This window comes from uncultured Methanobrevibacter sp. (genome assembly GCF_946184425.1).
In the GTDB taxonomy this organism is placed as follows: Archaea; Methanobacteriota; Methanobacteria; order Methanobacteriales; family Methanobacteriaceae; genus Methanocatella.
The window spans coordinates 1-115343 of the sequence record NZ_CAMHFP010000001.1 but is presented as its reverse complement, the minus strand read 5'-3'; the positions used below and the strand labels follow the sequence as shown (position 1 = coordinate 115343).

General features: G+C 34.5%; 49 protein-coding genes (1 of these 49 running past the window's edge). 13 read left to right on the top strand and 36 right to left on the bottom strand.

Translation table 11 applies throughout. From position 1 onward, the window contains the following. The 16 genes from Q0P94_RS00245 to Q0P94_RS00170 form a co-directional block, all read right to left on the bottom strand. Positions 1–17431, bottom strand: the 5' portion of a protein-coding gene (locus tag Q0P94_RS00245) for an Ig-like domain repeat protein (RefSeq protein ID WP_295112206.1). The gene continues 10013 nt to the left of window position 1, outside the view; only the first 17431 of its 27444 coding nucleotides appear in the window; the start codon lies at positions 17429–17431; its stop codon lies off the left edge, out of view. 920 nt (positions 17432–18351) lie between these two features. Further along, the gene (locus Q0P94_RS00240) at positions 18352–34293 is read right to left on the bottom strand and encodes an Ig-like domain repeat protein (RefSeq protein ID WP_295112203.1); all 15942 of its coding nucleotides are present in this window, start codon (positions 34291–34293) and stop codon (positions 18352–18354) included. 757 nt (positions 34294–35050) lie between these two features. Further along, positions 35051–44827, bottom strand: a complete 9777-nt coding sequence (locus tag Q0P94_RS00235; protein WP_295112200.1) for an Ig-like domain repeat protein — start codon at positions 44825–44827, stop codon at positions 35051–35053. A 481-nt stretch (positions 44828–45308) separates the two neighbouring features. Continuing rightward, positions 45309–45890, bottom strand: a complete 582-nt coding sequence (locus Q0P94_RS00230) for a 30S ribosomal protein S3ae (RefSeq protein ID WP_295112188.1) — start codon at positions 45888–45890, stop codon at positions 45309–45311. A gap of 76 nt (positions 45891–45966) precedes the next feature. After that, positions 45967–46206 (bottom strand): transposase, encoded by a 240-nt coding sequence (locus Q0P94_RS00225; protein WP_295112217.1) that lies wholly within the window; start codon positions 46204–46206, stop codon positions 45967–45969. 82 nt (positions 46207–46288) lie between these two features. Further along, positions 46289–46618, bottom strand: coding sequence for a hypothetical protein (locus Q0P94_RS00220; RefSeq protein ID WP_295112197.1), 330 nt, complete (start codon positions 46616–46618; stop codon positions 46289–46291). A gap of 176 nt (positions 46619–46794) precedes the next feature. Then, a complete protein-coding gene (locus Q0P94_RS00215; protein WP_295112194.1) occupies positions 46795–47283 on the bottom strand; it encodes a helix-turn-helix domain-containing protein in 489 nt (162 codons plus the stop codon). 166 nt (positions 47284–47449) lie between these two features. Next, positions 47450–63205: an Ig-like domain repeat protein gene (locus Q0P94_RS00210; RefSeq protein WP_295112191.1), complete on the bottom strand. Its 15756-nt coding sequence runs from the start codon at positions 63203–63205 to the stop codon at positions 47450–47452. Positions 63206–63659: 454 nt separating this feature from the next. Then, positions 63660–64241 carry a 30S ribosomal protein S3ae gene (locus tag Q0P94_RS00205; protein WP_295112188.1) on the bottom strand — a complete coding sequence of 194 codons (582 nt, stop codon included), beginning with the start codon at positions 64239–64241 and terminating at the stop codon, positions 63660–63662. 426 nt (positions 64242–64667) lie between these two features. Then, a complete protein-coding gene (locus Q0P94_RS00200; protein ID WP_295112185.1) occupies positions 64668–66056 on the bottom strand; it encodes a glutamate--cysteine ligase in 1389 nt (462 codons plus the stop codon). A gap of 53 nt (positions 66057–66109) precedes the next feature. Continuing rightward, complete coding sequence (locus tag Q0P94_RS00195) at positions 66110–66430, bottom strand: NifB/NifX family molybdenum-iron cluster-binding protein (protein WP_295112182.1); 321 nt, start codon at positions 66428–66430, stop codon at positions 66110–66112. 1 nt (position 66431) lies between these two features. After that, a complete protein-coding gene (locus Q0P94_RS00190) occupies positions 66432–67001 on the bottom strand; it encodes a flavodoxin family protein (RefSeq protein WP_295112180.1) in 570 nt (189 codons plus the stop codon). Positions 67002–67011: 10 nt separating this feature from the next. Further along, the gene (gene mtnP / locus Q0P94_RS00185; RefSeq protein WP_295112177.1) at positions 67012–67770 is read right to left on the bottom strand and encodes an S-methyl-5'-thioadenosine phosphorylase; all 759 of its coding nucleotides are present in this window, start codon (positions 67768–67770) and stop codon (positions 67012–67014) included. A 4-nt stretch (positions 67771–67774) separates the two neighbouring features. Continuing rightward, the gene (locus Q0P94_RS00180) at positions 67775–69223 is read right to left on the bottom strand and encodes an RtcB family protein (protein WP_295112174.1); all 1449 of its coding nucleotides are present in this window, start codon (positions 69221–69223) and stop codon (positions 67775–67777) included. 243 nt (positions 69224–69466) lie between these two features. Continuing rightward, on the bottom strand, positions 69467–69787 hold the full coding sequence (locus tag Q0P94_RS00175; RefSeq protein WP_295112171.1) for a hypothetical protein: 321 nt from the start codon (positions 69785–69787) through the stop codon (positions 69467–69469). A gap of 33 nt (positions 69788–69820) precedes the next feature. Then, the gene (locus Q0P94_RS00170; RefSeq protein ID WP_295112169.1) at positions 69821–70243 is read right to left on the bottom strand and encodes an archease; all 423 of its coding nucleotides are present in this window, start codon (positions 70241–70243) and stop codon (positions 69821–69823) included. An 87-nt stretch (positions 70244–70330) separates the two neighbouring features. Between Q0P94_RS00170 and Q0P94_RS00165 the strand changes: the two genes are divergently transcribed. Next, the gene (locus tag Q0P94_RS00165) at positions 70331–70507 is read left to right on the top strand and encodes a hypothetical protein (RefSeq protein ID WP_295112166.1); all 177 of its coding nucleotides are present in this window, start codon (positions 70331–70333) and stop codon (positions 70505–70507) included. A 120-nt stretch (positions 70508–70627) separates the two neighbouring features. Here the strand turns inward: Q0P94_RS00165 and Q0P94_RS00160 are convergent, their stop codons facing one another. Together Q0P94_RS00160 and Q0P94_RS00155 are read right to left on the bottom strand one after the other, a co-directional pair. Next, entirely contained in the window at positions 70628–71737 is a 1110-nt protein-coding gene (locus Q0P94_RS00160; protein ID WP_295112164.1) for an ORC1-type DNA replication protein, read from the bottom strand. Between the two features lie 36 nt (positions 71738–71773). Further along, positions 71774–72493 (bottom strand): 6-hydroxymethylpterin diphosphokinase MptE-like protein, encoded by a 720-nt coding sequence (locus tag Q0P94_RS00155; protein WP_295112161.1) that lies wholly within the window; start codon positions 72491–72493, stop codon positions 71774–71776. 212 nt (positions 72494–72705) lie between these two features. On the opposite strand from Q0P94_RS00155, the gene Q0P94_RS00150 reads away from it, so the two are divergent. Continuing rightward, positions 72706–73653, top strand: coding sequence for a hypothetical protein (locus Q0P94_RS00150; protein WP_295112158.1), 948 nt, complete (start codon positions 72706–72708; stop codon positions 73651–73653). Here Q0P94_RS00150 and Q0P94_RS00145 read toward each other — a convergent pair. Further along, the gene (locus Q0P94_RS00145; RefSeq protein WP_295112155.1) at positions 73647–74294 is read right to left on the bottom strand and encodes a YitT family protein; all 648 of its coding nucleotides are present in this window, start codon (positions 74292–74294) and stop codon (positions 73647–73649) included. The genes Q0P94_RS00150 and Q0P94_RS00145 overlap by 7 nt on opposite strands. 15 nt (positions 74295–74309) lie before the next feature. After that, positions 74310–75002 carry a YitT family protein gene (locus tag Q0P94_RS00140; RefSeq protein ID WP_295112152.1) on the bottom strand — a complete coding sequence of 231 codons (693 nt, stop codon included), beginning with the start codon at positions 75000–75002 and terminating at the stop codon, positions 74310–74312. 175 nt (positions 75003–75177) lie between these two features. Between Q0P94_RS00140 and Q0P94_RS00135 the strand changes: the two genes are divergently transcribed. The 4 genes from Q0P94_RS00135 to Q0P94_RS00120 all read left to right on the top strand — a co-directional run bounded on the left by Q0P94_RS00135 (position 75178) and on the right by Q0P94_RS00120 (position 78018). Further along, positions 75178–76320: an alanine--glyoxylate aminotransferase family protein gene (locus tag Q0P94_RS00135; protein WP_295112150.1), complete on the top strand. Its 1143-nt coding sequence runs from the start codon at positions 75178–75180 to the stop codon at positions 76318–76320. A gap of 452 nt (positions 76321–76772) precedes the next feature. After that, positions 76773–77198, top strand: coding sequence for a GerW family sporulation protein (locus tag Q0P94_RS00130; RefSeq protein ID WP_295112147.1), 426 nt, complete (start codon positions 76773–76775; stop codon positions 77196–77198). A 57-nt stretch (positions 77199–77255) separates the two neighbouring features. Beyond that, the gene (locus tag Q0P94_RS00125; protein WP_295112144.1) at positions 77256–77786 is read left to right on the top strand and encodes a DUF2953 domain-containing protein; all 531 of its coding nucleotides are present in this window, start codon (positions 77256–77258) and stop codon (positions 77784–77786) included. After that, positions 77776–78018, top strand: a complete 243-nt coding sequence (locus tag Q0P94_RS00120; RefSeq protein WP_295112141.1) for a hypothetical protein — start codon at positions 77776–77778, stop codon at positions 78016–78018. The genes Q0P94_RS00125 and Q0P94_RS00120 overlap by 11 nt, the downstream gene beginning before the upstream one ends. A 358-nt stretch (positions 78019–78376) precedes the next feature. Here the strand turns inward: Q0P94_RS00120 and Q0P94_RS00115 are convergent, their stop codons facing one another. Beyond that, complete coding sequence (locus tag Q0P94_RS00115; protein WP_295112139.1) at positions 78377–79909, bottom strand: thiamine pyrophosphate-binding protein; 1533 nt, start codon at positions 79907–79909, stop codon at positions 78377–78379. Then, positions 79906–80364, bottom strand: coding sequence for a deoxyuridine 5'-triphosphate nucleotidohydrolase (locus Q0P94_RS00110; RefSeq protein ID WP_295112214.1), 459 nt, complete (start codon positions 80362–80364; stop codon positions 79906–79908). The genes Q0P94_RS00115 and Q0P94_RS00110 overlap by 4 nt, the downstream gene beginning before the upstream one ends. Before the next feature lie 65 nt (positions 80365–80429). On the opposite strand from Q0P94_RS00110, the gene dmpI reads away from it, so the two are divergent. Beyond that, on the top strand, positions 80430–80618 hold the full coding sequence (gene dmpI, locus Q0P94_RS00105; RefSeq protein ID WP_295112137.1) for a 4-oxalocrotonate tautomerase DmpI: 189 nt from the start codon (positions 80430–80432) through the stop codon (positions 80616–80618). A gap of 117 nt (positions 80619–80735) precedes the next feature. Here dmpI and Q0P94_RS00100 read toward each other — a convergent pair whose 3' ends face one another. From Q0P94_RS00100 to Q0P94_RS00080, 5 genes are all read right to left on the bottom strand, one after another. Then, entirely contained in the window at positions 80736–81671 is a 936-nt protein-coding gene (locus Q0P94_RS00100) for a hypothetical protein (protein ID WP_295112135.1), read from the bottom strand. 1540 nt (positions 81672–83211) lie between these two features. Further along, positions 83212–83583, bottom strand: coding sequence for a hypothetical protein (locus tag Q0P94_RS00095; RefSeq protein WP_295112132.1), 372 nt, complete (start codon positions 83581–83583; stop codon positions 83212–83214). 156 nt (positions 83584–83739) lie between these two features. Further along, entirely contained in the window at positions 83740–87108 is a 3369-nt protein-coding gene (locus Q0P94_RS00090; RefSeq protein WP_295112129.1) for a hypothetical protein, read from the bottom strand. 213 nt (positions 87109–87321) lie between these two features. Then, positions 87322–90876 carry an Ig-like domain-containing protein gene (locus Q0P94_RS00085; RefSeq protein ID WP_295112126.1) on the bottom strand — a complete coding sequence of 1185 codons (3555 nt, stop codon included), beginning with the start codon at positions 90874–90876 and terminating at the stop codon, positions 87322–87324. 85 nt (positions 90877–90961) lie between these two features. Next, positions 90962–93133, bottom strand: coding sequence for a hypothetical protein (locus Q0P94_RS00080; RefSeq protein WP_295112124.1), 2172 nt, complete (start codon positions 93131–93133; stop codon positions 90962–90964). Positions 93134–93418: 285 nt separating this feature from the next. Here Q0P94_RS00080 and Q0P94_RS00075 point away from each other — a divergent pair, with 285 nt between their 5' ends. The 6 genes from Q0P94_RS00075 to Q0P94_RS00050 all read left to right on the top strand — a co-directional run bounded on the left by Q0P94_RS00075 (position 93419) and on the right by Q0P94_RS00050 (position 105199). Next, positions 93419–93976 carry a TetR/AcrR family transcriptional regulator gene (locus tag Q0P94_RS00075; protein ID WP_367270172.1) on the top strand — a complete coding sequence of 186 codons (558 nt, stop codon included), beginning with the start codon at positions 93419–93421 and terminating at the stop codon, positions 93974–93976. Positions 93977–94488: 512 nt separating this feature from the next. Next, a complete protein-coding gene (locus Q0P94_RS00070) occupies positions 94489–95601 on the top strand; it encodes a DUF11 domain-containing protein (RefSeq protein WP_295112121.1) in 1113 nt (370 codons plus the stop codon). 194 nt (positions 95602–95795) lie between these two features. Further along, positions 95796–102986, top strand: coding sequence for a lectin like domain-containing protein (locus Q0P94_RS00065; RefSeq protein WP_295112119.1), 7191 nt, complete (start codon positions 95796–95798; stop codon positions 102984–102986). Positions 102987–103010: 24 nt separating this feature from the next. Then, positions 103011–103505 carry a hypothetical protein gene (locus Q0P94_RS00060; protein WP_295112116.1) on the top strand — a complete coding sequence of 165 codons (495 nt, stop codon included), beginning with the start codon at positions 103011–103013 and terminating at the stop codon, positions 103503–103505. After that, complete coding sequence (locus Q0P94_RS00055) at positions 103502–104326, top strand: toll/interleukin-1 receptor domain-containing protein (RefSeq protein WP_295112113.1); 825 nt, start codon at positions 103502–103504, stop codon at positions 104324–104326. Before Q0P94_RS00060 ends, Q0P94_RS00055 begins: the two co-directional genes overlap by 4 nt. 12 nt (positions 104327–104338) lie before the next feature. Then, positions 104339–105199 (top strand): toll/interleukin-1 receptor domain-containing protein, encoded by an 861-nt coding sequence (locus tag Q0P94_RS00050; protein WP_295112108.1) that lies wholly within the window; start codon positions 104339–104341, stop codon positions 105197–105199. 71 nt (positions 105200–105270) lie between these two features. On the opposite strand, the gene Q0P94_RS00045 is transcribed toward Q0P94_RS00050, so the two are convergent. From Q0P94_RS00045 to Q0P94_RS00005, 9 genes are all read right to left on the bottom strand, one after another. Next, on the bottom strand, positions 105271–105912 hold the full coding sequence (locus tag Q0P94_RS00045) for a hypothetical protein (protein WP_295112105.1): 642 nt from the start codon (positions 105910–105912) through the stop codon (positions 105271–105273). A 253-nt stretch (positions 105913–106165) separates the two neighbouring features. Continuing rightward, positions 106166–109129: a DEAD/DEAH box helicase gene (locus tag Q0P94_RS00040; protein WP_295112102.1), complete on the bottom strand. Its 2964-nt coding sequence runs from the start codon at positions 109127–109129 to the stop codon at positions 106166–106168. Continuing rightward, positions 109122–109265, bottom strand: coding sequence for a hypothetical protein (locus Q0P94_RS00035; protein WP_295112099.1), 144 nt, complete (start codon positions 109263–109265; stop codon positions 109122–109124). The genes Q0P94_RS00040 and Q0P94_RS00035 overlap by 8 nt, the downstream gene beginning before the upstream one ends. Before the next feature lies 1 nt (position 109266). Next, positions 109267–109659: a (deoxy)nucleoside triphosphate pyrophosphohydrolase gene (locus Q0P94_RS00030; protein WP_295112097.1), complete on the bottom strand. Its 393-nt coding sequence runs from the start codon at positions 109657–109659 to the stop codon at positions 109267–109269. A 57-nt stretch (positions 109660–109716) separates the two neighbouring features. Continuing rightward, the gene (locus Q0P94_RS00025; protein ID WP_295112094.1) at positions 109717–110499 is read right to left on the bottom strand and encodes a hypothetical protein; all 783 of its coding nucleotides are present in this window, start codon (positions 110497–110499) and stop codon (positions 109717–109719) included. A gap of 10 nt (positions 110500–110509) precedes the next feature. Then, entirely contained in the window at positions 110510–110947 is a 438-nt protein-coding gene (locus tag Q0P94_RS00020; RefSeq protein ID WP_295112092.1) for a hypothetical protein, read from the bottom strand. Beyond that, complete coding sequence (locus tag Q0P94_RS00015) at positions 110940–112964, bottom strand: AAA family ATPase (protein ID WP_295112089.1); 2025 nt, start codon at positions 112962–112964, stop codon at positions 110940–110942. The genes Q0P94_RS00020 and Q0P94_RS00015 overlap by 8 nt, the downstream gene beginning before the upstream one ends. Before the next feature lies 1 nt (position 112965). Beyond that, on the bottom strand, positions 112966–113142 hold the full coding sequence (locus Q0P94_RS00010) for a hypothetical protein (protein ID WP_295112087.1): 177 nt from the start codon (positions 113140–113142) through the stop codon (positions 112966–112968). Continuing rightward, entirely contained in the window at positions 113139–115112 is a 1974-nt protein-coding gene (locus tag Q0P94_RS00005) for a DEAD/DEAH box helicase family protein (protein ID WP_295112084.1), read from the bottom strand. Before Q0P94_RS00005 ends, Q0P94_RS00010 begins: the two co-directional genes overlap by 4 nt. Positions 115113–115343 lie beyond the last annotated feature (231 nt).

Genomic DNA, 115343 nt, shown 5'->3' with positions numbered 1-115343 from the left:
CGCTGGATCCATAATAATTAGTACCCTCAGCAATAGTAGCAACAACACTGTATTCACCAGTGACATTTGCAGTGAAAGTAACTTGATTATTAGTTACAGCGTAATCTTTACCGTTGATTTTAACAGTTGCAGTACCATTTTCTTGACTTAAAGTAATTGTTACGGTATCACCAATAACATATATGCTATCCACAGTAATACCAACACTGGTATGAGCCTTATCAACATTGTAAGTAGCCTCAACACCGGACTTATCAGCATATTTGCTGTCAAGAGCATAACTTACGCTAACAGATTTTGGACCAGCAGAAGTTTCTGTATCTAAAACAATGGTTGCTTTACCGCCGACAACCTTAGCAGTCTTACCATTGATTGTAATATTACCGTTTGCATCACTAGGCATGTAAACAGTTACAGTAGACTTGCCGCCAACGACAGTATCTGAAGCGACTACAGTGAAAACATAGTCAGATACTTTATTTACATAAATATGTTGAGTGATATTCTCACTTGCAGAGTGTTTATCGTCACCACCATATTTTGCAGTGATTAAATAAGTACCATTTCTCAAGTTAGGAACATAAACAATTGCTTTGGAATCAATAAGACCAATAATTCTAGTTATTCCATTTACAGTCACATTTACAATTCCAGTAGCACCATCTGTCACAGTGATTAGGATTGTAGCAACTTCACCATCCTCGATAGTGACATCACTTAGGCTGACAGTAGTGGTAGCTTTATTAACAACTAACTGTTTAATTGAAGATGAACTGTTTGTGTAGTTTTCATTTCCTGCAAATTCTACTTTAACATCATAATTACCGTTCATTAATCCGTAAACAGTGTATGATCCATTTCCATTTGTTAAGACAACGTTAAATGTTTGATCACCAACGGTTAAAATAGCGGAACCGTTGATTTTTTGAATCATGGATATGTTGAATTGTACACCTTCTCCGGCAGGAGCAGGTGTTATGAACGCAACATCAATATTGGATTCATTTCTATCTACAGTAAATACTGCAGTTCTGGAATTGAAACCATATGTGGTATCACCAGGATAAACCGCAGTGACTAAATGCAATCCACCAGATAAATTGTTTAATCTTAAAGTTGCAATACCATGATCATTAGCTTTTCTGGAGTATGAAACTCCATCAACAGTAATAGTGACATTGTTTACAACAGCGGCAGGTACTGTCACAGTGATTGTAGTGTATTCGCCATAAGTATGATTTTCCACACGTAAAGTCATATCCCAACTTGCACCTTGATTAACAGTGAATATGTTTGAGTTATTTTCTTTAGGACCGTACTTATCATCGCCTTGATAGGTAACATTTACTTCATGTTGACCAACAGGCAAAGTAGGGTCAGAATTAATGGTTACTGTAGCAAAACCATTTACCATTGTATGTGGATAAACAGTTCCATCAACTTTTACAACTAATTTATTGGTATCTGCATCAGTAGGTAAAACAATAAGGATTGTTTCAGTATCTCCAAAGTTAATATCACTTACATATACATCTAAATCGTAATTTGAAACTTTGTTAACTACCAATTGAGTAGTATCATTTGAACCGAGGTATTTCTTATCACCAGCAAAGCTGACATTTACATCATAAGTGCCGTCATTAGCAAATCCGAAGAGGTCATATTGGCCGACACCATTTATGATAACAACATTATAAGTCTTATTATAAGTTGCATTACCGACTGTTAAAGTAACAGTTGCATTGATTTGTTTATCAACAGTAATTGTAGCAGTGGAAGTGCCTCCAAGAGTTATAGGAGTGGTTACAACCACATGAATTGTTGTGTCAACTTTACTTACATCAAATGAGGCTATTTCAGATTCGTTTGCCAAGTATTTATCATCACCATTATAGATTGCTTTAACAGTGTATGTGATATTTTCTAAGTCTTTAATGGTCAATGTAGCTACATTGCCACTTATATGTGCGAAATAATTAACATTATTGACTGAGATGATGACATCTCCAGTTGCATCAGTCACATTTAATGTTACAGTGACTGTTTTTTCATCACCGACATGAGCATCACTGCCCACATCAACAGTTAAATTGATAGTGTTTTTAACAACATTGAATACTTTAGTATTGGTAGCTGAATCGTAATTGGTATCGCCTGCCAAATTAGCAATAATTGTGTAAGTACCTTCAGCTAAACCGTCAGGAATAGTTACTTTATTATTTTCAACAGTTTGAGGCACACCATTAATAGTAACAGTGACCTCACCAGTTGAATTGATTTTGTTTAAAGTAATTTCAATATTCTCTCCAACCTTATAAACATTTTCAACAACAATTTCAATACTTGAAGAAGCATGATTTACTGTGAATCTAGCGTTAGCAGTAGCGTTATCATTATAATTATCAGTAGTGGTGAATTCAATTACCGCATCTTTTGAACCTGCATCCAATCCGGTTAAGTCAACACTACCACTACCTTTTGATATAGATCCTGTAAATACTTGAGTACCAATAGTGATTTTAACAGTACCATTAGCATTATTGGCTACACTAATTACAGCAACAGCTTTATTAGGATAAGTTACATCCTGAATTTCAACATCAATATTAGGAACAAGTCTTGAAACAGTGAAGTTAACTGTTAAAGTCTTATTGTTATAATTTGAATCTCCATAGAAGGTTACATTTGCACTGTAGTTGCCTGCAGTCAATTTACTTATTTCAATTAAAGTTTTAACAACATCATCATATTTTACAGTAGTGATATTGATACTTACATTACCTGTGAAGTCATTATTTATAGAGTTAATGATGAAAGTAGGATTATCTTCAACAGTTACATTTAATGCTGACACATCAACTGTTAAGTCTGCTTTAGTTACATTGAATTTAGTTGAATTACTGATTATATCATGTGAATGATCACCATTGTAAGTAACACTTACTGAGTACTCATTTACATTTAATCCCATTATATAGAATGTTGCTTTACCATCATTATCAAGTTCATCCATATAGGTATTGCCGTTTATTTCAATCTTTACAGATCCAGTTTGGCCTTCACCAGCTTGAACAAGGATTTCAACAGGGTTTCCATATGGAGTATTCTCAACAGTCACATTTACTAAAGACGGTAATCTGTCAACAGTGAATGTTTCTCTTGCATCAGCAGTAGTATAATTATCATTACCATTATAGACTGCTGAAACAACATTTATTCCATAGTCCAATTTACCAATTAAAGTAGCAGTTCTGCCTGTAAGGTCTACAGTATATTCTTTATCTCCTATGTAGAATGTTACATTGCCTGTTGTGTTTCCACTGACAGTTGCAATTACATTTTTACCATCTTGTGTTAATGTAATTGTAGGAGTTGCTTTAGGAATAGTAGGGAAGAATTTTTTGAATTTGGCAGAATAGTTTGCATCACCAGCATAGCTTACGTTTGCCTCATGTCGACCTGCTGAAAGGTTGTTGAGGGTTAAAGTAGCACTGCCCGAAATGATAGATGCATTATACTCAACACCATCAATGGTAAATGTTAAGTTACCTGAAATGCCAAGAGGTATGTTGCTTATGATGAAAGAAGTGTCTTCACCATATGGCTCATAGTTACCGGTTATAGTCATATCCCAATTGTTATTTTGATTTACCTTGAATTTGGTATTGTTCTTATCATCTGGAGCATACCTGGAGTCACCATTGTAAGTTACATTTACAACATATTCTCCACCAGACAATCCGCTTACAACCAGATCAGTAGAACCATCTATGAGGTCTATAGTTCCCAAATTGGTTCCATTAATATAAATTGTCACATTTCCGGTAGCATCGGTTGGAACTCTTACCCTGATTGTAGCATTGTCCCCGTATGTGATGTTATCAACTTTTACATCAAAGACATAGCTGGTTTGTTTATTGACAGTGAATGTTATCTTGGTTGAATTTGTAGCGAAGAAATCATCACCCATATATTCCACAGGTATGTCTGTGTAGGTACCGCTGAGCAAATTAGGAATGCTGAATTGTGCTTCTCCACCTACAATCTCTACAATGTATTTTTTACCGTCGATAGTTACTTTTATGAATCCTTGTGCAGTATTATTTACAGTTACATTAATGATTAAAGGATCTCCAACAGTGATTGGAGTTGTTAGGTTTGCAGTAATGTTTGTATTGAATTTTTTCACTTTGAATGTGGAATAATTCAATTGATAATCATAATAAGTATCATTATTGAACATTACTGAAAGGGTGTATTCACCAGTTGAGGTAATTATATCCTTATACATAGCATAGGTTATAGGAACTATTTTAGTACCGTTTGCCTCAAGTTTGATCTCACGTACTACTTCCTTACCGTTGATTCTTATGTATACCCATCCGTTTTGGGAATTTGTAGCATTGGAAGTCACGTTACAGATTAATGTTTGACCATAATAAATATCTGCAGCCTCAATTATAATCCAAATCGGACGTGAGTTTAAGATTACAACAGTATCATTTGTAACACCAAAGTGATAATCATCACCATCATATGTAGCAGTAACTGTGTAAGTTCCAGTATGCATATGGTTTAAGGTGACATTTGCATAAGCAATAAGCCATCTTCCATTTACTATTTGCTCACAATAAATAGTACCATAATAATCTTTACCGCCAATGACAAATTTGACTTGCTCCCCTACTACAGAGGTATGATTACTGTAAACTCCACCATATGGAAGAGTTATTGTAGCTATGAATGTAATGTTTTCATCGACTTCCGGAGTTCTGGTTATTTCTAATTGAGTATGCATCTTAACTTTTAAAGTTCCGTTACGGTAGGTACATTTCGCCAATCCAGTATCATTTCCACTAAGTAAGAATACATCCTGGATAGATGCAGGAAGTGGAAGTCTGTTATATGTTAAGTTATATTTTATACCAGAATCATATTCCGGATGATTATTGTAGGTACCTAATGAATGTACAGAAATGATTGTGTTGTGATTGTCATCAGTAATATTAGCATAGAACATGAAAGTAGTATTCCATTCTACTTCATGAGTAGTGTTACTCAACATGTCCAAATAGGTTTGGGTCATTATTGTACCGTTGTTGAATATTACATAATCAAAGCTGTTTTTATCAAGATATAATATACCATCGTTCCATACGGAGTAATCGACAGGATTATATTTACTGTTGTAGTCTCTTTCAAGATAAGTCATGTTTTTATTTGGATTTGGACCAGTAATGTTATTGTTGGTTAAATACACTGTAGCCGGCCTGTAAACCCAAATCGCATCCCTACCAGTAAAGTTAGAATCTATTACAGTGGAAATTCCACCATTAAAGTATAATGCACCACCATAGTCAATTGAAGCCTCATAATTAGCAAAAGTACTGTTTTGAACAGTTACATTACCGTCTACGTAAATTCCACCACCGTTACCGTCAGGAGTTTTAACATCATAGAAAATTGAATTTTTAATGACTGTATCGTTTATGCCAATTAAATAGAATGCACCACCATTTTCAAATGCTTTGGATTTATTTACTTTAAGTGAATCAAATGTTAAATTAGTTGAATTAATCCATGAGATAGAACCACCATTTAGACTGGACACTTCATTATTAAATGTTAAATTATATAATGTAGAATCATTACAGTTTACTGCTGAAATAGATCCACCATTAGCATTTGACCGGAGATTCAAGAATTTTGAATTTGAAATGTTTAAGTCTGTAGCATTTTCCCAGTGAATAGCTCCACCTTCACCGAAAGCTTTAAGTGAAGAATCAATGTAACCGGCACCCATACCATAATCAAAGATACAGTAATCGATTGTAGTATTATAATTGTTATGACCTGAAATTGCACCACCGCTTATTAATGCTAATGAGAATGTGAAGTTTGAATATGTTATCTTAGCATTATCACTGTATAAAGCAATTGCACCACCATCACCCAATGCACGGGAAGATACAAATGAAGAATTGAATATAGTAATATTTGTTGAGTTTACACCTGCAAATATTGTACCACCATTTACCGCAATTGAATCAATAAATGTAGTGTTGGCAATTAAACCATTAGGACCAACCCAATCAATAGCACCACCTTGACCATTTTTAACATCAGTAATGTAGTTGGTATCGAAGTAGGAGTTACGTACTTTACAGTTTGGACTGTCACCCCTTACATATATAGCTCCACCGCTTTTGAAAGCAGTGTTGTTGATGAAAGTGTAATTGTTAATGTTGATTCCATCCACACCTAACCATGCAAGAGCTGCACCTGCAATATCTGCATGATTTTTAATGAAGGAGTTGTTTCCACCGAATCCACCGGTAGCGTTAGCTTCCCTACATAAAGCTGCACCGTATTCACCAGCATAGTTATTTGTGAATCTAGTATTGTTAAGACCCATCATACTAGCGTTACAGTCAATAGCACCACCGTTTTTGGTAGCCCTGTTTGCATCAAATATAACATTGAAGATTCTACTTTGACTGGAAATACCATTTAAGTAGATACCTCCACCGTAGACAGCTTCGTTAGCTGTGAAATTAGAGTAGAATATATCACCAGCAGCTGCAAGCCAGTCGATAGCACCACCGTGATCACCTGCAACGTTCTTTTCAAATACTGAGTAGTATATGGTATTGTTTTTACCGGTTCCACCTACCATGAGTGCACCACCGTGTCTTCCTGCAGTATTTGAGTAGAAGCGAGTGTCATTGACTGATACACCAGTTGCTCTTAAATTAATAGCACCGCCATCGATTGTAGCACCGTTTCTTGTAAATGTTACATTGTTGATTTTGGTGAAACCTGATTCTTCACCTGCAGAAATAGCACCACCAACGGATGCATGGTTGTCAGTGAATATTGAATGTATAACTGTTGCATTGTCTGCATTAATATTTATAGCTCCACCAATTCCTAAAGTTTCATTGGTTACATTGTTTCCTGTGAATATACAGTGTTCCACAATACAGAAGTCACTGTCGTTACCTACATATATTGCTCCACCTCTTTGACCTGCAGTGTTGCCTGTGAAGTTATAGTAATCAATGTGAATGTTTTTCACACCAAGCCATGCAAGAGCTGCACCTGCAATGTCTGCATGGTTGTAATTGAATACGTTATGGTCTCCATGACCATATCTTGCACCTGATTCCCTACATAAAGCTGCACCGTATTCTCCTGCATAGTTATGTTCAAATGTTAAATTGTAAATTCCAATATGTTCCGCATTACAGTCAATAGCACCACCGTTTTTGGTAGCGTTATTGTAAGTGAATGTTGTATTGGTAATAGTAGTATAATTTGATCTTCCGTTTAAGTAGATACCTCCACCATAGACTGCAGAGTTTCTAGTGAATGATGAATTAAGAATTTCACCAGCTGCAGCAATCCAGTAAACACCTGCACCATAACCTGTTGCAATATTTCCATCGAATAGTGATTCATGTATTTTGTTTTCAGTACCTACACCACCAACATATACTGCACTACCGTTAACAGCAACGTTGTTATAGAATTCACCATCATCAATATGTACACCAGAAGCGTGTAAGTTAATAGCTCCACCACGTTCATAAGCAACATTTTCTCTCCATACTGAAACGTTAATGACAGTGTTACCTGAATCAGCACCTACATATATTCCCCCACCTAATCTTGCGGTGTTTCTTGTGAAGTTGGAATTTTGAATTGTTGCATTTTCTGCAAGAATATTGACTGCACCACCAACTCCTAAATCCTCTGGATATGTACCTACAAGATAGTAGTATAAAGTCTCTGTAGGATAAATAATTGTTTTATTGACTAAGCTCATATTATAAGTACCTTGGAGACGATAATACATTGTAACGTGATCCCATGACTCCCAACTGAATGAATCCACACCTTGAGTTCTGTTTGTTACAAAGTTATCTTCAAAGTAGGAATCAATGATTGAACAGTTATGACTGCCTGGACTTAGATAAATAGCTCCACCACTGACATCAGCAGAGTTATTGATGAATTTATAGTCAGTGATTGTAATACCTACTGAAGTCATCCAACCTAAAGCTGCACCTGAAACAAATGCATGGTTGTTTTTGAATGTGTTGTTTTCACCAGATCCTTTTTGAGCATTGACTTCCCTACATAATGCTGCTCCGAATTGAGCATAGTTTCCGTCAAATATTGTATGTGTTAAATACATTTTGGAAGCGTTACAGTCAATAGCACCACCATTGTATTTAGCATGGTTGTCTGTGAATATACATCTTGTAATTATACTTTCATTTGAAAGACCACCGAAGTATATTCCACCACCATAATATGCATTGTTATTTGTTAAGTTTGAATTTACGATTGTACCTGAAGATGCCATCCAGTTAATAGCACCACCGTTACCGTCTGTCGCATTGTTTCCTTCGAAAACAGAATTGTATACATAGTTGGTTTCACCTTTTCCACCTACATATAATGCTCCTCCTTCAAGTGCCTTGTTATTATAGAAGTTGGATTGATTGATAGTTACGGAAGATGCGCTTAAGCTGACAGCTCCACCAGCAGCAAGTGCATAGTTATCTTTGAAAGTGGATTTGGTAATGTTGATTTTACCTGAGGCACTACCTACATAGATTGCTCCACCATCATAAGCATGGTTATTTGTGAAAATGGAATTGTCAACAAGTCCTTTTTCAGCATACCATTCAATAGCACCACCATGACCATCAGTTGAATTGTCAACATAGTTGTTGTCGAATAGACAGTTTATAATTTCACAATTTCCACTGCCTTCACCTACATAGATTGCTCCACCACTGAAACCTGCAGTGTTATCATAGAAGTAGTAAGTATCAATATGAATACTTGATGCATTAACCCATGCAAGAGCTGCACCTGCATATTCCGCATGGTTATCTCTGAAGGTGTTATTAAATCCATGACCTCCTGTAGCATTTACTTCTCTACATAAAGCTGCACCGACATATGCAGTGTTAGATACAAATGTAGTGTTTATCAATTCCATTCCAGGAGAGTTACAGTCAATAGCACCACCACGGGTAACTGCATTGTTTGCTCTGAATGATGTATTATAGATTTTAGCATTTGTAGCTGTGTAATCGTAGTATATTCCACCACCTATGGTAGCATTATTGGTATAGAAATTACAATCAATTAATGTACCATTTACACCAGCCCAATATAATGCGCCTCCTTTATCTACCTTATCACCAAATTTACCGCTAGCATTACCATTAGCAAATTCCACATCAACAAAGGTAACATTGGCTGCAGTGATATTAAATATTCTTGAGAATCCTCTTGCATCTATAGACCAACCATCACCATAAATAGTAAATGGTTTAATTATATTTGTAAGATTCATACATTTGGTATCTAAAGGATATGAAGCATCATTATTATAATATGGAGTGAATCTCATTGTCCTTGGCAAGTGAATCTCATATTTTCCATTAGTGATATTGCCTTCAATCCAACGTTGGAGAAGTGTGAAATCTCCAATCGGATCACCGTGTGCCCTATCTTGAGTAGAGTTTCCTTTATATAAGTAGTCTGCACTAGAAAATCCAACAGTAACATTATAAGTTTGATTAGTTATAAGACCAGTGAATGTCGCATAAAGGAAATTTTCACCTTCATGATCATTATAATGTTCATAGAAATTATCTGGAGTTATAATGACCTGTTGGATTAATTGACCAGTAGTTGAATTAGTTAAATTTATAACCACATGAATATCTTTTCTATTAAGATTTCTTGGACTGTCAACAATAACAGTAATAACCGGAGATTCATAACTTGAGTCAGTAATAACCTTTAATATATAATCATAATTATTTTCAAATAATGAAGTGAAAATAAAGTGAGTACTAGTTCCGTTAGTATAAACATCTGTTCTATGGGTATTTGGATCAATATGTCCGATGTCATCGAAATTATTGAAGTCCCTATATACACATTCAATAGAATTCTCAACTACTACATAATAAACAGCAGCACCATTATATACAGCACTATTTTTTCTAAAGGTATCATTATAAATTGTAAGACCAGTAGATTCACCTCCATAGTATATAGCACCACCATTGTCTGCATGTGAACTTACAAATGTAGAATCACGTACATTAGCAGTTATATCAGGAATAACATAAAGAGAACCACCATTTTGTGCATTGTTTGATTCGAAAGTACAACTTGTTATGTAGTGCCCAGTAGTTGCAAGATAAACAGCACCACCATCAAATTTAGCAGTATTCCTTATAAAAGTACAATCTGATATAGGGAAATTTGAATTGCCATTAAATGCATTGTAAATTGCACCACCATAAGAAGCATTATTGCCATCGAAAGCACAATGTGAAATATCTACATAATGATTACTTAACTTAGGTGCGTAAATTGCACCACCCATATTAGCACTATTATTTGTGAAATTATTATACTGAATAGTGGAACCAGTTGCATATACATAAATAGCTCCACCTTCATTCGCCTTATTACCAATGAACTCATTATTTATAATTGTTTGTGCAACAGGAAGATACATAGCACCACCTTGTTGAGTAGCAGTGTTATTAATGAATTTCATACCTTCGATTTCAGTTGCACGCAACCAGTATAATCCACCACCTTGCTCAGCAGTGTTATTAATGAAAGTTAAATTTTTATAATTTACATCAACATTTGTAAAGTAGATTCCACCACCTTTTTCTGCTGCAAAACTGTTTGAAATTGTAACATTTTCAATATTAAACGAAGACGCACCATAGATACTTCCACCACTGTTGGAACCTAACTTACCTCCAGTAGCTTTATTTCCATCGAAAGTGGAGTTAATTAAATAAACAGAATTAGCGTTTAATTTCCATACAGTAAGTCCTCCACCAAAGTTTGCTGTGTTGTTGATGAAGGTGGTATTTATAAACCAAACATTTTTAGTACCTTTAATCATTGCACCACCTCCACCTTTATCATTATCAGCATCAGTTGCTAAGACACCTTTAGCAGTGTTGTTAATAAATTTAGTATTAAGAACATAAATTCCCAAAGTATTGGAACTATCTAGATATAATGCACCAGCTTCTCTAATAGACCAACAATTTCTAAATTCAGAGTTGTTAATAACTAACTTACCTCCATCAGGTCTTGCATAGATAGCTCCACCTTGTACCCAAGGTTTATCTTTGATAGTAGCAGATGTTGTAATATAATTTCCATCAAATGTACAGTTATCAATAGTTGCCTCAATATTAGCCTTATCCCATAAAATAGCTCCACCATCTGCCTTTTCAGCAGCATGAACTGAATTATTTATAAATTGAGAATTTCTGACAACTCCATATTTTTGTCCTTCAGACCAATAGATAGCTCCACCACCCCTAGTAGTCCTAACATTTTGAATAGCACCGCTAGGTGGATAAGCAGCATTACCTGTAAATATACAACCATCAACAACATTATTTGTAGATTCTTTTCCACCATACCAGAAGATAGCACCTCCATCCATTTTTGCAACATTATTTGTAAAGTTTGAATTGTATACATTAGAATATGAACCTGTAGCAAATATTGCTCCACCGTCCCAGGAAGTATGACCATTTTCAAATGAGGAATTAATTACATCACAATAACTACCTTCAAGGTAAATCATTCCTCCTCTATATGCATTAGAGTTATTAAATTGAGAATCTGTAATATTAGCATAATTACCTTTAATATAAATTGCACCACCGAGATTGTCTGAAGTATAACCTTTTGAAGCAAATGCATGAGTAAATTTGAATGTTGAATTTTCAATATGGGCATTTATACCGTCAATAAATACAGCACCACCTTTAAGGGTAGCATTGGTGAAACTTATATCCGAGTTTAAAACCTCAGCATTAATACCTTTAATATAAATTGATCCACCATTTGAAGCATAAGTGAATGAAGTAGTTATATTATCAAGTGTTGCATCTTTTCCCTGCACATAAATAACTCCACCTTCTTTTCCATGGGATCTTTCAAAGGTTGTGTTCACAATGTTAGTGTTGTCACCTAAAATATAAATGGCACCCCCACCAGTAGTATAAGTTTTACCGGCTTCAACTTCTGTTTCTGAAACATTACATCTTGAAAATGAAGAATCAGTAATATTTACATTAGTACCTGTAATAAATATAGCTCCTCCTGCAATTTTAGCAGAAGACATTTCGAATTTTGATTTGGAAATACTTACATTATTTCCTTCAAGAGATATTGTACCTCCATTTGAATTACCATGTGTGCTTACACCTCTATTATTAGTACAAGTAATATTATATATACTACCAAAATCACCAATCCAGTTTATAGCACCACCATCATCACCGGCAACGTTTCTTGTGAAATTGGAGTCATACAATTTACAGTTTTGACCTGATACATACAATGCTCCACCATCTTCAGAAGCATAACAACCTATAAATTCAGATTTTCCAATAGTGGCATTAATACCTGTGATAAAAATTGCGCCCCCTTCACCATTGAGAATATCACTTACAAAACAATTATTGAAACTGGATTCGGTAATATTAGTATTATCACCCTCTACATAAATAGCTCCACCTTTAACACCAATATCAACCACAGCAGTACCTTTACTTTTAATATTGTCAATATTATTTTTAATAAAAGTGAAATTACTATCTAATTGAGTATAATCAGCAGTTAAATAGATATCTTTAATACCATTTAAATTATTAATATTGCTAACCTGACTTGCAATTGTATCTACAATATCTAAAAATTTGTTAAAATCTGATGTGCGTGATAAGGTATTCAGATTATTTTTAATTGGATAAATATTATCTGTAAATATTTTATAATTATTTTTCAAATTATTGACATAATTAAGTTTATTATTGATGAGGTTAACAATAGAGCTTACATTATTAGTATAATTATCATAAGTAGCATCATCCGGAATAGCATATAATTTTTGTATAATCTCAGTTAAATTTAATGTTTTTAAAAGATTACTATCAAATTTTACCCTGGAAGGTATAGTATCATTAAGTGCTTCCAGACTGCTAATAGCTGAATCACGATTAGTAAGATTAAAGACTTTATTACTAAATATTTTATTAACATAATTATTTTTTATAGAATTTAATGAATTATAAATATTTGTGAGATTATTAGATATAGTTTTTAAATTTGCATTAGTAAAGTCAACCATTCCGTTAGCTCTTAATAACATATTCTGTACAATTTCATTAAAATTACTGATATCCGGAGAAATCCAGGATGTAGGATAACCAACTCTACAATCAATAAATTCAGCAGAAATTGTAGCGTTGTTACCTTCAATATAAATAGCTCCACCATCACGGGTTGTGTAACTTGAATTGAATTTGGAATCTATAATTCTCGCATGATCATTTTTAATATAAATTGCACCACCTCTTCCAACAAAAGTCTGATCGAAAGAAGATGCCTCTCCACCATAATCTGAATGAATATCTCTACCTGCGAATGTATTTTTAAATTCGGATGATTTAATATATGCATTATCCCCATCAATATAAATCGCACCACCGTCTACTGTGGAATTACAATTTTCAAAAGTACAGTTATCAACTGTTGTGTTGACACCGATAATCATGATTGCACCGGCACTATTTGGTGAAGTACACCTGATAAATTTTGAATAAGTAATATTTGTATTGTTTCCTGTTACAAATAATGCACCACCGTCGGTTTCATTTAATTTTCCCGCTTTAAATAAGACAGCACCAAGTTCGAATGTGGAATTTGCAATAGTTACATTGTTACCTGTAAGACATATGATTCCACCTTTTGATGTGGATGCACCGGTTACTTCATCATTATATGCAACAGCAGTGTTGTTGTAACATATAATATGGATAACATGACCTAAGTCACCTTCCCAGTTGATTGCACCACCGTCATCTCCACAACTGTTATTTGTGAAATTAGAATATTCGATTGTATTGTTTCGAGAACCGGTTGCAAAGTTGATTGCACCACCGTCACGACGGGCATAGTTGTTAATGAATACTGAATTAGTAATATCACATTCTGATGCACCAACATCAAACGCAACAGCACCACCATGACCTGTTAATTTGTAATCTACTTTAGTATCATTGTTGGCATCATTTCTTTCTTGAGTGTAATTTTTCCAAGTGTTGTTTGCAATACCTAATGCACGGTTATTTTCAAATTTACATAAGTCAAATGTTACATTATGATTTTCCTGTAAAAAGACTGCTCCTCCACGACCAACAGTAGTACAGTTAGTGAAAGTTACATTATGTACAACAATATGGTCACCAGTGAACATAATTGCTCCTGCATCTCCACCTGTGGTGTTTGTATCCCAGTGGCTTGAATCCCATCCTGCATATTTTACTTTACCGTCTTTACTTGTTTTAAGAGATCCACCATAGGATGTAGTATTGATAATAGTAATATTTTCCATTCTACCATAGTCACCGTCGTAGTAGATTGCTCCAGCTGAACGTGCTGCTCGGGTATTGTTGAAAATACAGTTGTAAATATGTCCGTAGTTAGCACCTGCAAGCCAGTCTACACCTCCACCATTGGTACCTGAAGTACAGTTTGTGAAGTTACATAAGTTGTATGTTACATTGTCACTTCCGGTCATGTATGCTCCACCACCACGACGTGCTGAGTTGGAGTCTACAAATGTACAGTTGTATACAAGACCTAAGTCACCACTCCATAAAATAGTACCTCCGTCACCACCGAAGTACTGATCGATTGCCCAGTCGACTGGTGAGATGATTGACTCTGAAAGGGAAATGTTAACTTCGTCCAATTTATGCCATTTGTTGTCAGTTCCGTTTACCCAAGATTCAAAGTGACCGACAGTTAATGAAAGAGTTTTATTAATTACGTATAATTTACCCTTTACCCCTATATCAGGTAGTCCATTTGGGGCATTTATGACAATTACATCATCATAAGTAAGGTCCATATCATATTCATGCGCTTCACCGGTAGCTCTGTTGTTTACAAACCTTGAATTTTTAACAGTACCGTTGTATCCGTGCCAGAAGATTGCACCTCCATTACGACGAGCAGTGTTGTTGATGAATGTTCCGTTATCAACTAAACCGTCTTCTGCACCATCGTGCCAGTCTATAGCACCACCATTGGTACCTGCGACATTATCTTTAAAGTACACATTCTTGAAGGTTGTGTTTTTGTTTCCGTGGTCACATCGTTCGAGGTATACTGCACCTCCACGGCCACCAATATGATAAGTAGCATTATTCAACTGAGCATTATTAGCAATGAATCTTGAATTTTCAACAGCACCATTAATACCTGCCCAGAAGATTGCACCACCATCACCTAAGTTACCATATGATCCGGTGTGTGTACCTTTAGCAGTATTGTTTGTGAAATTGGAACCTATAATTTCACCATTGTGACCTCTCCAGTATACTGCACCACCATTTGCATAAGCAGTATTATTTTCAAATACAGAATTAAGAATATTACCATCACTTGCACCTTCGTGCCAGTCTATAGCACCACCATTGGTACCTGCAGTATTATTAATAAATACACAGCCATCAAATGTAGTATTGGTACCGTTACCTTCATCACTACCTTGCAGATAAACAGCTCCACCACGACCTCCTGAATTAGTAGCAGCATTATATTGAGCATAGTTATCTTCAAACCTACAGTTAATAGCAGTACCATTGGAACCAGTCCACATTACAGCACCACCATAACCACCATAAGTTAAATTACCATAAGAGTCGTTATACTGTACAAGACCTAAAGCTTTATTATTGGTAAAGTTGGAATCTTCAATAGTACCATTAGTACCAAACCAGAATACAGCACCTGCAGACCTGTTTGCTATATTATTATTGAAAGTAGAGTTACTAATAACACCATCATGAGCACCTCTATTGAAATCTACAGCACCACCATTAATACCAGCAACATTATCATTAAAGGTAGAACTGTCTATAGTTAAGTTAGTACAATTTTCAGTGGAGTTACCATGTAAGAATATAGCACCACCACGTACATTAGCATGGTTATTGGTGAAAGTAGAATTACCATTAATAATACCATGACTACCTACCCATACGATAGCACCACCATCTCCACCACCGAGAACACCACCAATTACACTAGTGACTTCACCAGTAGCGGTATTGTTAGTGAAAGTAGAGTTACTTACAGTACCATAATGACCACTCCAATGTACTGCACCACCACTACGTTTAGCAGTGTTGTTGACAAATGTGCTATCTTTAATATAACCATAAGTAGCACCTGCAGACCAGTCAACAGCACCACCATTAGAACCGGCAGTATTGTTAATAAATGTAGAAAGTACGAAACCTGTATTATTATTAAGAGGATTATAAGTGGTATTAGTTAAGAATACTGCACCACCATGTTGTTTAGCAGTATTGTTAATGAAAGTACAATTATATGCATAACTATCCCAACCTCTCATTACTAATCCACCACCATTACCAGGATAAGCAGTGAATAAACCTTTTGCTTCATTATATTTAAAGGTGGAATCATAAATATGGAAATTACTACTTTGCATACCAACTCCACCTGCGGAACCATTAGCAGTATTATTGTTTATTGTACAATTTATAATATTAACATTAGTAATACGATTACCACTACTACCAATAGCACCTGCATTCATACCAGCCATATTCTTAATAAAAGTAGAATGACTTATAGTAACACTGGAACCATTCAGGAATACTGAACCTCCAACACCTGTTTGCATATTATTAGGGTTCTTTATAGCACGGTTACCTTCAAAGTATGAATTGGTAATTGTGCTTTCAATACCATTTATGAATACAGCACCACCATTAGCATTAGTAGCAGTATTGTCAATGAACTTACAATTATCAATGTTGACTACACCTTTTGCAAATATTGCCCCTCCATGTCCAGCTTGCATACCATTTGGCATTACGGTAGCTTTACAATTGATAAATGTTATTCCAGTTAAGGTTATGGTATGTCCTTCCGGAACAATGAATGCTCTCGCTAGGTTACTACCATCTATTATTACTTTACCCTGACCATCGATTTTAGTCACAGTTGTAGGAATAGTTATTCCTTTAACTAAACCGGAATCTGAACTACTGTCATAAGTATAGTTCTTGTTCAAAGTGACGGTTCCTCCGACACTTATATCGCTCTGCAATTGTGAAAATGAGTCTGCATTTACACTTTCCTCATGCAGTTGATCATTAGAATTAGGAAGTGAATATGCAGAGACATTATTCTGTGCTGTTAAAACAACACTATCCGTAGTATTTGAATCGCTTGAAGCTGCAACAGCCTGAAGTGAGAAAATACAACATATTATAAGTAATATTATTAATATCTCTTTCTTGTTCATAATACACCCCCTCCATTTTACTTTTGTTCCATTATACTGGAAACATGGAGAGTTTATAGTGATATTTAGTTTAGATTATAATTATATATAAAGGTTATACTTTACATTAAAACAATAATAAATAAACAAATAAACATAATTTATAAAAAAAATTAAACATTATATTTTTATACAAAACATAAATAAAAAAATTATCAACAGAAATCTAAAAAAATTAAAAAATTTAAAGTTAGATAAACCTAAATTAAATGTTTTTTAATAAAAAATCAATATTTTATACAATGATAAAAAAATTAGAAAAATATTTTAAAACTAATATAAAAATTAAAATTACCTATACAAAATTCAGTTTTTATGACAAAATACTGGAAAAAGTTGACATGGAAACCGTTATTAAAACTGGCTGAAAAGTAATAAAATCCACTAAAAAAAGCTCTAAAATTATTGTTCAATAATATACAAACTAAAAAAATATTATAAAAAATATAACAAAAGTTAAACAAGTAAAATAAAACTTACAAAAAAATTAGATTAAATTTGAAATAAACATAAAATAATATACAAAAATAGAAAAATTAGTAAGAAATTAGATAGCAATAGAAAAAATAACAATAAATTAGCCCAAAAATAAAGAAACAATAGAATTTAAACAGTTTAATTTAAGAAATTTAAAAATTATTACTCTGAAGAATTAGAGTAATACTGAATTTGGGCAATTCTCAGTTCTTTAATATGAAATTTAATAACATCGATTATTTTTAACCGATATATCCTTTAAAAATTCAAATTTTAATTATCAAATAAAATATCTAATAGATTTTTTCCAATTTAAAAATAAAGATATTCAAAGAAAACTAATGAAAAAATAGCAAAAAATAACATCCAAAATCTTCGAGATGAAAAAAAATAAAAAAAGAAGATTATTTTTTAAATCTTCTTATCGGAGTTAATCCGATCATCAACAATAAAAGCAATACAAGTATCGGATTACCTGTTGCATACTCAGACAGCATGACACCAGCACCAGCATGTTTACCTTCACTGCTGTGATTGTCCGGACCGTCAGGCTGAGAGAATAGAACTTCAATATCAGTTATATTGTCATTCGCAGCATACTTTTCATCACCAGAATAGAATGCTAAAATATTGTGGTCTCCTCTGGTCAGGCCAGGAATTACAAATACTGCAATACCATTGTCTACATTGGCAGTATATTGTTTTCCGTCAATTGTAATGGTTACAGTTCCTGTAGCGTCACTTGGAACATGAACAATTACTGTTGCATCTTCACCTTCCTTAATGTCATCAGCTTCAGCTTTAATAGGAGCTTTAACTTTATTGACAGTGAAACTTACAGGAGCAGAACTTTTCAGGTATTTGTCATCACCTTCATATGTTACTGTTGCAGAATATTTTCCAGCAGGAAGCTCTGGAATTATTATCTTAGCTTTGCCATTGATAATTTTTCCATAATATCCTACACCACCAATAGTAATTATAACTTTACCTGTTGCATCTGACGGAACAGTTACAATGATTACCTCATCTTTTCCAACAGTGATATCCTTTCCAACTGCAGAAATACTTGAAGGGACTTTTGAGACAACAAACTGACCTGTGGTATAGTTGTCATTATATGAATCGTCACCGGAGTATTTTACAGCAACAGTTTTATTTCCAAATGCTAAATTTGGAACTTTGAATATTGCTTTTCCATTATCAACATCTGTTGTGTACTCTTTTCCGTTGATTTCAATTGTCACTTTACCTGTTGCTTTTTCAGGAAGTGTTACTGTGACTATTTCAACATCACCTACATTAATGTCTTCAACTTCAACACTTATTGGAGTCTCATATTTTGGAATATTCACAACCAACTGTGTAGAGTTGGATGAATAATCATTGTTGCCGGAATAATCAACTGTTATATCATGTTTTCCAGGAGTAGTGTTTTCAAGTGTAATAATGGCTTTGCCGTCTTTTACCTCCGCAGTGTATGTTTCATTTCCAACTTTTACAGTAACGTTTCCGGTTGCATCTTCAGGTACGGTTACAACAATAGTTCCGTTGCCCTGATCAACCACATCCATAGGTGTTGTTGCTTTGGATACTGTAAATATTGTAGTGTTTACTGCAGGCAGGTATTTTTGATCACCATTATACATTACACTTACTGTATATTCCCCTTTAGGAAGTCCAGATATTACAAGTTCACCATTTCCTCCACTTATGGCCACATTATATTTCGCACCTTCTGAGTATACTGCACCAAGCACTCCAGTGTCTAAATTGAAGTTGTATGCTTCTCCATCAATGACGACAGTAACGTTTCCAGTTGCATCTTCAGGAACTAAGAGACGAATGTTTTCATTTTCGCCAACCTGAATATTATAAGCAATAGGAATAACGAATGATTCAAGTTTGGATACTTTAACAGTTGTAGTATTTGAACAAGATAAGTATTTATCATCACCAGTGTAAGTTAATGTTACATTATACTCCCCAGCAGGTAAACGTGGAATTTCAGCGGTTCCTTTGCCACCAGTAACGTTTAGATAGTATCCTATACCATCAATATCTATCAGCACCTGTCCTGTTGCATCACTTGGAACTTCTACAGTTATTGTTACATTTTCACCAACATTGATATCTTTGATTAAAACTGTTAGTTTTGAATCAACTTTACCTACATCAAACTGTTCAGATGTGTAGTTTTCTTCGTATTTTTCATCACCATTATAGACTGCAAATACAGATTTGTTGCCCGCAGTAAGACCTTCAATTTCAAATGTTGCAACACCTTCAATGACTTTTTCAGTGTATTTTTTACCGTCAATTTCAATTGTTACATTACCTTCGCTGTCTTCTGCAACAGTTACTTTAACTACTGCTTTATCTCCAACTTTAATGTTTTCTACATCAATGCTTATTGGAGTTGAGCGTTTTGAAACATCAACAGTTGCATTTGCAGTTGCGTTATTGTGGGTATCGTCACCGGAATAGACTACTTCAATTTCATGTGTTCCAGGAGTTACATTATCTAAAGTTACAACAGCAGTGCCGTTGATGACTTCAGCGGTGTAGTTTTGACCGTCGACAGTTACAGTCACATTACCTGTAGCGTTGTCGCCTACTACAACTACAATTGTTCCGTTACCTTGATCAATGACTTTTACATCAGAATCTACCTTAGGCTGGTCAATTGTGAAGTTTGAAATTGTGTAGTTAGATGCATAATTATCATCACCTGAATATTCTACAATTACTGTCTTGTCACCAGGTGTTAAATTATCAACAGTTACAACAGCCTTACCGTTTTCAATAGTGCCAGGATATTCATGACCGTCGATAGTTACAGTCACATTACCTGTAGCATTTTCAGGAACAGTTACAGTGATTGTAGCTGTCTGACCGTCTTTTGTGACATTTACATCAACAGGAGCATCATATTTAGGTCCGACTACTGTAGCGTTAGCAGTTGTAGCATTGTGAGTATCATCACCTGAGTAAACAACTGTAATGTTTTGCTCGCCTGGAGTAATGTTATCTAAAGTAACGACAGCAGTGCCGTTAACAACAGTAGCATTGTATTCCTTGTCTCCAACCTTAATGGTTACGTTACCGGTAGCGTTGTCACCTACAACAACCACAACAGTTCCGTTACCTTGATCAATGACTCTTACATCCGGAGTGACCTTAGCAGGTTCAACAGTTACCTTTGAAACTGAGTAATTGCCGTTATAGTTATCATCTCCAATATATTCCACAGCAATAGTATGATTGCCTGCAGATACATTTTCAACAGTTACAACAGCTTTACCGTTTTCAATAGTTCCAGTGTAGTTTTGACCACCGACATTAACAATGACATCACCAGTAGCGTTTTGAGGCACTTCAACAGTTATTGTGAACGGTTCACCTTCTTTAGCTTCGCCAACAGTAACATTAATACCAGTATCATACTTAGGAGCTGTGATATTGGCTGTTTCAGTTGCATTGGTATGAGTATCGTCACCGGAGTAGATTACCTCAACTTCATGAACTCCAGGAGTTTCATTGCCAATGTTTACAATTGCAGTTCCATTGATTACAGTAGCGTTGTAAGTATTGTTTCCAACTTTAACAGTAACATTACCAGTAGCATTATCACCAACAACAATTACCACAGTTCCATTGCCCTGATCAATTACAACAGGTTCAACATCTGATTTGCCTGCTTCTTTTGTGAAGTTTGAAATGGTGTAATTGCCTGAGTAATTGTCATCACCTGAATACTCAACCACAACAGTGTGGTTTCCAGGAGCTATGTTATCTACATATACTGTTGCTTTACCATCCTCTTTGACTTCTGTGACATATTCCTTACCACCTACATTTACTGTTACATTACCAGTTGCATTAGTTGGAACTTCCACATTAACAACAACAGTACCATTTTCAAGTTCAGTTACTGTTACATCCACATCTGAATCATATTTAGGAGTAGTGACAGTGGCATTTGCAGTAGCATTAGTATGATTACCATCACCTGAATAGATTACTTCAATGTCATGAATACCTGGAGTTTCATTATTAATATTAACAATAGCAGTACCGTTAATCACAGTAGCATTATAAATATTATCTCCCACTTTAACAGTAACATTACCAGTAGCATTATCACCAACAACAATTACCACAGTACCATTTCCTAAATCAACCACATTCATGTCAGGTTCAACTTTTCCAGGAGATACTGTGAAGTTAGATAATGTATAATTAGCAGAGTAGTTTGAATCTCCACTGTATTCTACTATCAGTGTCTTGTCTCCGGCAGTTAGGTTTTCAATAGTTATGATAGCTTTTCCGCCTGTAATGTTATCTGTTGTGTATGTTTTACCGTCGAGAGTTACAATTATTGTGCCAGTTGCATTGATTGGAACTTCGACAGTTACAGTTGCATTGCCACCCGCTTTAGCTTCAGTTACTGTTACATTCATCTGAGTGTCGTATTTTGGAACAGTTATTGTAGCATTTGTTGTAACTGTATTGTTGCCATCAGTGTAGATTACAGTAATGTTATTGACGCCAGGAGTCATGTTTTCAAGAGTGATTGTTACACTACCATTGTCAATTATTACGGTCTTGTTTGTTCCGTTTGGAAGAACAACAGTAACGTTTCCAGTTACGTTTTCAGGCACTGTTACAACTACTGTTGTGCTGTTTACAACTGTAGTTACAGGCAATTGTTTTTCTGCCTTGGTCACATTGAATGTTACATCCAATTCTGTGCCTTTGTAGTTTTTATCGTCTGCAAATACTACATGAACTTCTTTTTCACCGACTGTGAGTTTACCCATTTGAATAATTGAATTTACATTACCAGAGTATGTTTCACCGTCAACAGTGATTGTTACTTGTCCTTTGTAGTCATTCGGAACAACAATTATAAATGTTGAGTTCATCGCATCAGTTACGTTAACTGCTAAAACTGTTGGTTTTAAGTTGATTTGAGTTACATTGAATGTAGTGTCGTTTGTTTGAACAGTGTAGTTTTCATCACCTTCATAGGTCACATTTACAGTGTATTTATCAACATCCAATCCAGTTACATTGAATACTGCGACTCCTTTATCGATTTTTGTAGTGTAGTTTTTATTAGCAACTGTTATTGTTACATAACCTGTTTGAGCAATAGGAACTTCCACTGTAATTTGAGCCATTTCATTGTATGGAGTGTCTTTAACAGTCACATTTACCATAGCTTCGTGTTTATCTACAGTGAATGTGTATGATTCAGATGAGCTTTCGTAATTGTTATCTCCAGGATAGTATACTACAACAGTGTGTTTTCCAACAGTTAATTTTGTTTTATCAATGATTATTCTATTGTTTTCCAATTCTTTATCGTTTATTATTTGATCATCAATATATACAACAGGTTTACCTGTACAGGACACAGTAATATTGATTTTTGCATCACCACCAGCAGATAATCCGCTAGGAGTTACATTGATTTCAATGTGTGATTGTGCTTTTTTGATGAAGAATTTATAGGACGCATTTGCATTTAAGTTGTAGTCATCACTGCTTGTGAATGTTACATTAGCCTCTTTAAGACCTGCATTTAATCCATCCAATTCAATTACAGTCAAGCCATTGGTAATTTCTTTAGTGTAGGTTTTATCTCCTACTTTAATTTCAATGGTTCCATTAGCTTTTCCGGATACTTTAACAGTAGCTGTAGCATTGTTTGGATAAGTTGTATCTGTTATTGTTACATTTATAGTAGGTTCAACAGCTGAAACTGTGAATGTTGGCTCGATAACTTTAATGTTATAATTATTATCACCATAGAATGTTACTGTAGCCTGTTTAGCACCTTTTAAGAGTTGTTCCATTTCAATAAATGTTTTTACAGTTCCATTATATATTTTACCGTCAACTTCAATGCTCACATTTCCATTAAAGTCATTCAATACTGATACGATAAATGAAATGTTTTCGTTAACTGTTACGTTTTGAGCAATTACTGAAGCGGTTAAGTTTGCTTTGGAAATATTGAAGTATGTGGAGTTTTCTTTAATTCCGTAAGTTCCATCACCTAAGTAAGTCACATTTACTTTATATCTTCCCGCTTTCAAGTCAGTTGCGTTGAATGTAGCAATTCCGTCTTTAATTTCCAGAACAACATCAATGTCTGTTCCGTTAACTACGACTCTTACATATCCTTTTTGGACTTTAGGAACTTTAACAGTAATTACAGAATCATTTCCATAGACAACAGTAGTTGCAGAGACATTTACTAAAGCATCTTTAAGGCTAACCGTATTGTTTGTTGCATTGAAAGCGCTTGTGAAGTTTGCATCACCGCTGTAGATTGCAACAACAGTGTTGTTTCCATTTAAGAGCACATTTTCCAATATTGCCCTACCGTTGTCTACTTCTTTTGAGTATTTTTTACCGTTGATGTAGAATGTTACATTTCCGGTTGCTCCAGGAGTAACGGTTGCGATTACATTCTGGTTTTCCTGAGTAATTACAATTGTTGATTTTGCTTTGACAATGTGGAATTTTACATTTTCTGTTGCATTAAAGTTATATTTGTCATCATCTGAAGCTGTGAAGTTAACTAAAGCATCTTTTACGCCTGCAGATAATCCTTTCAAGTCAATTGTAGCAACACCGTTTGTAACTGTTCCGTTGAATACTTTTCCGTCAACAGTAATGTTAATTGTACCATTTGCATAATCAGATACATTAACGACAGCTATTGATTTGGTTGGGTAAGTTACATCATCAATAGTGACATTAATGGTTGGAGTTACTCTTGAGACTTTGAATTCAACTTCAACAGACTTATTACCGTAATTGCTATCACCATAGAATGTTGCATTAGCCATGTAAGTTCCAGCAGGCAATTTATCAATGCCAATTAATGATTTTACATCATCGTCATAATAGCTTACACCACCAATGGTAATGTTAACTTTTCCACTAAAGTCATCAGTTATATTGACCACAAAGCTTGGATTTTCTTTGACAGTGACATTTTGACCAATTACATCAACGCCCAGATTACTATTCTTTGTAATGTTGAAGTAAGTGTGATTTGTAGCCACATCATAAGTTTCATCACCCAAATAGGTTACATTTACAATGTATTTGCCGATTCCTAAACCTGTTGCATTGAATTTAGCTTCACCATTTACGATTTTAACAGTTACATTCACAAGAGTATCGTTTACTGTGATTGTTACATATCCTGTTTGCGCTTTAGGAACTTTAACGGTTATCTCAGTTGGAACGCCGTAAGTTTCATTAGTTGCAGATGCATTTACCAAAGCTGTGTTTTTAGCAATTGTAATGTTTTTAGAGCCTTTTGATGAAGTGAAGTTGATGTCTCCATTATAGATTGCTACAATTGAATTGTTTCCAATTGTTAAGTTATTCTTATCCAATAAAGCAACATTATTTACAAGATCAACTGTGTAGTTTCTTCCGTTTACAAAGAATGTTACTGTTCCGGTTGCATTTGTAGTGACAGTAGCTTTTACATCACCATTCACATCATGAGTTATAGTTGTGGTTGATGCTGCTTTTTCAACAAGGAAGTTTGTTGAATTTGTTTTTGTCACATACCTGCTGTCACCAGTGTAGTTTGCAGTTACTGTGTGAAGGCCACCTGAAATATTGTTCAATGTCAAAGTACCGACACCACCATCATTTATTGTGACTGTGTGGTTTAGGCCATCTATTGTCAGATTTAGTTTTTTGCCTTCAACATCAATTGGCAATGTGACTGTAAATATTGTGTTTTGACCGTATTGATGTGCTTCAACATTTAGTTTTAATGTCCAGTCATCAGTTGCTAAAACATTGAATTTAGTTCCATTATTGTAGTTCAATGCATAAACACCGTCTCCAGGATATGTTACATTGACCACATATTGTCCAGGAGCGTTTAGAACCGTATTGTTTACATTTAAAATAGCCAATCCATTATTGACAGTGACATTTTCATATTTTGTATTATTTACATAAACTGTTAAATTTTCACTAACACCCATAGGTAAGACTACGTAAATAGTAGCATTTCCACCAAGTTTTACATTATTAACTTTTACTGTAATATTATAATCATCGGTTTCACTGACAATGAATAGAATATCAGTGTGGTTTCCATTAAATATGTCATCACCAAGATAGGTTACAGTTCCCCTATATGTTCCATTAGGAAGTCCTACAATATTGAACTGAGCTCCACCCGTGGAGTTCACTTTTTGATAATATGAATCACCATTACTTAATGATAATTCAACAAATCCTCTTGCGGATTCATTAAGCTGAACTGTAATTGTTTCAACTTGGCCCACTTTAATTGAAGTTGTTGGAGTTGCATGAATGGTAGTGTTTAAGCAATATATTTCAAATGAAGTTTGATTCATATTAAACGCATAGTATTCATTTGCTTCAAGCACTACACCTGCAGAGTGTATTCCGACTGTAGTATAGTTTTCTTTTGTTAAATTAAATTCACCTACGTAATTTTCACCTTTTTTGATTGTAGGAACTACAATTACTTTATCTTTACCATGTAAATTGAATCTGACTGTTCCGTTGGAGTTTGTAGTTATGGTTACTGTTGCATTTTCCCCATAGGCAACACTGTTAATATGAACTATTAACCAAGAGTTACGCAAGTTGGTTAAAAATGAAGTTTCATTTTGAGCTCCCAAATGATGGTCATCCTCATCATATGTTGCAGTTACCTTATGGGTTCCTTCAGCAAGATTATTTAAATTCCATTCAGCTGTGGCAACTAACCATTTTGCAACGCCATTTAAAACATCAGCATCATATTCTGCAGTTCCCATCTTAAAGTGGACTTTACCTGAAAGTGTGTAATTGCTTGTATATTTAGGAGTTATTGTAGCAGTAATTACAACTCTATCACCATCAGGGTCACCAGTATGTGTCAGTTCAATTTTGATAGGCATTTTAACGTTTATTGTACCTGATCTGTTTGTACATTTAGCCAGTCCAATGTCGCTTCCATAAATTATGAAATTGGCCTGATAATATGTGTTTGTCTTGAACTGATTATAGGACATGTTGAAATATCCTCCCATACTCTCATTGTTCCATGTTTTCAGATTTTTAACTGAAATGATTGAATTGTTGTTGTCATCAGTAATGTTGGCAAAGAATGTGAATGTTGAATTCCAGGTTACATCCCATGTATCATTTGCCAAAATGTCCATGTAGGTTTGTGTGTGGATTATTCCATTGTTGAATATCAGATAATCAAAGTTATTTCTCTCCAGATACAAGTCACCGTCGTTCCAAATGGAATATTTTGTTTTTTCCACTCCTAAAGTAGAGTTGTCCTCTAAATATGGAAGGGATTTGTTTGGGTCATCTGCTGTAATATTATTACGAGTTAAAGTTACATTAGCGCCTTTTGCAATTCCAATTGAATTGAATGAATTGGTGAATGTGGAATTGATGACTCTTGATATTCCTGAGTTGAAATATATTGCAGAGGCATTATCCTCATCCACATGAGTGTCATTGAATTTTACAGTATCGATTGTGACATTTCCATCGACATACATTCCACCACCACGGTCCCATGATGCCCATGTGTAGTTGATTAATGAATTTTTAACTGTTGCATTAATATTAGACAGGTAAAGTGTTCCTCCTTTATAGTTAGCACCTGAATCGTTGAAAGTGGCTTTATTAATTGTTACATTATCAGAGTTAACCCATGCAATGGATCCTCCGTTTCTAAATGCAGTTTCATCATGAGTTATAATATTATAGATCAATGAATCATTACAGTTATCAGCGGAAATTGATCCACCTGACAAGTGTGCTTCGTTGGATTCGAAACTTGAATCTTTTACTGTGATGTTTTTAGAGTTTTCCCAGTATATTGCACCGCCTTCACCATAAGGAACACCCTGTGGATCGATACGAATTCCAACAACATTATATTTGAAATGAATATTTGTAATGTTGGCATTATCAGAGGTGAATCCTGCTATTGCACCACCGTAATCTCTAGCAGAGCATGAAGTGAAGTTTGAATCAAGAATTGTTACATTATTCCCTCTTAAAACAAGTGCTCCACCATTGGTTAGGGAGTTACATTCAGTGAATGAGACATTTTTAATTGTCATGTTGTCTGATTTATCATCAACATATATTGCACCGGCATTTATGGAGATACATTTATTGAATGTTGTGTTCATTACAGTACCATTGTTTCCAATCCAGTCAATGGCTCCACCACGGCCTTCAATAGCATTTGAAATATAGTTTTCATCGAAAGAACAGTTATCCACAATACAATTGTCACTTCCAGGACCTACATAGATTGCTCCACCACTATAGTCTGCAGTGTTGTTTGTGAATGTGTAATTGTTAATGTGAATATTACTTACACCTAACCATGCAAGTGCCGCACCTGATTTGGTTGCATGGTTTTTAACGAATGTGTTGTTTTCACCGAATCCTCCGGTAGCGCCTTTTTCTCTGCATAATGCTGCACCAAACTCAGCTGTGTTTGTAACGAATTTGGTATGTGTAAGGTTTACTAAAGTTGCATTACAATCAATTGCCCCACCATTTTTGGAAGCAAAGTTGTCTTTAAATATCAGGTGTGAAAGTTCACTTCCACTTGATGCACCGTTCAGATATAAAGCACCACCGTATACTGCTTCATTATCAGTGAAATTAGTGTATTTGATTTCACCTTTCTGTGCAAGCCAGTCAACAGCTCCACCACGGTTTCCTGCCTTATTGCTTTCAAAGTCAGAATCGAAGACCACATTAGTAGTACCTACACCACCTACATAAACAGCACCCCCGTTGTTTCCTGCTGTGTTGTTGTAGAATTTAGTTTTATTTAATCTGACACCGGATGCTTCCAAGTTAATTGCACCACCATCATGGAAGGCATTGTTCTTTTTGAATGTTACATCTGTAATGTTTGTGTGGCCTGAAGCACTGCCTACATGAATTGCTCCCCCATCATATGCATTGTTGTTTGTGAAATTGGAGTTTATGATTTTGTTATTGTCTGAATCGATGTCAATAGCACCACCATGACCTGCAGCGGCATTGGTTACATTGTTATCCTTAAAGTTACAGTGATTTATTGTGAAATTGTCACTGCCGACACTGGCATAAATAGCACCACCCATCTCATCGGCATAGTTTCCTGTGAAATTATAGTAATCAATAGTGATATTTTTCACGTTCAACCATGCAAGAGCCGCACCTGCAATTCCTGCATGATTATATTTGAATTCATTGTGATGACCTGAACCGTTTGTAGCGCCCTGTTCCCTACATAATGCTGCACCGTATGCACCTGCATAGTTGGATTCGAACAATGTATATGTAAGGTTCATTTTAGTTGAGTTACAGTCTATTGCACCACCGTTTCCAAGAGCATTGTTGTCTGTGAAGATTGCATGAGTAATGTTGGTATTGTTTGAAACACCGTTAAGGTATATTGCACCACCATTGATAGCTGAATTTAAAGTGAAGTTAGTGTATTCTATATGACCAGCATATGCTCTCCAATAGACAGCTCCACCATTATTGTATGCAACATTGGATGTGAAATTTGAATTATAAATCTTATTGGTTGTACCTACACCACCAACATAGATACCACCACCATTGCGATGAGCAACATTCCATACGAATTTAGTGCCGTTTAATGTTACACCGGATGCCTGAAGGTTAATAGCTCCACCATCCACTTCTGCAGTGTTATCTCTAAATGTTGTATCTGCAATATGAGTACTACCTGATTTACTACCTACAAATATTGCACCACCATAGAATGCATTGTTGTTGGTGAAGTTTGAGTTTGTAACGTTTGTATTGTCTGCAACTATATCAATAGCTCCTCCATGACCCCCTGTTTCATTAGTAATGTTGTTTCCAACAAACACTGAACCGTTAATACCAGAGTTGTCACTTCCATTACCTATAAATATTGCTGCACCGCTTGCATTTGCAGTGTTGTAGTAGAACTTGTAGTCATTGATATGGATTCCTGTTACGTTTAACCATGCAAGAGCCGCACCGGCAATATCTGCATGATTGTATTTGAATGTGTTGTTTTTACCTGATCCCCCAGTAGCACCGGATTCCCTGCATAATGCCGCACCGTATTCTCCCGCATAGTTTGAAATGAATTGGGTGTTGTAAAGCTGACCTCCTGTTGCGTTCCAGTCAATAGCACCACCGTTTCTGGTAGCGTTGTTCTGCTTGAATATTACATTTTCAATCCTACTGTCTGGAGATGATCCTCCAATGTATACTGCTCCACCGTACTCAGCAAGGTTTCCTGTAAAATTGGATTTCTCTATACGGCCAGCAGTCGAATTCCAATTCACAGCACCACCACGAACTGTAGCATTGTTGTACATGAACACTGCTGAATAGACATAGTTATTGTCACCGGTTCCTCCTGCAAATATTGCACCACCGTTTCCAGCTGTATTTTCCCTGAAATAACTGTTATTTACTGCTACGGAAGATGCTACCAAGTCAATAGCTCCACCTAAAGTGATGGCATTATTACCTATGAATCCGGAATTAGTGATGTTAATGTGTCCTGCATCATCTTTGTTAGGGTCTTTTCCAACATATATTGCACCACCAGTATAAGCATTGTTGTTTGTGAATGTTGAGTTTAAGATTCTACCGGTGTCTGCGTACCATTCAATAGCACCACCATGTCCTTCACTCAGACTGGTTACATTGTTTCCTACGAATGTGGAATTGAAAACTGTACAGTTGGTACTTCCAATACCTACATAGATTGCACCACCACTGAAGCCTGCAGTGTTATCTTTGAATTTATAAGTGTCAATGTAGATGTTTTCTGCTCTCATCCAGGCAAGGGCTGCTCCGGCATTAGTAGCGTGATTTGAGATGAATGTATTGTTTTTACCGGAACCTCCAGTTGCACTGATTTCCCTACATAAAGCAGATCCGTTTTCAGCACGGTTCAATTGGAATGTAGTGTTGTAAAGACGCATGTTTGAAGCGTTACACTCTATAGCACCACCGTTTTTAGTAGCATTGTTAGTTGAGAATATGTTATTGGTGACATTACAGTCTGTAGCAGTTGAATTGAAGTATATTCCTCCACCGTATTCTGCAAAATTATTTGAAACAACAGAGTTATTTATTACACCGTTTTTACCGGCCCAGAATATAGCTCCACCTTTCCGGATACCGTCACCATATGCTTTAGTTTTTCCAGTATGCACAAAGTTGTCATTGTAAATTCCACTGGTATTACCGTTAATAAGCCTTACATCATTTATAATTACATTCTCTCCGGTAATATTAAATATTCTTGCATATGCTAACGCATCGATACTGTATCCATTACCCTTAATTGTAATTGTATCGGTGATATTCATACACCAGTCATCCGGATCTTGGACTTTACCTTCCCAATCTTCCACTGCTGTGAAAATATAATCTCTTGTCAGATTAACGATTTTATTGCCGCTAATAGCTTCATCGATTAACCTCTGAAGAATTTTGAAATCCCCTCTTTCAAAGGTATCGGCAGTTCTAAAGCTGGATTTGGCTTCTTTGTAGAGATAAGCACTATCTTCAAAACCTACAGTCACATTATATTCAGTGTCACGTGTTAAATTTACCCTGGTACTTACAACAAATCCTGCGGTTCTGAAATAATCTACATAATCCTGATATGAATCCAATATTATCTGTGTGACTAACGCATCATCTTTAGTGATATTAATAACAAGTGTGAAATCATGACCGTTTGGATCTTTTGGACGGGACACTATTACAGTACCAAGTACAGTATCGGTAGCACTGCTAGCAGTCATTGCCAATATATAATCTTCATTATCCTTAAAGTAACAGTCATCAATCCTTTTTACATAAGTAGAACCTGCACTACTTTTCATAGTAAGTGTAGTTCTGCCTGCACTAATGTCACCTTCACCATCAAATTTATTATAATCCCTATATATTACTGTATCATCACTACCTGTATCATCAACAACAACATAGTATATTGCACCACCATTATGAGATGCTATATTATTGGTGAAAGTGGAATTATGAATTGATACAATAGTACCTGCAGAACCTGCATAATAGAAAGCTCCCCCATTATATGCATAAGAGTCATTGAATGTTGAATCATAGAAGTATATGTAAATATAACTTCCCACATAAACGGCACCACCATATCTTGTAGCATTACACCCTTCGAAAGTACAGTTGGTTACTTTATGATAATTGGTATTGAAATACAATGCACCACCATCATATGTAGAGGTGGAGTTGGCGATATTGGAATCATATATGTCAATATTTTCGCCTGATATATACATCCCACCACCATTCTGAGCAGATGCATTAATGATATTGATTAACCTTAAAGTACCCTGACTTTCAAGCCAGTATATGGCACCACCATTAGCAGAGGAAGTGGAATTTATAATAGTTACATTATACATATTACCGCCGGTAGGACGGGAACCTCCATACATGTAACCCCAGTATATAGCACCACCATTACCCTTTGCTGAGGAATTAATAATGGTTGCATTGGCAAATACAGAATTACTGTCCCATACCGCAACAGCACCACCTACTAATCCTGCACTGGAATTGATAATAGTAATGTTCTCAAATATGGTATTGGTAGACCATTTGATAGCTAATGAACCTCCTTTCTGTGAGGAACAGTTGATGAAAGTGATATTTTTCAATTTACTATCGATAGCATTGAAATACATACCTCCACCCCAGACATCGGATTTTGTTGCAGTTGTGGTACAGTTAATAAAAGTACAATTTTCAAAGTAGAAATATTTTCCTCTCTGGTTGTGTGAAAATGCTCCTCCTTCCTGCAGCGCATGATTATCAATAAAGTCTACATTGTAGATGTAGAAATAGTTAAATGAATTATCATTTCCGCTGTCAAAACGGATAGCTCCACCACGACCGTTGCTTCCATAGGTAGCATGGTTTGAGATAAAGGAAGAATTTAATAAATGTACATTTGTAGTTTTAGTATTGAAATGGATTGCTCCACCGAATTGGCCAACAACATAATTGCTTTTAAAAGTATTGTTAAACATCATCAAATCAGTTGGACTTTCAAAGAACAATGCTCCACCACTACCTGCATAATTACTTTCAAATTTTGAATTATTTATTGTTAGATTTACTGAATTTTGAGAAGTGATAGCACCGCCATGACCTTTTTGGGCATGATTTCCTATAAAAGTACAGTTATTTATTACTGAATTTACAGAAGCACTACCTACTTCAATAGCTCCACCACCATAAACATTAGAGTTGTATGTTGCAGAATTATCTGTGAATCTTGAATTGTTTATTAATGCTTTTTTACCGGTTATATAAATAGCTCCAGCACGACCTAAATTGGTAGCAGAATTTGAGGTAAAAGAACAGTTATCAACAGTTAATTCATCAACTGAACAGGATATTGCCCCGGCTAATGTATATGCTTCATTTGAAGTGAAAGTACAATTTTTTATTAAAGTACCCGCACCACTACTTGCAATATGAATTGCCCCACCATCAGAGGATGAAGCTTTATTATTCTTAAATACGGAATTTGTAATTTTTAAATTGGCAACATTATTTCTAAGTCTTATAGCTCCACCGCCCAAAGAAGTTGCAGTATTGCCGTCAAAAGTACAGTTTGTTATGTTAACAATATTATCATAACTGTATCCTAGTGACAATGCTGCAGAGGTAGGTGCCTTATTGTTTAAAAAGGTACAGTTTTGAATCAGCAGTGTGGATCCAGGATTCACACCATAAAACTCTACAGCACCAAAACCTTGATTCTGATTACCTGAATTACTGTAAGCATTTGCAAATATGATATTCTTTAATACAACTGCACCTACTGTACCTGAATGGTCATGGCCATCATAACCAATTGCAAATATTCTTGCCAGATTGTTTCCGTCAATTGTATATCCATGTCCGTCTATTGTTATTGCCTTTGTAAAGCTTATTCCGTTAACATAAGCGGAATCACTAGACGTATAAGTATAATTCATTTCCAAATCGATTGTAGCTGAATTATCCCCATTTATTTTTTCATTCAACTGCGTAAATGATCCTCCACCCGTCTTTAAAATATCTTCTCCAGATATCGAGCTGAGTGATAAATCATTACTTGCTCCAACAACTTCCTCATCGGAAGTCGCCAATGTCTTATTTGTATCATCCGCATTAACATCGGCAGCTGAAACTGCAGATATTGTGAACGCAAGACATAATATTAAACATATCAATAAAATTTTTTTACAGTTCATAAACATTAATCTCCAATATTTTAATATGTAATATATATTTTCACACAATATTTGTCTAAAATTGATATATATTTTAGATAAACATACTATATAATTATTACTATATCAAAAAATTTTGAAAAATATAAAATTTTATTCATAATTTAGAAAAAATTATAAATTTTATTCAAAAATAAATTTTTAATATAAAAAAATATACTAATATTATATAATATTAAAAATTGAATGAAATAATTAAATGAGAACCAATATTAATAGAAAATAATAGACAAATTACAGAGTTACAGAAAAAATATACAGTATATATTGCCCTTTTTCATTACAACCATTTAAATCAATTAAAATCTGTAATTTATCCAAAATTAGGTAAAAATTAAGAAAATAAACATATATTCCATCACTCCAATTTAATGATGAAAAATAAGCTATTTAAAACATATAAATATGAAATAAAGACCATTTTAAAGAAATAATGAAAATTATATTGTAAATTTATACAATAACTTAAAGTAAATTATTTTTTAATATTGGCTAAAATTTTTTTACAACTACAATATCCAAGATGGTTAGAAGTCAAGTGTCCATCTGTCGATCAAACTACACTCCCCCAAATTGAATCACAAAATAAAACAAAAGATGCTTCAAAAAAAAACTGAGCAAATATTTAAAAAAATGGAAATATTGAAATCAATAAATAATCACTGAATTTATTAAACATAATTTCCATTGAAAAATATATTGTATACAAAAATGTAAACTATTTTCGATATCTCCTTGGCCTAATTAGCCCAATCAGAGCACAAATCAACAGTATAATCCAAACAGGATTACCAGTTGCATAATCTGACAAGTTAACCCTCTCTGAAGAGAGTTTACCATAAGATTTACCCTCATGTGTTGCACCAGACCCCTTATCAAAATCAACATTTATCATGAATGATTCTGATACCTCATCATATTTATCGTCTCCGGAATATGCGACAAAAATGCTATAGTCCCCATGTTTTAAACCTGAAAGTTCGAATACTGCTTTTCCATCTTTAACTGATTTTGTGTAAACCTTACCGTCAATCTCGATTGTTACAGTTCCTGTTGCATCACTTGGAAGAGTTACAGTGAATTTTTTACCATCAAAATCAATGTTGTCATCAGTTAGCTTGATTTTCTCTTTGGATACTTTGGATACTTTAAATGATCCTTCTGCTTCAGCAGGCAAGTATTTATCATCACCTGAATAGTAAATGTCAAATTTATATTTTCCAGCTTTAAGTTTAGGAATTGTGAATGACACTTCACCATTTCTTAAAGATTTGGTGTATGATTTGCCGTTTATCATGATTGTTACATCACCTGTTGCATCTTCAGGATATTTGATATTGATTATTTCATCATCACCCTCATTGATATCTGAAAGAATGACAGAAACATCTCCCACATCAGCCCTAACATGGAATACTGCACTTGTATTAACACTTGTGTAATTTTCATTGCCTTTATAGACTGCAAATGCATTATGAGCGCCTAAAGGCAAATTAATCAGATTCCATGTTGCCTTACCATCATAGTTTAATGTATTTCCTAAAGCTAAAACATCAGTGGTTTTGACACCATCCTCCAATGGAATCTCAATTGTTAACCCATCAACAGTGATTAATACAGTTCCAGGAGCATTGACTGTAACGTTCAATACTTCAATTTCGCCTTCTTTAATGTCAACTACTTCAATTTTAATTTCAGGTGTTAATTTTGCTACATTGAAACTTGCATGTGTTGAATTTGGCTTGTATTTATTGTCTCCGCTGAATGTTACATCAACATCGTAGTCTCCTCCCGCAAGACTATCGTATTCAAATACTATCTGCCCATCATAAACCGGAAGATCATTGTATGTTTCACCACAGACTGTAACGTTTACAGTTCCGTTGCTGTCTTTTGGAGCTTTAACTGTTATAACAATAGCTTCACCGTAAGTGATGTCTTTAACGTCGATTTCAATTGGAGAATCTCTCTGTATAACAGTTACATTTTCACATGTGAAATTGTTATCTGAACTATTTAAGTCTTTTTCAAGAGCCCCAACAGATACTGTATTCTTAACTTCCCCTGCAGATATTGCTTTAACGGTTAATGTTAAAGTAGCACTGGTTGAAGAGTTTAAGTTACCGACATGCCATACTCCTTCACTTTCACTGTAATATCCGTATTCTGTATCAGCTGATATGAATTTGAGTGATTTTGAAAGTTTTTCAGAGACTTTTACTTCTGTTGCATTACCTAAACCTGCATTATAAACCACAATTGTGTATGTGATCTCCTCATCCACATAAACTTCTCTTGCATTTGCTGATTTGACAATATTAAGGTCAACTCCAGGACATATTTCAAAGGAAGTCCTGTTTGCGGATTTAAAGTAGTTGTTTGTTTCAGGATAGTCTAATTCAACCTCATATACTCCGAAGTCAAGTTCAGGAATTTCAAATTCAGCACAGCCGCTTTCATTGACTTTAACTTCATAAGTTTTGCCGTTTAAGTTGATTGAAATTGTATTGGTCTCATTTTCAGGAACTTTTATAATCATTTTTCCTTTTTCGCCGTAAGTGTAGTTTTCAATTGTTGGAATTATGAATGAAGCGATTTTCATAACTTTAAATGTTGTTGAGTTAATTGCCGGGAAGAAATCTTCACTGCCAGTGTATTTAACTGTCACATTATATGTTCCGCAAGGCAAACTGGTTAAGACAATTTGAGGGGTTTTGCCATCCTCTAAAGTGAAATTGCCTATTTCAGCACCATTCAGCAATACTGTAACGTTTCCGGAAGGTACTGTTTCATTTTGCCGGTCAACAATACTGATGACAAATGATTCATTTTCAAGATAGTATATATCAGTAGCCGGAATAATTGCATAAGCTAATTTTTTGGATGTTGAATTTTCAATTCCAGTGTAATAATTATCATCCGGATGGAATACTAATTCATATAATTTATCGGAACTTGAAGCATATTTAAATCTAGCCATACCTGAAATATTTGTTTTGACTGTTTTGCCGGTGAGAAGATTGTTCTGCCTGTCATAAATATAAAATGTTATGTCCTGATAATCCTCATACCGTGTTTGATAAATATTATCATAATCGCCAGGTTTTACGTCTTCTGCAAGTACAACAGGAACTCTACGTTCACTGCCAGTGTTTGTAACACCGTCAATACCCCAGTAAGTTACATTGGTAAGGCCGATTGTTCCGTCATTCCATATTGCATTGAGTAAATTGTCATTACCCCTAAGTGTTACTATAACATCAATTGTTTGATTATTATTAGTTTTTGTTACGTTTAAGACTAAATCCTGGGAATCTGCCTTGTTGTTGAGCAATACGGAGTCGATAATTTCAAGATTATTTTTTGCAAGATAAATAGCTGAACCTTTACTTGCAACATTTCCTGTCAGTATGCAGTCTGTTAAAATTTCATTTGACTGGGATTTCCAGTATATTGCTCCACCTTGTTTTGCTGAGTTATTAGTGAAGTTATCGCCTTTAAATGTTGTGAAGAGATTGTCTCTTAAAAATATTGCTCCACCCTGTTTTTCTGCATCATTTTTAACGAAATTACAGTCAATTACATAACCTATATCACCGATCCATGATACAGCTCCACCTGATCCGCCCAATACTTTATTTCCGTCAGTGTCAATATATTTATGAACTCCTCTTGCATCTTCATCAACAAGACCTAAAGCTTTGTTATCTGTGAAATTGCATGATTTTACTGTACCGTTGTGACCGTACCAGAATACTGCTCCTCCATTTCTCAAAGCAGTATTGTTGATTAAGTTTGAATTGGAAAGTCTGCCGTTGACAGCACCTTCCTGGAAGTCAACAGCACCACCGTTAAGTCCGGCAAAGTTATTTTCAAACAATCCGTTGTCGATAGTTACATTGTTGCAGTGACCTTCACTTCCGTCATCGCTTCCTTTTAAGAACACTGCCCCGCCTGAGTAAGCAGCACGGTTGTCTTTGAATTTTGAACCTTTGATGATTCCGTTTTGGCCAACCCAAAGGACAGCACCACCATCTCCACCACCGTTTTTATCAGTAACGTTACCTAAAGCTCTGTTTTCAGTGAATTTTGAGTTTTTAATTGTACCATTGATTCCGCTCCAGTAAATTGCACCACCTGATCTTTTTGCTGTGTTGTTTATGAAAGTTGCATTAACTACAAGACCGTCATGAGCACCAGCATGCCAATCAATAGCACCCCCGTTAGTACCGGCAACATTATCCTCAAACAGAACATCCCTGAAAGTAGTATTATAATTACCGTGATTACATGGTTCAATGTAAACAGCACCACCACGACCCCCAACATCATAATCAGGATTTTTCACAGCCACATTATCAGTGAAAACACATTTCACAACAGTACCATTAATTCCAGCCCAGAACATAGCACCACCATCACCAACATTACCATAAGACCCAGGACGTAAACCACGAGCAGTATTATTACTAAATACAGAATCAAATATTACACCATCATGACCTCTCCAATAAACAGCACCACCATTAGCACCGGCAGCATTATCCTCAAAAATGGAATTAAAAATCCTACCATCACTGGCACCCTCATGCCAATCAACAGCACCACCATTAGTACCAGCAACATTACGAGCAAACAGACAATCATCAAAAGTAGTATTAGTACAGTTACCTACATCACTACCCTGCAAGTAAACAGCCCCACCACGTTTTGCAGCTTCATTATCCGTAAATATAGAGTTCACGACAACACCTTTAGATCCGGTCCACATTACGGCACCACCATAACCGCCAGAAGTGATATTTCCATAAGAATCAGTATAATTAACAATACCTAATGCAGAATTGTTGATGAACAATGAATCTTTAATAGTACCATTTGTACCAAACCAGAACACCGCACCGGCAGACCGGTTAGCCACATTATTTTCAAAAGTGGAATTAATAATTGCACCGTCATGCGCTCCACGGTTGAAATCTATAGCACCACCGTTGATTCCTGCAGTGTTGTTAATGAATTTATCGTTTTTGAATGTGGTGAATGCATTGTCTCTTAAATAGATTGCACCGCCCAATCTTGCAGCAGTGTTATCAATAAATTCAGAGTCATCAACTGAACCTATATCACCAATCCAGGATATAGCTCCGCCAGAACCTCCTAGAACTTTATTACCGTTTTCATCAATATATTTATGGACGCCTCTTGCATCCTCATCTACAAGACCTAATGCTTCATTTTCAATGAATATAGAATGTGTTACAGTACCGTTATGACCATACCAGAATATTGCTCCGCCATTTCTTAAAGCTGCGTTATTTATGAATGTTGCATTGGACAGTTTTCCGTTAATAGCACCTTCCTGGAAGTCAACAGCACCACCATTAAGACCGGCGAAGTTGTTTTCAAATAATGCATCATAAATTGATACATTGTCACAGTGTTCGTCACTGCCGTCATCACTTCCTTTTAGGAATATTGCTCCACCAGAGTAAGCAGCAACGTTATTTAAGAATTTAACATCATTCAAACTACCTTCATGACCTACCCAAAGGACAGCTCCACCATCTCCACCACCATTGGCATCTGTTATTTCGCCTAAAGCAGAGTTGTTGATGAAAGTGGAATTTTTAACAGTACCGTTTATACCACTCCAGTATACAGCGCCTCCAGAACGTCCTGCAGTATTATCTATAAAAGTGGAATTAGCCACAAGACCGTTTATTGCTCCATGATACCAATCGACGGCACCACCATTGAATCCTGCAGTGTTATTGATGAAAACAGAGTTTGTGAATGATGTATCTATACAGTGTCCCACATCACTTCCCTGGAGATAAACAGCTCCACCACGCCCTCCAGATTTGGTAGCTTCATTATATTGAGCATAGTTATCTTCAAATATACAATTATCTACATTTCCCAAAGCACCAGTCCACATTACAGCACCACCATAACCCCCATAAGTGACATTTCCATAGGAATCAGTATAATTAACAATACCTAAAGCTTTGTTGTTGGTGAAATTTGAGTTTTTGATTACACCATTAGTACCAAACCAGAATACTGCTCCTGCAGACCTGTTAGCCACATTATTTTCAAAAGTGGAATTAATAATTGCACCGTTACTTGCTCCTCTGTTAAAGTCTATAGCACCACCATTGATTCCCGCAGTATTGTTGATGAAATGGCTATTTTGGAATTTGACTCCTGTGTTTTCACGCAGGCATATTGCACCTCCAAGTTTTTGAGCACTGTTGTTTATGAAATTTGAATTGTCAACTTCACCATATGAGCCAATCCAATAAATGGAACCACCATTTCCATTATAAGCATCACATTCTATGAAGTTAGATTCAAAAATCAGTACATTATCCCCATCAACGAAAATGGCTCCACCATCAGTGACTGCAGTACAATTAAGGAAATCAGTGTATAATATTTGAACATCCCTTCCTTCAATGTCAATAGCGCCTCCCTGAGTGGAAGTACAGTTTATGAATTTTGATGATTCAAATGTTGTGTATTCACCGAAACGAATGAATATCGCCCCACCCAATCTGGTAGTCTCGACATTTTCAAAGGTAGTGTTTAACACATATGTATGATCTCCGAAGATATATAACGCTCCACCATCATATGTCGCATTGGAATCCAAAATAGTGGAATTGATAAGATATGTGTTTGAACCTGCAACAAACATTACCCCACCATTACGGGCATGACAGTTGAGGAAATTGGAATTGGTAACATTAGCATGGTTCCCTTCAATTGCAATAGCTCCTGCAGAACTTGCTCCACCATCCAGATTGAAGTAATCTGGAGCAGTAGTATTGGTGAAATTTGATTTATCGATGTTTACATATTCACCCAAAATATAAACAGCACCACCAGAACCTCCTTTTTCAGCGACGGTCATGAAGAAAGTGGATGAAGTAATGTTTACATTATCACCATATACGAAAATTGCGCCTCCAAAGCCAGCATATGGATTATTTCTTGAACTTGCGTTTGTGTATGCAAATGAACTGTTTATAATACTCACATCATGACCTTCAATATAGATTGCTCCACCACTGTCAACACACCAGCTGTACATCAGATTATTATTCAAAATGGCAGCATCATGACCTGAAATGTAAATTACTCCTCCATTATTTGCAAAACTGCGAATGAAAGTAGAATCTTCGACACTGGCTAAATTACCTTCTAAAAATATTGCTCCACCGTTTCCGTTGAATGCCTGTGTTTTATCGAAATCACAGTTTTTGACAGTTGTGTTATAACCCGCAACATAAATTGCACCACCATCACCTTTGGATGCAATACATATGCTTATATTACCGTTTAAAATATCCACTTCATCACCGGCAATATAAATGGCACCACCTTCATTAGTTGCATTGGACATGGAAATGGTGAAATCTTTAATTAATGTATTATCACCTGCTATGTAGAATGCACCACCATTATTAGTGGCAAAACTGTGAATTGAACTGAAACCTTCCACAGTAGTATCTGAACCATTGATATACATGATTGCTCCTTCATACGCAGTACACATGTCAAAGGAACAGTTAAGGATTTTAGTTCCATTACCCTGAATTTCAATTGATCCTCCACGACCATTTTCAGTATTTACACGATTTTGAACAAATTTAGATTTTGAGACAGTTGCATTTAAACCTGCAATATAAAGTGCTCCACCATGGCAATCGTCACCTATGCATCTTGTGAAGTTAGATGATTCAATATTAACATTGTTTCCAGACACATATAATGCCCCACCGTAATTGGTGGCATTGCTTAAGGAAACATCAAAGCTGGAAACATTCACATAATCTCCAGCCACATAAATAGCTCCACCGTTATTAGTTGCATAGCTCATAGTGCAGGAATATCCACTTATCAATACATAAGAACCATTTACATAAATTACACCACCTTCATATGCATTGCACATCACAAATGTGGAATTTAAAATCCGAGTATAGTTACCTTGAATATTAATTGATCCACCACGACCATTATTAGCATTTACTCTATTTTGTGTAAAGCAGGAGTTAGTAATTGTAGTGTATAATCCGACTACACATAAAGCTCCCCCATCTTTATTGTATGAGATACATTTAGTGAAGTTGGAATTTCTGATGTTTGCGAAGTTACCTTCAACATAAATTGCACCACCATAATTAGTGGCATTAGTCAGAGACATGTCAAAATCAGCAATTGTAGCATTATCTCCTTTAATATAAATTGCACCACCATCATTAGCGGCTAAACTCCTAATACATGAATAACCATCAATCAATGCATGAGAACCATCAATATAGACCACACCACCATCATAAGCAGTACACATGTCAAAAGTACAATTCAATATTTTAGTGTAATTTCCCTCAATATCAATGGATCCTCCACGACCATTTTCAGTGTTAACCCTATTTTGAATGAATTTTGAATTGGATAAAGTAGTGTTCAAACCGGACACATACAACGCACCGCCATCATGATTGTAAGCGATGCAACGGGTTAAATTGGAATTTCTGATGTTTGCAAAGTTTCCTGAAACATACACTGCACCGCCACAATTGGTGGCATTGGTCATGGATATATCAAAATCAGTAATTGTCGCATAATCACCCGCAACATAAATTGCACCACCGTTATTGTATGCCAAACTGTGAATACATACATATCCGTCAACGAGTGCATTTGAACCTTTAACATAAAGAACTCCTCCATCATATGCATTACACATGTCAAAGGTACAGTTTAAAATCTTAGTACCATTACCCTGAACATTAATTGAACCTCCATGGGATTCGCCTTGTGCCCTGTTTTGAACAAAGGAGGACCTTGAAATTGTGGTATTCGCACCTTCAACGTAAATCGCACCGCCATCCCCAGAATATACAATAGCTTTGGATATTCGATTATTGTCAAGTTTCGCAAAGTCACCTGCAACATATACAGCTCCACCAAGGTGAGAAGCATTGTTAAGAGAAATATTGGAGTTGGATACAGTTACATTATTACCCTTAATATAGAATGAACCTCCGTTTACCGCATAGCTGTGAATACCTGTGCACTCATCAATTGTAACATCATTACCACTAATGTATACAAAACCTCCTTCAAAAGCAGAACATCTGTCAAAGTCACATTGGGTAATTTTTGCATTATCACCCTGAACATTGATTGAAGCACCCTGGCCGACACCGAAGTTGACTCTGTTCATTGTGAAGTTACATTGATTAATAATAGTGTTTAAACCTGAAACGTATATTGCACCACCGTGTTGAGCAACTGCTGCACATTTATCGAATAAAGAATTGGTTATACTTGCATTATCACCATATACATATATTGCTCCACCTGACACAGTTGCATTAGATAACCTAAATACAGAATCATAGACACTTACATCAAAACCGGACAAACATATTGAACCACTACCCCCTGCAGCATTATTAGCTATACATGTTACCTTGTTAATGATTCCATAGTCACCTGCCCACATTAATGCACCACCATCATGTATTGCCCTATTGCCAATGAATGTTACATTATCAACTTCAGCATGATCGCCTTCGATGTAACCTCCACCACCGTCCAGACTAGCAGTACAATTGGTAATGATTGAGTTTCTCCAACCATGAGGATATATTGAATTTTGAGGTATTTCATCAGTATCGAAATTACTTGCACCGGCATATACCGCACCACCACTATGGTCTGCATGTTCATTGATAAAAGTACAACGATCAATGTCAACACCAACAGAAAGATACATACCTGCACCATTCTTAGCCCTATCACCTACAAATCTGGAATTGGTAACAGTACTGAGTTCACAGTTGCACCATAATGCACCACCATCAAAACCAGCTTCATTACTAACAAAGGATGATTTGTCTATAATACCAATAGTATTATCAATAGGAGAGATATCATCAGAGTATAAGTATATAGCCCCACCATAAGAAGCTGTATTTTGTGTAAAAGTAGATGAAGAAACAGTCAGCATGGTTCCGCTGGAATATATCGCACCCCCATTGACTGTTGCAGTATTGTTTGTAAAGTTGGAATTAATAATATCCAAATGATTACAATCAATTGCACTAAGTGCTCCGCCGTTACCTGATTTGGCATTGACAAAGTTAATGTTTTTCAATGTAATTTGGTTGCATCCGTTAATCCTGAATATGGCAGACTGACCGGCACCATCCAATGTGTGACCAGCACCATCAATAGTAATATCCTTATGGATAGTAATGCCCCCATTTTCATCACCATTCCCATAAGTGTAATTTCGATCAAGTACTATTGTTCCGCCAGAACTTGTCTTTTGGATTTTATCATTCAACTGTGCAAAAGTTCCGGATGAGTCTGATAAAATCTCATCATTATCGATTTTTATAGTGTTCAGGCTTTCCTGAATGGCTATTGTACCATTATCCATATCATCACTTGCAGATACAAATGGCAAAGCCAAAAAGAACACTAATAGTAAACATATTATTATTAATTTTTTCTTTTCGTTCATAAATATAACCACAATTATATATTCGATATAAAAAACACCGTTTCTGGTCGTTTATATTGATATTAATTTATAATTTAACTTACATATATGTTTTACTTTATTGTAAAATAGGTACAAAATTAAAATACGTTCATAATAATATAGATATGCTGAACAATTATAAAAATATGTAAAATATTATATACCATAGACTCATTTAATATACTAATATTAAAAATCACTCAATAAAAATTGTTAAAAATTGACTAAATCCAAAACAAATCAATAAAAAAAATATAGTTTGAAATAAACATTGCAAAAATATCTGATTTATATAAAATATGAAGAAAAATATGAACAAAATCAAGGTCAAATATAAAAATAGCTAATTCTACATGATATTAAATTTAAAAAATACGAACAAAATATAAAAAAAGAAGTGAAAAGTAATCTATTCAATTACTTTACTTTTGATGATTTCTACTCTTTTGAGAGGGTAGATTTTTTTAGCATTGTGGTAAATTTCAGATGCTAATTTACCATTTACGCAAACTTTTACTAAATCGTCAAATGATTTTTCAGCTGCGGTTTCTTTGAGTAAACCTTCAATAACACTTCTCATGTATTTTTGTTGGGAAGATTTAGCTCTTCTGATAGTTACAGCCAATACTTGAAGTTTGATTTTACGGTCATCTTTGGTTTTTACAATAGCTGAAGCATCGATTCTGGAAGTTCCTCTTCTAATCATGCTTCTTACATAATCTGTAGTGGTTTTGTGACCGGTGAATTTGGTGTTTGCAACTTCACCTGCAACATTATCAATTTCAAATCTGAGTTTAATATATTGTTTTGAGAAATCTCCAGTTAATTCTCTCATAGTTACTTCAACTCCTCTTCCGATGAGAAGTTCTGGATCTCTTGCAGGAGTTTCTCCAATTTCTTTATCTTCAAAGTTTACTGGTGTTTTAATAGTATACCAGGATTTTTCTTTCCATGTATCACGTACTCTACGTCTTGCTTTTGCCTTTGCCATTATATCATCCGTTCTTTTTATAAGTAATATATAATAAATATAACATTCGCTATTAAAATTTTAAAAATATAGTGTTTTACCAAATGTTTGTACCTAAATATTCTTTCACCCAATTTTCATAGAACGATGCTAAATCGACTATTTTGTAGTATTCTTCTTTAAATATTTCTATTAATTCATTTAAATTATTATATATTGATTTATATATTTTAGATTTAATTTTACGCCATACATCTTCGATTGGATTTAAATCTGGGCAATATGGCTGTAAAAATATTAAGTTTATGTTCAATATTCCACATGCTTTTTCGACGATTTTAGCGTGATGTATTCTTGAATTATCTAAAATCAGATTAATTCTTTTTTTTCTTTTGAGTTTATTTCAATTATTTGAGGATTTAATAAATTTCTAATAATCTGGATCTTTTTTCATTCCATATTTTTCGGGAGTTATTATTGTCTTCTTTTCTGCAGATTCTTTGAATTTTTTCTATTGATATTTGTTGTGAATTGTCATTATATAGTTCATTATTGATTTTATTGATTAAATCCATTTTATTTAGTGATTTAGAAGATAAATATTTTTTTATTTCTTCATCAGATAGATTTTCATTAGTTATTGCTTCTTTGATTAAATGTTTACCAAAAGTATTCTCCATGTTTTCTATACGGTAATGACATAATGTAATTACAAATTGAAATGCATTGTTTTTTGTATTTTCTTCCATGTATGAGTTGCAATTAATTCCTTGAAAGCCAGTTACATTTATTCCAAATTTTACGGGATGTTTTGTTTGTGTATTTTTTTATCCAGGAGCGTATAATACTCTTGTAACATTTGGAACATTTTGACAAGAGGTTTCATCTAAAAAAGCATAATATTCTGTTTTTAGATTTATAGAAGTTAGTTTTTTTTAAGATCTTCTTCAGGGTTTTCTGGACGAGTGTTATATTGAATGAATGGTTTTCCATAGTTTAAATTTAGTTTTTGTCGTGTAATGACCCAAATTTGCTTTTCGCTATATGTTATTCCGTATTTTTCTTCAATTAGATTGCCTACATCTTTTAAATTATATTTTTCTTCATTTCCAGTAATGATTTCTTTTAATTCTTTTAATTGTTGGTCAGTTAAGTATGATTTTCGGCCACAATTTGAATAATTTGAAAATAAGCCATCTACACCCTTTTCATTATATTGTTTGACCCATCGTTCGCCAGTTTTTCTGGATATATTAATGTTTTTTGAAGCTTTAGCAATACTTTCACCGTTTGCAACCATGTGAATTACTAAAAGACGCCTATAAACATTGTAATATTCCTTGTACTCTTTCAGCATATCTGCAATTTCAGAAAGCTGCAAATGTTTCTCAATTTTATTATTGAATTTTTCCATGAGCATATATCTATAACTCATTAGGTATAAACTTTTGGTAAGAAACTATAAATAAAAAAATAAAGAAAAATAGAATTTTTAGTAAAAATTCTATGTAAAAATATATTGGATAAATAAACCTCTCCAGTCTGCAGAAACAGGAGAGTTCTTATACAATATATCAAATCTATTTTTTAAATCTCCTTAATTGAATGGTACAAATTGACAACAATACACATACAATCATCCAAATCGGATTACCAGTAGGATATTGATCCAAGCTCACACCACCATGAGAATATTTAGTCGAGGTAGTAGTTTTATTGTCAGTTTTATTCTCTTTTAATGGTTTGACTTTGATTAATCCTGTTGTGTTTGCTGATAGATATTTGCCGTCACCGGAGTAATAGACCTTGATTAGATGTTTGCCAACTTTAAGTCCGGGAACAATAAATACGGCTTTACCATTTTCAATCGGTGCAGAATATCTTCTGCCTTCAATTTCAATGGTTATTGTTCCAGTTGCATCTTTAGGAACAATTACGGTAATTACTCCATCATCACCAACAGTGATTTCAGGTGCGAATACATCAATTGTTGGCTTTAACTTCAAGACATTGAATGTTGTTGAATTTTCACTTGGACGGTATAAGATTGTACCGTTATATTCAACTGTCACAAGTTTTTTGCCTGCTTTTAAACCAGAAACAACTAATGTTGCCTTTCCGTTTTCATCTATTGGAAGGATGTATTTTTTACCGTCGACAGTTACTGTTACGTTTCCGCTTACGCCTTCAGGTCCGACTTTAATGTAGATTACTGCATCTTCTCCTACATATATATCATCGGCTGTGACGACAACAGTACTGTTTTTGTCTCTTACATGGAACAGGTCACTTATGTTTACGCTTGTGTAGTTTTCATTGCCCGGATATAGGGCAAATGCAGGATAAGCGCCAACAGGCAAGTTAAGTATATTCCAGGTTGCATTACCACTGTATGAATTTTTAGATGCGGCCAATATATCAGTGGTTACGACACCGTTATCAAGAGATATCTCTACAGTTCTATTGTAGACAGTAACATATACTACTCCCGGTGCATTGACTGTAACATTCACTACTTCAATCTCACCAGCCCAAATGTCTTCTACTTCAATTGTAATTATTGGAACTATGCGTGCAACATTGAATGTGCCGGATGTTGAATTTGGAAGGTATACATTGTCTCCCCCATAGTCTACACGTGCAGTGTAGTTTCCTCCTGCAAGGTCACTTACAGGCAATATCACTTTACCGTTTTCAATAGGAAAATCTGTGAATGAATAGTTGCCAACAGTAATGTTTACAGTGCCTGTTGCGCCGTCAGGCAATGTAACTACAAGAATCTCATCATCACCATAAGTAATATCATATGTATTGATACTTATTGGAGTGTCGAGTCTGTTTACTGTTACATTATCGGATGTGCAGTTATTGTTGGTCAGGTTAGTGTCGTTTTCGCTGCCTGTAACATATACCACATTCACGATAGTAACATTTGAAACTGCTTTTACTACCAATTTCAATGTTGCAGATTCATCTTTTGTTAAATTTCCTATATGCCAAATGGAATTCTTAAGATCATAATTACCTTTGCTTGCAGTATTTTCAATTAAAGTTAAATATTCTGATAGGTTTTCTAAAACATTTACATTTGTTGCAGTGCTTGGTCCATTATTTACAACAGTAATATAATAGGTAAATTCTTCACCAATCTTAACTGCATTTACACTTACAGTCTTGTTGATTTGCAAGTCAACAATCGGCAGGGAAGTTACATTATCTGAGCTTCCGTTATTGTTGGACTTGTTTGTATCGTTTTCAGCTGATGTAACATTTACTGCATTTGAAATTTCGCCCATTTCAATAACTTTTGCAGTTATTGTTAAAATGACTGTTTCATTAACGTCCAAATTACCAACCAGTGCAATACCTGAATTGCTGTCGTAGGTAATTCCAGGGCGTGATGAAGCAAATGAAACAAATTCCAATTTTAAATCCAATTTATCAAATACATTAACACCGGTAGCATTGGAAGGACCGTTATTCCTAACAGTTATTGTGTATTCTACTAGATCAGTAACATTAACCACAGTCACATTAACAGTCTTATTAATACCCAAATCAACAACAGCTAAAGCAGTAATGTTTTCAGAGTCACCATGATTGTTAGATACATTAGTGTCGTTTTCTCTACTTGTTGCATTGACTGTGTTTGGAATTTCACCCATTGCAAGAACACGAGCAACAATATTTAACACTACTGTTTCACCAGCATTTAAATTGCCGATTATTGCTTTTCCTGTTGAATCATTATAGATAATACCCGGACGTGAGGAATCAAATGAAACAAATTTCAATTTGGAATCCAATTTATCTACAATGCCCACATCACTAGCATTTGAAGGACCGTTATTTTTAACTATAATAGTAAACTCAACAAGATCACTTACATTGACTAATGTCATATTAACGGTTTTATTAACCATTATGTCAACGATTGGAAGAGCAGTAACGTTTTCGGAAGTGTAATTATTGTTGGATTTGTTTGTATCGTTTTCATTAGCAGTTATGCTTACAACGTTTTCAATGGTTCCATTAGCAATCACCTGAACTGTTAAAACCAAACTTACAGGAACATTGACCTCCAATTCAGGAATATTCCAGACATTAGTTAAATTGTCATAATTTCCAATCCAAGTTCTGGAATCAACAAATTTAAGTAAAGGACTTAAATGTTCAGTTACATTAACACCAGTAGCCTTAGACGGACCAGCATTAACAACATTAATTGTATACTCAATATAATCATTCACATTAGCATTTAAAACATTTACAGTCTTATTTATTCTCAAATCAACAACAGGCAGGGATGTAATATTAGTAATGTTAGCCTCATTATTTGACTTGTTAGTGTCATTCTCATAACTGGTTACATTAACAGTATTAGTAATATTACCTGCTGAAATTACTTCAGCAACAATAATCAATGTTGCACTGGACTGATTAGTCAAATTACCAATATTCCAAGTAGCACCATCATAACTACCAACAGAAGGCTTATTGGATACCAATCTAAGATTGGAATTTAAAACTTCACTTACAAATACGCCAGTTGCATCGCATGGACCATTATTTGTAACCTTAATTGTGAATTCGATTAGATCAGACACATTGACTACAGATGAAACGTTGACAACCTTAGTAATTTCCAAATCAACAATGTTTAAAGCAGTAATATTAGTAATATTAGCCACATTATTTGAAGTATTGGTATCATTTTCAATACCTTTAACCACAACAACATTAGAAATATTACCTTCAGAGACAACAAGAGCCTTAATTACCAAAACAGCACTAGACTGATTAGTCAAATTACCAATAACCCAACTAGAACCATCATAACTACCAACATCAGTCGAATTAGAAACCAATTTAAGATGTGAATCTAAAACCTCACCCACATACACACCAGTAGCATCACAAGGACCATTATTCCTAACAACAACAGTAAACCTAATCAAATCACCCACAACAGCAGATGAAACGTTGACCATCTTACTGATTTCCAAATCAGCATTGTTGATTGCAGTAATATTGTCAATGCTAGCGTTGTTATTGGTATCGTTTGTTTCATTTTGATATCCGTGAACAACGACATCATTGGAAATGTTTCCAGGATAAACCACTTGTGCAATAATTGTTAAAGTTGCATTGGTGCCGTTTGCCAGTTTAGGAATATTCCAAGTGTATCCATCCCATTCACCAACGCTAGTGATATTATTAACCAATTTAAGCTTATCGCTTAATGATTCAGTTACATATATACCAGTAGCATCACAAGGACCGTCATTGTAAACTGTGACCACAAATTTGATAAAATCAGTCACTCCGATTTCACCTGTGACATTAACCTCTTTAGTGATTCTTAAATCGGTAACAGGCAATGCAGCAATAATGACTTCATCCCTGTTGTTATATGGATTAGTGTCTTTTTCTGTACTGTTTACAGTTACTACATTTGGAATGACAGTTCCGTTTCTCATTACAAGAGCAACAATAGTTAAGTTTGCGCTGGAACCAACTGTTAAGTTTCCAATATACCAAATACCCTCAGTTACATTATAATGGCCAAATTCTGTATAGTTTCTAATGCATTTAAGATAAGAGCTTAAAACTTCACTTACTTTCACATTGGTAGCATTGGATGGACCATTATTGTAGACTGTGATTGTATATTCAATGAAATCATATACTTCAACGTAACCAGAAGTTACGTTTACATCTTTCATGATTTGCAAGTCAACGGCAGGCAATACTTCAATTTCAGGAATGCTTGCATTGTTATTGGACTTGTTAGTATCGTTTTCTGTACTGTTTACACTAACAACATTGGAAATGTTTCCTACTGATACTACTTCGGTCACAATAATCAATTGACGCCAGTCATATTTGTTTAATGTACCTATATGCCATACACCTTCAGTTACATCATAATAACTGTCCCATGTACTATATTCAACCATTTTAAGATGAGAGCTTAATACTTCAGTTACATTTACATCAGTAGCATCACAAGGACCGTTGTTTCTAACTGTAATCGTAAATACGATTGAATCTCCCACATAAGTGACATTAGCTACATTAACCTCTTTGGCAATATCCAAATCAACAATTGGCAGTGCAGTAATGTTTGGAAGAGTTTTATTGTTATTGGATGTGTTGGTATCTTCATCATAACCAAATACTTCAACATAATTTGAGAAATTACCTGCTTCAACAACACGAGCAGTAATGTTCAATGTAGCAGTAGCACCAGAGTTTAAATATCCAATATACCATGTATAACCATCATATGTAGTTCCAGAGGTTGCAACATGAGAATATTCAACAAGATGAGAATCTAAAGCTTCAAGCACATAAACACCGCTGGCATTACAAGGACCATTATTATATACAGTAATAGTGAATTTAACTAAATCGCTTACATTTACAATGCATGTAACGTTAGAAGTCTTGTTTATGCCTAAATCCACTCTTGTAGTGGCAGTAATAGGAGTGATATTGTCATAATTATTGGTCTTATTAATATCAGTATCATTACTGGTTACATATACCTCATTTTCGATTACACCGGAATAGACAATTTTAGCAACGATTGTTAAAGTAGCATTTTCTCCAACAGCCATATTGCCGATAACCCAAGTATAATTATCATATCCAAAACTATCATATTTAGTTGCATTCCATATAACCAATCTTAAAGCAGAATCTAAAACTTCTTTTACATATACATTAGTCGCATTGCAAGGACCGTCATTGACTACAGTAACAGTGAATTTGATCACATCAGTTACATCAAGATCAGTACTGGAAACGTTGACTGTTTTATTGATTCTTAAATCCACAATAGGTTTTGCAGTAATATTTGGAATGCTTGCATTGTTATTGGACTTGTTGGTATCGTTTTCTGTACTGGTTACATTAACAACGTTTGTAATGTTTCCAACAGAAGTCACATTAGCCAGGATAGTTAAATAAGCTACTTGTCCTTTAGCCAAATTACCAATATCCCAAACAGAACCATCATATTTACCGACAGTTGTCTCATTTTTGATTAAGTTAATATGAGGACTTAAAACTTCAGTTACATTTACACCAGTAGCATCACAAGGACCGTTGTTTCTGACTGTAATGGTAAACCTTATTGTATCGCCGTAGAAAACGGTATTATTTGTAACGTTAACTTCTTTGGCAATTTCCAAATCAACGATAGGCAATGCAGTAATGTTTGGAATAGTATCATTGTTGTTGGATTCATTATTATCAATATCATTTCCTTTAATTACAACATAATTTGTGAAATTGCCTGCTTTAATAACACGAGCAGTAATGTTCAATGTAGCAGTAGCTCCAGCATTTAAATAGCCGATATCCCATTTATGACCGTCATATGTACCAGAAGTTGCATTATAAGTATAATCTTCAAGATGAGAATCCAACTCTTCAAGAACATATACACCAGTGGCATTAAAGTTACCAATATTTCGAGCAATAATAGTGAATTTAACAAGGTCAGTTACATTAACAAAACCAATAGTAACATTAACAGTCTTGTTAATAGCCAAATCTACATGAGTGGTTGCATTAAGAGGAGTGATATTGTCCTTATTGTTTGTAAGGTTGGTATCAGTTCCATTACCAGTTACATTAACAACATTCTCAATAATACCGGAGTAGGCAATTCTTGCAACAATTGTCAAAGTAGCACTGGATCCGTTTTCTAAATCACCAATGTACCATATATTGCCGTCCCATTTACCCATACTAGCAACAGACCTATTCAAAGCAAGTTTATCGCTTAAAGTCTCATAAACATATACGTCAGTAGCATTGCAAGGACCGGCATTGTAGACAGTAATATTAAACATGATTGTCTCATTTACACCCACATCAACAGTAGAAACGTTTACAGTCTTGTTAATTTGCAGGTCAAACAGAAGTACTGCTGTAATATTGGAGATTTCATCCTTATTATTAGATAAATTAGTATCTTTTTCAGTTGAATTAACAATAACAACATTGGAAATGATTCCATCACTTACCACTTTAGCAGTTATATTTAAAACAGCTGTGGATTTGTTAGTTAAATCGCCAATATACCAAATACCTTCAGTTACGTTATAATAACCTGCATTAGTTTCATTTTTAATCAATTTAAGATGAGAACTTAAAATCTCACTGACATTGACGTTAGTAGCATTGCAAGGACCTGCATTATATACTGTAATAGTGTATTTGATTTCATCAAGCACATAGATTACATCGGAAGTGATATTTACTCCTTTGGTAATCTGCAAGTCAACAATTGGTATTGCAGTAATATCTGGAATTGTATCATTGTTATTTGACTTGTTAGTGTCATTTTCTCTGCTTGTTACGTTAACGAAATTGGAAATGGTTCCAACTGAAATTACTTGAGCAGTAATATTTAAAACAGCTGTGGATTGGTTGTTTAAAACACCAATATACCAGATACCATCAGTTAGACTATAATAACCGTTTTCTGTTTCGTTTTTGGTTAATTTAAGATGAGGGCTTAAAACCTCAGTTACATTTACATTATGAGCATCACAAGGACCATTATTCCTAACAGTAATTGTAAATTTAATAATATCTCCGAATTCAACAATATTGGTTGTTACATTAACTTCTTTAGCAATTTCCAAATCAACGACAGAAATTGCAGTGATATTCGGAATTGTATAGTTATTGTTTGATAAATTATTATCATTACCATAACCAACTATTTTAACATAATTTGAGAAATTACCTGCTTTGATAACACGAGCAGTAATGTTTAATGTAGCAGTAGCATCTGCATTTAAATTACCAATATTCCAAGTATTACCCACATAAGTAGTACCATTAGTTGCAACATAAGAATACAACTCAAGATGAGGGTCTAAATCTTCAAGTGCATAAACACCACTAGCATTAGAAGGACCATTATTATAAGCTGTAATGGTAAACTCTACCAAATCACCAACATTAACAACACCAGTTGTAACATTGACTGTTTTGTTTATACCTACATCTATATGAGCATCAACACGAATAGGAGTAATATTATCCTTATTATTAGAAAGATTAGTATCTATTTCATTGCCAGTTACATTAACAGCATTTTCAATAATACCTGTGTATGCAGGTTTTGCAATAATCATTAAAATAGCTTCTGATCCACTAGTTAAATTACCAATATACCAAGTATAACCATCATATGTAGTTCCAGGAGTTTTAATATCACCCTGAGATATAAGAATATTGCTTAAAGGTTCAGCAACATACACTCCAGTAGCATTACAAGGACCTGCATTATAAACCTTAATAGTAAATACAATGGATTCAGTAATGTCAATCTCAGTTTTATCAGTGTTTACTTCTTTTGTAATTTGCAAGTCAACAACATATACTGCAGTAATACCGTCAGTTTGATCTCTGTTATTATATGGATTAGTATCATTCTCTGTGCTGTTTACAACAACAACATTTGAAAATACTCCATCACGCACTACTTGAGCTGTAATATTTAAAACAGCAGTAGACTGATTGTTTAAATTGCCAATATACCAAATACCTTTGTTTACATCATAATAACCATTTCCAGTCACATTGATTAATTTAAGTTGATTAGGTAAACGTTCGCTAACTTCAACATTAGTTGCATTACATGGACCTGCATTGAATACTGTAATGGTATATTTAATGTAATCAGTAACATTAATTACACTGCCTGTGAAATTGGATTTCTTAGTAATCTGCAAGTCAACAATAGGTAATGCAGTAATATTATCGATTTCATCCTTATTGTTGGATGTGTTAGTATCATTTTCATTACTTGTTACAACAACCACATTGGAAATAGTTCCAGCTGAAACCACCTGAGCTACAATGACCAATTGACGGTAATCGTTTTTAGATAAATTGCCAATGTACCAAATGCCCGTTTTCTCATCATAACTGCTTCCCCATGTATAATAATGAATCATATTAAGATGCGGACTTAAAAGTTCAGTCACATTCACATTGGTAGCATCACACGGACCTTTATTCCTCAAATCAATAGTAAATACAATTTTATCGGTTACATTAACAAATCCTGTTGTAACATCAACTGTTTTATTGATTTCTAAATCAACAATGTCAATAGCTGTGAGGTTTTCAATACTGTCATTGTTATTGGATCTGTTAGTGTCGTTATCATTACCGATGATTGCAACGGCATTAGAGATAGTTCCGGCTGAAATTACCTCAGCAATGATTGTCAAGTTATGGACTTCACCGTTGTTTAAATTACCAATGACCCAAGTACCGTCTTTATATTCACCAGCAGTTGTCTTATTAGAAATCATTTTAAGATGAGGACTTAAAGTTTCACCCACATAAACACCGGTTGCATTGCACGGACCGTTATTTGTAACTGTGATTGTAAACTTGATTTTATCAGTTACAGCCACTACACCTGAAACATTAACATCTTTGGTGATTTTTAAATCAACATTAGCAATTGCAGTCATGTTTTTGATTTCAGCATCATTGTTTGTGTAGTCTGTTTCATTTTCAAATCCTGAAACGTGAACCTTATTGGAAATAACCCCTGAATAGATTACTTTAGCAACAATGGTTAAAGTTGCACTGGAACCGTTTTCCAAATCACCTATATTCCAGGTACCAGCCTCATATTTACCATGAGTTGTAGTATTTGAAAGAACTTCCAAATGAGCATCAATTAATTCCTCTACAATTACACCTGTTGCATTGCAAGGGCCGTCATTGTAAACTACAATATCAAATTGGATTACATCAAGCACATTTATAATGTCTTTTGTAACATTAACTGCCTTAGTTATACTTAAATCAACTATTGAAAGGGCTGTGAAGTTGTGTGCTGAATCAATATTATTGGTTTCATTGATGTCTTTTCCTAAACCGGTTACCCATACAGTATTGGTTATAGGACCCATATGGATTACTTCAGCGGTGATAGTCAATGTTTCAAAGTCATTTGCATCAAGCTCGCCGATATACCAGTATCCACCAGTTAAATTATATTCACCGATTGTTGCTTTAGCTTTCTGCATTTTAAGATATGGACTTAACCTTTCTGTTACGTTTACGCCATAAGCCTTACTTGGACCGTGATTTCTTACGGTTATTGAGTATGTTATTACATCTGTAACATTTACATAATCCGCTGTTACATCAACGGTTTTAGTAATTTCCAAGTCATTATATGGAAGCACTTCAAATAAAACCCAGTCAGTATCGCCAGTATGGTTAATGTCTCCGGCATATGAAGCAGTTGCATTATATTTTCCAATAGGCAAATCAGTGATATTATATTTATATCCTGTACCGTTCAGCACATCAACTGTAAATGTAGTGTGTGCTGTATCGTTGAAGGTTACAGTGACTGTTCCATTTAAGTTACCCCATGCGCCGTCTGTCAATTCAATAAAAACTGTCTGGTTTTGAGAGTAATATATTGGAGTGTATACATATATGATGACCAGGCTGCTGTTGGACAAGGTATCCCTAAGATAGGTGTAATACCTGTCGCTTTTGTGAACATAAGCGAAATAGTAGGTTTTTCCGTCTTCAGCATCGAAAATATATTTGACCTTACCGTTTTTATCGGTTGTCAGAGGCACTGTAGTCAGTTGCTCGCCTCTTTCGTTGTACATTTCAATAGTTACGTTAATATTTACTTCCCTGTCGCTTTGATGCGGAACACCGTTCATTACAGATTTTCCATCTTCTCCCCAATATGTTACATTAGTACATGTAAGGGCAGTAGCAGTATTTTCCTGCCAGATTGCATTTAATAAATTATCGAATCCTATAAATACGGCACTGGTGTAATTTTTGCCGTCTGCATCAACACCTACAGCCTTTTCTATAAATTTATTGGAATTTGCCTGATTGTCAAGAAGAACATCATTTTCCAAAGTGAATTTGTTTAATTTTGTTGCATATATTGCAGAACCCTGGAATGCAGTGTTGTTTACAATATCAGTGTCCTTTATAATACTTGATCCCGCTTTATTGACATAGTTATAATATATTGCACCACCTTTCTGCTCAGCAGTGTTGAATTCCATAATTGAATTAAGGATTTGAAGATGAACATTTTGAGCAAATATTGCACCACCATTTTTAGCGCTGTTATGAGCGAAAGAGGAATCATATATATAGCCATCCTCACCAATAGTGTATAAAGCTCCACCGTCCCTATTAGCTACGTTACCATTAAATGAAGTACCATATATTCTTCCACATACTTTATTGAAGTATATTCCCCCACCTAAATCAGCATTGTTTTCATCAAATGTGGAATTATAAAGCCAAACATTGGTGGAACCTCTGTCTTTTTCAAAGAAAATAGCTCCCCCGTAGGAAGTTCCATTATCGCTTGAAGCACGTGATCCCACAACAGTAACATTATTCAATGTTCTGCCATCTCTAAGATAGATTGCACCACCGCGAACATCACCATTATCTTTATGAACGCTTGCGCCGTTTATATATACATTATTTAACTCACCAATGGCAGTTGAATATATTGCACCACCATCAGCACTGTTTGGTGAACCTGTCACTTCTGTTTTTGAATAGGTAATTGAGACATTATTGATTATCGGTGAACCGCCTTTCCAATAGATTGCACCACCATTACCTGATGCAAATGTGTTTGAAATGCTTGCATTGGTTAATTGACCGTTCATTGAATCCCAATAGATTGCTCCTCCAGCACCATTCATTTTAACATTGCTGGAAGTTGAATTGTCAATGACGATATTGGTCGCTACAACACCGTTTGCACCAACATACAATGCTCCACCATAATTGGTTTTTGTACAATTTTCATCGTTGTTTGCAGAAGATTGGAAAATCTTAATGTCATTTAAGGTAGCATACCAACCAGATATATGGATAGCACCACCGTTAGAGGATTTTAAACCGTTAATGGAATTTGATGAGGCATTGAATATGGTAACGTTATCAAGTTTACCGTTTGTACCTTTCCAGTATATTGCACCACCATCATCATTTTGTGTTGATACATCCTGAATTGAAACGTTAATTAAGGAACAGTCTTTTCCGAGTATTGCAATTGCACCACCAGGTCCTTTGACTATTGTGGAATTCAAAATTGCACAATTTGAAATGGTAATATTTGAATCACCCTTTACACCAAGAAGAATTGCTCCACCACCTTCACCGTAGCCAGCATCGAAGTCTTCCACATGAGAATTGAAAATATAACAATGGTCGATTACACAGTTATTGGCAGGACCTTCCTTCATCAATATGGTTCCTCCACCAGATCTAGCCTTATTTCCGTCAAATGTATTATTAAATATATATGAATTGGCCATTTGATTTGCAATAGCACCACCATATTTACCTGCAGTGTTATTGTAGAATTGGCAGTATATTATGGTTAGGTTTACACTATTACCCCCTTGGTCACCAGTATAGAGAGCTCCACCGTCAGAATTAGCAGTATTATTGATGAACAGACAGTTCTCGATTAAACTATCCAATGCCTGATACCAGTCAATAGCCCCACCATGTTTTGCTGCAGCAGTGTTGTTAATGAATATACAATCTTTAATTAAACCTCCAGACGCAATAGGAATACCTTGTGTCCAGTAAATAGCACCCCCACCTCTAGAAGCACCATTAGCCACATTGTTAGTAAATGTTGACCCTATAATTGAATCATCTCCATGTCCACCAAGCCAGTTGATTGCACCACCTTCGGTTATTGCCTCGTTGTGATCAAACCAGGAGTAGTATACGGATACGTTTGCACCACCTATGTCCAAAGCACCACCTGTGGATGATGTTACATGGTTATATGTGAAATTACAATTTGATAGTATTGTATCATCACCGAAAACCTTAATTGCACCCGCACTATTAGCAACATTGTGGTCTAAATTACAGTAGGTGATTGTAGTATTTACACCACGAATATATATTGCCCCACCTTCATTGGCTCGTGATTGGGTGAAATTGGAATATGCAACAGTGGTTCCGATATCATCAATATAGATTGCACCACCATTAAATCTGCTGCCAACAGTACAGTTATAAAATGAAGAGGACAGTATATCAGTTTGCTTACCATCTACAAATATTGCTCCACCATTATTTACAGAGGAAATATTATCAAAACTGGAACTCCTTACTGTTGCTTCATCACCTTTAATATAAATGGAACCGCCTGACACTCTTGATGAACCGTTGATAAATGTAGAAGTGTCAACAATAGCATTTGCACCTTCTATATAAATCTCTCCACCATTATTGGCGCTGCCCCTTACAAATTCAGAACCTTCAATGATTGTCCTTTCACCTTTGATGAAAATTGATCCACCCCGGGCGGCACTTGGAACAGTGTTATGGGTGAAGTTAGATGCGGAAATATGGGTATCGAGACCATTAATATAAATGGCTCCACCGCCATTGGATGCACCTGTACCTTTAACTGTACATTCGTCAAAATTACTTTCACTTATCTGAATACTACCCTCAGCAACATAAATTCCACCACCGTTTTGGTCAGCTACACAATTACTTATGTTGGAGCGAGTTACCAATGCACCCCAGGAGGTTAAATAAATAGCACCACCATATTTAGCAGTGCTTGAGTTGAATGTGGAATCCTCAATTCTTGCACCATTACCATATGAATAAATAGCTCCTCCACCTTCAAAAGCCTTACAGTCATTAAAGTTAGATTCGTCAATAACTGCATTTACTCCCTGAATATATATTGCACCACCCCAACCATGGTTATTTTTGTTTAAAGCTTCAGCGGAAGTGAAGTTGGATTTTTCTATGTTAGTGTTTTCACCCTCAATATATATAGCCCCACCATTGTAATTTTTAACAACGGTTTTATTGAAATTACATTCAGAAATATTGGCATTGGCTCCAGATACATAAATTGTTCCACCATAGTTAGTGGCAACGCTATCTGTGAAATTGGACTTTGATATTACAGTATTATTACCTTCCACAAAAATCGCTCCACCACTATAAGCATCGCTTCCTTTAAAATTGGAATTACCTATGAAAGCATCTGTACCACTTACATGAATAACCCCACCGAAGTGTGAGTCACAATCATCAAAATTACAATCTTTAATATTGGCATTTTCACCCTGAACATCAATTGCACCACCACGGGCGTATTGGTCTCCTAAAGAAGTACATTTAGTGAAATTTGAATTTGAAATAGTCGTATTTTCACCATTTACGAATACCGCACCACCATTATATAAGGTAGTTTTTGACTGGTCAAATGTGCTGTTGACAATAGTTGTGTTTGGCCCCCATATAGATAGGGCACCACCATAATTAACAGCAGTCCCCTGTAAGAATTTAGAATTTGAAACAGTAGTACCTGCACCTTGTACATTAATAGTTCCACCGGAACCGCCTAAAGGTCCAATAGCATTATTATTACTGAATATGGAATTATCTACGATAGTGTCATCACCTTCAATGGAAATGGCTCCACCAATGAGCGCATGAGTATGGGTAAATGATGAATCTGAAATATGTGCACTATTTCCTTCTACAAAAATTGCTCCACCACGATGATTATCGACATCCTGATTGTTGACATGGCAATTATCAAATGTACAGCTTGAAACGGAAGTGCGATTACCAATAATATATATTGCACCACCATGATTATCGGTAGAAATACAGTCATCAAAGTCAGAATGCATTACTTTAACATCACTACCGGTAATGAACAATGCACCACCATCAGCCTTTGCAGAACTTTGGGTGAAAGATGAGATGTCCAAAGTAACATTAGAACCTGTAAGGCAGATAGTTCCACCTTTGGAGTTGGAGTATTCACCTTCAAGAGGATCATAGCCACTTACACCCTTATTATTCACACATGTAAGGTTATACATATATCCATAATCACCTTCCCAATATATTGCACCTCCGTCATCATAAGCTACATTATCAGTGAAGGTAGAATTGGACAAGTTACAATTAATTCCACTAATGTATAAAGCACCTGCATCCCTTCCGATACAGTCTTTAAAATCACAGTTGATTATTGATGTATTATTACCAATGACATATACTGCACCACCATTATTGGTAGCATTACATGCATCAAATGTAGTACCACTAACAACTACATCATTACCTGTGATGAATAGAGCACCACCATCAACCTTAGAGTAATTCTTATTGTCATCCATATATGCTGAACTTGAAGTGAACTTGGAATCTGAAAGGATTACATTAGAACCGGTAAGACAGATACTACCACCGCGAGTACTTGAAGTAGTACCGTCAGGTTTATCAATACTTATACCTTTATTGTTTCTACAGGTGACATTGTAGATAACACCAGTGTTACCTTCCCAGTATATTGCACCACCGTCATCACCTGCAACATTATTTTCGAATATCAAATTTTTTGCATGAACGTTATCTGCACTTATGTAAACTGCACCACCATCAACAGTAGCGTTACAATTATTGAATTTGGAATTTTCTATTGTAGAATTAGTCTTAGAAGTATCGTTTAAATAAATCGCTCCACCACTATAAGCACGGTTGCCTTCAAAGGCAGTTTGGATAATGTGAAGAATGCCATCAACAAATAATGATCCCCCACAGGATTTTGCAATATTGTCTGTAAATTCAGATGCTGAAATATTCAATGTTGAACTCATGACATATATTGAACCGCCGTTTGCTGCAGTATTATCCTTAAATGTGGAAGACTTGATTAATGAATCTGATGTTAGACTATCGCTGTTAATAAATACTGCCCCACCATTGTTTGTTGCAGTGTTATTTAAGAATATACAGTCAATAAGCTCAATGCTTGAACCTGCCCCTACATTAATGGCACCACCATCATCACCATATCCGTTGACAAATGTGAGATTTTTCAATATTACATGGGAATTGCCCAATATATTGAATATTGATGACCTGCTGGAAGCGTCCAATGTGTATCCGTTACCGTTGATTGTTATGCTTTTGCCTATAGAAATACCATTTATTCCAGAATCGGTATCAGAGTATTTATAGCTTGAATTCAAGCTAATTACCCCACCCGAAGGTATGGAATCATTTGTTACAATATCATTCAACTGACTGAAAGTTCCTGAAGAAACCTTGAGAAGCTCCTGCTGCGTGTTGATCGCTTTCAAATCATTTTGATTATCATCAACACCAACTAAAGTCGCATTTCCTGCGATATCAGAAGCCGAAGAAGAGGATAATACTGAAAAGAATACAAAAAACAAGCAAAAAGAAATAAGTATTGTTTTTTTATTCATAATTTACCTCATTCATTAAACCTTTTACTATATATATTATTAATTAAAAGGAGTATATATGTTTTCTTTTTACAATATATTTATAAAAAATTAAATATATTTCATATTATTAAAAGAATTATTAAAATAATGTTCAATCAAAAATAATCCTAAAACAATTAAACGAAAGCATACTAATTAAAAAAATAAAAAATATTCATTCTACAATAGAAAATATGAAACCAATTCATTAGAATTAGTAAAAAAAGTACTACAATAACAGTATTATATGAAATATAACTGAACAAAAAAATAAACAATGCAGAAATTGTATAAATACATATAATAAAATACGAAAATAGGTTGAATTAAATCAAAAAGAGATACGATAATTTAAACAGTTAAAATATCGAATATAAAAAATACAGACAGGAAAAACAAATAAAATAAAATAAAAAAAGAAGTGAAAAGTAATCTATTCAATTACTTTACTTTTGATGATTTCTACTCTTTTGAGAGGGTAGATTTTTTTAGCATTGTGGTAAATTTCAGATGCTAATTTACCATTTACGCAAACTTTTACTAAATCGTCAAATGATTTTTCAGCTGCGGTTTCTTTGAGTAAACCTTCAATAACACTTCTCATGTATTTTTGTTGGGAAGATTTAGCTCTTCTGATAGTTACAGCCAATACTTGAAGTTTGATTTTACGGTCATCTTTGGTTTTTACAATAGCTGAAGCATCGATTCTGGAAGTTCCTCTTCTAATCATGCTTCTTACATAATCTGTAGTGGTTTTGTGACCGGTGAATTTGGTGTTTGCAACTTCACCTGCAACATTATCAATTTCAAATCTGAGTTTAATATATTGTTTTGAGAAATCTCCAGTTAATTCTCTCATAGTTACTTCAACTCCTCTTCCGATGAGAAGTTCTGGATCTCTTGCAGGAGTTTCTCCAATTTCTTTATCTTCAAAGTTTACTGGTGTTTTAATAGTATACCAGGATTTTTCTTTCCATGTATCACGTACTCTACGTCTTGCTTTTGCCTTTGCCATTATATCATCCGTTCTTTTTATAAGTAATATATAATAAATATAGCATTCGCTATTAAAATTTTAAAAATAGTCTAAAAATACAGCATTTCATCTATATAATTCAAATTAAACTGCAATAAAGATTATAAATAATTACTGATTTATAATCAGTTATTCGACTATTGTGAGTTATTCTCACGTTATTTAAAGTAAATATTTGTAATTAAGTTTTATTTTTTAAAACCCGCCCATAAAGGTTATTTTTAATTATTTTATTCATGATATATAAAGATTATTAAAAATCGCATAAATTTTGAAAAAAACTCGAATTTAAAAAAATATATTTTTAAAAAAATGTTACAGCAGAAAAACTGAAAACAATTAATAATGCTTAAAATAAACAAATACTCCTTAAAAACCGTTTAATGAAAAAAACTTTAAAAGACATCATCTGTTAAAAAGTGCAATCGGAACATATTTTTCATACAGTTCACATTCACTGCCATCCATAGCATTAACAAAATCTTTGCTAGTCTTTTTGTTGCTCATAGAAAGCATCATATGAGTATTGATATAACCTCTTTCGCTAATCAGCTTCAATAGTCTCTGACCATAGGTCAATTTAGGATTTGAAACCCGATCATGCATTAATTTCAATGTATCAGTCGCATCAATGTTCAAGACTTCACACATACCATGCATTTCGTTTATAATATCTGAAGCCCATTTATTAAGAGTAATCTCTTCACCATCTTTTAAAAGCCTCATAGATTCATCATAAGCTCTTTCAGCCACCAGTTCTTCATTAATTTTAGCTTCCCTTTGCCAATCGTCATAATCAGATTCATTTTTTATCAGCATATATATCAAAAACAAATGCAAGAATTTCATATCATTACGGATAAGACCGCATTTATAAAAAGGATTAATATCCAATGTTCTTACTTCAATATATTCGATTCCGTCATTTTTAAGTGAATTTAATAAATCTTTCGGATCTTTTGGTTTTAATCTGATTTGAGTATATAATTCTTTAGCTTCAGACAAATCCCCTTTATCTATAAATGATTGCACATCTCTTGTAAATTTATCAACAGATTTATAACTAGGGCGCAAATCCTTTAAATTCTTATATCCGCATGAAGAATTTCTAAAAGAAGGCCCTTTAGTACTATAATAGCTGCCATACATATCACGAGCATCCATCAAATGAATACAATCTTTAGAAAAAGAATCATGCAGACCAATCGAACAACCAGTCAAATAAATTATCATCCAGCAGTATCTCAAGTAATTACGGGCTATTTTTAAATAGATTTCATTTTTAAAATCAGTGAATGAATTTTCATATCCAGCAATGTCGTATAATTTATGAAGACTATCTTCAGCAAATGAAAAATTAAAATGAATACCTGAAATCATCTGTTTTTTGAACCCATATTTTTTAGCCAGCTCAATACGGTATTCCTCTGAAGCCTTCCCTTCTTCACCATACTTTGCAATAGGAATTTCACTTGTATAGGGCAATATGCATGGAATTGACTGAAACCAAAGATATTCATCGTCAGGAAGTGATGCATTAACCAAATCAGCCAAAAGAGAAAATACGTTGAAAGCCTCATCAATTGAGTCAAAAGTAGGAGTTATAATCTCAATCTGGCTTTCAGAAAAATCAGTAGTTATCAATGGATTTTTCAATTTGTCCCCAAAAACTTCAGGATGAGGTGTTAAAGATAATTTACCATCTGCATAAGCTCTGAGACTTTCCCATTCAATTCCAAAAGAGCCTTTCAAAATTTCATCAGCAGACAATTTACATAAATAGGACAAATCCATTTAAATCACCACTGTTATATAATTTATAACTCGTGTTATTTATAGATTATTAATTAACTTTTCATGAAGTTTACATGATTAATGTACCTTTTTAAGACTTCATCAATCGGACCTTCATCCATGACAAGCTTAATACCTTGATCATCTGCCTTAATTTTTGATTTAAAACCATATTGAACAGCGATTAAAACATCACAATCACTGCAAGCTTTCAAGACTTTACCGCCCTGATGCTTGGAATCTTGTGCTATTTCAACATCCCTTGACTCGACAAAAATTAAATCTTCATTCCAGTCATAGATATAAACGGATTTTCCCTTGCCAAGGTGCAAATCAACATTTTCACCGTCTGATGACACTACAGCCAATCTCATTTCATCCCCTCACTTTTTTAATAATTCTTGCAACATTTTGTCCGAATAACTTAATAGTTTCTATGCCCTCTTCATCTTTAAGAGCAGTTCCTTCAGGCCCTGCAATCACCATATTCCAGTAAGTGCTGCCGGCAACAATCATATTGTTGATTGCAAAAAACATCAGCATTTCCTGCAAAGTTAAGGTAACACCTCCACGTCTTGCAACCGCAATGGGACCTCCAACCATCCAATCCAGAAATTTATCGCCACCCCGTGACACTTTGCCTATTCTTTGAAGTGCAGACATAATATCTCCTCTGGCAGTTCCAAAGTAAACCGGAGCTGCAGGAATAAATCCGTCGGCACCCCTTATTTTTTCAATAATCTCGTCGAGCCCGTCTGGAAGAATGCAGTTTCCTGTTTCGACACATCTTAAACATGCAGTACATGACTGGATGTGCTTTCCCCTAAGGGAAATAATTTCAGTTTCGACACCCTCCTTTTGAATTTCTTCAGCGCAAACCTTCAAAGCAGCAAGAGTATTGGAATTTGCCCTAGGACTGGCATTTAATAAAATAACCTTATACATATTATCACACTTATACTTCTGCACCATCTAATGCATGAAGACATGTGCAATCTGATGAATCATCAACATTTTTAATGAAATTATATATCAATTCAAGTAGTTCAACTTCTTTTTCGGCAATCATTTCAAAGACTTCGTCGATTGTAAGAGCATCATCCGAAATTCCAGATGCATAATTGGAAACTATACATATTGAATTGTAACACATCTCTCTTTCACGGGCCAAAGTTACTTCCGGAACACCAGTCATACCGACGAGATCTCCTCCAAGCATCTTAAACATTTTAATTTCAGCAGGAGTTTCGAATCTTGGCCCTTCAGTACATACATATGTTCCTCCCAGAATCACATCTCCAGATTTATCCAGCACATCTCTCAAATCACTGCAGTAAGGTTCTGTAACATCAATATGAACCACTTTATCCTCATAAAATGTTTTTGCTCTATTCTGTGAAAAATCTAAAAAGTCATTGGGAATAACAAATGATCCGGGAGGCATCTCCAGATTCATTGACCCCACAGAGTTTGTAGCGACAATCTTTGTTACACCAACATTTTTCAATGCATCAATGTTTGCTCTGAAATTGATTTTGTGAGGTGGAATGCTATGTCCTGAAGCATGGCGAGGAATAAAAGCCACTTTTTTGGAAAAGATTTCCAAAATGGAGACTTCCACATCACCATAATCTGTTTCAACTATTTTTTTAGTGCAGCTGTCTGCGGCATTTGTAATTTCATATACTCCACTGCCGCCAATTATGCCTATCATAATATCATCCTTTGCATACTGCAATCGGTTTAACACGAGCTACCAATTTAGCGATTCCTGTGCTGTCAGATACACGAACCACACTATCTACATCCTTATAAGCTCCAGGAGCTTCTTCAGCAACCACATGTTTGCTTGTTGCCTTGAGTTTGATGCCCTTGCTTTCGAGATCCTGAGAAATCTCATCTGCAGAGTAATCTTTTTTAGCCTGAGACCTTGACAATATCCTTCCAGCACCATGAGCTGTGGACCCGAATGTTTCTTCCATTGCAACATCGGTTCCATGCAATACGTATGATGAGGTTCCCATTGTGCCCGGAATCAATACAGGTTGTCCGACTTCCCTGTATTTTTCAGGAACTTCTTCACGACCTGGGCCAAAAGCACGGGTTGCTCCTTTTCTGTGAACCAGAAGATCTTCTTCACGATTGCGAACTTTATGAGTTTCCATTTTAGCAATATTGTGGGCAACATCATACAATATGTCCATTTCCATATCTTTTGCAGATTTTCCTAAAACTTCTTCAAAGGTTTCGCGAACCCAATGAGTTATCATCTGTCTGTTTGCCCATGCATAGTTAGCAGCCGCTGCCATAGCCATGATATAATTCATAGCTTCTTTTGAATCCAATGGTGCACAAGCTAGCTGTCTGTCTGCAATATTGATTTTATAATTTTTATAAGCTTTATCCATAATTCTTAAGTAATCAGAACAGATTTGGTGACCGCATCCTCTGGAACCTGTGTGAATCATTACAACAATCATTCCTTTTTTAAGGCCATACACTTCAGCCACTTTCTCATCATAAATTTCATCGACAACCTGAATTTCTAAAAAGTGATTTCCGGAACCTAGTGAACCTAATTGAGGAATTCCTCTTTTTTTAGCTTTATCAGAGACTATGCTTGAGTCTGCGTCCTCCATCTTACCGTTTTCCTCTAAAACTTCCAAGTCTTCAGGCCATCCGTATCCATTTTCAACAGCCCATTCCGCACCCAAATCAAGGACCTTGTCAATTTCGCCGTCTTCAAGTCTGATTTTTCCTTTGCTCCCTACACCTGAAGGAATGTTTTCAAATAGTTTTTCTGTAAGCTCGTCAATGTGGCCGTCAATATCTCCCATAGTCAAATTGGATTTAATCATTCTTACTCCACAATTAATATCAAATCCAACCCCTCCAGGAGATACAATACCAGTCCTCATGCTGAAAGCTGCAACTCCACCTATAGGAAATCCGTATCCGAAGTGAATATCAGGCAATCCAATTGAGTATTTTTGAACACCCGGAAGGCAGGCAACATTAACAATCTGCTGAACAGCACCCTCTTCCAAATTTTCAAAACTTTCATCATCAATATAAAATCTTCCAGAAGCTCTCATTTTTTTATCGTAAGCCCCGGTAATCTCATAAACGTTATCTCTAACTTTTTTAATTTCATCTTTAATAGTCATAAAAATCACAGAATTATTATACTTTAATTTTTATATTTGATATTTAAATAAAGTTTTGGTAATCCCGCTAATTTTAACTAGATATGCATTAATTTACATTAAAATATTGAATTCATGAAAGAAAATTTACATTAAATATAATCTAAAAATCTTAGAATTCCAAATTAAACTATAATATCAACATGATTATTTAAAAAAAAGATTGCTTATGAATGAAAAACAAATAAATAAGTTAAATAAAAATTATTTTCTGAAAAGTGTTGAAATACCAGCGACCAATAAAAATAGTGCACTTAACACGTTAATGTGGTCTGCTCCAACAATTACAAACATTGTTGCAACCAAAAATCCAATACCTGCCACTTCCTCGTTTTTTGTAAGGTAATAAGTTGAAAAAAGCCCTAGAATGGAAGCAAGAATTGCCACAAATCCTAAAAAAGAAGTGTGAACATGGCCAAAATTTTCAATGAAAATTAAAAAAGAACCTGAAAATATTCCTATCAGAGAACCTATGATTCCAAGAATCATTTCAAAAGTTCTTGAAATAGTTTTTCTTCGTTTCATAATAATAAATATATTTTTTATATTATATAAAAATTACAAATCCACAATAGCCTGAAGTTCATAATGCCCTATTTTTTTAACATCCATCTTATGATAAGTTATTGCTTTAATTTCAGTTTTTCGCTCATGTTTTTCCCAATTAATTGGTTCTCCCATGATTCTTGCTTTAAGATGAAAATCCTCACCAACTTTTTCAATTTCAACCTCGAACTTGCTGAAAAGCATGAAATCCACCTCATGATAAAACAACAGCTCCTCAAGATAATCATATAAAAGAGACACTTCATCTTCTGAAGTTATTTCAAATACTTTACCAACATATGAAGATATATTAGAAGTATCGGAAATTATATTAAAAATTGCCAATCCTGCATTTTCAAAAGCTTCATCGAGAGTATTTCCATATGCTTTAAATCCAATATCAGCAGTTACATCAAAATATTCATATTTTTTCATAATTTTCACCAAAAATATTACTTCTCAAATGCTCTCTTTCTCTTTCTTTATATTAGTATTCCAATAATATTAAGTATAGTGATTGATATGTTAAGCAATAAAGACACCTCATTAAAAGCTGATTTAAGAAAAAAAAGTTCATTGACAGACGAAATAAAATACAGTGACTATGATGTTCAATCTTGCATGGTAATGCTTGTTGTAATAGCTGCATTACTTTTATCAGTTATTTCTGTTGTCGCAGCAACTCCAGGTTTAATGTAAACTTGGTGTGAACTATTTTTAAAAAAAATACAATACCAAACCCTTAAAGCTGCACATTAGATTTACAGGCTTACCATGCAAAAATCTAATGTTAACAGAAACTAATTTCCCACAGGAAAACTAGATGACATAATCATCGGGGTTAAAACGCAATATAATTTCACGAGAATTTCCCTTAACCCCTTTTCCTGTAAATTTGGTATCAATTAATCTTACGAATTCCAATTTATCCAAAGTTCTATTATATGAAGCATAACTGGATCCTGTTTTTTCTTTAAATATTCCAGACAGTTCACCAGCCGTATACACTCCATCATAATCAGCAATTATTTTTATAAGACTTCTTTCACTATCATTTAATGAATCGAGTGTTTGCTGAATATTAATTGAAACCAATGACTCAATTGCCTGGTCATAATGATCCTGAGTAATTTCACGGCTTGCATTAGCTTCCGCAATATTACCGCATGACTTTAAAAGGTTGATTCCAATTCTCAAATCCCCATTTTCATAGGTATACATGGAAATCTGTTCCAGTATCTCATCACTTAAAACATTTGGATAAAATCCTGCCTGAGCCCTATTTCTTAATATTTCTTCTATTTCAGAGTATGAATACAATGGAAAATTTATTTCCTGAGGAATGAAGACTGTATTGACATTCTTATCAAAAGCATATTTGAATTCCAAATCAGAGAGAATAGCGAAAATTGCAGTTCTGACTCCAGGATACTCCTCATATGCCCTCAACATATCATAAAATACCTTATTAGCATTTTTACTTTGGAAAAGGTAATTAACATCATCCAATGCAATTACCAATGATTTCTCATTCTTTTGAAGATCTTTCATGATCTGGTCATATATTCTTGAAAAAGGAACACCTGTTTCCGGAGGAAGATGACCAAACATCTTTTTATAAATCTGCGAAAATATTCCAAAACGAGTTGTATGCAACTGACAGTTAATATAAACACATACTACCTTTTCTGTAGTTTTTTCAACAAGCTCAAACACTTTTCTGATTGCTGTTGTTTTTCCTGTAGCAGGTGATCCTAAAACAATTGCATTTGATGGTTGACCTCCACGGATTGCAGGCCTTATTGACATTGCCATTGCCTCCATTTGAGTATCTCTAAAATTATAGTTTTGAGGCATATAATCCGGATCAAAAGCATTTATGTTTTGAAAAAGACTTTCATCATACATCAAAATATCTTCAATTCCCATACTATCTAATTTATTTTAACTATTATAAATCAATTATTATTTGCACAAATTAATAATATCAACATTTTCATTCTCAATTATCCAATCGGTTAACTTCTCTGCATACATCAATTTTTTCTTTTTAAAGTCATCAGCATTTGCCAAATCAGTTTTGAGATAAGGCCTTGAATATTTTGTTACAATATCTCCAAAGTCCATTCCAGCTAATGTAATTTCGCTGGCGCCTAACGCAACTGCCAGGAATATTGCCCTGTCACCGTCTGTGAAGCCTCCGAAGTTATATACATTACCGACAGGCTGTGCCTGGGTGGTGCCCAACACATTATTGAAAAAAGGAGTGAATTTAATAACCTGCTCCAAATTGTCTCCATGAGCATGAACAACAATATTGGCCCCCCTTAAGTTAGCCAAAAGAATATCATCAAGATTTCCATCCAAATCTGTAGCTACAATATCCGGAGAAATCCTTTCCTCTATAAGGGCGGTTGTCGCACCGTCTGCCGCAACCAAAATGTAATCTTTCAAATCATAATTTTCCTTTAACTGAATAATATGCTCTTTAAGAGATGGTCCAGCACCAAATACAATATATTTATCTGAAAAATTAACAATTTGGCTCAAATTATCCAAAGTTAGACATCCTTCATCAGACAATATCTCATCCAACACTTTTGCTGAGTTTTCATCATCTTTTCTTGAAAAACCGAAATCATCAAGAATCTCTTTATAATAAATCTCCCACAGTCCAAAATCCATTTTTAAACCTCATATTAATATAAGAATTAAACAATTAAATAATTTATTATTTTTAAAAAAAAATTGATTTAAAATTGTTAAATTTATATAAAAATTAAAAATTGATGTTATTTACAAGCAAAACATTTTATATTTGCTTTAATATAATTTTAAAATACATTAATGTACCATATTATGATTTCTAGAAATCTGAAATTAATAGAGGAAAAACTATGGATTTGACTATACACATATTTCAGCCAAATGATATCTCCTACAAATACTCCATAATGGTATTTAATAGACTATTGCACAGGTATTTGAAGCTAGAAGATGAATACGAAATATCCTATCCTACCGAAGTTATTACTCGAGATATGAGAAATCTTAAAATGGATAGCTTATACAAAACAACTGGAAATCAATTGAATAATATTGAAGCACAATCAAAAAGTGTAGGAATAAATGAAATGAAAAGATTTGCAGACTATAGAATTTTTGCTGAATATTTCTACAACATGCCTGTAACAACAATAATTATCATAACCGTAGACCCAAAAAATTCAATCAAGGAATATCACATAAGTGAAACTGACCTAATAAGACCCATTTATAAATATCTTACAAAAAATGAAATAAAGAAAAAATACAAAAATATTGTATATAAAACAGAACATGACATAAAATTATCAGAATCTGAAATACTTGACATAGGATTTCTACCATTTTTTGCCCCGGCAGAGTGTGCTAAAAAAATTACTGAAAAAATGTGTAAAATAATTAAAAGGAATAAGAATATAAGATATGAATTAAAAAGAGACATATCATTTGTATTGCAAATAATGATTTTTAAATATTTTGAGGATTATGAAAAAAGAAGTGAATTATTAGGAGAACTGAATATGATGCAATTTAAATCAGATCTAGAAATAATCGCATACGATTTATATGGAGAGAAATTAGAAGAAAAGAAAGAACAGTTGGAACAAAAGGAAAAACAACTAAAACAAAACCAAGAACAACTAAAAGAAAGCGAAAAACAACTAAAAGAAAGCGAAAAACAACTAAAAGAAAGCGAAAAACAGATAAAACAGACAAAAAAAATATTAATGGAAATTAAAGAAAAAAATAACTTGGATAAAGACACATTAGCTAAAATCGACAAGATATTGAATTACTGATTTACCACATTGATTTGCCTTCCGGTTAATCTGGAATACAGATTGGAAATCTGTCTTAAAGTAAATCCAACCATAAATGCAGAGATAATTGTTCCGACATTTACAGCACCTAAAATATTTGTATAAAACAAACCGCACATCACCAGAGAAACAATAACCATTAAAGCATCGAATGCTATTTTGATTGATGAAAACCTCCAGTTTGTAACAATTGCAACAGCTTCAACACAACCCTCACCGGGGAGAGGAGCTATATTGGCCGGCATGTATATAAATATTCCTAAAGCTGTTAAAAATATACTTATTAATAAAAACAGAATGAAATACGAAAATGTATTATTAAATGGAATGAATGAAACCAAGTAAAGAGCCAAATCAGTAAAATAACCAAACATTACACAATTTATGAACTGGAGCAATCTTTTTTTCCTAAATCTTGACCTTAAAATAATTATCTGAATGAAAATCAGTGCTGCATTGAATATGAAAGTAGTTATTCCAATATTTATATTGGTTATCAATGCCAGAGAATAGGAAATTGAACTGATAGGAGTTGTTCCGAGGGTTGAAACTATTGAAAATGCCACTCCAAGAGACATTATAAACAAACCCACAGTAAATAAACAAATCCTTTTAATCATAATATATAGTTTATCTTACATCTTCTTTAAATCTACTGCATTGCCAGTAATGTGAAAATGAATTTTATGAATGTACTTTACAGTTGTTCCAATAAAAAGTGCTCCTAAAATTGTTCCGAAACCAACGCTTCCCCATTGTCCTAAAAATCCATAACTCAAAATTAATGCTGTTGCAACAATAGTAATGTCAATATAAACCTTGATTTTGGAAAATGGCCTTTCAGACACAATTGCAATGGCCTGTGTAACCCCTTCAACAGAAAGAGGAATGAGATTTGTCGGAACATAAAAGAAAAGTCCCAGAGCAATGAAAAGTATTGAAAGTGCAGACATAAGAAGAGCAATAATTATGGTATCTGCAGAAGGAATGAAATTCATAAGTGATACTGAAAAACTTGTGAATACTCCAAAAAGCACACCAACAAATACCTGCAGGAAATGTTTCCTTTTGAAGTCATCCTTTAAAAGCATCCATTCTATAAAAACCAGAAGTGCATGGAATAGAAATGTGGCAACACCTATTTCAATCAGCCAGATTAGATTCATAGCATAAGGAATTGAACTTACAGGAGCAGAGCCCAAAGTCGATTTGATTGAAAATGCTACCCCCAATGTTATAAGATACAAACCAAAAACATAATTGAAAACCCTTTTGAAGGTAAGCTCTTCTCCACTAAATTGCATGTAATATAGTTTATCCTCAATCATATTTAAACAATAAGTATAAAATAGTACACAATTTTAAACAATGCACTAAAATGTACATTGCAACTCCACATAATTATGAATAAAATCATATATTAAAAATCTTTAATAAGTATAAAGATTAAAAATATAAATAGCTTGAAAATAAGCTAATTTTCTAGAAAATTGGAGGAATTTAATGAACGATATTTTATTAATGCTTCCAGGACCAACAACAGTACACCCAAGAGTGCTTAATGCAATGTCTCAAGCTGTTGTTAACCACAGAGGCGCTAAATATGGTGAAATTTTAACTGAAACTACTGAATTAATGAGTAAAGTTTTCCAAACCCAAAATGATTCTTATTTATTAACTGGATCTGGAACTGCAGCTATGGAAGCAGGTATTGCAAATACTGTAGCACCTGGAGAAAAAATGTTAAATGTTGTAGGAGGAAAATTCGGAGAACGTTTCATGAAAATAGCTCAAACTCATGGAATCGACGCACAAGAATTGGCGGTCGAATGGGGAACTGCTGTAACTCCCGAAGCTATTAAAGAAGCATTAGATGCAGATGAAGACATAAAAGCTGTAAGTGTAATCCACAACGAAACTTCCACAGGTGTCGCTGCACCTATCGAAGAAATCGGTAAAGTAATGAAAAATTATGATGCATTATACATCGTAGATACCGTATCATCTCTTGCGGGAGATGAAGTAAACGTGGACAAATTCGGCATTGACGTATGTCTTACCGGATCACAAAAATGTATTGCAGCACCACCGGGAATGGGCGCAATTACCTTCAGTGATGATGCATGGGCAGCTGCTGATAAAGTGGAAACAAACACTTTCTATTTAGATATGAAAGCAGCTAAAAAAAGTGGGGACAAAGTACCTCCTCAAACCCCATACACACCATCAGTTTCACTTACTTATGCAATGAATGAAGCTTTAAAAATGGTTTTAGAAGAAGGATTAGACAATAGAGTTGCACGCCACCACAAAGCAGCAAAAGCAAGTGTTGCAGCTGTTAAAGCATTAGGATTAGAATTATTCGCTGATGAAGCTGTTTCATCCGCTACTGTTACTGCAGTAAAAATGCCTGAAGGCATTACTGATGCTGATTTCAGAGGAACTACACGTGACAAATATGGCGTAGAGTTAGCTGGCGGACAAGATCACTTAAAAGGAAATATTTTCAGAATCGGACACATGGGAAATGTTACCTACAAAGAATTAACCCAAACCTTTGCAGCTATCGGTATGACCTTGAAAGGTTTAGGTGTAATTGATGAAGCTGGTGCTGGTGTAGCATCTATTACAGAATCATACTTATGATTCTGTTTTTACTATTTTTTTTGAAAATTTTATGATATAAAAAATATATTGCTTATAAGTTATATGTGAAAAGTTACACTTGAAACACACCCCTCATGAAAAATTCTTATAACTTAGATGTGAAAAGTTACACTTGAAACACACCTCTTGAGTAAAAAGTTATAAGTTATATGTGAAAAGTTACACTTGAAACACACCTCTTGAGTAAAAAGTTATAAGTTATATGTGAAAAGTTACACTTGAAACACATCTCTCATGAAAAATTCTTATAACTTAGATGTGAAAAGTTACACTTGAAATACACCTCTCAAAATGATGTAACATAATTAAAACTTAAAAGTTACACTTGAAACTTATGTCATTATAACAAAAAAAGTAATACTGAAATTCAAAGTAAAAATATTTTAAAGATTAACAACAGATAATAAACCAATAAGATAGGATGTGAAACTATGCCAAACAATATTAAAACAACTGTTGAAGAATTACGTAAACTTATAAATGTTGATAATGTAATCGGTACTCCAATCGAAACTGAAGACAAAGTTTTAATTCCAGTTATAAAAATGGGTGTTGGATTTGGAGCCGGCGAAAGCCTTATGGGAAATGAAGGTACCGACTTGATGGGTGCTGGAGCAGGAGTAGAACCAATATCAATGGTAATGATTCCTAAAAAAGGAAATACAGCTGATGGAGTTCGTGTACTCGACTTAAGCAAAGGAACTGAAACAAACAAAGCATTATCCGATTTAGGTTTAATTATTACAGATCTGGTAAAAAGCTATTTGGAATCCCAAAGTGGAACTGCATATGATGAAGGAGAATACATCGAACCGGATTTTACAACATCTGATAAACTCACAGACGAACAGGAATAATACATGTTAAACATCCTATGGATGATTATATTAATAATCATCTTATTCATCATTATTTTGCTAGTTATAGGAATAAAAATATCATTTATCTACACTAAAAAAGAAAGCAAAATTAATGGATGTTTAAAAATACTTATTTTAAAAAAAATTAAAGTTTATTCGCTGACATTTCCTTCACAGGACGACTGTGCCGATGAAAATGAAAAGGAAAATGAAGGCAAAAAAAGAGATTTTAAAAAAATACTTGAACTGGCAAAACCTTGTTTTAAAGATTTGATGGAATTTTTAAAGAAAACTATCAAATCAGTTAAAATCAAAAAAATTCAAAACCATCTTATTTTTGGAATGGATGATTATGCAGAAACCGGAAAATACATCGGAATAATCTGGGCGGTTTTAGCAATTATCAACCCACTTGATAAAAATTTGCGCATAAGTGCCGAACCGACCTTCAATGGAAGCAGACTTGATGCCAAAGGAGAAAATGAGTTTGAAATATATCCTTTAAAACTTTTAATCCCTGCAATCAAACTAGTTTCAAAAAAGGAAATCCGAAATCTTATAAGAGGTGTTTTAGATGAGCGATGAAAATCTGTTCAAGATAAATCAAAACACCGAATTCAAATTCAAAAATGTCAATGGACTCATATTCGTCTTCGAGGAAAATATCCTGGAGGTAAATGAAAAAATTTCATCTGCAGAACTCAAACCATTGGGAATAATTTATGAAGAAAATGATGAATTTTACTTAGCTCCCCTAGATGAAGTTAGCGACATTAAGGCAATTATTAAAGAATTTGTGGAAAATTATCTAAAATGAGAAAATTGTTTTAAATATGTGAAATTGATTTTAAAAATGTCTAACCAACTTAAATATCATAATCCCCAGCATACAAATATATTATATGAAAAAAATACCTGTTTAATGTTTTAAACTGAAAAATAGGTAGTGCAACCATTAACCAAAAATAGAGCAAATTTTCAAAATTATTTGGCAAAACTCCAATAAACTCCCTACCTAGATTTACAGAGGGAATTTTCGAAATTAAAAATATATAGACCTGTGAAATTTACACATCTGACCATAAATTGAAAATTTTAAAGATGATTGGTGAAACGACAACCAGATAAGATATTAATTTTGAATTTCACAGAATCAACATCAAAACAATGAAAAATTATTCAGGAAGAGGAATATTTTCACTTTCCACAACCACTTCAACAACAAGAGGTCCTGAAAGATTCTTTTCAAGCAATAATCTCAAGTCATCCAGATTATCAACTCTCACACCATCAATACCATATGATGCAGCAAGTTTTACAAAGTCGGGATTGCTTAACTTGACCTGATATGGATCCATTTCATAGAACATTTCCTGCCATTGACGGATTATTCCAAATTCTGAATTGTTTAATATGAATATGATTACATCAAGATTATTTTCCTTTAGGGTAGCCAGCTCCTGAAGATTCATTTGAAAATCCCCATCCCCATTGATAAGAATTATCTTCTCTCCACTGGCAACATTTGCACCGATAGCAGCAGGCAGTCCATAGCCCATAGGTGCAAGTCCTCCTGAAAATAACAATTGACCAGCTTTAGTTGACTTTTTCAAAAGTGTTGTCCAGGTTGTATGGCTTCCCGCATCTGAAACTATTATATTGTCATCAAACCTTTTTAGAATTTCAGAAATTGCAGCTTGAGGCTTTAAATCATCATTTATTCCTTCAATTATAATATCATTATCAATATTTAGAATATCATCAATCCAATCTGTCTTTTTAAAGTTAATATTTACCAAAAAGTCTTCAACTTTACCATGAATAGGAAAATCACCAATAAGTACGTCTTTATTGATGTTTACATGAATCAGATTATCCGGAATGTGCGGCAATGTTCTTTCACTAGCCTTTATACCCAATGCAATAATGCAGTCAGCATTTTCAAATGCATATTTTGCCCTTGGAGTTGCACGTATTCCAACCAGTCCCAAATTCAAGTCATCATATTCTGAGATTATACCCTTTCCATGGAATGTTGTGGTAACTGGAATTTGATATCTTTCACAAATCATCCGGATGTTTTGAGCCTGAGACCTTGCACCCGCACCAAGAATAAACAGCGGTTTTTTGGAGTTGTCAATCAGATTCTGGGCTTTTGTGATGTTGGAGAGATCATCTTCACACAGATAGCATAACTCAAAGTCTTCAAAATCAACTGCCTGCAGAATATCTTTTGAGAGGTTAATGTGGATTGGTCCCTTAGGATTGTTTTTAAGTGCAAATATTGATGCCCTCAACACATACATCGCTTCAGTGCCGTTTAAAGGATTGTATGATTCCCGAGTGATATTTCTGAAAATTTCAAGTTGAGGGGTTGATTGGAAATGGTCACTTCCCCTATACTTCAGCTCATTGTCTCCGGTTAAAACCAAAATAGGAACATTGTCCTTATATGCGGTGGCAAGTGCCATTGTAAAGTTCAAGGCTCCCGGAGAAGCGGTTGAAATGCATACTCCAATCTTGCCGGTTGAGCGATAATATCCATCTGCAGCATGTGCTGCCGCCTGTTCATGTCTTGTTAAAATATGATTAATATTTGAAGTTGAAAGAGCCTTATAAAGAGGCATTATCTGCTCGCCGGGAATTCCGAATACATCGGTGATTCCTTCATCAGCTAAAATTTCAACTATCTTTTCACTGACGTTCACTCTTCCTCCTCCTGGTATGACCCGTTATATTCACCTGATCCTTCAACTGGAAACACCACCGCCTGGGCAATTCTGTCACCGGATTTGATTTTATATTCAAAGTCACCATGATTGTAAATCATGAACATCAAAGTTCCATAAAATCCAGGATCACCAACCGCCGTTTGGACAGATACAAAAGACCTTAAAAGAGTTGAACGGGGAAGATAAAGCATAGTATATCCTTTAGGAATCTTAATCTTCCTTTTTATGCTTGCCAAGTAAGCAGTATGAGGTTTTAAGGTGTAAATATTGCCTTTCATCTCTTCAAGTTCAGGCAAATTCTTTTCGTTGTCAATCAGAGATCCAGGAGTCTGTTGAATATATATCTTATCCAGTTCTAAGTCAATTCCGGATGGCTGAACCAAATCTTTAAAATTTGGAAACAGTTTTATAAGTTCCTTTTCACCAAGCATCATATCAAAACCTTTTAATAATTTATTTATACTATCTACATTATAAATTTTAAACGGTGATAAAAATGCCTGTAATTACAATAGCTGGAAACGATGGAATAAGTGTTGAGAAAAAAAGAGAAATGGTAAAAAATGTTTCAAAAGTCGTTGCTGATGCATATGACTTACCAATAGAAGCTATAACAGTTTTAGTCCAAGCATATCCAAAAGAAAGTATTGGAGTGGCTGGAGAATTGTTATCCGATAGAGAATAAATAAAAAAGGGAGCTTTGCCGAAACAAAGCCCCCTAATTATACAGACTAAACGTGTTAAAATAGTTTATTTTAACACATTACTATATTAATATTGTAAAGTATATAAAAATTTTGATTTACAACCTCTTATAGACATCATCGTCCAATTTTTCAACAAGCCCCAAATCTATAAGTTGGTTTAGATACTTTCTGATTTTTTTATCGAAATTCTTACTTTTATATCGTGCAAGGGATTTTTCCAAATCTTTAAATGAAAACTCATCACCCGCAGCATCATAGATAATTTTCTGCCAAGGTGTCAAATTAAATATTATGTCCTCAAGAGGATTTTGAGTTTCATGAAAATTCCAGACTTCATCTGAAGTTTTCATTTGAAATCTGTTTTCGAGATTTTCAATACTGTCTGTCAGCACATCCAGATGAGGATAGTTTGCAAGACCGTTTTTGTGTTTTGAAATCTTATTGAGAAATTCATGTCTTGCATCATCCAGGGAACTTTTCGCCTCGACTTCACTTTCATATGTTGCCAGAATATAGATTCTATCGTCAATGACCTCTACAATTTTATATGTATCAGTTTCATCACAATATTCAATTTCACCAAACTCTCCAACATCCCAGTTGTGATCCATTAAAAAATTTCTTGAAAATGTTGCATCTTCAAGACTGTCAAATAAGCCGAAAATATATTCATCACCTGCAATCTGTTTTTTTATGATGAATGTGTCAAAAAGTTTAGTGATGTTGAGACCATATCTTGAATTGTTTGGATTTCGGATATGCCTTTTGGCAAGTTTCAAAATCATGTCTTCATGAGGTATTTCATTGAACTCCCCCAGATAACATAACTTATTGTCAATGACTTTGAAAACCATATATTTGCCGTCAGCTTCAAAAATTTCATCATCAATTTCGTCGGTCTTCCAGTTGTTTTCGACTAGAATGTCACGTGCAAAAATTGCCTCGTCTTTAGATTCGAATTTTCCGAACACCCTTGAATTTTTGACTACCGTGTAACTATTCCTATTTTGGCGAAGATACTTTTCACTCATCAAAATTATTTTACTTTGGAATATTATATAAATTTTGTTTAATATGTCGAACATTTCACCAATAATCCTTTAAAGAGAGGTACATTTCAAGTGTAAAAAGTTAAAATTCCGAATTTTTTAAAATGAAAATTAATTTTTATGTTAAATCTTTCAATCAACTTGTTTTATTAGGAATTGTGATAAAAAAATTCAATTTTGCAAAATGATTTGACATGCTTGAGAACAGCATCCATATGGCAATAACATTGAGTTACTGTCATAAAAATTTCTTACAGAAAGACCCTGAAAATCTTTTAAAATTAGATTCATATCTAAATTTCTGATTTATTGAATAAACAATAATTTACATTTAATATTTTGTTATAATTCCCTTCTAAAAATTAAAACAAAATAAATATCAAACATTCAACACCACATTTTAAATTTAACGTACTACAAACAATTTTTGCCAATTTATGGCAATTTCACTGAATTTATTCAATAAATTTTTATAAAAATATAAAGAAAAATTGAAAAAATGAAATATATTTTAAACATATTTCTTGAATTTGAGTTTAAAAAAATATAAAACTTTCAAATCAATATTTAAATGAAAAATTTATCTTATAACTCAAATTACCGAAAAGTGATATAAAAAAGTAAAATTAAAGAAAAATAAGGAAATTATTGTAAAAAAATTTCATTCTAGATAATGACTAAAAACGTCTTATTGCCATATTTCAACCTGAAATATTGACCGTTAGATGAAAAAATTTCTTATGAATCACAAAAATGGAAATTATATGCCAGAAAAAATGCTGCAGGAAAAATTAATTTTTGCTAAAAAAATTGCATGAGATAAAAAAATTTATAGAATTTTTACTTTTTTAGCCGACACCACCCTACTGAAATAATAGACACCCTATCCATTTTCAACCGGCAATATCATAAACATACAACTTGAAAAATTATATCAGTTTACACCTACAGATTGATAAAAAAAATATGCGCTAAAGAAATTTTGATTTAAAAAAATTAGACTGAAACCAATATTTTTATGAAAAATCCAAGAAAATGAGGAGATTACTTGAAAAAATTTTTCTTACAATAACCGATTAACATGCTATATTATACTACATCATATAGATTAGCATATATTGATATCAAAAACTACACAATACATCTACATATATGAATTTTATCATCAACCAGATTAATTTTAAAATTTTTTATTGCAGATTCTGACACGTTACTTTAAAATAACACCCTAGAAACATCAACTTTAAAATTATAATTATGATATTTAGGAATACCTAAAAATTAACGAAATATTTATATAGTATTAATGTAATAAAAAGAATACAAGGAAGTGAGGATCCCCCAACAATAAGATTATATGCAAATCACCTCACTCCCCCACACACATATGGAGGAAAAAATATGATAATAGGAATTGAAAACCTAAAAGCAAAACAAGACCAAGAAAAAGAAGATTCAGAATAAATTGGTCTTCAAATAATTTAAAAAAAAAATGAGAAATAGTTAAAGAATTTTAAATAAACTATTTTTTATTCAACTGACTTTTTAATTTAACTATTTCAGCTTCCAAATCACTAATCTTACCATTAGCAATGGAATTTGCAACCTCCAAATCCCTAAGTTTACTGCTGAACTCCAGATTTTCGGCTTCAACATCATTGAGCCTATCCTTGAAATATTCAACAGATTCAAACAATGTTTCATAGTCTGGATTTGCTACATGCGAACTATCCATCTCCAATGTCGAGTCATTTTTTCGAAAAACCTTAACATTGGATTTCTTTTTGAAAATTCCGGGAACATTCAAAGAGTTATGCAATTCCCTAGGAAAATCATTATACCTTACTTTAAATCCGAAATTGAAGGGATTGTGAATACGACGCTTTCTTGACATGACAACCTCCTAGATTATATTTTAAATAAGATATACTGAATGATATGTGCAAACTACAAAATAGGAATTGTTGAAGTGCAAAAATGCGAAAAAACACAAAAACAGAAAAAATGACTAAAATCCGGATTAAAAAAAAATAAAAATAAGGAAAATTCCTTATCTTCTTACTTTAACAACTTTTCTTGCAAAATCTTTAAGGTATGTTGCCTGATAGATAACGTTTCTGCCTACTTTAAGATTTTTGAAAAATACGTTTTTAACAACAACCTTAGCAACACCAAGGGAATTGGTTTTTGCCTTGAATGTTCTGCCATTGAATTTGAAAACAACCCATTTGTTTTTAATTGGAATTTTTCCTTTTTTAAGGGCTGCAGCCAATATAATCTGTTTGGCAGATTTTTTGACAATTAAATTGTTTAGTGTAAGAACCTTTTTAACAAGAACTATAGGTTTTACGGTTTGTGTTGAATACTTGACAAGAACAACATATTTTGCAGGTTTGTAGTTCATGAGCAATGTTGCAATACCGTAGGCATTGGTCAATCTGATAACATACTTGTTAGCGCCCACTTTGAATAACACTTTAGCTCCTTTGAGAGGTTTGCCGTCAACACCCAATACTTTTGCCCGATTATAGTAATCGCCGCAATAGACAACAGCTGAAGTTGCAAATAATTTAGGAGCAGCTGCTTTGGATACGTTCAAATCATAGTATTCTCCAAAAACATATTCATCTTCATCAAAAACTCTGATGTAAAGTTCATGGGCACCTGCTGTCAGACTGCCTAATGATATGTCTGTTTTTTGTGAATTTGCTTTCACCTGTTTATAGGTAGCATAATCAATTTCATATTCAATGTAACCGTTAAATCCTGAAGGAGCAAATACAGAAACTATATTTTTGCCGAATACGACCATATTATCAGATATTTTTACAACAGGAATTACATCTAAAGATCCTTCAGTATTAGTGCTGTAATCAGGTCTATCATCACCAGCGTCACATATGAATTCCGCTGCATATGAATTTTCACCTAATCTGAATCCGGAAACTGTTACTTTTGCATAACCGTCGACCATTTCCTTGGTGAATTCCCTGCCGTTTAAAGTTACTTTCAGTGTACCCACGGTATTTTTCGGAAGGTTTATATAAAAATCAACCGCCTGATTATATGGAATTTCTCCGTCTTTATGGGATTGTTCAATTTTTCCTTCAATTTGTAAATCCCTGACTACCTCATCCACATCATAATCATCGCCTTCATAATATGCACGAACATTATAATTACCAATATCTAAATCTTTAAATGAAATAACAGCTTTTCCATTTTCAAATCCTTTTTTGACATAGACTTGATCATCGATTTCAGCAACCAGATTACCTTTTGCATCTTTAGGCAATAATAATGAAATGACTTCTCCATCATAATTGTATGGAATATTATCATCAAAATTGATGTATGAAATAACATTGAATGTAGTGTTAACAGTTAATGGATGATTATATTTGGAATCACCGGCATATTCAATAGTCACTACATGTTCACCGAAGAACTCTGAAATATTTACCCTTAAATCAGACTCTTCCGTAGTGTATTCTACTTCTTTTCCATCAATATTTATCTTAAATGAACCTGTTGCATCTTGTGGAACTGTAATTTCAATAAAGTTATCTTCACCATAATAATAATACTCCTCTATAGCAAACTGTACAGTATAATCCAGATTGATTTTTTTAGTTAAATCCAGTTTAGCTTTGTTTCCTGTATAATAAACTCTAATGTCATGAGGTCCTAAAGCAAGATTCAAATCATCCACCAAACAACCTACAGCATATCCGTTTTCACTTTCGAACCTGTCATCTTCAACAGAGAATCTTTGTACTTCTTTTCCATCAGCATAGAAAATTAAGGTACCTGTTGCGTCTTCCTGGAATTCAACATATATCCTGTCCCCATTATTATAGCATGGATTTTCTGGAATGACGACCTTGTATTCAACCAGATCAAACACATATGAAACGCTTGCAGGTTTATAATAGTCATCTCCAGTATAATTTAAGGTTAATGTGTGAGAGTTTACTTTTAAATCATCAGTTTTAAGATAGAATGAAACATACTCGCGTGCATCTTCTCTTGCAACTTCAACACCATCTATGTATGCCACTACTTCACCGGAAATATCATCAAACAGAGCTAATTCAAAATCTAAAGATTGTCCTTTTACAAATTGCTTTGAAATATCTGCAGATAAGTCTACAGAAGAAGGATCGTTATCTGAAACTTTTACATCCTTTTGATATTCTGTTAAAAAATCATCTCCAGATGAAATCTTAATGTAAAATGTTGTTCCATCATTAGCTTCCAGATTGGACAATATTATGTTTGTTTTTGCATTGGAATCCAATTTGCCTTCAAAAACAGTGTTATCGCCAATGAAAACTTCTATATCCATGTTTTTATATTGTTCAGGGAAGGTAACTGGAATATTATATGTTTCCTTGCTGTAAAATGTGTTTGGAACATCTATTTGTGGAGTAATCTTAAAAGAGTTAAAATATTCATTACCATTATGACTAACTACAAGTTCATAGTAGTCACCGAACTGCAGATTGGACGGAATGGAATATACTGCCTTTGAATCTTTTACTGTAACTGTTTTTTCATCAATGACAACATCATCCTCAACTTCATTATCATAATGTTTAATTTTGAAATCAATAGATTCACCGTCAGCATAAGCGACTGTTACATCCTTTGAAGTTGCAAAAGGAACTTCCTTAGGGCAGTTTACATAAGGAAGGATTTCAAATACTTTTGTAACTGTTTTTGCCTTGAGTTTTTTACCGTCACCATTGTATGTGACTTTTACTACGACATTAGCAGCATTTGCAGGGCCGTAATTGATAGACTCCTCATATTCTTCCAAATCTAAATTATATAGTTTACCGTTTACATCTACAACATATTTTCCAGTATCTGAAGGTATGCTGAAAGAGAGTTCAGTGCTTTTACCATAAAACCATTCGTCATCCTCCGCAGTGACTTCTATAGCATAGTCATTAATGTTGTATTCTTTGGATACTTCCTTTGGATTTAAGAGACTAGTATCATCAGGAACGAAACTGACATGAAGAGTACATGATCCAAAGGTGTTTGTTTTATATGGAATTGTATTGAATCCGCCACCCGCAGGCAAATCATCCTCTTCATCATCATCATCAAAGTGATAGAATACATTACCAGAATAATAAACCTCATTATCATAATCATCTTCTGGCAGAGTTACATTAATATAAAAAGTTTCACCTGCCTTTATATTGTCCGGAAGTTTGATTTCAACATCTTTAGGATTGCTCAAAACTTCATCTGAAACCAAATCATTAGAAGCGGCCAGGTTATCATCTTGAGAAACCGTATCTTTAATTTCTAGGTTGTCCGTGATATTTTCACTTGCACTTGCCACACCTACTGTTAAAATCGCAAGCAAAAATATGGACAACAACATTATCCTATTTAAATTCAATTTTATCCCCAAATTATTTTTAATTATATTCAACTTGAATACATGTATTATTTTTATTACATGTAACATATAAGTTTAATGAATTATTCGGGAAAATAAGATAAACTAAATACATAATTCAACTTTAATAAAATTATAAGAATATTTTTTAAAAAATAAAAAGAAATTATAAATAATTAAAAAAAATATAAAAATAATTGAAAAAAATTCCAGTTATCTTAAAACCTTTGCAGATTTTTTAACAGTGTCTTTTAGATATGTTGCCTGGTATGCGACGTTTCTTCCCACTCGGAGTTTTTTAAGGATGACTGATTTGACAGTCAGCTTTGCAATTCCATACTTGTTTGTTTTTGCAATGTAGTTTCTGCCGTTGAACTTGAAGACTATCCTTTTAGAAACGAGATATTTTCCATTGATTTTGCTTAAAGCAGCCTGCAAAACCAGATATCTTGCTGATTTTTTGATTTTGACACTTTTAAGAACTAAAACATGTTTTACTGTTAATTTTTTAGTTACTGTTTTTCCCAAAGATGTGGCTGAAAGCTTATAAACGCCAGGATTCAGGTTTACAGTATAGCTTGCAATGCCTCTGGAATTTGTCTTGATTCTAGCCACCTGTTTTCCGGCAATCTTAAAGACCACATAAACACCCGCAGCAGCTTTTCCATCAGTTCCATAGACCGCCACATTATATTTTCCTTTGGCAGAATAGACCACAACAGTGTCTTTTGCAATCACCTTAGCTGCGACTCGGATTTGGGAAGAGGAATTTTGTGTATCAGGATTATGAGAAGGCTGTGAAGCATTATAAACATTCAAATCCATAACCTCAATTTTTCCATTGACAATCTGAGAATACATCTTGCTTCCGAGATATGTGAGGATGATGCTTTCCAGATTAGGATCAACACCTGATATAACAGTTCTGCCCATATCCAAAGTCCTTATGTACTGCCTGCCCGCCAATGGAATAATGACTTCCCCTGTTGCGTCTTTTGGAAATTCTATTGTTAAAGTGGAATTTACCTTTGAAACCCTAACGCTTGGCCTGTTTTCGATTATGAATTTGGCAAGGTCTGCATCAGGAATTGTGAATTCGTTGACACCGTATGTGGTGTCGTTGAATGTAAAATTCAAAACCTTATATTCTCCAACATATAACATTGATGAGGGAACTGCCACAAATCCATTGTCATATTTCACAGTCAGTAAGTGAAGAGTTTTTTGTGAATATGAATATACCGGATGAGATACTGTAATTGTGAATGTTCCAGATGTGTTTGACGGCAATCTGGCTTCAAACACATTGTTTTCACCCAGTTTCACCTTCGGAATTATTTTCCATGAAACACTATCATCGACAGAAAGATAAACCTTATGGGACCATCCGCTTCCGGACTCGAATTTGAGATTGTACAATCCCACAGACAGATTGTCCAATGTGACTGTTGCATGTCCGTTGATTAATTCACTCTGCTGAATCAAACGGTAGCTGCCATCTATTTCCATATAAACCCTTAATGTCGTATTGGCATCATCTTCCAATTGAATTTCATATTCTGCAGGATTTCCAACAAGAATTCCTTTGTTTTCAGGAAGTATTGCTCGATTTATGACCTGAACAGAATCATTGAATGCAATCACAGCATAATCCTGTCCTGAATATTCGGCTTTGAATACATTTTCACCAACATTTAGATTGAAAAAGACTATTTGAGCTTTTCCATTTATCACCCTAGCGGAGTCAATTATCTCAAAGCTTCCCTTGCTTTCACTGTACCGGCTGAGAACGAGACTACCTTTCGCATTTGTCGGCAGCACCAAAGTGAATGTGACATCCTCATCAGCATATACCCTGTCCCTGTAATCCGCATTACTTATAATCTTATAGACAACCCTTACAGATCCTGTGCTTTTATAAGCAGGAAATACATCATCGCCCTGATAGTCCAAAGTCCAGGAATAGCTTCCCTGACTGAGACCGTACACATCAAAGACAGCTTCACCGTCGTCATTGATTTTGGCTGTGAATTTCTTGGTTCCAACTGTCAGTGTTGCGGTTCCTGTTGAGCCTTCAGGCAATTCCAAGGTAACGTTATTGTGCTGACCGTAAATTATGTCGTTGAGCTGGATGTTCTGTTGAGGAATTGCGTTTATTGTGAATTTGAGTGAATATGCAGGATAATTACCTGAATAGCTTACCTCGATGTCGTGGTTTCCGATGGAAATGTCTCTAATATCAAAGATGTATCCTCCATCCTCGATTGTTCCCTGAGCTGCAGTTCCACCGTCTATTGATATCCTTACGCTACCTGTCGCATCATCAAGAAGCCTTACGTTTATTGTATTTCCACCAGCAGTAGGACCTATTTCAATTGTGTCCTGATAGTCCACATCAATGTATGTCACTTCAAAATCTATTGATTTTGTTTTTACGATATTCCCATCGTCCACATATTGAAATGTCAGTTTATGAGAACCCAAATCAATGCTCTGTGTTGAAAGGTCATAACCCAAAATATTGCCACTGACTGACACCTCATCAATTTTTTCACCGTCAAGAAAAATATCCACCCTTCCGGAGGACCCTTCTGGAAATGCCATACTGATGTCGTTGATTTCACCTTTCAAAACCTTTTTGGTATAGTTTATCACATCAAACTCGCTTACTGACTGGGCATCAGATACGAAAACCACATATGAGTTATCGAACTTATAGTTGTAGCGATTGTCATTATAGAATACCTTAATGTTTATGTAATCAAACTCTTCTCCTGCGACATGACCTGCAGATTCTATATTGAATAGTTTAAATGAAACTTTCCCATTACTTACTGTGAAATTTCTCTCTTCATTGCCCACATTTACTGTTAAAATGCCATTATAACTTTCAGGCAATCTGAAATCAATTATATATTCGTTGGAAGTATATATTCTGCTTGGCAAATCAATCTTTGGGATTACTTCAAAATACGCATCATATTCCTTCTCATATATCGCCTTTTCAAGAGCCATGTTATTGAGGCTGAATTCAAAATTGACCCTGTAATCACTGCCAGTATAGTTGGCATAAATGTAATGGCGTCCGGGGTTTAAATTGGAAACTGAAACATTTGCAAAACCGTTTGTAAGTGGGGCAGCCGCAATCTGGTTGTATCTTGCACCATATCCCCAAATGTCATCCGGCAAGTCATAAAAAATCAGTTCATAAATAACCAGGTTACCGTTGGCATCTGCCGGAAGGGTTAATGTCACATGTCCGTCATCACTCCATCCCACATAACGTTCATTGAGCTTTATGCTGCTTTCAAGAGTGTAGGATTTAGTTATTGTCTTTTGAGGATAGTCCTCACCCACATATGTAAATGATAATGTATTGAGTCCGTATTTCAAATCATTGGCATTGATACGAATGGATGGTTCGCCATAGTTTTCCGCATCGGAATAAAGCTTGTCCTGACCTATGCTGAAACTTTTGGAATTGACAGTGTAGGATATGTTTCCGCTTATGTCACTAGGCAGGATTACATTCAAAAGCAAGTCCCTGCCGTATTCAATTTCCTTTTGAGGGTTTGGACTGACGTCAAATTCATATGTGACATCCCCCAGACTCTCATCATCGATTGTTTCAAGGATTCTACTTTCCATATCATGTGAATTATCATCCGGAAGACTTACATCCTGAGTTAAGTTATCCGTTGCACTTACACAACCTACTGTTAAAATTAAAAGCAAAATACTAAAAAACATTATCTTTTTTACATTCATGTTTATCCCCATTCCAATACAATATTAGTTATAATATTAAGGGATAATAAAAATTATGCAAAAACAGCAAAAAAATAAAAAAAAATTAGAGGACAATGATTTTTCTGACACTGTCCTTGAGATAGCTTGCGCCAACAACAAGTTTTTTGACTTTAGGATTTTTGACAATTATCTTAGCGACACCTAACTTATTGGTTTTTACCTTGAATGTTTTTCCACCGACTTTAAATACGACAACTTTGCCTTTAAGTGCTTTGGCGGAAATGATTAGTTTTGATGATTTTTTAGATACCTTTAATGTAATCAGATGATTGACCAGTACCTTTTTAGTCAGAACGGCATTTTTATATACTGCAGTTATTGAATACAACTTAGGAGCATATATTGTCGGGATCTTAACGCTTGCAATACCAAGTGAGTTTGTTTTGACTTTTTTAAATGTTTTGCCGTTGATTTTAAATGTCACCAAAGCATTTTTAACTATTTTTCCGTCAGTTCCGGTTACTTTAACCTTATATGTTCCGACACCGTAGGTTAGTTTATTGTTTAAAGCCACGATTTTTATAGGAACCTGAGAAACATAGACCCCTATGAAGTATGTTTCATTATATCCGTCACTTCCGACATAGTTCAGGTCAAAGTCCCAGTCTCCAACGCTGAGTTTTGAAAGGTCAATTGTTGCAACACCGTTTTTAATGGTTGATGAATATGTTTTTTGACCAATTTTGAGTGATATGCTACCTTTGCAGTTTTTAGGGATTTTGAAGTGAAGCACATTCTTATCTCCCACACGTACAGTGGTTTCGTATGTCATGTCAGGCCATCCAATCAGAGTTGCGTTCTTTTCATCCACATCATAATCGCTTCCGACATATCTTGCAGATATATTGTATTTGCCCGGATTCAAATTATCCAGTTTTATTGAAGCCTTACCGTTGGTCAATTTTACGGATTTGTAGAGTACTCCATTAAGGTATATTTCAAAACTTCCGTTTGCATCACTTGGAAGTATTATATCCGCAGCAGAACCGCAATTGAAATCTGCAAAATATGGAATGTCGATTTCATATGCAACTGAGAAATTACCGCTGACTGACATCGGATAATACTTGGTGTCTCCGAGATATGTGACGCTGACTGTGTAGTTGCCGACGGCTAAATTTGATATATCAATCAGAAGATAATTATCTTCCTTTTTAGCAGTGGCTGTTTTGTTGTTGATTGTTACTTTAAACAGATTTAAAGACATGTCATGGGGCATGTAAACAGAAACATGGTTATTTTGACCGTATCTGAAAGTGGAATATGAGTCCATATTCATAGAATATGTTACATTTGCCTTAACTGTTTTTGTTCTTGTGAAGTCCTTTGCTGAAACGACTACCATGATTTCATGCTCCCCGCAGGTGACATCTTTGAAAAGGGAATAAAGGAACTCGCCTTTTTTGTCAAGTGCCCCTTTTTTGACCAATTTTGAATCGACATATACGCTTACATACCCGCTGGACTGTGTGTCAACAGTGATGCAGTCGTCATGGTCAAGATAAATGCTTTGAGGAATTCCTATTACAGCATTTGTTACATTGAATGTTAAAATGCCGGAATAAGGAAGGAAGTAATCGTCACCGGAATAATTCATCATCAGCTTATGGGTCCCCATGCCAAGAGAAGTTATCAGTGTTTCGTTCAAATAGACGAAAGGACCTTTTACACTGGTTCTGTTGATTAGCTTTTCATCCAGATAGACTTCCACAACGCCACCGGCAGATCTTGGAAAGAGAACTGCAGGCATGAACGCATAGGACTTGCCGAACTGCAGCACCTCTTCGGGAATCAGAAATACCGGAGAGTGGTCTTTAGGATACTTCATCACAATCAAATCATGGTTCACGTCCAACTCCACATCGTTGAAGAATGCAGATACCTTATATATTGATGAGTCAAAAGGCGGCCAGACGTTTGGAACCACAACTGGAAACTTCTGAGGAGGCAGCCCCATCGGAATGTTTACTGATGAGTTGACTGACTGATTGAAAAATGTGTAATCATTTATCCTCAATTCCAAGTTTCCTGATGTGTTTTCAGGAATTTCGACCGTGATGTTTGTCAATTCCTGTTCATAGACCTTTTCATCAAATGTTACATTTATTTCATTTGCAATTTCCGCATCTCCTGTTGAAATGGTATTATTGTCATGAAGTGATTGAGTAGCATTATCTGATGCGCTGACACAGGATAGGGAAATAATTAAAATCATAATAAAAAAAATAATCTTGCTAATTTTCATCATACCACTTGATAATTAGATATGTAAAATATTTTATTTAAAAATAGTGTCTGGCAAAAATATCTGATTTTTAACCTGCAAAGAAAGCATAATCTGATTGCCAATACTCCAAAATAACTGCCGTCAAAAACATTTGCTATTTTTTATAAATTCATGATACCGGAAATTTTGAAAAATGAAAACTGAATTAATGACACGAAATCAAGTGAAAAAAAAACTGAATAACTTTTACTTTTTTATAGAAAAACATAAAAGATTATCAAAGCAACATTTGAGCTTCTTCAGGAAGTGGGATTGCAAAAGACCACCACAAAAAAGATTGCAAAGCAAGCTGGAGTCAATGAGGCAACTGTTTTTAGAAAATTCGACAATAAAAAGAATCTGGTTGAAGCGACTAAAAACTATTACATGAATATACTTATTAGCAAACTTGAGGATATTTTTGATTTCACCGGAGATGAGGAGATTGAGGATTACATTAAAAGGAATTTCTATGAACTGTTACATCTTCCGGATGAAGAGTTCAGCGTAATAAAGCTTGCAATGGAAGAAGTGAGAGACATAACCAACAGAAAACTCTTAATTTCAAGAATTACCAGTGCGATTATCTTGAAAATTAAAGCTTTCTTCGAAGCACAAATAGAAAAGGGAAAAGTCAGAGATATCGATTCCACAGCATTGAGCGTGATGGTATTTTCCATAACCTTCCAGTCAATTGTTTTGTGGAAAGTTTATAATGAAGATTCCTCTTTAAAAAACCATGATTTCACAGATAGTGTTTTATATGCACTTATGAACAGTATTAAAGCTTGAAAGTAATTATTTTTTGATTTAAACATGCAAGTGAGTGCTTACATTCGGAAATCTTTAAATAGAAGCATTTTCATATATTTAATTACACCTTGAAGAGATTCAAAGGAAAACTCGAATTAACCTATTAATGAGGAAACTTACCTTATTAATCACTTCAAAAGATTGGTGAATGACCCACCTTATTTTTATAAATTCACCAAATCTTTTTCTCCCTTTATACTTAGATTTTAATGCTTTTTAGAATATGATTTCTGCCACACAGCCACCGCCGAAACAAAAATTAAAAAATCACACTTAATTTTTAAACGAATTCATCAAATAATATTTAAAATATTTGAATTGTATAATTAATAAAAAAAATAATATACAATAATAACATGAATTTTTTATGTAATGAAAATTTTACAAAATTATGGAAACATTAATTAATGAAAAGCAAAATAACATAAATCATATAAAATTTAATAACAGATTTTACGATTTCAATCGAGTGTGAAATATTGGTGAATAAAATGAAGTTCAAGTATCCTTTTGCTTTGGTGTTGATTTTAACTGCTCTGCTTCTGCTTGGAAGTGCCGCAGCAAGCGAAAACATCACCAATAATGCAAATTCTTCAGAACCCACATACCTGTCTGTTGACAGTGCAGATGCTGGAAGCGTCAATGCAAATCTCCCGGTTGATGAAGATGTACTTGAAAATACCAATAAAGAAATCATTAAAGACAATTCCGCAAACCAACCTTCACAAAATACTGTTGATTTAATTGTCGATATGGAACTTGGAGACATTGAAAAGAATACATACGGCATCAACGAGATGAGTTTTAAAGTTCCGTTCATCATCACCGCAAAGGCCAATGACGGAATTGCAAAAAACACAAAAGTTTATGTGGATATGCCGAATGATTTCCAATTCATATCCTCTTACGCAACTGTCGGAACATATGATTATAAAAGAGGAATCTGGAATATCGGAGACTTGAATGAAGGCACTGATGCAACTTTAACAATAATGACAAATATAAATGTTAAAGGAACTTTCATAGTTTTCGTCAATGGAACAACCGATTCCAACGACATTGACCTGTCAAACAACGCTTTGAGATGCAGCATACAAGTTACATCAAAAATTACTTCAAACACCACCCGTACCAGTGCACAGCAAAGTGAAACCCAGCATAACACCCACTATGCAAGTATCGCCCAAAGAGAAAGTCGGGAATATGATTGGGAAAATATGCCTCAACCATATGAACGTCCATCTCCCAATACCGAACCTGAAAGACCGGGACCTGTCAGTACCAGTGACGATCAAAGTGAAACTCGGCATGATTCACACTATGGAAGTACCTCCCATGGAGGCGCCTCAGGAAATGCAGTTTCACCTTCCGGAAATGGCGGCGTAAGCTCATCAGTTTCCAAACAAATCAATAGTAACCTTCTCACCAATGCAATTGAAAGCCTTTTTACTCAGGATTCCAGTTCAAGAAACAATGACCCATCCAACTCAAAAACCGTCAAGGCCATTAACACCGGCGACTACCGCACCATTGCGGTTTTGATATTCACACTGTTTTTAATAATACTGGTATGTAATTTGGGATATGAAAAAATCAAATCCTAATTTTTATACAAACTTCTAATTTTGCCTATAATAAATTAATCAAAACTGTAATTCCTTTAAACTAAAAAATTTGAATGAATATCAGTTTTAGACAAAAATATTTGACATAAAATTAATTATTAATGAAAAAGATAAATTAAATTATGTTTAACAAAAGAGCCCTATTTATTTTATTCATTTTTGTTATGATAATCATGACGATATCGGCAGTCAGTGCAAATGACTCGAACATGACGTCAGAAATCATTGGCAAGGTGTCATCCCCAAATGAAGTGATTTTGGAAAATTCAAATGAAACTATCCTCAAAGAAAGCCCAAAAACATTTATAGATTTGGAAAAAGACATTAACGGCAATGAAAATGCCGAAATCTATTTGAATCACAACTACACATTTAATCCCGAATCCGATTCCCTTATTTCCGACGGAATCACCATTAAACATGACGTGACCATATGGGGTAACGGCCATACATTGGATGGAAGCAACGCCTCCAGAATTTTTAATGTTAAAGATTGTACAGTATCCTTCCACGACATCATTTTTAAGAATGCCAAGACAAATGCTGATGGAAGTGCAATAAACGGCAGAAGCATTGCAGAAAATTGTATATTTACCGGAAACACCGCAGGATATGGTGGTGCAACCTATGCTACAGACTGTATAAACTGCATATTCATTGAAAACACAGCAAGATATATGGGCGGAGCGGGATGCGGAGGCTCTTTTGAAAACTGCATCTTTATCGGAAATTCCGCACACCATTCCGGCGGCGCCATTTACATCGGTTCAAATACCCGAAAATATACCATTGCCAACTGCCGTTTCACCGGCAATCATGCAAATGAAGGAGGTGCAATCAACATACTGTTCTCCGACTACGTTGCAGTTGTCGATTGCCTATTTACAAAAAACACAGCGACATGGCAAGGCGGCGCAACATATAACGTTAATTGCAAAAACTGTACATTTGTTGAAAACGGAGCAGATTACGGAGGTGCAATGAAATACGGTTCCGCTAAAAACTGCGAGTTTACTGCAAATAATGCAAATTTCGGCGGAGCATCATATAAGGCCACCGCCACCGACTGTACATTTATTGAGAACTATGCAGATTACGGAGGTGCAATATACGAAGGTTTGAAAACTGAAAACTGCAGATTCATTGGAAACTACGCATTCTATGGAGGAGCAATGTATGGACATCAGTACTTTTTGCCTAACAATTGCTATTTCGTATACAATTCCGCACGAATGGGTGGTGCAACATACAATGTGAAAGTAGAAAATTCATTCTTCGGATATAATGAAGCAACGGAATATGGTGGGGCAATGTATGGAGAAGGTGCAAGCAACTGTACATTCAAAGGAAATACTGCAAACCTGACAGGGAATGACACATATAATACCGAGATTTCAAATTCAGGCAAAACACACACAAGCAGCATAATCTACATTGATGCAAATACCCAATCTGACGGTGATGGGTCTAAAAGCAATCCTTACAAATATTTATATGCAGACAGACTCGCACCTGGAGTTACAGCATACTTTGCAGATGGAATATATGAGCTCAACAGCACCTGCACCATCATTGATGGAGTTAAATTGATAAGAAATGGAGTAGATATAAAAATAAACTCAAAAATATCCGACCAATACTCTTTCATAATCAAGGAATCATCATATCTTGAATTGAATGGCCTGACTTTAAACAATATTCATATTCTCAACCAGGGCACATTAAAGGCCAATAATTGTTTTTTTGATGAAATCGAAGCATTTGATTTGCGTAATCTTCCAGAGATTGAATCCGGTTCCGGCCTAATTGACAGTTCATATGGAGGAGTCATCATCTGTGATACTCCAAAAAGCAACAAAAACACCCTTATTATGGACGGCTGCACTTTTCAAAATTCTTACAATGCATTTAATGGCGGAGTAATTGCTGCGATAAATTCAGATATCTCAATCTCAAATACTCGGTTCATTCAATTCTCCTCCACATATAAAGGAGGTGCAATTTACTGTGAAAATTCCAATTTGAACATTTACAATGGACAGTTCACACCATTTACCAATGACAATGGTGAAGATTTCACTTCAAATCAGTACAATACATATACAGCATATTACGGAGGATCGATCTATTGTGAAAACTCCAATATTTTTATAGACAGATCCAACTTTAATGGATCACTGTCCTTCAGTTTTGGAGGATGTATCGCTTCCATGAATTCCAACATAACCGTCAGGGAAAGCAATTTCAACAATTCCGTGTCAATGACAGACGGAGGAGGAGCAATCTACAATTCAAAAAGTGAACTGTACATTTTTAATTCAAAATTCAACACCAACACTGCGGAATTCGGTGGTGCCATCTGCAACATAAATTCCATTTTAAATTCATACCGCTCCACCTACTACAATAATCGTGCAAACTACTACGGAGGAGTTATCTATGACATTTACGGAACCATGAATTACTATAGAAACCAGTTTTATGTATCTCATGCTTTGGCCGGCGGTTCAATATACACAAGGATTCCAAATAACTTCACAATGATTGACAATACATTTGGAGACAGCTTTGCAAAAGAAGGGTCATCCATATTTTATGACGGAAAAAAACAGAACAGCATTTCCAATTATTATGCAAATGATTACCATGTCTTTGCCGAATTCAGGGCAACTTTAAACGGCAAGGATTACCATATCATAAGTAATCCATTATTTTACACAATGGCATCTGAAGTAGGCACAGACCTGCATTTCCCATATCCGGTTTATGAGGTTTATGATAATCTGGTCACCATGATGATTTACGGCACCGATGAGGAAAAAAGGCTGACTTCAATTAACAACATCCATAAAATCAACAACATTTCGGTCGACATCAGTTTCAGCGACAAACTGATCAATCCACAATTGAACGTGTACCTACTTGAAGATTTGGACATATCATTATATAACCAAGGATTAGCCGGCAATCTGTATACCGGTCCAAGAGATGCTCTTTTCAATGGATACCAGGTGATTGGAAACTACAGCATAGACATTTGCGGCAATTCTGAAAACGGAAACTATAACTTCACCAAGAATTTGACCATGGACTTCGGAGATACCTTTTTAAGCATAAAATATGACAATCTTTATGAGGCAGCTTCATTTAATCCAGTCAGTATGGTCAATGGCTCAATTGCATATCCTGAATCCCTTCCATCCCAGATAGAGATATTGTCATCATATTACAATTCAAATGACTATGGTTATGTCAGTTCCGTTAAAGACCAGAAAAATGGAGGTAACTGCTGGGCATTTTCAGGAATGGCCACTCTTGAAGCATGTCTCAGCAAGGCAACAGGCGTCAGATATGAATTTTCAGTGGAAAATGCCAAGAACCTGATGGCGGCATATTCAGTTTATGGAATTAAAATTGAAACAAATTACGCAGGATATGAATCTATGCTTTTAAGTTATCTGACAAGTTGGTTGGGTCCGATTGAGGAATCAAAAGAGAATTATGACGATTATTCTGTAATATCCATTCTGGAAAATCCGCTGTTCCATATTCAAAATGTCAAGTTTCTGCCTGCAAGATCAAACAGCAGAGACAACACACTTTACAAGCTTGCGATAAGGGACAACGGTGCGGTTTCAGTGACATTCAAATGGGGAAATGATTACCATTCAGTTTCACTTGTAGGATGGGACGACAATTACGTTGGATATGACTCCCTTGGCAAACCTGCAAATGGAGCCTGGATATTCAAGAACAGTTGGGGGCCAGATTGGGAAAACAACGGTTTCGGATACCTTTCATATGATGAAAAGATATCCGAACAGATATATCCAAACCTGCATGCATATACATTCATCTTCAGCGACAACAACCCATATACCAAAATTTACCAGTATGACTTTGCAGGAGTCAGCGAATTCTACCATTATATGGATACAATTTCGTTTAAAAACACATTCACCGCAGACAGCGATGCTCTTCTTTCTGCATTTTCAACATATTTTGACAGACAGACCAATTTTACAGTAACTGTTTATAAAAACGACGAATTTGTTTTCGAACAAAACGGAACTTCATCTGCAGGTTATTCCACCATACCTTTCCACACATTTATCAAACTGGACAAGGGCGACAAGTTCACAATTGCCGTAAACAATCACAATAAAGGATACAATTGTATTCCTGTCTGTTCAGCAGAAGAAATTTCCAAAAAAACTTTCAGCCAGAACGTTTCATTTATAAGCCTCGACGGAGAAAACTGGTTTGATTTGTATGACTATGCGGGTTCATGCAATGTTGCATGTATAAAGGCATTTACACAAAACATCAATTCGACAGATATCAAAATCAGCATGGACGAATTTGACTCAGCCAATACAAAAAATATCAATATCAAAACTTATTTTGACGGCATGGATGTCGACAAATTCAACTATCGTCTGATGAGGTTCATTATAGACGGAAATGTTTATTATGCTCAAATCAGAAATGGAGTCTCTAATCTTAACGTCAAACTGGATGAAGGAAAACATTCACTGTTTGCCCAATACAGCGACAATGTATTTGAGTCCAACATCATCCGGTTTAACTTTACAGTTAAGTATGACAAGGCAGGAACATCATTCAATGCCCTTCAAGACCTGATTAACGATGCTGATGAAAAATCAACAGTCAGTCTTGAGAGAGACTATTTCTATGACGGGAAGTTTGATGACGGAGAATACGGAATCATCATCAGCAAGCCAATGACCATCAACGGAAACGGACATACAATAAACGGACTTTCCAATGCCACAGGATTTTATGTCGCAGCCGACAATGTCATTTTAAACAACATCACAATCATAAATGCCAGTTCAGTAAACGGAGGAGGAATCTACATTGCTGCACGCAACGTTACCCTGAACAACTGCAGCTTCATCAATTCAAAAGCTTCCCAAAACGGAGGAGGTCTTTACTCACTTTTTGACATCACACTGAATGACTGCAGGTTCATCAACAATACAGCAAACAATGGCGGAGGATTATATCTGATAACCAGAAGCAGCACAAGCATTAAAAATTCCCTATTCAAAAGCAATGATGCTGAAGTTCACGGTTCTGCAATGTATATTGAGGGAAGTGGAACCGGATTGATTTCATCTTCAAAATTCTACGGAAATACTGCAAAATATAATGGAGGTGCAGTATTATCCACCAATTACCGCAATAACTTCACAGATTGTGAATTTGAAAACAATTCCGCCATTTCCGGAGGAGCAGTATTTTCCAATTCCAAATACGTTGACTTTAACAGATGCGGATTTTCACAAAACATTGCAGAAAAGTCCGGAGGAGCAGTGGCCGCACACAATAAAATCAATGTTTATGACAGTGATTTCAAAAGCAATTACGTGATTAAACTTGTGCAAAGCATAACAGGCACTGATGGCGGAGGTGCAATCTATTCATTCGATGAATTAAACATTCACGATTCAGATTTCACCAACAACAATGCAGGATATGGAGGAGCGATACATATCAGCAAATATCTTAAAATTTACAAATCAACATTTGCAAACAATTCCGCTTCATATTCAGGAGGAGCGATTTATGTCAGCGACTTGTTTGAATATGCGCCAAATTGGTACATCGGAGTGTACAGTGAAGCTCTTATTTATGATTCCCTCTTTGAAAGCAACCGTGCGGATGCAGCCGGTGCAATCACTAATGCAAAACTTGTAGACAACTGCACTTTCAAAGACAATCATGCCACTAATGCAGGATCACTTTACTTCGTGAAAACTGTGGCCAATTCCAAATTTATTTCAAACAGTGCATCATATGTCGGAGGAGCAATTTACAATTCAGACAACGTATACAATTCCGTCTTTATCAGCAATTCTGCGGAACATGGAGGTGCAATCATCAACTTTAAAAACATCAACATCACATCATCACGCTTTAGAGATAACTATGCAGAAACAAGCGGAGGATCAGTATACATAGAAGGTGAATCAGTTATTATGAATTCAAGCTTTGTTGGAAACCTGGCAAAAATAGGAGGAGCCTTCTATTTGACCAAAAACGGAAGATATACCATTTCAAATTCCAACTTTATTAACAACAGCGCAATCGTTGGAGGTGCAATCGTTTCATATACGGACACCGAAAAGAACATGGCTTATGTCAGTGTTTTTAACAGCAAATTTACAGGCAACAATGCCGATGAAACCGGAGGCGCAATCTGTTTCATGGGATTTGGTTATATAAGCTTATCCTATTTTGCAAACAACAGCCAGAACACGGGAAGCGACATATATTCATTAGGACATCTCCACATTAGGGATTCAAATATCTCATCCAACAGTAATGTTATCCCTATTGAATTTGCATACCATTACACTGACGGAAATCCCGTTTACGGAAATCTTTATATGAAAAACAACAGGATTGATGCTGAAAATGTTGCAATATATTACAATGAAAATGAAATCCGATACAACATGCCTCTGTACATGACCTTCACAAGTGCCAAATTAGTCAAAGGCCAGAACATTACTGTGGCACGTCTTGAAGATGAAAACGGAAACTCAGTCTATGCGTATGGAATGGGAGATTTGAAAATTACCCTAACCGACCAGAACGCAAACAAGGTCATGTTTACAATTCCATACGACATAAATCTTGGAGGATATCCACTGCAGACTTCTTCACTGAATTACGGAATATACAAAATCAGCGGAAAACTGTCAAACGACCATCCTACCAGAAGCATTGCAAAACCTGGCGTTCTGGAAATTACTGACAATCATGGAAGAACAGCACCTACCATCGTATCATCCGGCCTAATAAAGACATATGGAACAAAAAACAAGCTGATGATAGCCCTTAAAGATAAAAACGGGAAAGTGCTTGCAAACTGCATCCTCAAGGTCAAACTCAACGGAAGGATTTTCACACTGACCACAGACAGAAACGGACAGGCAAGTCTGGCGATTAACCTAATGCCGAAATCATACATTGCAGTAATCGCATTTGCGGCAAACAGCCAATACAAATCATCAGTCAAAACCGTAAAAGTGATTGTCAAAAAGGCCACTCCTAAGATAACCTCATACAAAAAGACATTCAGGATGAATATGAAAGTGAAAAAATATGCAGTGATTTTGAAAAACAATATGGGCAAAGTGATGAAAAACACATGGGTCAAGATGGCCATTAACGGCAAGATTTATGCTGCAAAAACCAATGCAAAAGGCCAGGCTATATTTAAGATAACCAAACTGGCCAAAAAAGGAAAATTCATCGGCACAATAGGATTTTCAGGCAACAAATATTACAATAAGGCAATTAGAAAAGTGATAATTACCGTAATAAAATAGAAATCATGCTTATCAGGTGTTAAAATGAATAGAAAAAAGATGGAGTACATAATAATAGCGACAACAATCATATTGCTTCTTTATGGAGGATACTGCTTGATGAGCCATAAGTATATGGAGCAGAAAGCGGAAATTACCGATTCGATTAATATGACTTATCCTTCAAGTTCAGGATATACTGTCGTTGGCAATACCGTCGAATTCAGAAATCCGCAGGATAACTTCTACAATATGGATGTAAGCAAGCTGAACTCAACAGACAAAAGGGTAGGAAATCTTTTGAAGAATTACGCTTCAATAAACGAAGGTACAATCGATTATAAAAACGAAACATGTTACCTCATTACATTGAAGTTTGACGAAGGTCAGGGATTCATGTATCATTCCCTCATCATTCCGTATGATTCATTCGACAAGAACAATCTGACCTTTACAAAGGACAGCGTTGTCTATCTGTTTGAGGCAGACAACAGGGAATTCGTTGTGGATACCGCATTCAACAGTCAGGTGAAAACATGAACCAGGAAAATCAAAAGCATAATGTCTTTATAAGCTATTCGACAAGAAACAGTGACATTGCAAACAGAATCTGTTATCTTCTTGAAAAAAACGGCCTCAAATGCTGGATTGCACCCAGAAACATTTCATCGGGAAAAATCTACATCGAGGAAATAGGCGATGCGATAAGGTCAACCAAAATCGTCGTTTTGGTGTATTCGTCATTTTCACAGGCGTCACGATACGTCAACAATGAAATTGAAATGGCATACTCATACAACAAGCCAATCATATCCTTCAATATTGACAATGCCGAGCCGAGAGATGAGATGGCATATTTCTTAAAGGTTTCACAGTGGCTTCCGGCATTTCCCGATCCCGAAGCGGAATACGAAACTCTGATTAAGGATGCACTGCATCTGTGCAATGAGAAAAACGACGCTCCGATACTTACTGATTTGACAAATTACCAGGAAGAGGACATGACAAGACACAAAAAGGATTATTTGTCTTTAATCCTGCTATTCACTCCAGTATACTGGGCATCTTTCATATATATGGGACTTACATCGCACAAGAGACTTTGGACTGTGATGGGACTGGTGTATCTGATTCCAAGTATTATGATTTTGCTTCTTGAATTTGAAGTCATGGATTTCCTGTTCATACTGCATGCGATACTGAACCTGTTCATTCTGATATTCTTCCTGCTGTGGGCAATTGCAATAATCCACGGAATTCTAATCAGAAACGAATTCCTGACAAGGAAATCAATTTTAAGGTTTACATTTTCAGACGAAAAGCTCTTCGAATACCTATATGAGGAGTATATTCAATTATAATGAGGTTTTATCATGAACCATGACATCTACATATGCTATGATAAAAGAGAGAAACACCTAAGCGATGAACTTTATCGACTATTTGAAAAAAACGGCATAAAGCCATGGAGCAAATCAAAGGACATGGCTTCAGGCGCAAGCATAGATACCGTTACACAGGCGATAAGCGAATCAAAATGTTTCGTTTTGATTTTTGGTGAAAACGCAAAGGAAACAAATTATGTCCTGACTGAACTGGACATTGCATTTTCAAGCGAAATTCCGATAATCGTGTTCAACATCGACGAGGTGAAATCAACTCAAAAGCTGGAATTCCTCCTGAGGACACAAACGGTAATCCAGTCATTTCCAAACACCAAAAGGCAACTGAAAAAACTGGTCAATAAAACATCAGAAATTGTGCAAAAGCCTGTTAAAAATGTTGAAATCAGTCGGGAGACAATTGAAGCCTTTGAAGCAATCAACCCTAAAAAGAAAGAAAACAGCATCAAAAAATACATTGCAATAGCAATTCCTATTGCTGCAATAGTGATTTTGATATATCTGTTCATCATCGTGCCGACAGGCCAAAACACAACAGCAGACGGTGTGATTGCCATGAACATGACCGATGTTCAAGTCAAAGGAAATAACTATGCAGTCTACGGCCAGTCCTACAATCTGCCGAAAGACTCACAAAACTACATAATGAACATCAGATTTTATGACAAAAACAACAACAATGTCTTTGAGGTGAACTCAACAGCTGACGAATTCAGACAGGGCATCATATGGCAGGGAGACCTTCCAACCAACAACGTGACTCATGTCGGATTCAAGCTGACCGATTTGAACAACAAGGTTCTTTCACACAACGACTATGTTATCAGTTAAATTGCAATGGTCAAATCATTGCAATTCATATTATTTTTTTGATTTGATAGACTTCAACAAGTCAGCACTGTTCATTGCGTAAATCCATTATACAATTTATATATTCCATATCCCAAAGGAAGCAGAGAAAACAATATAAGCGCCTCACTGCTGTTGGTAAATCTCAAAACAAAATTTCCAGTACTTCCCGCAAATAACAGCACTAAACCTATGATAATATAATAAACACCTGAATACTTGGATTGTTTGCTTGTATATTTGTTTTTCTTTTTGTCATAATCATCACTTCCGTAAACGTCAATGCCATATGAAGATTCTGTTTTTGAATCGGACAGTGATGTGGATTTGCTGTAATTTTTTTCAAGAATGTCTGTCAGTTCATTGAAAAGTTCCTGTAAAATCCTGTCGGACAGCTGCACCTTAACATACATATACACAAAGGTTCCGTTATCGGAATTAGGTTCAAGTGTTGCATAGCCTTTAAAAGTGAGTCCCCCAGTCCAAATTGATTTTTTTGCTCCAAACAATACTGAATGGGAATCATGGTCCTGATCGAAAAGTATTCCATGTGCAATTCTTTCGGGCAATTTAAGCAATGCTTCATAAACGTTTTCAATATCATACGGAACCAGTAAAGTATTTTCAGAAACTGTTCCCTTATGTTCGTCAATGCGATTTAACCAGTTTTCCTTTAAATTCTCAGAGACAGCCATAATTAACACTCCATGAGGATGTTATAGTTATCCTATTATATAAGTGACTTAAATGAAAATATTTAATTAAAAGTTTTAGAAAATGAGAATGGCTAAATTCAGACATTAACTGTGGAGTTTGTTAAAACTAAACTTGATTTCTAATTCTTTGATTATATCCATGAGTTTTTTAAATGTTAAATCTGAGAGAGGTATCTTTAATGTTAATGAAGGTTCAATTAAAAGATAAATAAAATGATTTGATTAAAAATAATCAGTCATTTACAAAATATGAATAAAGTTCATCATTGACCGGAGTTTCGATTTTATATTTGAAATTGACAATAGGATGCTCCTTTCCTTCAATTGTCCTGTAAACCTGCATATATGTAATAGGAGTCAGTTTTGAAATGTAGTAAAATTCGATTCCCTCGTCATTGCTTTTCTGGATAAACAGTTCAATATCAACACCATTGTAATTTATTAGAGGTTCCAGTTCAGGAGAAGATGTTTTCCTGTTGTTTCTGCTCATCCAATTGAACACTTCTTTTGAAATAAAATGATCTTCATAGTTTATTGTTTCTGAAATGTCTTCTTTTTTGTTGTAAGTTACAAATATCGGGCAGGTATCGTATTTTATCTTGTATCCACCAATGTTTTGACCATTCATGAATCTTTCCCAGTTCATTATCCTCAGCACATCTTCCCTTGAGTATTTTTCATATAATTTAAATGGACTGTCGGACATGTAAACGCTTTCATACTTGTGCAGCCCGTACTTTAAAGCATCACTTACATGTTCATAATATGCTGAATTGGCTAAAGATACTCTGAAGTTGTCTGAAATTTCAAATTTATAATTCTTATTGATATTTAAGTTCTTGTAAATATTTTTATCAAAGTTGAAGTAGATGTTTTCGTAGTCCATTTCATCCTTTGAAAGAAAGCTTGTAACCGTGTTTGCCTGATATTCATCGCTTGTCTCTTTTCTGTAAAAATTCATGCTCAATACATTTATGGCACTTTTTATTGAATCAAACTGATTTTCAAGGCCATACCTCTCATAAAGATAGTTTTCAACTTGATTTACTGTGAAGTATTTGTTATATTTGAGGCAACTCAGTATCACAAGTTCATGAGGCCTTATTCCCTTGATTAGTTTTTTGGAGATGAATTTCAGTGATGCATTTTCAAAATGGCCGAAACTGCTAGAGTAGTCCTTTTCGACATATTCAATGAACCTATCATATGTATCAAATTTGCTGTGATTTATAATCAGTTCCGGATTAAAATCTCCGTTGATTGCGAAGTCATATAATGAAGGGATACGTCCGAGCTTGTATTTTAAATTATTGTACTTTTCCTTAAACAGAGCCACCTTCGAAAATGAAGTGTTGTTGATTGACTCATATATACGCTTTTTGGAAATCTCATCGAAGTTGATTGATGAAGCACCCGGAATGATTTTATTTCCCTGCATCAGATATTTTCTGATTTTATCCTTGTCATAGGATCTGTCCCCTGAAAGGGCAATTGGTATCATAAAATTGTTCTTGTAGTTTCCGATGAAATCAAGTATGACAACGTATTCCTTGTTTTTGTATTTCCTAAGACCCCTTCCAAGCTGCTGGATGAAAATGATTGGAGACTCGGTTGGCCGCACAAGCAGCACCTGATTGATTTCAGGAATGTCAACCCCCTCATTGAAGATGTCAACTGTGAAAATGAACTCCAGTTTATTTGGATTTTCATCATTGGTAAGTCTGTTTATTGTTTCTAAACGTTTTTCCTGCGAATCGTCACCAGTAAGAACTTCAGAAGCATATCCTCTCCTGTTGAACTCCTTTGATAAAAGTTCCGCCTCACGCTTTCTTGAACAGAACACAAGAGCCTTTCTTCTATCGCCGGAATATCCATAGAACTCTGATTTTTCAATGAGATAATCGACGCGCTTGTCACTGGCCAGCAGATTGAAGTCAGTGAAGTCATCATCCACAGTGCTGTCCTCCAACTCGACGTCAGTTATTCCGAAGTAGTGGAACGGACATAAAAGGTCCTCTTCCAGGGCTTCCTGAAGGCGGATTTCGTGGGCGATGTTGTTGTCAAAAAGATCATAGATGTTAAAGCCGTCGGTACGCTCAGGCGATGCGGTCATTCCCAGAAGGAATTTCGGTTTGAAATAGTCAATCACCTTCAAGTAGGACAATGCACCTGCCTTGTGAACCTCATCGACAATAATGTAGTCAAAATGGTCCGGCTCGAATTCTGTGTAAACGCCCTCCTTAGACATAGTCTGGATTGTTGAGAAAAGATAATCCTTATCCTTATCCTTTGAGTTTCCGCTTAAAAGTCCGAACTTGTCATGATCGGCAAAGACATGCTTGTAGGCGTTGATTGACTGTTTGGCAATTTGTTCCCTGTGAACAAGAAACAGGAATCTTTTTGGCTTGAAATCATTAACGGCAAATGCGGAGGCATAGGTCTTACCGGTACCTGTGGCAGATACCAGAATAGCTTTGTCCTCGCCATTCCTAATCAGATTTCTTATGTTTTCAAGAAACTGCTCCTGCATGTAGTTTGGAGTGAGAGTAATGTTGTCTTCCTTAATCCTGCGGGTGATTCTTTTAAGGTCTGTGAACTTTTTATTGTCATTGTAGATTTTTTCATATTCCGGAAGGATATCTTCAAGGTTTTCAGCCTCATCCCACAGTGAGTTGAACTCCTGCTTTAAATCACCAAGCATCTCGCCTTCGCTGAGTGATGTAAACTCCACATTCCATTCCTTGTTGATGGAAAGCGCCGACATTGTCAGATTGGAGCTTCCGACAATTCCCTTATAGACATTGTCCTTTTTGAAAAGATACCCTTTGGTGTGAAAGCCTTCCTTTTCCTGCAGGTATAGCTTGACTTCAATGTTTTTAAAGCTTTGAAGCTTTCTTAATGCCTTGGGTTCTGTGAAGTTAAGATAATCGGTTGTGAGAATCTTTCCCCTGATGCCTTTTAGCTCAAGATATCTGAATTCTTCAAGAAGCGGCGTTATGCCACCCATGGTGATGAAAGCAGATGAGAATATGAACTCGTCACAGTTTTTAAGCTCATCTCTAATGGAATTAATGACCTTTGAATTTTTGTCATTATATAATAATTTTGGTTTAAAATCAGAGCTGGAGCTGATGTGTTCGTCAATGAATGCTGTTCTTGCTCCGTTAATGATATCATCGGTGTTGAGATTATTCATTTTCAAGATGTTCAATCAGTTGGTTAATTTTGTCAAGCTGCAGTTGGAATTCCTCCTCTCTTGGAGTTCCTTTGACCTTTTGGAGCCTGTCTTCAAGTTCTGCCTTTTTATCTTTAGCCAATTGTAGTCTGTTCATGCTAATCCTCCATGGTTTTTTTCAAATAATCAATGATTGTCAGGTCTGCCGGAATCCAGTTTACCTCGTCCAACTGACTTTTGGCAAGCCATTTTGCATCGTTGTGCTCCAATAGCTTTGGAGTTCCTTCAGTGATTATCGCTTCAAAGCAGTCCATCTTAAGGTAGAATGTAGGATACTGATATTCAAGATTCAGGGCAAATTTTGTGGGTTCGATTGTGCAGTCGAGTTCTTCTTTTATTTCTCTTATGAGAGCCTGCTCTTTGGTTTCATTCGGCTCTATCTTTCCGCCCGGAAACTCCCACATGTTAATGAATTCACCATATCCCCTTTTGGTTGCCAGGATTTTGTTGTCCTTTTTTATGATGGCCGCCACAACATTTAAAGTTTTCATAAGTTTTTCCTCTGGTTAAATATTTGGCAGCTTACGTTATATATTTTCAGGAAAAAATTAAATATCAATTCCCATTAAACGAAAAATCCAATGCATCCAACTTGAAACACAACTAGCCCTTCGTTTAATAGTTACCATAGAATTTAAATTCAAGTCATATTGTAACATTATATTAACTATATTCTCTTTAGAAATACTTTTTTTTTCTAAACATTCCCTAAAAATCCTATAAAAAATTTCATGTTCCAAAATACATTTACATATATTTATATTTCGTTGATACTCATCTAATTCAAAAATAGATCTTCCTTTATCCGATAACTTATAATAAATTTTATTGTCTTGTTTATATTTCTCAAAAATATGAAAATAAAATCCTGTACTGGTGTACATATTTACAATTCTATTTCCAATTTGATTTAATTTTTTAATATCTTCTTTATTCAAATCTTTCTTTAAAAGAGTTTGTCCTATGAAAATAAAGCGATTTAAATCATCAGACTGAGGAAAAGGAATTTTAGACGATTCTTCTATAAATTTAATATTTTCAATTAAATTCATGACATCTCGTTTATAATTAGAATTATTTGAAATTTTAACTTTTGACGGATCATATACTTCATAATCCTCGCTACCTATTTTAATTATATGGGACTGATCAATTTCCTCTTCTACAATAAATTCAGGATATAATGGCCATCCATCATAGTTCAACTCATCTCTTTTTTTAATAGCTTCTTCTAGTGTATCAAAGGTGCCAAAAACATATTTATCATTATCAAATGTGCGAGTTACTATGAATTTATCCCCCTCTAGTATAATATATTCTTCCAGTGTCATAAAATCACATTTATTTTGATGAATTTAAAGCAGCAATCATCACTTTTTCAAGTTCAGCTGGAATATCAATAGAATTAGAATAATACCATTTGCAAAATTCTTTCATTCCTGCCATAGCATATCCTTCCCATATATCAAACATTTTACGTTTATTGTTTAATATGTTAATATCATCAGTTTCCTCAATTGCTAAAATTTGCAATATTTTAATTGGTTCTCCCATGTTTAAAGCGCTCTTATATTGAATTAAAGTAGCAGTGTTACTAATATCTTCACGACTTTTAACTACATATTTACCTATGAGAACAGTTATTGTAAACAATTCAAGATTATTTAGTCCTAATTGTTTCGCCAAATGTTGATATGAATATTTATTATCTTCACCAGTATGCTGATAATATATATCATCAGTGCATATTATTGTACCTTTATCATCATTATTATTCATATTTCTCACCTATTCTTTCTTCGGTAACATCAACAATTGTTGTTTCATCTTTTGTTACAAATTGTAGTTCATATTCTAACCCAACATGTTCAAAAAGCGTATCATGCAATTCAGGAGAATTTTCACTATCTAAAAAGAGAAAGATTAATTGATTATCCTCCAATAAATGAGGTAGTGCCTCAGCAAAATTTCTTCTTAATCTATTTCCCCAACGACCAATTGAAGTATCCATTACTTGAGGAAGTTTAAAATCAGTAGAAGAGTTTATTGCAGTGATAAATGATAATGCAATAGCTAATTGAGCACCACTTGATGGAGTAATTGAAGTTACCACTAAACCATCAGTTTCCTCCAAAGAAATATTAAATTTCTCATCAATTAATACAGCATCATATTTTCTTCTAGTTCCATCACCATTATATATTTTTTTAAATTGATTATTAACAGCAGCTTCGATTAATTTATGATTTTGTCTACCCAATTCTGCTTTTAAAAATTCACAATGATCTATAATAGTGTTACAAAACTCTATTTTATCAGAAATCTTTTTTTCATCACCAATATTGATTTCCAACAACTCTCGTTCACGTTTAATATCTTGCATTTTTGGCTCGAATTCATCCAAATTTTGTTGAAGAATAACATTAGTTTCTTTAAGACCATCAATAATTTTAGTGTTATTGTTAATTTTATTTCTAGTTTTATTTTCCTCATCTTGTTTCTCTGAAAGGGATTTATATTTTTTCTTTTTAGGTTTTAAAAGTTCAGTTTTCTTTTCAATACGTTCTTCGATTTTATTAACATTATTCCAATATGTGGAAACATCATCTTGAAATGATTTAGGTATTCTATTAATCATATCATTAGAATCATTAATTAAATCTTTAATTGTTTTAGTAAGTGTGGAATTAACTTCATATTTAACTGCTTTTTTTTGAAGTTTAGATAATAATTCAAACGCTAAATCATCTTCATTAAAATCATTTCCACACATACATTTTTTTCTATTTAAAATATATTCAAGGTCTTTAGATGAAATTGAATAAATATGCTCATCATCTATCGAATCATCTTCAATTGAATCATCATCGATCTTTCTATTTGAAAATGATTTTAATATGTCCTGACTCAAAACACGAGAAAAATTATCTAATAAAAATTTCATATGATTTTGATTTAAATCATTTAATTGGTCGTTTGCAAATTCAATATCCTCTTCCAAACCATTAATTTGAGACAATAATTTTTCAGGAGTCTCACCTTTAGGACTTAATAAATCTTCTAAAACTTCATTTTCATTTGTTAATTCAACAATTTTATTTTTATTATCTTCTAAATTTTTTGTATCTTCTTTATTTGCTGAAATCAAATTAGATTCTTTTTCATTTAAATCAGCTAATTCCTTATTTAATTCTTTTAAATCATCATTTAAATTATCTCTTTGTGTTTCAGTACGATCAATCACGTTTTGAATTAAATTAGATTGAGATAATTTTTCTATTTCTTTTTTAACTGTATCAGTATCTCCAGTAAACCATTCTAACAATCGTTCACCATCAAATAAAAAATATTCTTGTAAACGTTTAGGCAATCTTGTTTCCCTATAACCTTCAGGATCACCCAATGGGGCATCATTAACATCAGATACTTTGCGAATTTTAAAATTCTCTTTCCCATCTTTACGCATTTTTTCAGAAGAAGTTTTTTTATAATTTTGTTGCCTATTAAATATTACATCATTGCCCTCATTATCTTCCATTACAACTTCAACTTCAACTGTTAAAATTCCACCTTTTTTTAACTCACTAGCAGCACCCAAATTGCATCTTGGTTTACTAGGATTTTTATATGGTTCATCACCATATATACACCAAGATATTGCACTTAAAAAAGTAGTTTTACCTAAATCATTATCTCCTTCTATTATAGTTAAATTTTTATCACCATATGCAAAATTAATTATAGGAGGGTTCCTGTATGGTCGATAATTTTTCATTTTTAAAGATTTGATAATCATTTTAATCACTATACTCCTCAACAAATTTTAAATAATCTTTATTTAAATGAGGCCTTTCCTTATCACTATTATCATATTCCAAATTCAATGCATCTAAAATATAATTTTTTTCATTTTCTTTTATTTCCATTTCGTCGTTTAAAATTCGTAAAATTACTGAATTTATATTGCTTTTCATAATAATCCCCATTCTTTTAATTTAGGTATGCCTTCAACATCAGCATTATCTGAATCAGTAACAAACTCTATTAACCTATCTAATTCAGAATCAAAAAAGTTATTCAATTTTGAATCATTATTATCAGAAACAACTACTAAATCATAAATATATGCCCTTTTCTTACCAGGTGATCTCCTCAAAACCCTACCCCTTCTTTGAATATATTCAGCAGGATTAGATGAGCTGGACATTATAATAACTTTATCTGTTGATGGAACATCCACTCCTTCATTTAAACATCTCATAGCCACTAATGCTTTACAATCTCCTTTATCAAAATCATCTAATAATTGTTTTCTTAATTTTAAATCTTCATTATAAGTAAATTCTGCTTTAGGATTAATTTTCTTTTCATTTAAAATTTTTAACACTCTTTCTCTTTGTTTAGGAGAACAAAATATTATTAAATGATCAATTGGTTTTTCCATATTATCCAATATTTCACCCAATATCTTATATTTGTCCTCAGCATTATTTGCTTTACTTCTATTTTTAGCTTCTTCTTCTGTAAGTTTAACTTTAATTGGGTAATAACAATATGGAGTCAGAAATGGTTCCATTTTAGGCCCATGTCTCCTATGTAATGCGTCCCTAATAGTAAATTCAAAAATATCTCTTCCAAAATAATTCATTATCCTTTGAGTGCCTTCATAATCCATATATCTTCTAGGGGTTGCGCTTAAACCTAATCTATAATCATATTCATCGAGTAATCCTTCACTATATCCTGCAGACCCTACGTGGTGAACTTCATCAACAATTAATAATAAATTTTTATTAAAATTTTTTTCTTTTAGATTGTTAATTTTAGATATAAACTCAGGAGTATGAAATGTTTGTTGAGTTGTTAAAATAATTTGTGGTTTTTCAAACTTTACATTATTATTTAATTTCCTTTCAAGTCTATCAAAATCAGAACCCCATTTTGAATTCACGCCATAAAACTCATGAGTTTTACCCAAATCCATATCTAGAACTTCCTCTTTCCATTGTTCTACTAAATGAGTATATGGGCATGCAATTACTGTAAGAACCTCTTCCTCTTTTAAAACTTTTTTTAAACAATTCAATGATGTGAATGTTTTACCTGTACCTGTAGCCATCGCTAAAATTCCTCTTTTACCATTTGAAAACCAACGATCAATAGCATCAAGTTGATATGCATAAGGAGTTTTTACTTCTTTTTTCTTATAAGCAGGTTTTTCTAATTGTTTAATTCTTACAATAGTTTCTTCTAGTTCAACCTTATCTTTAGGAGAATGTTCAATTAAAAAATCTAAAGATTCGTCAGGAACATCATATACTTTTACATTATCATTATTGTCATTCCAAAAATCTTCAAAAGCAGAAATATTAGACGGAATATGTACATCATTTTGCCAACTTTTATACGTGGATAAATTTTCAGTATTTATTGACCAACCTCTTGCACTTTCATTTACTGAACCTACGAAAACTATACAATTATCATCACAATCATAGAAAATTCCTAATTTCGGATGGTAAATATTACCAGGCACATATTTACCTTCCATATAATTTAAACCTATTTTCATTTCAAGAATTCCATTTGCAATCATCCAACCTAAAACTTTAGTATAATTCCAAGTCAACTCGTCTTCTAAATTTTCGTATTCATCTAAAAAATTTTTATTAATTAAGTCTTTGAATTGTTCTGGATTTGAGATTGAATCCCAATCTTCTTCACTCAACTGAACGCCACATAACAATCTTATATGTCCATTATTTTTTATTAAATTGGTCATTCCTTTTGCAGCTACAGATAAACTTCCAGAACTAAAATACCCAGCAAGCCTATCATACCTAACAGATTCTGTGAGAACTAAATTATAAAAACCTTCAATCAAATCAGTATTTGAGGAAAAATAATTTGGTTCAATTAAATGATCAATATCTTTTAACGACATTATAACCCCACATTATGAAATTTTTAAATCTATTCTATTTCCATTAGCCACAAAATTACCACTACAATAATAGTATATATTGCTTTATAATAATATATATCTTACCAAAATATCTTTAAAATTAAAATAAAATCTAAATATCTCATATAATAAATCATACTCAACTAAATTAAATCTAATTAAAAAATAAAAAACGGACAAATATATTTTAAAATCAAATCTAAAAGAGAT

Coding starts and splice junctions, on each gene's coding strand:
- Q0P94_RS00205 (WP_295112188.1), bottom strand. CDS start 64,241: ATGGCAAAGGCAAAAGCAAGACGTAGAGTACGTGATACATGGAAAGAA.
- Q0P94_RS00080 (WP_295112124.1), bottom strand. CDS start 93,133: ATGATTTTAATTATTTCCCTATCCTGTGTCAGCGCATCAGATAATGCT.
- Q0P94_RS00145 (WP_295112155.1), bottom strand. CDS start 74,294: ATGATTAAAAGGATTTGTTTATTTACTGTGGGTTTGTTTATAATGTCT.
- Q0P94_RS00050 (WP_295112108.1), top strand. CDS start 104,339: ATGAACCATGACATCTACATATGCTATGATAAAAGAGAGAAACACCTA.
- Q0P94_RS00230 (WP_295112188.1), bottom strand. CDS start 45,890: ATGGCAAAGGCAAAAGCAAGACGTAGAGTACGTGATACATGGAAAGAA.
- Q0P94_RS00005 (WP_295112084.1), bottom strand. CDS start 115,112: ATGTCGTTAAAAGATATTGATCATTTAATTGAACCAAATTATTTTTCC.
- Q0P94_RS00110 (WP_295112214.1), bottom strand. CDS start 80,364: ATGCTTGGTGAAAAGGAACTTATAAAACTGTTTCCAAATTTTAAAGAT.
- mtnP (WP_295112177.1), bottom strand. CDS start 67,770: ATGATAGGCATAATTGGCGGCAGTGGAGTATATGAAATTACAAATGCC.
- Q0P94_RS00180 (WP_295112174.1), bottom strand. CDS start 69,223: ATGACTATTAAAGATGAAATTAAAAAAGTTAGAGATAACGTTTATGAG.
- Q0P94_RS00190 (WP_295112180.1), bottom strand. CDS start 67,001: ATGTATAAGGTTATTTTATTAAATGCCAGTCCTAGGGCAAATTCCAAT.
- Q0P94_RS00095 (WP_295112132.1), bottom strand. CDS start 83,583: ATGTCAAGAAAGCGTCGTATTCACAATCCCTTCAATTTCGGATTTAAA.
- Q0P94_RS00155 (WP_295112161.1), bottom strand. CDS start 72,493: ATGGATTTTGGACTGTGGGAGATTTATTATAAAGAGATTCTTGATGAT.
- Q0P94_RS00220 (WP_295112197.1), bottom strand. CDS start 46,618: ATGGAAGAAAATACAAAAAACAATGCATTTCAATTTGTAATTACATTA.
- Q0P94_RS00025 (WP_295112094.1), bottom strand. CDS start 110,499: ATGACACTGGAAGAATATATTATACTAGAGGGGGATAAATTCATAGTA.
- Q0P94_RS00085 (WP_295112126.1), bottom strand. CDS start 90,876: ATGAATGTAAAAAAGATAATGTTTTTTAGTATTTTGCTTTTAATTTTA.
- Q0P94_RS00130 (WP_295112147.1), top strand. CDS start 76,773: ATGCCAAACAATATTAAAACAACTGTTGAAGAATTACGTAAACTTATA.
- dmpI (WP_295112137.1), top strand. CDS start 80,430: ATGCCTGTAATTACAATAGCTGGAAACGATGGAATAAGTGTTGAGAAA.
- Q0P94_RS00175 (WP_295112171.1), bottom strand. CDS start 69,787: ATGAAACGAAGAAAAACTATTTCAAGAACTTTTGAAATGATTCTTGGA.
- Q0P94_RS00060 (WP_295112116.1), top strand. CDS start 103,011: ATGAATAGAAAAAAGATGGAGTACATAATAATAGCGACAACAATCATA.
- Q0P94_RS00210 (WP_295112191.1), bottom strand. CDS start 63,205: ATGAATAAAAAAACAATACTTATTTCTTTTTGCTTGTTTTTTGTATTC.
- Q0P94_RS00035 (WP_295112099.1), bottom strand. CDS start 109,265: ATGAACAGACTACAATTGGCTAAAGATAAAAAGGCAGAACTTGAAGAC.
- Q0P94_RS00010 (WP_295112087.1), bottom strand. CDS start 113,142: ATGAAAAGCAATATAAATTCAGTAATTTTACGAATTTTAAACGACGAA.
- Q0P94_RS00040 (WP_295112102.1), bottom strand. CDS start 109,129: ATGAATAATCTCAACACCGATGATATCATTAACGGAGCAAGAACAGCA.
- Q0P94_RS00165 (WP_295112166.1), top strand. CDS start 70,331: ATGTTAAGCAATAAAGACACCTCATTAAAAGCTGATTTAAGAAAAAAA.
- Q0P94_RS00070 (WP_295112121.1), top strand. CDS start 94,489: ATGAAGTTCAAGTATCCTTTTGCTTTGGTGTTGATTTTAACTGCTCTG.
- Q0P94_RS00065 (WP_295112119.1), top strand. CDS start 95,796: ATGACGATATCGGCAGTCAGTGCAAATGACTCGAACATGACGTCAGAA.
- Q0P94_RS00020 (WP_295112092.1), bottom strand. CDS start 110,947: ATGAATAATAATGATGATAAAGGTACAATAATATGCACTGATGATATA.
- Q0P94_RS00030 (WP_295112097.1), bottom strand. CDS start 109,659: ATGAAAACTTTAAATGTTGTGGCGGCCATCATAAAAAAGGACAACAAA.
- Q0P94_RS00170 (WP_295112169.1), bottom strand. CDS start 70,243: ATGAAAAAATATGAATATTTTGATGTAACTGCTGATATTGGATTTAAA.
- Q0P94_RS00015 (WP_295112089.1), bottom strand. CDS start 112,964: ATGATTATCAAATCTTTAAAAATGAAAAATTATCGACCATACAGGAAC.
- Q0P94_RS00195 (WP_295112182.1), bottom strand. CDS start 66,430: ATGAGATTGGCTGTAGTGTCATCAGACGGTGAAAATGTTGATTTGCAC.
- Q0P94_RS00160 (WP_295112164.1), bottom strand. CDS start 71,737: ATGGGAATTGAAGATATTTTGATGTATGATGAAAGTCTTTTTCAAAAC.
- Q0P94_RS00140 (WP_295112152.1), bottom strand. CDS start 75,002: ATGATTGAGGATAAACTATATTACATGCAATTTAGTGGAGAAGAGCTT.
- Q0P94_RS00045 (WP_295112105.1), bottom strand. CDS start 105,912: ATGGCTGTCTCTGAGAATTTAAAGGAAAACTGGTTAAATCGCATTGAC.
- Q0P94_RS00135 (WP_295112150.1), top strand. CDS start 75,178: ATGAACGATATTTTATTAATGCTTCCAGGACCAACAACAGTACACCCA.
- Q0P94_RS00055 (WP_295112113.1), top strand. CDS start 103,502: ATGAACCAGGAAAATCAAAAGCATAATGTCTTTATAAGCTATTCGACA.
- Q0P94_RS00150 (WP_295112158.1), top strand. CDS start 72,706: ATGGATTTGACTATACACATATTTCAGCCAAATGATATCTCCTACAAA.
- Q0P94_RS00120 (WP_295112141.1), top strand. CDS start 77,776: ATGAGCGATGAAAATCTGTTCAAGATAAATCAAAACACCGAATTCAAA.
- Q0P94_RS00200 (WP_295112185.1), bottom strand. CDS start 66,056: ATGGATTTGTCCTATTTATGTAAATTGTCTGCTGATGAAATTTTGAAA.
- Q0P94_RS00240 (WP_295112203.1), bottom strand. CDS start 34,293: ATGAACTGTAAAAAAATTTTATTGATATGTTTAATATTATGTCTTGCG.
- Q0P94_RS00215 (WP_295112194.1), bottom strand. CDS start 47,283: ATGGAAAAATTCAATAATAAAATTGAGAAACATTTGCAGCTTTCTGAA.
- Q0P94_RS00100 (WP_295112135.1), bottom strand. CDS start 81,671: ATGAGTGAAAAGTATCTTCGCCAAAATAGGAATAGTTACACGGTAGTC.